The following is a 115,098-nucleotide window of genomic DNA, read 5'->3' on the forward strand; positions in this document are numbered from 1 at the left end:
GATCGACGACGACGGCGCGCCACGGCTCCTGTGCCTGCGCGAAGACGTGGGACGGCACAATGCGGTGGACAAAGTGGTGGGCTGGGCGCTGCGCGAAGGGCTCCTGCCGTTGAGCGGGACGGTCCTCCAAGTGTCCGGCCGGGCATCCTTCGAGCTGGTGCAGAAAGCTTCGCTCGCCGGAATTCCCGTCCTGGCTGCCGTCAGTGCCCCGTCCAGCCTCGCCGTGGAACTGGCAGAGGCGAACGGTTTGACCGTGGCGGGATTCAGCCGCGGCACCAGTTTCAACATCTATGCCGGGGACTCCCGGATCCTGAGGCCCGAACCCGCCGTCCCAAGGACGTAGCGGCGCCAACACCTGGGCCGGTCCCGCTGCATGGACCCGGGGGGTTGGTTGCGGTGCTGTCAGCGGGTAGATTTGTCCATCGAATGGACTCGATGATCCAGTCTCCAGCTTAAAGAGGACCTATATTGCATGACGACCGCAGGATCACGGAAGTCCGCCTGGCCAGGTTTGTGCGGGAGCGCATTGTCCCTGCCGTTTACAGCAGGACAGTCCCGCTTACTCTGAGCAGCTGGGAAGTGCCCGGTGAGCCGGTCCCCGCGCTCGAGGCGATGCGGCAGGAGTTCCAGCCGCAGGAGCACGGTGCCCCCTGGGGGCGGCCGTGGGGTACCACGTGGCTGCGGCTGCAGGGGGAAGTGCCTGAATCCTGGGGCGGCGGCCCGGACACCACGGTGGAGGTGGTGGTGGACCTGGGGTTCACCACCGAGGCCCCCGGGTTCCAGTGCGAGGGCATCGCCTGGCGCTCCGATGGCAGCATCATCAAGGCAATATCACCCCGCAATCAGTACATTCCGCTCAAGCTGCTGGGCAGCGGCATGGCTGTGGACTTCTACGTTGAGGCGGCCGCGAACCCGGACATGGCCCAGGGCTGGACGTTTGCCGCCACCCCATTGGGGGACAAGGTGACCGCAGGGGAAGCCCCGCAGTACCGGCTCGGAAGCATCGCCATCGCCGAACTGAACCAGACCGTGTGGGAACTGCAGCAGGACATCTGGACCCTTGCCGGCCTCATGGAGCAGCTTCCGCTGGAGCTTCCGCGCCGCCACGAGATCCTCCGGGCGCTGGAACACATGATGGACGTGATGGACCCGGACGATGTTGCCGGGACCGCGGGGGCAGGGCGGCGGGCGCTCGCCGATGTCCTGACCAGGCCTGCCTATGCCTCCGCGCACCAACTGGTTGCCACCGGGCATGCGCACATCGACTCCGCCTGGCTCTGGCCGGTCCGGGAAACCATCCGCAAATGTGCGCGGACGTTCTCCAACGTGGTGGCCCTGATGGACGAGGACCCCGGCTTTGTCTTCTCCTGCTCCTCCGCGCAGCAGCTGGCCTGGATCAAGGAGCTGTACCCGGACCTGTTCGGCCGGATCAGGGAAAAAGTCCGCGCCGGGCAGTTCGTCCCGGTCGGCGGCATGTGGGTCGAGTCGGACACCAACATGCCCGGAGGTGAAGCCATGGCCCGGCAGTTCGTGGAGGGCAAGGGCTTCTTCCTGGACGAATTTAGCATTGAATGCAGGGAGGCCTGGCTCCCGGACTCATTCGGCTACAGTGCGGCCCTGCCCCAGATCGTGAAGGCCGCGGGCAGCCGCTGGTTCCTCACGCAGAAGATCTCCTGGAACCAGACCAACAGGATGCCCCACCACACGTTCAACTGGGAGGGGATCGACGGCACCCGGCTCTTCACCCACTTCCCGCCGGTGGACACCTACAACTCCGACCTCAGCGGCAGGGACCTGGCCCACGCCGAACGGAACTACCGGGACCACGGCCGCGGCACCGTGTCGCTGGTGCCGTTCGGGTATGGCGACGGTGGCGGCGGCCCCACCCGCGAAATGCTTGCCGCCGCTGCACGCACGGCCGACCTGGAAGGATCGCCGAAGGTCAGGGTCGGCTCCGCGGAAAGCTTCTTCCGGCAGGCCGAGGAAGACTATCGAGCTTTGCCGGTCTGGGTGGGCGAGATGTATCTGGAGCTGCACCGCGGCACGTACACCAGCCAGGCGCGCACCAAGAAGGGCAACCGGCGCAGCGAGCACCTGCTGCGTGAAGCCGAATTGTGGTGCGCCACGGCTGCTGTCCGCGCCGCCGGTGCCTACGAGTATCCCGGCGCCGAGCTCAAGCGCCTTTGGCAGCTGGTGCTGCTGCAGCAGTTCCATGACATTCTTCCCGGCAGTTCGATTTCCTGGGTGCATCAGGATGCCGAGCGGAACTACCACGCCATCGAGACCGCCCTCGAGTCGCTGATCGGCCGCGCTGCCGCCGCCATGCTGGGCTCCGGTGACCGCCGGTTCCTGCTGAACGCTGCACCGCATGCCCGGGATGGAGTTCCCGCGCTGGCGGCGGCTGAAGCAGCGGTGGCCCCGGATCCGGTGCAGGCCACACCGCATGAAGGTGGCTACATCCTGGACAACGGAATCATCCGCGTCGTGGTGGATGCCGACGGACTGCTCTCCTCCCTGTGTGACCACGCCAGCGGCCGTGAAGCCATCGCTCCCGCCCAGCACGGCAACCTGCTGGAGCTGCACCGGGACACCCCCAATGAGTGGGATGCCTGGGACATCGACGAGTTCTACCGGCGCAACGTCACACAGCTGGTCCACGCGGAATCGGTCCGGCTTGCCACCGAAGGCGGCAGCGCCGTCGTGGTGGTGGAACGGCTGGCAGGCGCCTCCCCGCTGACCCAGCGCATCACGCTTGCCCCCGGCAGTCCGTCACTGGAGATCACCACGTCAGTGGACTGGCAGGAGCGCGAAAAGCTGCTGAAGCTTGGCTTTGCCCTCGACGTCCGGGCTGACAGGTCGGCTGCCGAAACGCAGTTCGGCCACGTTTTCCGGCCCACCCATACCAACACCTCGTGGGAGGCCGCGAAGTTCGAAATCTGTGCCCACCGGTGGATTCACGTGGGTGAACCCGGCTATGGCGTGGCCGTGTCCAACTCATCCACCTACGGCCATGACGTGGGCAGGAACATCAGGGAATCCGACGGCGGAACCACCACCACGGTGCGCCTGTCCCTGCTGCGGGCGCCCAAGTTCCCCGACCCGGACGCAGACCGGGGGCGGCACGAGTTGACCGTCACCATCCGCCCGGGTGCTGACATTGCCGATGCCGTCCAGGAAGGGTACCGGACCAACCTGGCGCCCCGGCTGGTCAGCGGAGGCGCCGGCGTGGAGCCGCTGTTCTCCGTCAGCAATCCTGCCCTGGTCATCGAAGCGGTGAAACTGGCGCAGGACGGTTCCGGGGACGTGGTGGTCCGGCTGTATGAGTCGCTGGGGAAGCGTTCGGCGGGGAACATTACGGCGAACTTCCCGGTGCAGGACGTGGTGCCAACGGACCTCCTGGAACGCACCACCGAAGCTGCTGGAGTCCAGCCCACCGGCACGGGTGCCGTGCTCAGGCTCCGGCCGTTCCAGCTGGTGACACTGAGGTTTGCCCGGGCGTAGGTGCCCGGGGGCAGGCCGGGGGCTGCTGAAAGGGCCTTAAACAGGCTGAGTGGGGGCGGTCCCCAACGGTCCGCCACCACTCATCCCCCCAATGTGTGCGAAGGCCCCCGGGGCGCCCGCGTTTTGGAATTTATCCCCGTTCGAAAACGCTGGGCAGTCCCGCCTTCACACATTCATGATTGTGTCACACACTAATGATTTTGTGAAAGCCCGTGAAGGTTACGTTTCGGTAGATGTCCTGCGGCTGCGAACGGTACGCGCGTTGACCACCTTGGCCGCCCAGATCAGGGCCAGTCCAACGACGTAGCAGAGTACTGCCGTGTAGTTGATGATGAACTCCAGGGCGTCCATGGACGGCGGCACCACCGGGAAGAGCAGGGTGAGGGCCACGGCGACTCCGCCCAGGGCAAGCAGGGCCGAGGCTGCCCGCACCAGGGGCGGCAGCCGGTCCTTCACCGCACGCACCATTGCCGGCACCAAGGCCAGCCCCACATATGCCGGGTAGGCCCTGCCCGCCGCACCGTAGAACTCAACAAGCGCGAAGTTCCGGCCGTCCTTGTCTGAGATGGCCTTGAGCCCCGCAGAGGAGCCGGCGGTGTCCATCATGAAGAAGACAGCAACCAGGACCACGGAGACAGCCAGCAGGACCAGCATCCCGGCCCGTCCCGTGATGAGGCGGTGTGCGCTCTCTGCGCCGAACCCTCTGGAGATGCGGATGCCCATGAAGTAGATGGCACCGAAGATCACGAACCGGAGCAGCAGGTTGGCCAGGTTGATTCCCCCCAGTGCCTGGTCGATCACCAGGTAGGGCCCCTGGATGCTCAACAGGATGGCCAGGGTCATCATGGCAAAGATGCCGAACAGGGACCGGTTTTCACCGCGGAGGGTGCTGGGAATGCGTGCCGCCGCAACGAATGCGCAGACGGCCAGTGTGGTCCATTGAAGGGTCTCGATCATCCCAGGTTCTCCCAAATCTTCTCTGTCTGCGCCTGGTCCTGCTCCTGCCGGCGCAATACTTTGCCCAGTGCCTGGAGCCTGTCCCCTGCAAGCGCGGTAAGTTCTCCGTCCGAGAGGCTGTCCAGAGCAGCCTGCCGGGCTCCCGGAGGCCAGCCGGCCTCTTCCTCCGTGATGACCCCGGTGGCCACCAGCCCGCCGGCCGGTCCCACCCCGGCCGCCAGGGCCGTGGCCATGGCAAGCTCGGGGGAGAGCCTGTTCGCGGTCAGCTGGGCCGAATAATTCTGCGGGGCCACGCCGGTGGAGGCCGAAACGCGGTGCCGCACCTCGCCGTCGTCAATGGCGTCAACCCAGTTCTTCACGGAGGTGCCGTGCGGGGCAGGGGTGAGGGCTGGGGCGGCCGCCCCCCGGGCGGCGTCCATGGCCGGACGGGCCAGGAGGGCCTGGAGGAGGTCTGCGCTGGAAATCTGGCTCACCAGCTCGTTCCTGGTGGGCGGGCGGGGCGGACCCGCGAGGGCGCTGTAGGCATCGAACCCGGCCAGAGCTGCCACCGGGTTGATTTTGTAGGCGCGGCTGATGCTGACCACCGTACTCACCGAGACCTTGCCCCGGACCAGTTGCTGGGCCAGCGTGGTCCGTTTGATCCCCGAGACCCGGCAGACGTCGGCAGTGCTGGCATCCGGCGCGATGCTTTGCAGCCAGCGCTGGAACGCCTTGGCGGAAAGGGTCATGGGGTGCTCTCTGCAGAACGGGTGGTGACGACGATTTTACCGTGCCCGCCTGCCGCTCCGGCCCGTGCGCGCCGTACCGCGGATTTTGCCCATGGCCCACTTTCCTCTATAGTTGTTGGTCGAGCCCGCTGGTCCGTACACCCCCCAAGTCCGGACCAGCGGGTTCTTCTATGTCCTGCAGCCCCAGCGGCGCCGCGGCCCGCAATTTCGCCGCCTCTGCTTACCGTCGACGGCTGTCCGGGCAGCGGCGAAAGGACGAATCAATGACTGCAACCCTTGTTGCCAAGGACGTCTCCGGTGGCCATGGGCACCGCACGCTCTTTTCCGGGCTCTCGCTGACAGTGGCGCCCGGCGACGTGGTGGGCGTCGTGGGTGCCAACGGGGCAGGGAAATCCACGCTGCTGCGCCTCCTTGCCGGCGTCGACCAGCCCCATGCGGGCTCCGTCAGCCTTGCCCCGGCCGATGCCTTCGTCGGCTGGCTGCCCCAGGAACACGAGCGTGTCCCAGGAGAAACGGTGGCAGGCTACATCGCCCGCCGGACCGGCTGCGCGGAAACCACCCTTGAAATGGAATCCACCGCGGAGGGCCTCGGTTCAGGTGCTCCCGGCGCAGATGATGCCTACGCGCGGGCCTTTGACCGCTGGATGGCCTCCGGCGCCGCCGACCTGGATGACCGCATCCCTGCCGTGCTGGCGGAGCTGGGCCTGGACGCCGGCCCGAACGCGCTGATGACCGGCCTTTCCGGCGGCCAGGCGGCCCGGGTGGCGCTGGCTGCCCTGCTGCTGAGCCGCTTCGATGTGGTGCTGCTGGACGAGCCCACCAACGACCTCGACCTCGCCGGCCTGGCCACCCTTGAAAGCTTCGTGACAGGGTTGCGCGGCGGGGTGGTGCTGGTCAGCCATGACCGTGAATTCCTTGCCCGCTGCGTGACCAGGGTGGTGGAGCTGGACCTGGCACAGAACAGCGTGGCCGTGTACGACGGCGGCTACGACGCCTTCCTTGAGGAACGCGCCGTGGCCCGCCGGCACGCCCGCGAAAAGTACGAGGAGTTCTCCGCCACCAAGGCAGATCTGGTGTCCCGGGCACGGACCCAGCGTGAGTGGAGCTCCCAGGGCGTCCGGAACGCCATGAAGAAGAACCCCGACAACGACAAGATCCGGCGCGCCGCCAGCACCGAGTCCTCCGAGAAGCAGGCCCAGAAGGTCCGGCAGATGGAATCCCGCATCGCCCGGCTGGACGTGGTGGAGGAGCCCCGGAAGGAATGGCAACTGCAGTTCAGCATCGGCCAGGCACCGCGCTCCAGCGCCGTCGTCGCCACGTTGCGCGACGCCGTGGCACGCCAGGGGGACTTCACGCTGGGACCGGTGAACCTCCAGCTCAACGGCGGGGAGCGGGTGGGCATCACCGGGCCAAACGGCGCAGGCAAGTCCACCCTCCTGCGCCTGCTGCTGGGAACCCAGGCACCGGACGACGGCGACGCCTCCATGGGTGCCACGGTCGCCGTCGGCGAAATAGACCAGGCCCGGGGACTGCTGGACGGTGCCCAGCCACTGGGCGACGCCGTCGAAGCCGTGCTGGCCGACTGGAACAGCGCGGACGTCCGCACCCTTTTGGCGAAGTTCGGCCTCAAGGCGGACCACACGTCGCGGACCGTGGATTCCCTGTCGCCGGGGGAGCGGACACGGGCAGCCCTGGCGCTGCTCCAGGCTCGCGGCGTTAACCTGCTGGTGCTGGACGAACCCACCAACCACCTCGACCTGCTTACCATTGAGCAGCTCGAAGAGGCCCTGGAAAGCTACGACGGAGCGCTGCTGCTGGTCACCCACGACCGCCGGCTGCTCGAAAATGTCCGACTCGACTACCGGTGGCACCTGGAAAACGGCACGGTCCAGGAGCTCCACCACACTGCAAGCCAGGAGAAATAACCATGAGCATGGACCGCGTGGCGTGGAGCTCGCTCTACAACATCAGCACCGCCAAGAGCGGCTCCAAGCCGTTCTCCAAGGAAACCCTGAAGCGGGTCCTGGCCTTCGCCGCTCCGCACAAGGGCAAGCTCATCGCTTTTGTGCTCTCTTCCATCGCAGCGGCCTTCCTGGCCGTCGCCACCCCGGTGCTTGCCGGCCAGGTGGTTGACGCCATCATCGCCAAGACGGATGCCGCTACCGTGATCTGGCTGGCGGTGCTGATCGCCATCGTGGCGGTGGGCGAAGCGGGGGTGGGGCTGTTGACCCGCTGGCTGTCCTCGACCATCGGCGAAGGCGTCATCGTGGACCTGCGCACCCGGGTGTTCGACCACGTGCAGCGCATGCCCATTGCCTTCTTCACCCGCACCCGGACGGGAGCCTTGGTCAGCCGACTCAACAACGACGTCATCGGAGCGCAGTCCGCCTTTGCCGGCACGCTCTCCGGCGTGGTGAGCAACTCCGTGGCGCTGGCCCTGACCCTGATCGTGATGCTCAACAAGTCCTGGCTGGTCACCGTGCTGGCCATGGTCCTTCTGCCGATCTTCCTGATCCCTGCCCGGCGCATGGGCTCCAAGCTGGCAGACCTGCGCCGCGAAGCTGCCGCGCACAACGCCGCCATGGGCACCCAGATGACCGAGCGGTTCTCCGCGCCCGGCGCGACGCTGGTCAAGCTGTTCGGCCGCCCGGATGAGGAATCCCGCGAATTCGCTGCCCGCGCGGGCCGCGTCCGCGACATCGGCGTCCGCATGGCGATGCTGCAGTTCACATTTGTCACGGCACTGACCCTGGTCTCCGCGCTCGCACTGGCGCTGGTCTACGGCCTCGGTGGCTGGCTCGCCCTGGGCGGCCAGCTCGCGCCCGGCGACGTGGTGGTCCTGGCGCTGCTCCTGACCCGGCTCTACGCCCCGCTCACGGCGCTGTCCAACGCCCGCGTGGAAGTCATGAGCGCACTGGTCAGTTTTGAGCGGGTGTTTGAAATCCTGGACCTGAAGCCGCTGATCCAGCAGAAGCCGGATGCTGTGCCCGTTCCTGCCGGGCCCGTGTCCGTGGAGTTCGATAACGTCCGCTTCGCCTATCCCTCCGCGGACAAGGTCTCTTTGGCCTCGTTGGAGGAGGTCTCCACCCTGGACACGCGGGGCGGCGAGGAAGTGCTGCACGGCGTCAGCTTCCGGGTTGAGCCAGGCCAGACGGTGGCGCTGGTGGGTTCCTCCGGGGCCGGCAAGTCCACCATTGCCCAGCTGCTGTCGAGGCTTTACGACGTCGACTCGGGCGCCGTGCGTCTTGGGGGCACCGCGCCGGGGACGGGGCTGGACGTCAGGGACACCACCTTCGATTCGCTGCGGGACACCCTGGGCATGGTCACCCAGGACGGCCACCTGTTCCACGAGACCATCGCCTCCAACCTCCGGCTGGCCCGGCCCGACGCCACGGACGAAGACATGTGGGACGTCCTGCGCCAGGCCCGGCTGGAGACGATGATCAGGTCCCTGCCGGACGGCCTGGAGACGGTGGTGGGGGAGCGCGGCTACCGGCTTTCCGGCGGCGAACGCCAACGGCTCACCATCGCCCGGCTCCTCATTGCCCAGCCGCGGGTTGTCATCCTCGATGAGGCCACTGCCGCGCTCGACTCCACGAACGAAGCCGCCGTGCAGGCAGCCCTGGGCGCCGCACTCGAGGGGCGTACCGCCGTCGTGATTGCGCACCGGCTCTCCACTATCCGCGCGGCGGACGCCATCCTGGTGGTGGAGGGCGGCCAAATCGTGGAACGTGGAACCCACACCGAACTGCTGGCGGCGGACGGCCGCTACGCCGAGCTGTACCGGACGCAGTTTGCCGAGGCCACAGCTGTGGCGCAGGAGTCCGTCCCCGAGTTCTAAGGGCTGGAAGCCGCTGCCTAGAGGGCCCGCGAGGCCAGCAGGGGCAGGATGTGGTCCGTCAGCAGCGGCGCGAGGTCCCGGGGGAGGGCTGCGTCCGCCGGCCTGCTGATGTCCAGCCACCGGATCTCGGCGATTTCAGCCGCGGGAGTGGCCTGCCACGTGCCCGGAGCCACGAACACGGTGGCTTCGATGTCGGTGGCGGCCTCGTTCGCGGCGTCCGCGATCCAGACACCCATCAGTTCAAGCTCCTGCGGCCGCACCACGATCCCCACCTCCTCGGCGAGTTCCCTTGCGGCTGCCTGCACAGCGGTTTCTCCCGGCTCCGGCTTGCCGCCGGGGTGCATGAACATGCCGGTCCCGCGCTTCCGTACGGTCAAGAGGCGCCCGGCGTCGTCAAACACGCAGACGGCGGAGACCACGATCCGGTCCTTCATGCGGTGATCCTTGCCAGGCGCGAGACCAGCAGGAGGTCCTTGCGGGGACCGGTGACGTCCCAGCTGTAACTGAACGCGTCCGGGCCCTGGCGGGTGTAGGACACGCGGTAAGTGTCGGGGTCGCACCAGTGGGTGTCCTGGCTGGTGTCAGGGGTGAAGCTCATGCGGTGGAACGGCCTGCCGTCGGGAAAGAACACGTCCAGCGCATCGGGTTGCGGCAGGGGTTTCAGGACGTACTCCCGAGAGGCGGGACCGGTAAAAGAAGGCCAGCGCATGGTGCCTTCCTCTCGAAGGCCCAGGCCGCCGTCGTCCGTTGGCGTGTAAACCACGACGCCGGAAAAGGTTCCGTGGGTGCCGTCCGACCTGTCCAGCAGGTCCCGCTCAAGCTGCCAGCGCCCAGCCTGGCTTGCTTCGCTGACGCCAAGGAGGTAGGCGCGGAGGCTTGGCTCCGGGGAAGGAGAATTCAAGTGCCCTCGATTGGAATCGAACCAACGACACCGGCTTTAGGAGAGCCGTGCTCTATCCACTGAGCTACGAGGGCGGGTGTCCGGTGGGGTTCGGCGGGGCCGGTCCGTCCGGACACGGTTACAAGCATACAAGGTGCCGGGCCGTACTACGCTCAAGGCATGAGTCCAGCCCCCACTGCCGCTCCCGCCGCCGCCTTCATCCCGAACGTTGCGTCCACCCGGCAGTACATCGGGGCCTGGGCGGTGCTGAGTGTGCTGCAGTATTTCGCCGCCGAGGCAGCCGTGGCCATGGCGTGGGCGGGACCGCGTCCGTACGACCTGCGGACCGGGTACATCAGTGACCTGGGGGCGCTCCACTGCGGAATCTACTCAGGACGCGACGTGTGCTCACCATTGAACTGGCTGATGAACGCCTCGTTCGTGGTCCAGGGCCTCGGGCTGCTGCTGGGGGCGATACTGCTGACCTCGGGACTGCTGCGCGTGGCCGCCCGGCCCGGCACCTGGGTTAGTTGGGCCCGCAGGGAGCCTTGGCTCGCGGCCTCCGCCGTCCGGCTGCTCACCGGAGCCGCCGGCGTTGGAACCGTGGTGGTGGGCCTGGTCCCCGAAGACGTTGGCTCCCCCTGGCACTATGCGGGCGCCGTTATGTACTTCATCACCGGCGGCGCGGCACTGCTGGTGCTCGGCCTGCTGTGGCTGCGGAAGACGGGGATGGCGTGGTTCATCCTGGCGTGCGGCACCGTGTCCTTGGCGGCGGTCGCCACCGGGGGATTGACTCGCATGGAGGTACCGGAGCCGGGGACGCTGGAGCGGCTGATGGGCTACCCGGTGACGCTGGGGATGGCGACGGCGGGCCTGGTCATTGCGCAGCGGGTGCACCGGCACCGGAAGCAACGCCGCGCTGCGGAAGCTGCCGCAAGGGCAACTGCCGTTTAGCGCTCTTTCCGCTTCCGGCTGTTGAGGAAGACCGCGGCCGCCCCGGCAAGGAGGCTCAGCACCAAAAGTACCCAGCCTGCAACGGTGAGGCCGGACGCCAAGGCCACCTGGCCGGCGTCGGGACCGGGCGTGCCCATCATGGAATCAATGGCCACGTTGCCCCACAGCCGGACCACCACGAACAGCATGGGCAACGCCCAGAGCGCCCAGCGCAAGACCTTCCGCGCCACGTTGGTCCCAATGAGCAGCAACCACGTGAATCCGAAGATCAGCGGGAAGAGCGTTCCGGCGGTTTTGTGGACGTAACTCAGCTGGCCCAGCGCATCGCCGTTCATGACGCCCTGGAGCCGTCCGACGTAGCCGGCATCGAAGCCGCCCACCAGGGAATCCGGCATGGCCATGCCCTGGGACAGCTGCGTGAGCTGGTCCAGGGTCAGCAGGTGCAGGTACCAGAACAGGAACAGGCTGGCCACCACACCGGCAATGACGATCAGATTGCTGTTTCCCTGTGCCTTCTCCGGCGTGCGCGACGTGGTGGGGTTGACCACCGGCGGCAGGTGGTGCTGCGGCACAGCCGCGTTGGCGCCGTGCTTCTTGATCCGCTGGGCAGGGGTTTTGGCCATGGCACCATTATCCCGCCCCATAAACTGAACCCATGACCACTGGCCGACACAGCGCAGCTGTTCTTGACCCCTCATTGGATGACTACGACCTGGCGGCCGCCCTGGTCCGGGAAGCCGGCCAGCTGGCGCTCCTCATGCGCATGGCCGGGCTTGAGTCGGAACAAAAGACTTCTGTGTCCGACGTCGTCACCGCGGCCGACCACGCCGCGGAAGCCTATGTCCTGGAACAACTGCGGCGCTGCTTACCGGACGATGGGATCGTGGGCGAGGAAGGTGCCTCCGTCCAGGGGACCAGCGGCCGGACCTGGGTGATCGACCCCGTGGACGGTACCTACAACTTCCTGCACGGTTCCACGTACTGGTGCTCAGCCATCGCGCTCAAGGACCGCCGCGCTGTGCTGCTGGGCGCCGTCTTCCAGCCGGAGGAGGACAAGCTGTGGCTGGGCGGGCATGACCGGCAGGCCACCTTGAACGGTGAAGCGCTGACCTCGTTTACCGGCGACGAAGGCAGGCGCAACACCACCAGCGTCGCCGAACTCGGCGCTGCCACCTACATCCATCCCACTTGGTTGATGGACCCGATGTGTGCCATGCCGTGGCACGCTGCGGCCACCTCCGCCGCATCCCTCCGCATGCTGGGATCCGGTTCCTGCGACCTCGGCCGGGTAGCCGACGGGCAGCTGGGGTGCTGGTTCCAGCACAGCTGCCCGGAATGGGACTGGCTGCCGGGCAAAGCGATTGTCCTTGCGGTAAGCGGGGCCGTGGATACCGTCCGGGTCAACGGGCTGGAGTGGTTCATCGCAGGAGGAACGAGGGCGGTCCGCGAGCTGCGTGCGGCCCTCGAGTCAGGCTCTGTGGCCTGAAGCAATCGCCCGCGCAGCGGGAGTAATCCACAGCCTGGAAGGCGTTGTCGGTCCCACCGCCTAGACTTGTAGGCACCATGGATATGTTGTTTGACCCGTACTCTGACGGACCGTTCAAGGCCGCTCCCGCCTCCACCGCCCGCACAAGGACGGAGCCTGAGGGCGTTGCCACCACGGCAGGGCCGGGCGGAATGCCGGACCTGAACGCCGGCGGGCACAACACCTCCGGGGGCTGGCAACAGTCCAGCCACGACGCCGAGCGGCACCATGACGTACCACCATGGCAGTCGCCGCCCCGACGCTTCCCAGCTGCTGGAGGGACTGAACCCGCAGCAGGAGGAAGCGGTCAAGCACGGCGGATCGGCGCTGCTGATCGTCGCCGGCGCCGGATCCGGCAAGACCCGCGTGCTCAGTAACCGGATCGCGTACCTGATCGCCACCGGCCGTGCCCACCACGGCGAAATCCTGGCCATTACGTTCACCAACAAGGCGGCCGCGGAAATGCGGGAGCGCATTGAGGCGCTGGTGGGTGGACGCGCCAAAATCATGTGGATTTCCACGTTCCACTCGTCCTGCGTCCGGATCCTGCGGCAGGAAGCGGCCAATGTCGGCCTGAAATCCAACTTCTCCATCTACGACTCCGCCGACTCCCTCCGCCTGGTCACGCAGGTTTCAAAAACCCTTGACCTTGACCCCAAGAAGTTTGCGCCGAAAGCCATCCAGCACAAGATTTCGGCGTTGAAGAACGAACTGATCGACGCCGAATCCTTTGCCTCGGAAGCCAACTACAACGACCCCTTCGAACATGCGGTGGCGGACGTCTACAAGGGCTACACGCAGCGGCTCCGCCAAGCCAACGCCATGGACTTCGATGACCTCATCGCCGAGACCGTCTACATGTTCCGCGCCTTCCCGGCGCTGGCGGAGTCCTACCGCCGCCGGTTCCGCCACGTCCTGGTGGACGAATACCAGGACACCAACCACGCCCAGTACGCCCTGGTCCGGGAGATCGTGGGGGAGGGCCCGGGTGCCTCGGAGCTGACCGTTGTTGGCGACTCTGACCAGTCCATCTACGCCTTCCGCGGCGCGGACATCCGGAACATTGTGGAGTTCGAAAAGGACTACCCGGAGGCCCGCACCATCAAGCTGGAGCAGAACTACCGTTCCACCCAGAACATCCTGAGTGCCGCCAACTCGGTCATCTCCCGCAACCCCAACCGGCCGGAAAAGCGGCTGTGGACCGCCGAGGGCGAAGGCCACAAGATCATTGGCTATGTCGGCGAAAACGAACACGACGAAGCGCAGTTCATCGCCAAGGAGATCGACCGACTCCAGGACGAGGAGAACCTCCGCCCGGGCGACGTCGCCATCTTCTACCGCACCAATGCCCAGTCCCGCTCCATCGAGGACGTGCTGGTGCGCGTGGGCCTGCCGTACAAGGTAGTGGGCGGCACCCGCTTCTACGAGCGCAAGGAAATTAAGGACGCCCTGGCCTACCTGCGCGTCCTGGTGAACCCGGACGACGACGTCAACCTCCGCCGGGTGCTCAACGAACCCAAGCGCGGCATCGGCGACCGTGCCGAAGGCGCCGTGGCGGCCCTCGCCAGCCGCGAACGCACCTCGTTCATGGCGGCCGCCCGCCGCGCGGACCAGGCACCTGGTATGGCCACCCGTTCGGTCAACGCCGTCCTCGGCTTCGTGAAAATGCTGGACGACCTCGCCGAGGTGGCTGCCGGGTCCGGGGCTGCCGCAGCACTCGAAGCAGTGCTGGAGCAAACCGGCTACCTTGCCGCGCTGCGGTCCAGCACCGATCCGCAGGACGAGTCCCGCGTGGAAAACCTGGCCGAGCTCGTGGCCGTGGTGCGCGAGTACGAGCAGGAGAATCCCGAGGGCAGCCTCGGCGCATTCCTCGAACAGGTATCCCTCGTGGCAGATGCCGACCAGATTCCGGATGCTCCCGGCGCGGACATTGACGCCGCCGTCGCCGAGGCCAAACGACTGGGCGTGGTGACGCTGATGACCCTGCACACGGCCAAGGGCCTGGAGTTCCCGGTGGTGTTCCTCACCGGCATGGAGCACGGACTCTTCCCGCACCAACGCTCCGCCACCGACCCCAAGGAACTTGCCGAGGAACGCCGGCTGGCCTACGTGGGACTCACCCGTGCCCGGAAGCGGCTGTACGTGACCCGGTCCGAGGTCCGCAGCATGTGGGGCCAAAGCCAGTACAACCCGGCCAGCCAATTCCTCGAGGAAATCCCCGCGGAGCTCCTGGAATGGAAACGGGAAGGCACCAGCCGCCAGTCATGGGCGGGCGGCGGTTCAATCGGCTCGGGCCGGTACAGCGGATCGTTCTGGGGCGCCGGTACCGCCCGCGGAGCCGCGGCAGATTCTTCCGCCGGCTTCAATGCCGACGTCCCGGCGTTCATCGCCAAGAACCGGGTGCAGCCGCAGAAGGAAATTATCGCCGTCAGCGTGGGGGACAAGGTCAACCACACCAGTTTTGGCAACGGAACGGTCCTGGCCCTCGAAGGTGCAGGAGACAAGACCGTGGCAAAGGTGAAGTTCGACGTCGGCGAAAAGCGCCTGCTGCTGCGCTACGCCCCGCTCACCAAACTCGACGCCTAGGCACGCCCGCGGACGTGCATAATGGAGCCCATGCGACGGACTGTATTGGGGATGCTCGCCGCCCTTTTCCTTATCACCTCCACCGGCTGCACGGTGACTACCAAGGACCCGGCCTACGTTCCGCCGGCTCCGTTGCACCCCATGGAGCAGCTGGAAAAGGCGCCACTGGCCGATGCGAAAACGTTCTCCAGCGGCGCAGATGTCCTCTCTTTCATCACCGCCGACCGGACCATCGCGTGCTCGCTCACGTCCGCCCGCGGGGAACACCTGAACCTGCCCTACGAGCAGAACCGCTACAGCGACGCCGCCAACAACAAGCTGCCCATCGTCCCGGTAGCCCACTGCGAGCTCGCCTCCTATCCGGCGCCCGAGCCAGGCGATATCAAGGACGACTGCGCCGGAACCCACCTTGGCTACCTGGGCGGTGTGGCCCTCCTGTCGCCGGACACCGCCCGATACGGTGAATGCCGCTCCGGCGTCACATCCATGGAAGGAACCTACGGGCCCAAGGGGAGCAAGGAGGGAACGCTGACCCAGTTGCCCGTGCTTGCGGACGGGCAGAACCTGGAACGCAACGGACTGCGCTGCTCCGCGTACAACGGCGGCGTGGCATGCGGAAACGTCTCCGCCGGCGTCGGATTCTTCGTTTCGCCCAAACGTTACGAGCTGATTCAGGGTGCGGCAAAAAGCGGCCAGCCGCCGCAGCAGGAGGGCCCAAAAACCCCGTAATTCCGCGGTTTTTCTACGCTCCATAGAATAGTGTGCTTACTCACATAAGGGGTAGTCTGGGACGGCCCGGTCCCTCCAAAGGACTAGAGTTCCCCATGGAGCATTACGCCGCGTGGCTCGTTTCCAGACAGGCCGCCGGTGCGTGCAATCCGCAGCCCGGTCATCGTCGTACAGATGGTGTCCGACTGTACAGAAACTACTTCGACGTAGAAGGACACTAAACCGTGGACCTGTTTGAATACCAGGCGCGCGATATGTTCGAGGCGCACGGTGTACCCGTGCTTGCCGACATCGTGGCGTACACCCCAGAAGAAGCAAAGGCAGCTGCTGAGAAGATCGGCGGCGTGACCGTTGTCAAGGCACAGGTCAAGGCAGGCGGCCGTGGCAAGGCCGGCGGCGTCAAGGTCGCAAAGTCCGCTGATGAGGCGTTTGAGCACGCCACCAACATCCTGGGCATGGACATCAAGGGCCACACCGTCAAAAAGGTGATGATTGCCCAGGGTGCGGACATCGCCGAGGAGTTCTACTTCTCCGTCCTGCTGGACCGCGCCAACCGCAACTACCTGGCCATGTGCTCGGTTGAAGGCGGCATGGAGATCGAGCAGCTCGCCGTCGAACGTCCCGAAGCGCTGGCCAAGATCGCCATCGATCCCGCCGTGGGCATCGACCAGGCCAAGGCCGACGAAATCGTCGCAGCCGCAGGCTTCGCCGAGGAACTGCGCGGCAAGGTCGCCGCCGTGATCCTCAAGCTCTGGGATGTCTTCAAGAAGGAAGACGCAACCCTGGTGGAGGTCAACCCGCTGGTCAAGACCGGCGCCGGCGAGATCGTGGCACTGGACGGCAAGGTCTCCCTGGACGAGAACGCCGACTTCCGCCACGCCAAGCACGCGCAGCTCGAGGACAAGGACGCTGCAGACCCGCTTGAGGCCAAGGCAAAGGCGCAGGACCTCAACTACGTCAAGCTTGACGGCGAAGTGGGCATCATCGGCAACGGTGCAGGCCTGGTCATGTCCACCCTGGACGTCGTTGCCTACGCCGGTGAAAACCACGGCAACGTCAAGCCCGCCAACTTCCTGGACATCGGCGGCGGAGCCTCGGCCGAGGTCATGGCCGCCGGCTTGGACGTCATCCTGGGCGACGAGCAGGTCAAGTCCGTATTCGTCAACGTCTTCGGCGGCATCACCGCTTGCGACGCTGTCGCCAAGGGCATCGTCGGCGCACTGGCCGAACTGGGCCACGCCGCCAACAAGCCGCTGGTAGTCCGCCTCGACGGCAACAACGTCGAGGAAGGCCGCCGCATCCTCAACGAGGCCAACCACCCGCTGGTTACCCTGGCCGCCACCATGGACGAGGGCGCCGACAAGGCCGCCGAGCTCGCCAACGCAGCGAAGTAAAGGGACGCACCATGTCTATCTATCTGAACAAAGACTCCAAGGTCATCGTCCAGGGCATCACCGGCGGCGAAGGCACCAAGCACACCGCCCTGATGCTCAAGGCCGGCACCAACATCGTGGGCGGCGTCAACGCCCGCAAGGCCGGCACCACGGTCCTGCACGGCGACAACGAAATCAGCGTCTACGGCACCGTCAAGGAAGCCATGGCTGAAACCGGCGCCGACGTCTCCATCGTCTTCGTGCCGCCGGCATTCACCAAGAACGCCGTTGTCGAAGCCATCGAGGCCGGCATCGGCCTGGTCGTGGTCATCACCGAGGGCGTTCCCGTCCAGGACTCCGCCGAATTCTGGGCCCTGGCCCAGTCCAAGGTGGACGCCGACGGCAACCAGGTCACCCGCATCATCGGCCCGAACTGCCCCGGCATCATCACCCCCGGCGAAGCACTGGTTGGCATCACCCCCGCCAACATCACCGGCAAGGGCCCCATCGGCCTGGTTTCCAAGTCCGGCACGCTGACCTACCAGATGATGTACGAACTGCGCGACCTGGGCTTCTCCACCGCCATCGGCATCGGCGGCGACCCCATCATCGGCACCACGCACATCGACGCCCTGGCCGCGTTCGAGGCTGACCCCGAGACCAAGGCCATCGTCATGATCGGCGAGATCGGCGGCGACGCCGAAGAGCGCGCAGCCGACTTCATCAAGGCCAACGTCACCAAGCCGGTCGTCGGCTACGTTGCCGGCTTCACCGCCCCCGAAGGCAAGACCATGGGCCACGCAGGCGCCATCGTCTCCGGTTCCGCCGGTACCGCGCAGGCCAAGAAGGAAGCCCTCGAGGCTGCCGGCGTAAAGGTCGGCAAGACGCCGTCCGAGACCGCCAAGCTGCTCCGCGAGGTCTACGCCGCCCTCTAGGCAGCACTTCACTACGCGGGGCCACCCCCGGTCCGTTTCCAGTGATGGGACGGACCCCGGGTGGCCCCGCGTTCGTTGTTTAACGAATGACGACGACGGCGGGCGGCGCCTGCCCAACCCGGTCGAGTAATGTTGGGACAGGAAAAACGGGCGCCCCGGGCGCGCAGGCAGGGGATTAACGATGGCAGAAAAGCGACCCACCCTGGTCGACGCCGTCGTGGACAAGGTCCTCGAGCACATCATCAGCGGGGAAATAAAGGCCGACGACGCCCTGCCGCCGGAGGCTGACATCGCCAAGGAATCGGGCGTCAGCAGGCTGACGGCCCGGGAAGCCATGAAGGTGCTCAAAGCGCAGGACGTTGTCTACGTAAAGCGCGGCCGGGGCACTTTCGTCAACCCGCCCGAGCGCTGGACCGGGCTGGACGCCATCATGCGTGCAGCCTCCAGGGGAGTGGCCTCGGACCAGGTGGCACTCCGCCTGCTGGAGGTACGCCGCATGGTGGAGACCGGGGCAGCCGAACTTGCTGCCTCCCGGCACCGCCCGGTTGACCTCACTGCGTTGCAGGACAGCGTGGAGCAGATGGAAGCGGCGCACCTGGCCGGAGATGTCGATGCACTGACCGTGGCCGATATCGCCTTCCATGACACCGTGCTGCGTGCATCCGGCAATCCGTTCGTACCCGCCCTGCTGGGACAGCTCTCCACGCTGCTGTACGCCATGCGCCGGGAAACTTCAGCCTTCCCGGACGTGCAGCGCCACGCCATCCACCACCACAAGATGGTCCTGGCGGCCATCGCTGCGGGCGATCCAGCCACGGCGCGGTCCACCATGGATGCCCACATCACCCAGACCTTTGAGGACTACGAGCAGTTCCTTGCCATGTCCAGCCGCAGCGGAACCACCGGCCGCTAGGGGCTGGCCCGCCTGGAACCCGCCCGGCGGGCCAGGGAGCGGTGGCCTGCCTCCCTGTCCGCGTCCGCAGCCATTATGTTGACGCCCACAAGTACCTGTGACTAGAATCTCAGTCAGACATCAGACATCTGATATCACCCCCCAAAATGCCGCCAGCCAAAGGAGTCGTCATGCGCGCGCATTCCCCTTTTGAGGGTCCCCACACCACCCCCGGAGGCCTGCGATGACCTCCCGCACCACTGCCCCCGCACTCAGCCAGCTCGGCGAGACCACCCTCCGCAAGGTACGCCGGCGGCTGATGCCCCTGATCGTCCTTCTCTACTTCATTGCCTACCTGGACCGGAACAATGTGGGCTTCGCCAAGCTCGGCATGCAGGGCGACATCGGCCTGACCGAGGCTGCCTACGGCCTGGGCGCCGGCATCTTCTTCCTTGGTTACGCCTTGCTTGAGATCCCCAGCAACGGCGGCATGTACCGGTATGGTGCCCGCAAATGGATCGCCAGAATCCTCATCACCTGGGGAATCTTCGCAACTGCCATGTTCCTGGTGAACGGTGAAACCACGTTCTATGTCATCCGTTTCCTCCTCGGCGCGGCAGAGGCCGGCTTCTTCCCGGCGATCCTCTTCTACCTGACGCTGTGGTTCCCGGCGGCCCAGCGAGTGACGGTGTTGGGCATTTTCATCCTCGCCCAGCCCATCTCCAACGCCCTGGGCGCACCAGTGTCCGGCATGCTCCTGAACCTGGAAGGCGTGGCCGTCCTGCACGGCTGGCAGTGGCTCTACATCCTCGAGGGCATTCCGGCCATCATCCTGGGCATCATCACGCCGTTCGTCATGACCGACCGCCCCGAGCACGCCAAGTGGCTCAAGCCGGAAGAGCGTGAATGGCTGTCGACCACCATGGCCGCTGAGCTGGCCCACAAGCAGAAGTCCGGAAACCACAACTTCCTGGCCGGCCTCAAGGACCCCCGCACCATCGCCTACTCCGCGCTGTACTTCGGCCTGGTCTGCGGCATCTACGGCCTGGGGCTCTGGCTGCCCACCATCGTCAAGGCACTGGGCAAGTTTGACTCAACGCAGGTGGGGTTCATCGTCTTCATCCCGTACGCCATCGCCGCGGTGTTCGTGTACTTCTGGAGCAAGCGGTCAGACCGTACGGGCAACCGCGTATGGCATGCCAGCGTCAGCATGGTGCTTGCCGCCGTCGGCCTCCTGGGAGCCGGCTTCCTGCTCCCGGTCAACGCGGTGCTTGCCATGGTCTTCCTGACCCTGGCAGCCATGGGCATCTACTCCGCGATCGCACCCTTCCTGGCCATGCCGTCCGCCGCCCTCACCGGCGCCGCGGCAGCCGCCGGACTGGCCATGGTCAACTCGCTCGGCAACCTGGGCGGCTTCGTGGCCCCCTACATCGTGGGCATCCTCAAGGACGCCACCGGAAACAGCCAGACGGGCCTGGTGTTCCTGGCCGCCTGCCTTGCCGTGACCGCCGTCGCCACTTACCTCTATGCACGCAACCGGCCTGAAGGTGTCTCCGCCCCCGCAGCCACCATTCCTGCCGCCGAAAAACATTAGGAAACAGCAATGACTACAGAGCACGCATTCCCCACAGAACGTACCGCAGTCCTGACCGGGGCGGCATCCGCCCGGGGCATTGGCCGCGCAACCGCAGACCGGCTGGCCAGCCAGGGCTGGTCCATCGCCATTTTGGACATCAACGCCGAAGACGCCAAGGCGGCCGCAGCGGAAATTGGTTCCAGCCGTGCCGTCAAGGCCATCGGCGTGGGCGCCGACGTCTCGGACGAGGCGTCGGTGGATCGTGCCATCACCGAAATCGAGCAGTCCCTTCCGCCCATCGTGGGACTGGTCAACCTGGCCGGAATCAGTTCCCCCACTCCCTTCATGGAAACCACCGTGGCGGAATGGGACAAGGTCTTCGCGATCAACATGCGTGGCACCTTCGTGGTGTCCCAGCGCGTCCTCAAGGGCATGATTGAGCGGGAGCTGGGACGGATCGTCAGCATCTCCTCCATCTCCGCCCAGCGCGGCGGTGGAACCTACTCCAAGGTTGCCTACAGTGCCTCCAAAGCCGGAATCCTCGGGTTCACCCGTGCCCTGGCGCGTGAAGTCGGTGAGCACAACATCACAGTGAACGCCATCGCACCGGGCCCGATCGACACGGACATCATGGGCGGAACGCTGAGCGATGAGCGCAAGGCGCAGATGTCCGAGGGGATCATGATGGGCCGGGTGGGAACCCGGGAGGAAGTGGCGGCCCTGATCGGGTTCCTCCTTAGCGAGGATGCCGGCTACATCACGGCCGCGACCTATGACATCAACGGCGGCCTGCAGGTTTCCTGACGCCCCTGCTTTCCTGGCACCCCTGGCGCACGGTGCCGTACGGCCCAGCGGCCGCACGGCACCGTGGCCGGGGCGCGTCATCCGCAACGTCCCGCCCCTGCAGCGGCTATAGGATTTCTACATGGCAACCAAGAACCAGGCCACCGGCGGGGTGAGCAGGCAGGTCCTCGCGGACCACGTCTATGAGGCGCTTTTGGTTGCCCTCATGGACGGCCGGCTGGAAGCGGGCACCCCCGTCAGTATCGACGGGATGGCCAGGGAACTGGACGTCTCACCAACGCCCGTGCGGGAGGCGCTTGCCCGGCTGGAAGCCACCGGCATGGTTCGAAGGATGGCCCTGCGCGGCTACCGGGTAGCCCCGCTGTTCTCTCCGGAAGAGCTGGCAGACCTGATGGACGCCCGGCTGGTGATCGAACCGGCCAACGCCTTCATGGCCTGCAAGCACGCAGACCAGGAACTGACCGGGCAGCTCCAGCAGGCCATCGAGGACCTGAAAGCCGCACCTCGCGGCCCGTCGTTCGCCGAGTTCCGCGCGTACTGGGAAGCGGATGAGCGGTTCCACCGGCTCATTGCCGAATCGGCGGACAATCAGTTCCTGTTGTCCGCCTACAACGCGCTGGGTGGCCAAGTGCAGCGTTTCCGCTTCTTTGGCGGCCTGGGCGTAACGGACGCCGACTACGCCATCGCGGAACATACCGAGATCCTCAAGGCCTTTGAAGCCGGCGACGCCGAACTCGCCCGGCAGAAAATGATCGACCACATCGAGGGCGTCAAGCAGCGCTCGCAGCACGACAGCGAAGTGCGCAGCTAGCAGCACGCCCAGGAGCCGGCGAGCCCCTCATCCCTCGACTCCATCCCTGGGAGTCCACAAACGAACCCTTGACAGGATCCATAACCAACGTAGATCCTATAGGAAATGCGATTCATGATTTGGAGTGACAATGCCGTACACCGCTGAAAACTGGCCCATCGCCGCCGCCCTGCTGCAGTTCCCCGGAACCAGGCCGGACGGAACCGCCGTCCAGGACGCCCCTGCCAGCGACTGGCAGCAGGTCTTCGAAGAAGTGGCCGACGCCGGTTTCACCAATGCCGACCTCACCGACAGCTGGGTCCGTCCCGGCGATCTTTCCAGTGCCCGGCTGGACGACCTGAAAGCCGCCGCCACGGCCGCCGGCCTTGGACTTCCCTCCATCTCCGCCATCCGCCGCAGCGTGATCGAGGAAGGCAACTGGGAAGACAACCTGGCCTACACCCACCGAACCCTCGAGGCCGCAGCACACCTTGGCTGCGAGGTTGTCTCGATCGGGCTCCACCAGGCCATTACCCCCGAGCAGCGGAAGCAGCTGTGGTTCTGGACCGTGGAGGGCCACAAGGACCCGGTGGGGGACAAGGAAAGCTGGAACAACGCCGTCACCCGCATCCGCGAAGTGGGCAAGCACGCCGCCGAACTTGGCCTCCTGGTGTCCCTGGAGATGTACGAGGACACCTACCTGGGCACCGGAGATTCCTCCGTGCAGCTGGTCCAGGACATCGACCTGCCCAACGTGGGGCTGAACCCGGACCTGGGCAACCTGATCCGGCTGCACCGCCCCATCGAGGACTGGCGCGAACTGGTGCACAAGACCCTGCCGTACTCCAACTACTGGCACGTCAAGAACTACATCCGCGATGAAAACCAGGCCCGGAACCAGTACGTCGCCATGCCGGCCCCCATGGAATCAGGCCTTATCAGCTACCGCGAGGCCTTCCAGTTCGCCATCTCCGTCGGCTTCCAGGGCGTCATCTGCACGGAGCACTACGGTGGCGACGGCCTGAGCGTCACCGCCGCCAACCAGGACTACCTGCGCCGCCAGGTCCTCCCCAAGCGCGACGGCTACGCCCTGGGCACCAGCCTGGTGGCCCAGGGCCGGCAAACTCCGGCGGCAGTCCCCGCACGTTAGCCGTCAGGCATCCCAACCGAGACAACCGGTTCAACGAGGAATCATGACAAAGATATTTGACGATCCAGCGCAGTTCGCAGACGACGCCCTCGACGGCTTCGTGGCCGCCAACCGCCAGTATGTTGCGCGCGTTGACGGCGGCGTTGTCCGCTCCACCGAGTCACCCGCCGGCCAGGTGGCACTGGTCATCGGCGGGGGCTCCGGCCACTACCCGGCCTTCGCCGGCCTGGTGGGTGCCGGGCTGGCGGCAGGAAGCGCCTGCGGCAACATGTTTGCTTCCCCCTCAGCGGGACAGGTGTACCGCGTGGCCAAGGCATCCCAGACCGGCGGGGGAGTCCTGCTCAGCTACGGAAACTACGCCGGCGACGTCCTCCACTTCGGCCAGGCCCAGGACAAACTGAACGCCGAAGGCATCGAAACCCGGACCGTCCTGGTCACCGACGACATCGCCAGCGCTCCGCTGGAGGAAATCGCCAAGCGCCGCGGCATCGCCGGGGACCTGACAGTCTTCAAGGTGGCCGTCGCGGCAGCGGAAGCCGGCTTGGACCTGGACGAGGTGGAGCGCCTCGCCATCAAAGCCAACCACCACACCCGCTCGCTCGGCGTTGCCTTTGCCGGCTGCACCCTTCCCGGAGCAGCCGAACCTCTGTTCACCGTGCCCGACGGCATGATGTCCGTGGGGCTCGGCATCCACGGTGAACCGGGCATCTCCGAGCAGCCCCTGCCCACCGCCGGCGAGCTCGCCCGGCTCCTGGTGGACGGCTTGCTCAAGGACAAGCCGGACGCCGCGGGCACCAGGGTGGTGCCGATCCTGAACGGCCTGGGAACGGTCAAGTACGACGAACTCTTCCTGCTGTTCGGCAAGATCGAAGCGCTGCTGACCGGGGCCGGACTGGAGATCGTGGAGCCGGAGTGCGGTGAACTGGTGACCAGCCTGGACATGTCCGGACTGTCCCTGACGCTGTTCTGGCTGGACGGGGAACTGGAAAAGTTGTGGGCAGCGCCGGCCGACACGCCCGCCTTCCGCAAAGGCAACCTGGCCCCGCGCCGTGCCCGGTCCGTGGAGTCCCTCGCCGAGGCGGGAACGGCGCCGGCGCTGGCCGCCACCCCGGCGTCGACTGCCCTGGCCGCCACGGCGGTGGGCGCGCTGAAGGAAGCCCGGTCCGTCGTCGTCGAACATGAGGACGCGCTTGGGAAACTGGACGCCATCGCCGGGGACGGCGACCACGGCATTGGCATGCGCCGCGGCGTTGATGCCGCTGTTGCCGCCGCCGAGAAGTCCCACGCGTCCGGCGCGGGGCTTGAGGAACTCCTCACGGCGGCGGGGGAGCAGTGGGCCGAACGTGCCGGCGGCACCTCCGGGGCCCTGTGGGGCGCTGCCGTCACTGCTGTCGGCAGGACCCTTGGCAGCAAGGACTCCTACACCGCGGCCGACGCAGCCGCCGCCGTCAACGCCCTCCGCGACGCCATCATTACCCTGGGCAAGGCGGAAGCGGGGGACAAGACCATGGTGGACGCTCTGCTTCCGTTCGCCGAGACCTTCAACCGCGCGATAGACGACGGCGGCAGCCTGGCCGGGAGCCTCCGTGCGGCAGCGGAGGCGGCAGCAAAAGCCGCTGACGAGACCGCCGGGCTCAGCCCGAAGAAGGGCCGCGCCCGTCCCCTGGCCGAAAAGAGCCTTGGCCACCCCGACCCCGGTGCTGTGTCCTTCGGCCTCATCGCCCGCAGGCTGGCCGACTACGCCGCCACCATCGAAAGCCACTAAAGGAGAACCCTTATGACTGAGCAATCCCAGCCGGGCTGGCGCATCGTCGTCGGCAATGACGAAGCCGGCGTCGAATACAAGAACGCCCTGCGCGAACTGCTGGAGGCGGACCCCCGCGTCGCCTCGGTGGAGGACGTGGGAGTCGGCGCCGACGACACCACCGCCTACCCCCACCTGGCCGTCGCCGCCGCCCGCAAAGTGGCCGCCGGTGAAGCGGACCGCGCCCTCCTGATCTGCGGAACCGGCCTGGGCGTCGCCATCTCCGCCAACAAGGTACCGGGCATCCGGGCCGTCACCGCGCACGACAGCTACTCCGTGGAACGCTCCGTGCTGTCCAACAACGCCCAGGTCCTGACCATGGGCCAGCGCGTCATCGGCCTGGAACTGGCCAAGAAGCTGGTGGGCGAGTGGCTCAACTACCGCTTCGATGAAAACTCCGCATCCGCGGCCAAAGTAGACGCCATCTGCTCCTATGAGGGCGCGTCGGAAGGACTTGAAACCACATGAGCACCCGTAACATCGCCGTCGTCGGCTCAGGCTACATGGGCGGCGGAATCGCCCAGGTCCTGGCACTTGCCGGAGCCCGCGTGGCCTTGGCGGACGTCTCCGCCGAAATCGCCCAAAGCAACTACGAACGGCTCCTGAAGGAATCCGACGAGTTTGTGGCAGCAGGCCTCTTCCCGGCCAACGCCACGGACCTGCTCAAGGAAAACCTGTGGGCAGCCAAGGACATCGAAGAAGCGGTAGCGGACGCCGAATACATCGAGGAGGCCGTGCCGGAAGTCCTCGAGATCAAGCACGCCACCCTCGGCCGGATCAGTGCCGCCGCCCGGCCCGATGCCATCATCGGCTCCAACACCTCCACCATCTCCATCGCCAAGCTCGCCGAAGTGGTGGACAACCCGGAGCGCTTCCTGGGCGTCCACTTCTCCAACCCGGCACCCTTCATTCCCGGCGTGGAAGTCATCCCGCACGAGGGGACCTCCGAGGCAACCGTCCAGGCCGCCCGCACCATCGTGGGGGAGACCGGCAAGGAAACCGCCACCGTCAAGGACGTCACCGGCTTCGTGCTGAACCGGCTCCAGTACGCCCTCTTCCACGAAGCCGCCCAGGTGGTGGAGGAAGGCATCGCCACCGCCGAGGACGTGGACACCCTGGTCCGCACCACCTTCGGCTTCCGCCTGCCGTTCTTCGGCCCCTTCGCCATCGCCGACATGGCAGGCCTGGACGTCTACGCCTTCTGCTACAAGTCGCTGCAGACCGGCTTCCCGGAGCGGTTCGCCACCCCGCAGATCCTGCAGGAAAAGGTCGACGCCGGCCAGCTGGGCACCAAGACCGGCTCCGGCTTCCTTGATGTCCCGGCAGAGCGCACGGCAGCCCTGGTTGCCTACCGGAACAAGGCCTACGTCGCCATGCAGAAGCTCATCGAGGACTTGGGCCCGGCCCCGCTGTCCTAGCCCTGCTTTCCCTCAACCGGAAGGAACATTCCATGACAGTTTTCCCCGCAGAGCGCACGGTGATCGTCACCGGTGCAGTCTCTGAGCGCGGCATCGGCCGCGCCACAGCGGAGTACCTTGCCGAGCGCGGCTGGAACATCGGCGTGATCGACCTTGACGATGCCGCCAGCAAGGACCTGGCCAAGGAACTGGCCGAAAAGCATGGCGTCAAAGCCCACGGCGCCGGTGCCAACATCGGCGACGAAGCCTCGGTGCGTGCCGCCATCGACGAGATCGAAGCCGAGCTTCCCCAACTGGTGGCACTGGCAAACATCGCGGGCGTCAGCTCCCCGGTTCCTTACCTGGAGCTCGACAGCGCCGAGTGGGACCGCGTGGTGAACATCAACATGAACGGCGTCCACTACGCCACCCGCCGGGCGGCCGAATCGATGGCCAGGAACCGGGTGGGTCGGATCGTCAACATCTCCTCCGTCTCCGCGCAGCGCGGCGGCGGAACCTTCAGCAAGACCCCGTACTCCGTGGCGAAGGCCGGCGTCATCGGCCTGACCCGCGCCACCGCCCGCGAACTGGGCGAGTACGACATCACGGTCAATGCCATCTCACCCGGTCCGATCGACACCGACATCATGGGCGGCACCCTCAGCGAGGAACGCAAGGATGAACTCGTGAAGGACCTGGTGGTGAACCGGGTGGGCACCACCCGCGACATCGCGGCGGCCATTTCCTTCCTCATCGGCGAGGACGCCGGCTACATTTCCGGCCAGACGCTGAACGTCGACGGCGGCCTGTACATGCACTGACGGCATCCGCACCGGATGCCACAAGCCCCGCAGGCCGCCGGCCTGCGGGGAACCACCAACGTCACCACTCGAAGGAGAGTGTTGTGTCAGAAACCACCGCAACATCCAAGGAACTCCTGGCCCGTCCGGTCCTGAAGTCCGCGATTTCCAAGGCGGCCCGCTACCATGCCGATGCTGGTCATCCTCTACGTCGTTTCGTTCCTGGACCGCACCAACGTCGGCTTTGCCGAGGCGGCCCTGGGGGCGGACAAGGGGGTGTCCGCGGCGGCCTTCGCCCTCGGCGCCGGCATCTTCTTCATTGGCTACGCCATCTTCGAGATCCCCAGCAACCTGCTGCTCAAGAAGGTGGGTGCCAAGATCTGGCTGGCCCGCATTGCCATCACCTGGGGCATCGTTTCCGCGTGCTTCGCGTTCGTGCAGGGCGAGACCTCGTTCGTGATCCTGCGTTTCCTCCTCGGCGTCACCGAGGCCGGCCTGTTCCCCGGCGTCATCATGTACCTTGCCGAATGGTTCCCCAACAAGGTGCGGGTCCAGATGTTCGCCATCTTCTACCTGGCCCAGCCGTTCTCCCAGATGATCGGCAACCCGCTGTCCGGCTGGCTGATCAACATTGGCGACCAGGTGCCGGGCCTGCGCGGCTGGCAGGTCATGTTCTTCGTCGAAGGCCTGCTCGCCGTCCTGGCAGGCATCGCGGCCTTCTTCTTCCTGATCAACGGCCCGGAGAAGGCCAAATTCCTCAGCGGGGAGGAGAAGTACGCGCTGAAGGAGGTCATGGCACTTGAAGACAACATCAAGGACGAGACGGGGCCCCGCGGTATCCTCGCCGCCATGCGCAACGGCCGCGTCTGGTACTTCACCGTCATCTACTTCTGCCTGCAGATCGCTGTCTACGGTGTGACGTTCTTCCTGCCGCAGCAGGTGTCCTCCCTGACCGGGCAGAAAGTGGGGCTCGCCGTCGGCCTGCTCATCGCGGTGCCGTGGTTCTTCGGTATCTTCTCCTGCTACTTCATCGGCAAGGCTGCAAACACCGTGGCCAAGCGCCGCAAGTTCGGCACCATCCTGTTCATCTCCACCGGCCTGTGCATCTTCGGCTCGGCATGGGCGGGAACCAACCACCAGCCGGTCCTGGGCATGATCTTCATAACCCTGGCAGTCTGCAGCTTCCTGGCAGTGGGCCCCGTGGTGTGGTCATATCCCACCGCGTTCCTCGCCGGTTCCGCTGCCGCGGCAGGCATTGGACTGATCAACTCGCTGGGCAACCTGGGCGGCTTCGTGGCGCCCATCCTGCGAACCGCAGTCAACGAAGCCACGCAGTCGCCCACGGGGTCCATGGGCGTCTATGCCCTGGGCGTCCTGCCGTTCGTGGCGGCAGCGATGATGTTCGCCACCAGGCGGTTCAAGAACAAGGCCGACGACCTGCTCGACTGAGCACACCACCACCATCCACGCAAGGAAACCATGAGCACCTCCGGCAGCAGCACAGGCAAGGGCCCCCTCTACATCGGTGTCAGCACCAAGATGTACCTGGGCTACCAGGCAAGCCTGCGCTGGCTGTCGGAGGTGCGTTCCATCGTCGATGACAGGCCCGGACTGGGCAAGGCTTCCGCCACGGAGTCCCCGGTCCGGGTCTTCGTCATCCCGTCCTTCCCTGTCCTGGAGCCCGCCGCGCGGATCCTGGCAGGTTCGCCCGTACTCCTCGGCGCACAGAACTGCGCCTGGGACGACGGGCCGCTGACCGGCGAAGTCAGCCCCGGCATGCTGGCCGAACTCGGCGTCTCACTCGTCGAGATCGGCCATGCCGAGCGCCGCCGGCTGTTTGGCGAGGACGACGCCGTGGTGGCTCGCAAGGTGCGTGCCGCCGTCGGCCATTTCCTCACCCCGCTGCTCTGCATCGGCGAGCCGGACAGGCTCGACGCCGGAGCTGCCGCCGCCTTTTGCGTGGAGCAGGTCCGCGCCGCCACGGACGGTGACCCGGCCCTGCTGAACCGCCTGGTCCTGGCCTACGAGCCTGTCTGGGCCATCGGTGCGCAGGAGCCCGCCCCACCGCACCACGTCAACGCCGTCCTGGCGCAGATCCGCGCAACGCTTGGCCCTGCCTGCCCGCTGATCTACGGCGGCAGCGCCGGGCCCGGACTGCTTCCCCGCCTGCCCGCCGCGGACGGACTCTTCCTGGGCCGCTTCGCCCACGATGCCGCCAACCTTGGCCGCGTGCTGGACGAAGCCCTCCTCCTGCGTCAGACCGACGCGCCCGCCAACAGCTCGTCCAGCCGCTCATAGCCTTCGGACATGCCGCCCTCCATGCCTGAGTGCAGCGTGCCGTCCCGGGCCTCCATGCTTTGGTACATGGCGTGGCCCCGCAGCCTGCACCGGCCGCCGTCCAGCGCCTCGAACGTCATGGACTCCAGGCTGACCGAGTCCGGATAACCGCCGAACTCGAACGTCTGCAGGGCGAACTCGTCCTCGCGCACCGTGTGGAAGATGCCACGGAACTCGTACGGCACCCCCTCCGGACCCGTATGGATGTACCGGTAGCTCCCGCCGGTACGGAAGTCGTAGTGGTCCATTTCCATCTTCATGCCCCGCGGACCGAGCCATTGGGCCACCAGTTCCGGGTCCTTGTGGGCCCGGAACACGTCCGCCACCGGAAAGTCGAACTCCCGCTCAAAGTCGATGTAGGGGAGTCCCTCGGGGGCGGTGATCTTCAGTTGGTTGGTCATTTCCTGTCCTTTGCCTTTGGCGCCGTTTGCCCGGCGCTGGATTCAAGCACCGCATCGAGGCTGCGGAACTGCCCTTCGCGGACCAGCCTGTACTGGTCGATCCAAGCCGTGAGCGCCTCCAGCCGTGCGGGGTTCAGGTGAACGGGCCTGCGCTGGGCGTCCCTGCTGCGGGTGACCAATTTCGCCTGCTCGAGTACCTGGATGTGCTTCGAGACTGCCTGCTTGGAAATCTCGAAGGGCTCGGCCAGCTCGTTAACGGTGGCCGGACCACGGCTTAACCGGGCAATGATGCGTCGACGAACGGGGTCGGCCAGGGCAAGGAAAGCCACGTCCAAAGCCGAGTCGTCATACGCCACCATTCCCCCTCCTCTTAATCAAGATAAACGTTTATCAACCTTTCGGTTGATCAATGCTAAGCCCGCTCTGGTTTCCACCGCAAGAGGGGCCTTGCTTGGCCAAAAATATGTTTGTTAGTATGTCAATACAAACTATTAGAGGGAGAAGCTTCATGCCATTGGTTCGCATTGACGTCAACGAAGGCCGCACTGCCGATGAGCTGCAGCAGCTGAGCCGCGGCATCCACGATGCCATCCTTGCGGAATACGGCATTCCGGAGCGGGACTACTTCCACATCCTCACCGAACACGCGCAGGGCCAGATCTTCGCCCAGGACGCCGGGCTGGGCTTCGAGCGCACCGGGGGAGTGGTGATGATCCAGATCTTCACCCAGGGCGGCCGATCCCAGGAGGCGAAGCAGCGGCTCTTTGCTGCGGTGGCTGAAAAGCTTGCGGCAGTGGGGGTTGCTTACGAGGACGTCTTCATTGGCTATGTCGAAAACACTGCCGGCGACTGGTCCTTCGGGTTTGGCCGCGCCCAGTACGTGACCGGCGAGTTGGCCGTTCCCCGGAAGTAGTGCGGATGTGCCGATTTGTAGCGGGATGGGCACGTTTCAACGCTTGTTGTAAGTATGTCAGTACAAACTTTTGACAGGACATTCAATCTAGGGCAAAGTAGTCCCTGTGGCCCACGCCACGGCCTGCCAGTCCCGGAACTCCTGCTCCTCAAAGGATCCGAGTTCCACACCAGAAAGGTCCACGATTCCCGTGACCCACGAGCTTCTTACGATCGGGCGCATCAGCGTTGATATCTACCCGAACGACATCGGGGTTGGCCTGGAGGACGTCAACTCCTTCGGCAAATACCTTGGCGGTTCACCGTCCAACGTCGCCGTTGCCGCTGCCCGGCACGGCCGCCGGACCGGCGTCATCACCCGCACCGGGGACGATGCGTTCGGCACCTACCTCCACCGGGAACTGCACAAGTTCAACGTCGACGACACCTTTGTCACGCCGGTTGCCGGCCTGCAGACACCGGTGACATTCTGCGCAATCAAGCCCGCCACGGACGAGTTCCCGCTGTACTTCTACGGCCGTTTCCCCACCGCTCCGGACCTGCAGATCATGGCTGAAGAGCTGGACCTGCGTGCCATCCGCGAGGCCGGTATTTTCTGGTCCACGGTGACCGGCCTGTGCCAGGAGCCTTCCCGGTCCGCGCACATCGCCGCGCACCAGGCCCGTCCCCGGACCGGCCTGGCCGGGGGACAGTTCACCGTCCTGGACCTGGACTACCGTCCCATGTTCTGGGCGTCCGAAGAGGAAGCCCGCGCAGAGGTGGCCAGGATCCTCCCGCACGTTACTGTCGCCATCGGCAATGACAAGGAATGCGCCGTGGCCGTGGGGGAGGGAACCCCTGATGAGCAGGCGGACCGGCTGCTGGCCGCCGGCGTGGAAATCGCCGTCGTAAAGCTCGGTGCTGAAGGCGTGATGGCCAAGACGCGCACCGAGCGCGTGGTCTCGGCCCCCGTCCCGGTGGAAACCCTCAACGGCCTGGGTGCGGGCGATTCCTTCGGCGGCGCCTTCTGCCACGGGCTGCTGTCCGGTTGGCCGCTGGAACAGGTCCTGGACTACGCCAACGCCGCCGGTGCCATTGTGGCCTCCCGCCTGTCCTGCGCCGATGCGATGCCGACGCCGGACGAGGTCACCTTGCTGCTGGCTGAACGCGGACGTACCGTGCCGGGTGCGGTTTCCGGCGCTTCCATTCCCGAAGGAGCAGCACTGTGACCCTCACCTCCCTTGCCTCGAACCACGCCGTGGATGATGATCCCCGCCGTTACGAGCACCTGAGCACCATCCGCCTGGAAGATCCGGACGCCGTGGCCCGTGCCGCGAAGGCACGCCGCCGCCACCCCGGCGTGAAGGCCGGCCGGCAGAACTTCATCGTCGCCGCCGACCACCCCGCCCGCGGCGCCCTGGCTGTCGGCAGCGATCCGGTGGCCATGGCGGACCGCCGGCAGCTGCTGGACCGGCTCCAGATTGCCCTGGCCAACCCGGCCGTTGACGGTGTCCTGGCCTCCCCGGACATCATGGACGACCTTCTGCTGTTGGGCGCCCTGGACGGCAAGCTGGTGTTCGGATCGATGAACCGCGGGGGGCTGTCCGGCCTGGTGAACGAGTTCGATGACCGCTTCACCGGCCACACCGCCGCCGCTTTGGCGGCCCTTGGTGCGGACGGCGGCAAGATGCTGACCCGTATCTGCCTGGGCGACCCGGACACCGTGGTGACCCTGGAAGCGACAGCGAAGGCCATCGACTCGCTGGCAGAGCGGAAACTCATCGCCATGGTGGAGCCCTTCCTGTCGGTCCGCGAGAACGGCCGGGTCCATAACGACCTGTCTCCCAACGCGGTCATCAAGTCCATCGCCATCGCCGAGGGCCTGGGCTCCACCAGCGCGTACACCTGGATGAAGGTGCCCGTGGTGGCCGAAATGGAACGCGTCATGGCCGCCACCACCATGCCCACCGTCCTGTTGGGCGGTGACCCGGACGGGTCCCAGGACGAGGTCTTCGCCACCTGGGGTGCCGCGCTGGCTCTGCCCGGGGTCCAGGGCCTCACCGTCGGCCGGACCCTGCTCTATCCCGCGGACGGGGACGTCGCCGGCGCTGTTGCCGCGGCAGCCTCGCTCCTGCACCACACCACTGAACTCGCGGAGAACTAGCCATGGGCACAACAACAGGAACGCGCAGAATGACGGTGGCGCAGGCCGTCGTCGAATACCTTTCCCGGCAGTACACCGTGGACACGGTGGGCGGCGTTGACTACCGTGAGCGGCTCATTCCGGGCACGTTCGGGATCTTTGGGCACGGCAACGTGGCCGGCGTGGGACAGGCGCTGAAGCAGTACCAGCAGCTGGACCCGGCCCTGATGCCGTACTACCAGGGCCGGAACGAACAGGCCCAGGTCCACCAGGCAGTTGGCTACGCCCGGCACACCCGCCGCCGCCAGACCTACGCCATCAGCACCTCCATCGGCCCGGGTTCCTCCAACCTGCTCACCGGTGCCGCGCTCGCCACCACCAACCGGCTCCCTGTCCTGCTGCTGCCGTCCGACACGTTCGCGACCCGCGCCGCTGACCCGGTGTTGCAGCAGCTGGAGCAGCCGTACGCATACGACATCACCGTTAATGACGCGTTCCGGCCGCTGTCCAAGTTCTTCGACCGGGTGAACCGTCCGGAGCAGCTGTTCTCGGCGTTCCACCACGGCCTGCGCGTCCTCACGGACCCGGCCGAGACTGGCGCTGTCACGATTTCGCTGCCGCAGGACGTCCAGGCCGAGGCCTTCGACGTCCCCGCCGAGTTCCTGGCCGAGCGGGAATGGCGGATCCGCCGCCCCGACGCCGACGACGAGGACATCGCCCGGGCCGCCGCAGCCATCCGCGCCGCCAAGCGTCCGCTGATCATCGCCGGCGGCGGCGTTCTCTACGCCTACGCCAACGAGGAACTGGCCAAGTTTGCCGAGCTGACGGGGATCCCGGTGGGCAACACCCAGGCAGGCGTCGGCGTCCTGCCCTGGGACCACCAGTTCTCCCTCGGTGCCATTGGCTCCACCGGCACGACGGCGGCCAACGCCATCGCTGCCGAGGCGGACCTGATCATCGGCATCGGCACCCGCTATGAGGACTTCACCACCGCGTCACGGACCGCGTTCCAGAACCCGGATGTGCGCTTCGTGAACATCAACGTCGCCCCGATCGACGCCTACAAGCACGGCACCACGCTGCCGATCGTCGCCGACGCCCGCAAGGCCCTGGTGAAGCTCAACGCCGCCCTGGGCGGCTACCGGGTCGGGGCGGACCTGGAACAGAAGATCGCCGCGGAGAAGAAGCGCTGGAACGCCACGGTGGACGAAGCCTTCGACACCCGCTCCACGCCGCTGCCGGCGCAGAACGAGATCATCGGCGCCACCAATCGGGCCATGGATCCCCGCGACGTTGTCGTCTGCGCGGCCGGGTCCCTGCCCGGGGACCTGCACAAGATGTGGCGCGTACGGGACCCGTTCGGCTACCACGTCGAATACGCCTACTCCTGCATGGGCTACGAGATCCCCGGCGGCCTGGGCGTCAAGCGTGCAGCGATCGCCGAAGCGGCCGGCACGACGGCGGCAGGCGCCCTTGGCGGGGAAGCCGCCCAGGTGCGGGACGTCGTCGTAATGGTGGGGGACGGCTCCTACCTGATGATGCACACCGAACTGGTCACCGCCGTCGCCGAACGCATCAAACTGATCGTGGTCCTGATCCAGAACCACGGCTACGCCTCCATCGGCTCCCTGTCCGAATCCCTCGGGTCCCAGCGGTTCGGCACCCAGTACCGGGCCCTGAACGAGGAACAGCACAGCTTCGACGAAGGTGAGACCCTGCCCGTGGACCTGGCCCTGAACGCCGAGTCCCTGGGCGTGAAGGTCATCCGGATCGAACCGGGGGAGAAGGTCATCGCTGAACTCGAACAGGCCATCCGCGACGCGAAGGCCGCCCCGGAGAACAGTGGCCCGATCCTGATCCACGTCGAATCCGACCCCCTCCTGGACGCGCCGTCCTCCGAGTCCTGGTGGGACGTCCCCGTCTCCCAGGTCGCCGAACTGGAATCCACTAAACAGGCCTTCCAGACCTACGTCGACCACAAGAACCGCCAGCGCAAACTGCTCGGCTGACCCCTCATCTTCATCCCCTTCGAATGCTCAAGGAAGAGTCCCATGACTGCCACCACCACCGAAACCGTCATTAACCACTTCATCAACGGTGCCGAAACCGCCGGCGAGGGTGCCCGCACCACCAACGTGTACAACCCGGCCACCGGTGACGTCTCCGCCACCCTGCGCCTGGCTAACCGCGCCGACCTGGACACCGCCGTCGCTGCCGCCCGCAAGGCCGCCGACACCTGGGGCGACATCTCCCTGGCCAAGCGCACCGCGGTGCTGTTCAAGTTCCGGGAACTGGTCGCCGCCCACGTCGAAGAGTTGGCCCAATTGGTCACGGCTGAGCACGGAAAGGTGATCTCCGACGCCAAGGGTGAAATCGGCCGTGGCCTGGAAGTTATCGAGTACGCCTGCGGCATCCCCACCCTCCTCAAGGGTGACTACTCGGACCAGGTCTCCACGGGCATCGACGTCTTCAACTTCCGCGAGCCCCTCGGTGTCGTGGCGGGTATCACCCCGTTCAACTTCCCGGTCATGGTGCCGCTCTGGATGGCCCCGATGGCGATCGCCACCGGCAACGCCTTCATCCTCAAGCCCTCGGAGCGCGATCCCTCCGCCTCGCTGCTGCTGGCCAAGCTCTGGAAGGAAGCCGGCCTGCCGGACGGCGTGTTCCAGGTCCTGCACGGCGACAAGGAAACCGTTGACGGGCTGCTGACCCACCCGGACGTGGACGGCATCTCCTTCGTCGGTTCCACTCCGATCGCCCAGTACGTCCACGAGACCGCCACCAAGCACGGCAAGCGCGTCCAGGCCCTGGGCGGGGCGAAGAACCACGCCATCATCCTGCCCGACGCCGACGTGGACAACGCCGCCGACCACCTCGCCGCCGCCGCGTTCGGCTCCGCCGGGGAACGCTGCATGGCCATCTCCGTGGCCGTCGCCGTCGGTGAGGCCGCGGACCTGCTGGTCAAGAAGGTCGAAGAGCGGGCCCTGGCCGTCAAGGTCAACAACGGCACCGCGCCGGACGCCGAAATGGGCCCCGTCATCACGCCCGCCTCCAAGGACCGCATCGTCAGGATCGTCACCGAAGCCGAGGCCGCAGGTGCCGCCATGGTGGTGGATGGCCGCGACCTGGTGGTCCCCGGGCACGAGAACGGCTTCTGGGTCGGCCCCACTGTGCTCGACCACGTCAAGACCGAAATGACTGCCTACCAAGAGGAAATCTTCGGACCCGTCCTGGTGGTGGTCCGTGTCGACACCCTCGAAGACGGCATCAAGCTGATCAACGCCAACCCCTACGGCAACGGCACCGCCATCTTCACTTCCTCCGGCGCCGCCGCCCGCAAGTTCCAGCGCAGCGTCACCGTGGGCATGATCGGCATTAACGTGCCCCTGCCCGTCCCGGTGGCCTACCACTCCTTCGGCGGCTGGAAGGCTTCCCTCTTCGGCGACAAGCACATCTACGGCCCCGAAGGCGTCAGCTTCTACACCCGCGGCAAGGTTGTCACCTCCCGCTGGCCCGAAACCCACCACGCCTCCGGCGCCTCCTACAACTTCCCCTCCAACTAGGACACCCCCGTCGATTGCTCCGTAACCGCCGTTATGAGCGTCCAAAAGGGCGGTTACGGAGCAATCGATGCAAAGAAAAGGACAACGCTGTCATGACTGAAAACAAGTTGATCATCGGCACGGCGCCGGACTCCTGGGGTGTCTGGTTCGCGGACGATCCGAAGCAGACCCCATGGGAACGCTTCCTCGACGAGGTGGCCGAATCCGGCTACAAGTGGATCGAACTCGGACCGTACGGCTACCTGCCCACCGACCCCACCCGCCTGGCGGAGGAGCTGAAGCAGCGCGACCTGCAGATCTCCGCCGGCACGGTGTTTACCGCCTTCCACCGCGGCCTGGACCAGTGGGAAACCGCCTGGGAACCGGCCCGCAAGGTCGCCGAGCTCACCGCGGCCATGGGCGGCGAGCATATCGTGGTCATCCCCGCCATGTGGCGCGATGACGTCACCGGTGAAGCCGTGGAAAGCGGCACGCTGAGTGAAAAGGCCTGGAACGACCTGTTCGCCGGCCACAACCGCCTGGGCAAGACCCTGATCGAGGACTTCGGCCTGAAGCAGCAGTTCCACTCCCACGCCGACTCCCACGTTGGCGCGCAGGCGGACATCGAAACGCTGCTCGGAGCCACCGATCCCCAGTACCTGAACCTCTGCCTGGACACCGGACACGCCGAGTACTGTGGCGCCTCCAGCTTGGAACTGATCAAGAACTACCCGGACCGAATCGGCTACCTGCACCTGAAGCAGATCAACCCGGACGTCCTCAGGAAGGTGAACGAGGAAGACATGACGTGGGCCGCCGCCAACCTGGCCGGCGTCATGACCGAACCGCCCAACGGCCTGCCCGACCTGCGCGCGGTCATCGAAGCGGTGGAGGCGCTCAACCGGCCCATCTTCGGCATCGTGGAACAGGACATGTATCCGGTGGCCTTCGATGTACCGATGCCCATTGCCAAGCGCACCCGCAACTACCTGCTGTCCTGCGGCTCCCGCACCGCCGTCAGCTAGCCCCGTCCCAGACACCAAAAGGAACAAAACAATGACTGAAACCCTCCGCGTCGCCGTCATCGGCGCAGGCCGCATGGGCGCCGACCACATCCAGCGCCTCAACAAGCGCATTCATGGAGCTGAAGTTGCCGCCGTCGTCGACGTCGACCTTGCCCGCGCCCAGGCCGCCATCGAAGGCATCCCCGGCGCAGTGGCCCTCGCCGATGCCGAAGAGGCCCTCAACAACGGCGACGTCAACGCCGTCCTGATCGCCACCCCCGGCTTCCTGCACGAGGACATCCTGCTCAAGGCCCTCGCCAGGGACATTCCGATCCTCTGCGAAAAGCCCCTCACCCCCGACGCCGCATCCTCCTGGAAAATCGTCGAAGCCGAGGTGGCACTGGGCCATCAGCGGATCCAGGTGGGCTTCATGCGCCGCTTCGACGCCGAATACGCCACGCTGGGTTCGATCATCCGCAACCACGAACTCGGCGAACTGCTAATGCTGCACCACCAGCACCGCAACCCGGGCACCCCCGAGGGCTTCACCAACGAGATGCTGATCAACGACTCCGTGGTCCACGAATTCGACGCCATCCGGTTCTTCACCGGCGAGGAAATCACCAGCGTCCAGGTCCGCCTGGGCAAGGCCACCAAGAACGCCCCGAACGGCCAGCACGATCCGCAGCACGTCCTGCTGGAGACCGAGTCCGGCGTCCTGGCCGACGTCGAAATCTATGTCAACGCCAAGTTCGGCTACGAGGTGGCTACGCAGGCCTCCTTCGAAGAGGGCATCGTCAGCATTGGCGGCGACAAGGGACCCTACACCCGCAGCGCCGGCCATTGGGGCGGCAACGTCACCCCCGGGTTCGAGGAGCGGTTCGGGGCAGCGTACGACGTCGAAATCCAGTCCTGGGTTGACGCGGCACTTAAGGGCGACATCGGCGGCCCCTCCGCCTGGGACGGGTACGCCACCGCAGCGTGCTGCGAAGCAGGCGTCGAAGCGCAGAAGAACGGCGAAAAGGTCGCCGTGAAGCTGGCCGCAAAGCCCGACCTCTACAAGTAGGACAGGAGAAGGGGGACGGAGCCATTTCCGTCCCCTTTTCCGTTCCCCTGACTTATCCACAATGGAGTGTTTTTCGTGAAAATCGCACTTGACCCCACCCCGTTCCACCACTCGCACAGCCTGCTGGGATTCCCCAGGGTGGTGGCGGACCTTGGCTACAAGTACATGCAGATGACCCCGCACGCGGACTTCATCCCCTTCTTCAACCACCCCAAGGCGGACGACGACCTGGTGGGCCAGCTGAAAAAAGCCTGCCGCGACGCCGGAATCGAGATTGCCTCGGTCCTGCCGGTGCTCCGCTGGTCCGGCCCGGACGAGGATGCCCGCGAAGCAGCCGTCCGCTACTGGAAACGTGCCATCCAGATCACCGTTGACCTGGGCGTCAGCACCATGAACAGCGAGTTCAGCGGTAAGCCCGAGAAGGCCGAGGAGTCCGAGCGGGCGTTTTACCGCTCCATGGAGGAACTGCTGCCCATCATCGAGCGTGAGGGCATCGACCTGCTGATCGACCCCCACCCTGACGACTTCGTGGAGGAAGGCCTTGCCGCCATCCGCGTGATCCGCGGCGTGAACTCAAAGAACGTGGGCATGGTCTACGTGGCGTCCCACAGCTTCCACATGAAGAACTCGCCGCTGGATATCATGCGGGCCGCCGGGGACAAGCTTCGCCTGGTCCACGTGGCCGACACCATGGACCACCACGCCTCACACGGCCTGCGCTACATCACCAACCCGCCAGGCAACCCGGTCCGGGTGCACCAGCACCTGAAGATCGGCGACGGCGACGTGAACTGGGACGAGTTCTTCGGCGGCCTGAAGGAAATCGGCTTCCTGGACCGCGAGAATACTGTGATGGTCTCCAGCGTCTTTGCCGAGAATGAAAATGCCGAGGAGGTCTCCCGCTACCAGCTGGAGACCATGAAGCAGTACGTCCAAAAGGTCAGCGTATGAGTTCGACTGTTTCCGGTAAGGCAACTGTAAAGCAGCCGGGCAGCCACCAGCGGGCGCTGCGGACGGCCACCATCATCTCCACGTTCGGCGGGCTGCTGTTCGGCTACGACACCGGCGTCATCAACGGCGCCCTGCCGTACATGCAGGAGGATCTGGGCCTCACCCCGCTGACCGAGGGCCTGGTGACCTCGTCGCTGCTGTTCGGTGCCGCCTTCGGTGCCCTGTTCGGCGGCCGACTGGCAGACCGCAACGGCCGGCGCAGGATGATCATGGTCCTTGCGGTCATCTTCCTCCTGGGCACGCTGGGCTGCACGTTCTCGCCAAACACCGAAGTGATGATCGCCGCCCGGTTCATCCTAGGGCTGGCGGTGGGCGGCGCATCCGTCACTGTTCCCGTCTACCTGGCCGAGGTATCGCCCAGCAACCGGCGCGGCCGGATTGTCACCCAGAACGAACTCATGATCGTCACCGGGCAGCTGCTCGCCTTCATCTTCAACGCATACCTGGGCAACACCTTTGGTGAAGCCGGCGGCATCTGGCGCTGGATGTTGGTCATCGCCACCCTGCCGGCCATCGCCCTCTGGATCGGGATGAACTTCATGCCGGAGAGCCCCCGCTGGCTGGCCTCCATTGGCAGCTTCGGGGAGACCCTCAGCGTGCTGCAGCGGATCCGTTCGCAGGAGGAGGCACGCAGGGAGTTCGAAGAAGTCAAAGCCATGGCGGTGGAGGACTACAAGTCCAAGATGGGCTCCTGGAAGGACCTGGGCATCCCGTGGCTGCGCCGGATCTTCTTCGTGGGCCTCGGCCTTGCGGTGATCCAGCAGATCACCGGCGTGAACTCGATCATGTATTACGGAACGCAGATCCTGTCGCAGTCCGGTTTTGGCCGGGAGGCGGCGCTGACGGCCAACATCGCCAACGGCGCCATCTCGGTCCTGGCCACGTTCGTCGGGATCTGGCTGCTGGGCAGGGTGGGCCGGCGCAGGATGCTGATCACCGGCCAGGTGGGAACCACGGCGGCGCTGCTGCTCATCGGCCTCTTCTCCCTGATATTGCCTGAAGGCTCAGCCCGCGGGTTCGTCATCCTGTCCCTCACCGTGACGTTCCTGGCCTTCCAGCAAGGCGCCATCTCCCCGGTGACGTGGCTGATGCTTTCGGAAATCTTCCCGCTGAAGATCCGTGGCCTGGGCATGGGCGCCTCCGCGTTCCTGCTGTGGATCGTGAACTTCCTGATTGGATTCGGCTTCCCACAGCTGCTGGCCGCCATTGGGATCTCCAACACGTTCTTCGTCTTCGCCGTGCTGGGGGTGGGCGCCATCGCCTTTGCCGCCAGGTACGTGCCCGAAACCAAGGACAAGAGCCTGGAGGACCTGGAGCACTACTTCAAAAATGTGGCAGGAAGGGAACCTGACACCGCCGGGAGCCGGCGCGCCTTCTAGCGAACCATCGTCTCGAGCACTTTTTGGATGCCCTGTTGAGCTTGTCTCAACGGGGCATCCTGCGTTTTGGCTGGCCGCAGTACCTGCAGCAGCGACTTGGACGCCCCAAAGTAACCCTTCATTACGTCAGAACATGCTAATGACAGGACAAAGTATTGACTTTTGTGAGTCGCATCACCATGATCGTGGGGAAGGCAATTCAACCCACGTAAGGAAGCGTGGGTTCAGCCAGAAAATCAAAGGAGATTAATCGTGAAGAAGTTTTCGTGGCGCAAGGCGGTCCTGGTGGCGGCCGTTGTTCCGATGATGGCTCTCAGTGCTTGTTCCACCCAGGGCGGTAAGCCTGCCGACAGCGGCAAGGCCGCCGGCGCCGGACAGGCGGCCACCACTGACAGGATTAAGGTTGCGCTGATTACCCACGCGGCTCCCGGCGATACCTTCTGGGACATCGTGCGCAAGGGGGCCGAAGAAGCTGCAGCCAAGGACAACGTGGAGCTCCTCTATACCTCGGACCCCGAAGGTGGCCGCCAGGCACAGCTGATCGAGCAGGCCGTGGATCAGAAAGTCGACGGCATCGCAGTCACGCTCGCCAAGCCCGACGCGCTGAAGAGTGCCTTGAAGAAGGCAACGGATGCCGGCATCCCGGTGGTCAGCCTCAACGCCGGTGAGTCGGTCTCCGCGCAACTGGGCGCCTTTACGCACTTCGGTTCAAACGAGAAACTCGCCGGTGCCGCTGTTGGCCAGAAACTCGCGAGCGAAGCCGTGTCCCATCCCATCTGCGTGATCCAGGAACAGGGCCACGTTGGCCTGGAGGCCAGGTGCGCTGGAGTCAAGGAAAAGATTCCGGGAACAGAAGTCCTCTACGTTACGGGCACGGACATGACCCAGGTATCCTCCACCGTCACTGCAAAGCTGCAGGCAACGGCGGACGCTGACGCCATCATTGGATTGGGTGCCCCATACACGTTGACCATCCTGAAGGCTGTCAGCTCCGCCGGCAGCAAGGTCAAGGTGGCCTCATTCGACATGAACGCCGAGCTTGCCCAGAAGATCGCCACCGGCGAGATCCTCTTCACCGTGGACCAGCAGCCGTGGCTGCAGGGTTATGGCGCCATCGATTCAATCTGGCAAAACAAGCGTGGCGGCTTCACCATCGGTGGCGGCCAGCCGGTACTCACCGGTCCGGCCATCGTGGACAAAGCCGCAGCAGCCAAAGTGCTCCAGTTTGCCCAGCAAGGCGTCCGCTAACCACCCCGTGTCTCTGGACGAGGAACGGCCAGGCACAAAGGAGAACATCATGACCGCGACACATACACTCAAGAGGCCAGCGGCAGCAACCACGGATGAGCGGGTGGGTAAACGCAATCCACTGCAGAAGCTATTGGGCAGGCCTGAAGTCGGCGCCCTGGTAGGCGCGATTGTCCTCTTTATATTCTTTGCTTCAGTTTCACAGACGTTCATTCAACCCAATGCTTTTGCCACCGTGCTTTACGGCAGTTCGACAATCGGGATCATGGCCGTGGGCGTTTCCTTGCTGATGATCGGAGGGGAGTTCGACCTTTCCACTGGTGTAGCAGTCATCAGTTCCGCCCTTACAGCGTCGATGTTCAGCTGGTACTTCAGCGTGAACGTATGGGTTGGCGTGGTCCTTGCTTTGGTTGTTTCACTCGGCATCGGCTACATCAACGGCTGGATCCTGATGAAGACCAAGCTCCCGAGCTTTATTGTCACCCTCGCGACTTTCCTGATGCTGACGGGTTTGAACCTGGGCCTGACACGCCTGATCGGAGGCGGCGTCTCGTCGCCGTCCATTTCCAACATGGATGGATTTGCCTCCGCGAAAGCAGTCTTTTCCTCATCCGTGAACATCGCCGGGGTAGAGGTAAAAAACACTGTATTCATCTGGATCGCACTGGTCCTGGTCGCCTCCTGGGTGCTTCTAAGGACCAAGGTGGGCAACTGGATTTTCGCCGTCGGCGGCGACGAGAACGCAGCCCGCGCAGTGGGCGTGCCGGTCAAGGCCACCAAGATCGGGCTTTTCATGGCCGTCGGCTTCTGCGGCTGGGTTTTGGGCATGCACAACCTCTTCGCGTTCGACGCGGTGCAGTCGGGTGAAGGAGTCGGCAACGAATTCCTTTACATCATCGCCGCGGTGATCGGCGGCTGCCTCCTCACGGGCGGCTACGGTTCCGCCGTGGGCGGCGCGATCGGTGCGTTCATCTTCGGAATGGCCAATAAGGGCATCGTCTACGCACAGTGGAACCCGGACTGGTTCAAGTTCTTCCTGGGCCTGATGCTGCTGTTGGCCACCATCGTGAACCTCATCGTCAAACGCCGTGCTGAACTGAAGTAAGGGGCCGAACATGAATGCCAAACAAATCGATCAGCAGACGTTGCTCCGGAACGAGGCGGACCCGCTGACGCACACTCCGGTGCACCTGCTCTCCTTGGACGGGGTCGGCAAGCACTACGGAAACATCGTGGCGCTGCGGGACGTGACCATGGCCGTGGACAACGGCAGGGTCACATGTGTCCTTGGTGACAACGGAGCCGGAAAATCCACCCTGATCAAGATCATTGCCGGCCTGCACCAGCATGACGAAGGCGTGCTGCAGATCATGGGCGAGGAGCGGAAGTTCAGCTCTCCCAGGGAGGCCCTGGATGCCGGCATTGCCACCGTGTACCAGGACCTTGCGGTAGTGCCGCTGATGCCGATCTGGCGCAACTTCTTCCTGGGGTCCGAGCTGACCACCGGAAAAGGGCCCTTCCAGCGGATGGATGTCCAGGCAATGAAGGACATCACCAAGAAAGAGCTCGCGGACATGGGCATCGACCTGCGCGACGTGGAACAGCCCATCGGCCAGCTGTCAGGCGGCGAGCGGCAGTGCGTGGCCATTGCACGCGCCGTGTACTTCGGTGCCAAGGTCCTCATCCTGGACGAGCCGACGGCGGCCCTCGGCGTCAAACAGTCGGGTGTGGTCTTGCGCTACATCCTGCAGGCCCGTGACCGCGGGCTGGGGGTCATCTTCATCACCCACAACCCGCACCACGCCTTCCCCGTCGGGGACAGGTTCCTGCTGCTCAAGCGCGGCAAGTCAATCGGCTACTACGACAAGAAGGACATCACCCTGGACGAGCTCACGGCCCAGATGGCCGTCGGCGCAGAACTTGCAGAGCTTGCTCACGAGCTCGAACAGCTCGGCGGACATGGGGACGTGGTCAAGGAAGTCCAGGCCGAGGTTGCCGACGTGAGCCACACGTCCGAGCCGTCAAGGGACAGCAGCCCGCGGCACGTGTAGCAGGACCGGACGGGCCCGCCGGGTATGGACTGGACGGGCCCGCCGCTACCTGCCAATCGTGCAAGGAAAGAACATCAGACGGGAAGACAGCATGCCGATCCGGGTTGGCGTTATTGGCGCCGGTGTCATGGGCGCAGACCACATCAAGAACCTGAGCACCGCCATCAGCGGGGCCGACGTCACCTTCGTAGCAGACCTCGACGCCGGGCGGCCCGCGGAAGCGGCGCCTCCATCGGCACGCATCACCAACGATCCTTCCGAACTGATCAACTCCAGCGAGGTGGACGCCGTCGTTGTTGCCTCGCACGACTCAACGCTGCTGTCGCTGGGCTTCATGCGGCGCTTTGATCCCGGGTACGTGGCCCTGCGCAGGTCCGTGCAGGAACGGGCCCAGGGTGAGCCGCTGCTGGTCCGCTGCACCAGCCGCAACGCCGCTGCGGGCCCCGGCACCACGGCGGAATCCGCCATTACCAACTCGGCCATCCACGAGCTGGACATCATCCCCTGGCTGCTGGGTTCGCCCATCACTGAAGTCTCATGGCAGGCGGGGCGGAGCAGCGTGGAAGAAGCCGGAACCCGCCGGGCTGCCGTGCCTGCGGACTGGCGGCCCCGCTTTCCCGAAGTCCTTGGCCGGTCAGAAAGGCTGCATGTCACATCGGCCAGCCGCAGCCGTCCGGGGTCAACACCCAGCTCCCTGCAGTGATGCAGTTCGCCGACGGCCGTGAGGTCCAAAGCGCGCAGCGCCCCCTCGCTGCTTCCATTCGGACCCTGGAAGTAGCCGACGAAATCTGCCGCCAGCTTCCATCGAGTTTCCAGGCCAAGGCAACAGCTGCCTGGGTTTCTATTGATCCATTACTGAAAGGACGAGCCAATGGCTTACATACCGCACAAGCAAACACCAGGTCCCGCACCCGTCCGGATCGGGCTCATCGGTTCCGGCTGGATGGGGGCTTTCCATGCCGAGAGCATCGCCCGCCGAGTCCCCGGTGCTGAGCTGGCCGCCATCGCGGACCCCAACGTCGAATCCGCCCAGGCCCTTGCCACGGAACTGGGCACCGCCAAGGTCACAGCCAGCGCCGAAGATATCTTCGCGGACCCGGAGATCGACGCCGTCATCATCGCCAGCCCGGCACGGTTTCACTCGGCACTTATCGCGCAGGCCGCAGCCGAAGGGAAACACGTTTTCTGCGAGAAACCCGCCGGCCAGTCCCTGGAGGAACTCGATGCCGCGCTGGAAGCTGTGGAGGAAGCCGGTGTGCACTTCCAGATCGGCTTCAACCGCCGGTACGCCGACGACTTCCAAGCTGCCAAGAAGGACCTGGCAGCCGGCATCGCCGGAATGCCGCAGCTCCTGCGCTCGCTGACCCGCGATCCCGGAAACGGAAGCATCCCCAACGCGGCACGGGTCCCGGCCTGGACCATTTTCCTGGAGACCCTCATCCACGACTTCGATACCCTCAACTGGTTCAACGAGGGCGCAGAGCCGGTGGAGGTGTACGCGGTGGCGGATGCACTGGTGGAGCCTTCCCTGCGCAGCCAGGGTTTCCTGGACACCGCGGTGGTGACCATCAGGTACAGCAACGGCGCGGTGGCGGTGGCGGAAGCGAACTTCAGCGCGCTCTACGGGTACGACATCCGCGGGGAAGTCTTTGGGTCCAAGGGCATGGTCCAGGCCGGGCGCGCCACGGAAACTGCAGCCCGCCGGTACACGGCCGAGGGGCTCTCGGCCGACACCCCGCGCCTCAACGTCGAGCTCTTCCACCAGGCCTACACCGACGAACTTGCTGATTTTGCGGGGGCCGTACGTGCCCGGCTGGACGGCAAGCCGTCGCCGTCGTCCGACGTCACCCTGACTCCCGGCGCTGCCGACGCCCGCCGCGCCCTTGCCATGGCACTGGCCTGCATTGAGTCCGTCAAGAGCGGGGCCCCCGTTGCCGTTGCCGAGAAAGCCGCACTCTGATGCGCCTGGCAGTCTGCGCGGAGATGGTCTACACCGACCTTCCGTTTGTGGAGCGGGTGCGCCGCATCCACGAGGCCGGCTTCGACGTTGAACTGTGGGATTCGCGCAGCAAGGACATTCAGGCGCTGAAGGCCACCGGTGCCGTTTTCTCGTCCATGACGGGCTACACCTCAGGCAGCCTGGTGGACCCGGACACCTGCGATGACGTGGTCCGGACAGCCGAATCCTTGATCCCCACCGCGCTGGAACTCGGCGTGAGCCGCATGGTGGTGCACCCGGCCGAACTGGTGGACGGTCACGCCGCCCGCCCGGCCTACCGTTCCACCGGGCGCATGTGGGCAACAGGCGCGCGGACCCTCGAGAGGCTCGGGAACCTGGGCGAACCGCACGGCGTGACATTCTGCCTGGAAAACCTCAACACCATCCTTGACCATCCCGGCATCCCACTCGCACGGGCCAAGGACACACTGGCCTTGGTGGAAGCTGCGGCGCATCCCTACGCAAAGCTGATGCTGGACCTTTACCACGCCCAGATGGGGGAGGGGAACCTGATCGAGCTGGTGCGTTCCGCGCTGCCGTACATCGGCGAAATTCAGGTGGCGGACGTGCCCGGCCGTTGCGAGCCGGGCACCGGGGAAATCAATTATGCAGCCGTGGCGCGGGCCCTTGCCGGGCTTGGATACCAAGGCACCGTGGGAATGGAGGCGTGGGCGAAGGACGACAGCGACGCCGCCCTCGAAGCCTTCAGAACGGCGTTCACCGTCTATGCGGAGGAAAAACTGTGAAAACTGTGACTCTTGGCCTGGTGGGTGTGGGCCGGATCGGCAGCATGCACGCGGATAACATCGCCAGGCTCAACGATGCCATGAAACCGGAAGGCATTGAGGTCAGGCTGCGGCTTACTGACGTCGCCGAAGATCATGCCAGGACCGTCGCCCACAGCTTGGGCGCGGAGTTCCTTCCGTCCGTGGAAGCGCTGCTCGCCTCCGGCCTGGACGGACTGGTGGTTGCCACCGGCACGGGCACGCATCCTGGCCTCATCAAGGCCGGGATGGATGCCGGCATTCCGGTCTTCTGCGAAAAGCCGGTGGCCCTGAATGTTGCCGATGCCCTGCCTGTGCTGGACTACATCCGGGACAAGAACGGCGTGGTCCAGATCGGCCACCAGCGCCGTTTCGATGCCGGCTACCTGGAAGCACGGAGGGCTTATCAGGCAGGCGAGTTGGGGTGGATCCACTCCCTGCGCGCGGTCACCTGCGACATGGCCCCGCCGCCCGTGGAATTCCTGGCCACCTCCGGCGGGCTCTTCCGCGACTGCTCGGTGCACGACTTTGACATCCTTCGCTGGCTGACCGGCCGTGAAATCGTAGAGGTCTATGCCAAGGGATCCAACAACGGGGACCCGGAGATCGGCGCTGTAGGGGATGTGGACACAGCGCTGGCGCTGGTGACCTTCGACGACGGCACAGTGGGCACGGTCTCGGCGACCCGGTACAACGGGGCGGGCCACGACGTGCGGCTGGAAATCCAGGGGTCCAGCCGGTCGCTCATGGTGGGCCTCGACGACAGGACCGCTTTGGCATCAGCCGAGCCCGGCGTGTTATTTCCCTCGGGCGAGCCGCACACGACGTTTGCCGGGCGCTTCGACCAGGCCTACCGTTCCGAGATGGCCGCGTTCGTTGAGCTTGTCCTGGGCCGTCGGGACAACCCGTGCACGCCCGAGGACGCCGTGGCCGCCTCCCGGGTGGCCGATGCCGCGCAGGCGTCCCTGGCCACCGGCCTTCCGGTTCGGGTGGCAGGAGCGGTACCCAGCCGGGTGGCCTGAGCCGCACCCCGGTCAGGACAGCGCGTGCAGCTTGGGGAGCGCGTCAACCAAGGGGGCCAGTTCCGGAATGTCCCGCGCTGCGCCCAGGGCACGTTCGAGGGTGGCATCGTGCACCGGCCTCGCTTCCTCCAGGAGGCTGAGTCCGGTGGGTGTCAGTTCCGTGTAGATACCGCGGCGGTCGTCGTCGCACAGGATCCTGGTCAGGAGGCCGCGGTCCTCCAGCCGGTTCACCAGCCTTGTGGTGGCGCTGGGGCTCAGGGCAGTGGCGCGCGCCAGCTGCTGCATGCGCATGTGCCACCCGTCCTGACGGCTGAGGGCGTCCAGCACCGTGTACTCCACTACGGAGAGCTTCGACTTCGCCTGGAGGGCCCGTTCCAGTTCGTTTTCGATCAGCCCGTGCAGGGCCGCCAGGGTGCGCCAGCCCTGGGCGCGGACTTCGACGGCGTCGTCCTTGATGCCCATGGTTTGCTCCTTACAGGAGGGCCCGGCAGGAGGGCCAGTGGTAGCTGCGGTCAGAGATAGTTGCTTGCGCGGAATAATTGCATATGCAACAATAAATACCGCGTCTGCAACTATCTTAGGCGCCTTCCCCGTGAGGGAACAACCGCACGTACAGCTCAAAGGAGCATTCGCATGCCTGTTGGCCTGATCGCACTCGCCCTTGGCGGGTTTGGCATAGGACTCACTGAATTCGTCATCGCGGGCCTCCTGCCGCAGGTGGCAGCCGATTTTGGCGTCACCGAAGCGGAGGCCGGCTGGTTCATCTCCGGCTACGCACTCTCCGTGGTGGTCGGGGCACTGGGCCTGACGGCCGCCGTGACACGGTTCCCGCGCAAACCCGTGCTGGCCGCCCTGCTGGTCCTGTTCATCGCCGGGAACCTGCTCTCCGCCACGGCGGACGGCTATTGGGCCATGATGCTGGGCCGCGTTGTTGCCGCCCTTTCGCACGGCGCCTTCTTCGGGATCGGGGCCGTAGTGGCGGCCGGGATGGTCCCGCCGAGCAAGAAGGCAGGAGCCATCGCGCTCATGTTCACGGGACTAACCGCAGCAAACGTCCTGGGTGTGCCGTTCGGGACGCTGCTGGGCCAGGCCGCCGGCTGGCGTGCCACCTTTTGGGCCATCACGGTCATCGGTGTGGCCGCGCTCGCAGGCATCCTTGCGCTCGTTCCCAAGTCGGCCGGGGATGCCGAAGAAGCTGGCAGCCTCCGCTCGGAGCTCCGCGCCTTCCGCTCGGGGCAGGTGTGGCTTTCCATTGTGGTGACCATCCTGGGCTTCGGCGGCATGTTCGGCGCGTTCACCTACATCGCCTACACCCTCACCGAAGTCTCAGGGTTCGGAGCCTCCACCGTGCCGTGGCTGCTCATTGTCTTCGGCGTGGGCCTCTTCGCCGGCAACACCCTGGGCGGTAAGGCCGCCGACCGCAACGTGGACAGGACGCTCCTCGTGGTGCTCGCCGCGCTGACCGTGGTCCTGGTGGCGTACGCCCTGACAGCCGCCAATCCTGCCCTGACGGTCATCTCGCTGGTCCTGATGGGAGGCTTCGGCTTTGCCACCGTGCCGGGCCTGCAGATGCGCGTGATGAAGTACGCCTCGGGGGCGCCCACACTCGCCTCCGGCGCCAACATCGGAGCCTTCAACGTGGGCAACGCCCTGGGCGCATGGCTGGGCGGCGTCACCATCACAGCAGGGCTCGGCTACACCTCGCCCATTTGGGCCGGCGCGGCCATCACGCTTGCGGGCCTGGGGGTCATGGCACTCGCCGCGGCTGGCGCCAAGCGGAGCGAAAAGCACGCGGAGGGCCAGGTCCAGGCGGCGGAGGAGCTGGTCAGCCGCTAAGCGGCGGGACCCGAGGAGCTGCGCACCCTCAGTGCGCGTCAGGCGCCGAATGGCAGCCGCGGGTCGATGTCCTGGCTCTCCCAGGTCTGCCGCACCCAGCCGTGGTGCGGGTCGTCGCTGATCAGCCACTCCCGCACGGGACCGGGGCCCGCCATGACATTCAGGTAGTACATGTCGTAACCGGGCGCGGCCATGGCAGGACCGTGCCACCCGTAAGGAACCAGGACAACGTCGCCCGTGCGGACTTCGGCCGAGACATCAATGGGGCGTTCGTCGGAGGCGTAGACGCGCTGGTAGCCGATGGCGTCGGCGTCGGAGGGAGCGCCTGACCCTGCCGCCACCTGTGTCTCGAAGTAGTAGATCTCCTCCAGGGAGGTCTCGCCGTCCTTCTCCTCATCATGCTTGTGCGGAGGATACGAGGACCAGTTCCCGGCCGGGGTGAGGACCTCGCAGACGATGAAGCGGTCGGCCTCGAGTGCTGCCGGCGTGCCGAAGTTGTGGACCTGGCGTGAGCAGTTGCCGGCGCCGCGCAGTTCCACCGGCGTTTCGGCCGCGGATACCAGCCGGGTGGGGTACGACGCGTTCGCCGGTGCGGTGGCCACGGCAACGCGGCCCCCTTCGGCAGAGCTGATGCTCACGGCGCAGCCGGTGCCGGAGTAGAGCACGTCCGTCGGCCCGGAGAAGACAGAGGGCCGGCCGTTCAAGGGATGGTCGGTGCCGTCAACGGTGACGATGAAGGACCCGTTGAGGGGCACAACGATCCGTTCCTCGTCCCCGGCGGGAAGTTCGACGGCGGCGCCGGCAGGCACGGTGGCCACCTTCAGTCCGGTGTGTGCCCAGCCGTCTACGGTGAGAGAGGAGTCGGATGTTCCGATCGAGACATCCCATTTGCCGTCGGCGGCAGTGCCCAGGGGGTAGACCCAGTTGGTCATGGAGTTGGCTCCTTGGATTATCGCTGTACGAGTGTCATTTCAAAGCTGTAGGAATCGGCGCGGTACACATGCTGTCCTGTTTCCACCCGGCGTCCGGTATCGTCCACGGCGGTGCGTTCCATGGTGACCAGCGCGGATCCTTCGCTGGTTTCCAGCATGGAGGCCTGGTACTCATTAGCGGTCATGGCGCCGATCCGCTGGGTGGCCAGCCGGAAGTTCACCCCGCCGCGGCGGAGGATCGAGTACAGGCCCTCGGCACCGAGCATTGCCTCGTCCATCTCGGCGATGTCGTCGCGCACCCAGTTCTCCATGAGGGCCAGGGGTTTGCCGCCGACTTTCCGCAGCCTGGTGAAGTGGTACACCTTCGAGCCTGCGGGGAGCTGGAGCGTGGCCAGGAGGGCGTCGTCGGCCTCGATGTGGGAGAAGCTCAGGACTTCCGTGGTGGGTTTCTTGCCGTTGTTGGTGAGGTCGTCATAGAGGCTGGACAGCTCCAAAGGGCGTCGCACCTGGCTGGAGACCACCTGCGTTCCCACGCCGCGCTTGCGCACCAGCAGGCCGGACCGGACCAATTCGTCCATGGCCTTGCGCATGGTTGGCCGGGACAGGTTGAGCTGGGCTGCCAGGTCGATCTCGTTGTCCAACCGGCTGCCGGGCTCCAGCACGCCACTGTAAATGGCTGCCTCGATGCCCTGGACCACCTGGTGGTACAAGGGCACGGGGGAGGAGCGGTCGATGCTGAGTCCCAGGTTGTTCGCCACAGTGCATTTCCTCATACGTCGGTGTCAGCACCTTGATCTGGTCTCGACGCCGGCGCTGGCGGGCCTCTTCGGCATATGTCCGCTTGATAGGACATAGTTTCTTCCTTGAATCGTAGCAGGCGCCTGCCGCCGGTCAAGGGATTGCGTCCGCACCCCGCCCGACGCGGCGTCTCCGCGCCGTGCTGTACATGAACGACTCCCTCAACATGACCGCCTCGAGGAAGCCAGTGTGGTGAGCGCACTGCTGTTCCCGGGTGCCGCCGTCGGCGCCCTCACCGGAGGCGGCATGGCCGACCACTGCGGGGCCTGTCCGGCGCCTTTCCGTGATTGACGAAAAGGGAAAGGTCCGGTCCCGCGTTTGCGTCCGGTGGCCTAGGCTGGCTCCATGATGTGGACTGTGGGGCAGCAGCCGTGAATTACGCCGGAAGCCTTGGCCCCCGTCCCCGCACCCTCGAGGTACAGGACCTGGCGAGCTTCGACCGTCTGGTGGCTGGCGGTGCGGTCAATCTGCACGGCTGGCATGCACAGTCCCTGGACCTGCGGGGCCGGTCGGCCGCACTGAAAAGCGTCAGCGTCGAAGGCGCCATGTTCCTCGGCTGCCTCTTTGACGACGGCATGGAAGCCAACCTGCGCGGCCGCGGTGCCCTGATCTTTCCGCGGCTTGATGGCGTCCCCTTCGACCCCTACCGGGCTTCGCTGTATTCACCGGCCGAGCTGTATGCCGGTCTTGCCAGGTCCCCGTACGAGGAACTGCCGGATGCCCGCATCTACCACTGGAGCATTCAGCCGGGGCAGCGGCACCGCGTGGACGCAACCCTGGCCTCTGCCCTGCACGACCATGCGATCGGGGATGCGCTGGAGGAACTGACGCGATCGGAGGCGTGGACCCGCCGGTCCATTGTCGGCGTCATGGGCGGCCATGCGGCGCCCCGGGGGAGCCGGGAGTTTGCGGATGCGGCGCGGCTTGGGAAGCTGCTGGCCGGTGAGGGCTATTCGGTGGCCACCGGCGGCGGCCCCGGTGCCATGGAGGCGGCTAACCTGGGCGCCTACCTGTGCCAGGCGTCCGACGGCGACTTGGAGGCGGCGCTTGCCACGCTCGCGGTGGTCCCGGGGTTCCGGCCGTCCGTGTCGGCGTGGGCGCGGGCGGCGGCTGCCGTCGTCGAACGCCATCCGGACGGGACTCCGTCGCTCGGGATCCCCACCTGGTTTTACGGGCATGAGCCGCCCAACTACTTTGCCACGCACATCGCCAAATACTTCGCCAATGCCATCCGCGAGGCCATCCTGCTGGAACTCTGCCACGGCGGCATCGTCTTCCTGCCGGGTGCAGCGGGTACCGTCCAGGAGATCTTCCAGGACGCGTGCGAGAACTACTATGGCGCCCGCGAAAAGGTGGCCCCCATGGTCCTGGTGGGTCGGCGCCACTGGGAGCAGGAGTATCCGGCCTGGCCCATGCTGCGCAGCCTGGCCGCCGGCAGGGCCATGGCGGACTACATCCACCTGGTGGACACGGTGGATGAAGCAGTGGAGGTCCTCCGGCAGCGCTGAACGCTGCCGGAGGACCTCCACGAAGTGTCCTTTGCCTGGTGCTAGCCGACGGCCGTGCCGAAGAGCAGGCCCAGCAGGTACGTGATGGCTGCCGCGCCCAGGCCGATGGCAAGCTGCCGCAGGCCGCGGGTCAGCGGAGAGGTGCCGGACAGCAGGCCGACGGCGGCACCGGTCGCCAGGAGCGCGATGCCCACCAGGGCGCCTGCGACCACGAGGGCAGCGACGCCGGTGAGGCCGAACAGGAACGGCAGGATGGGGACGATGGCGCCGGAGGCGAAGAAGCAGAAGCTGGACAGCGCCGCACCCCAGGCCGTGCCCACGGCCTCATGCTGGTCCTCTTCCTCCGGCAGGTCCGGCTGCAGGGACAGGCTGGGATCGCAGTCGCAGGGCAGCAACCCCATGCGCTCGGCCACCCGGTGTTCGGCCGCTTCCCGGGACATGCCGCGGGCCAGGTACACCAGGAGGAGTTCGTTGTGTTCCAGGTCCAGTTGGGGTGCGGCCGCCAGCGTGACCTGCGTGGGCCGGGTGGCCGCCAGCAGTTCGCGCTGGGAGCGGACCGAAATGAATTCGCCCGCGCCCATGGACATGGCACCGGCCAGGAGCCCGGCGATGCCGCTGAGGAGCACCACGCTGCTGGCCACGCCGGACGCGGCCATGCCCATCACCAGGGAGAGGTTGCTGACCAGGCCGTCGTTCGCGCCAAAGACCGCGGCGCGGAAGGTACCGGCCAGGCGGTTGCGCCCACGGGTGGCCAGGCCCCGCACCACTTCCTCATGGATCTGCTCATCAGCGGCCATGGCGGCTGTGGCGTTGGGGTCCTTGGCGTAGGGGGAGCGGCCCTCGGCGCGCTGGGCCAGGGCAAGGACAAACACGGAGCCAAAGTGGCGGGCCAGGAATCCGAGGAAACGGCTCCGGGCAGAGGCCCTTTTCGGCTTGCCTGCGTGGTCGCCCAGCAGCGCCAGCCAATGGGCCTCATGGCGGCCTTCGGCCTCGGCCAGGGCAAGGAGGATGGACCGTTCCTCGCCCTCGCGGTTCTGGGCCAGGTCCCGGTAGACGGCGGCTTCCGCGCGCTCGTCGGCCAGGTATTGGCGCCACCGCTTGATGTTCGACGGCGAGGGCTGGGTTGGGTTGGCGGCCCCGGCGGGCGTGGCGTGGGATTCGGACTGGGCGTGCTGCGACACTGTAACTCCTGGGCTGGAAAGGGCATGTACTCGCGCCTTTGCCCTGCCAGCCTACTGCGGATTTCCGTGGTTTTTTGGCTGGCAAACCTCGCTGGGAAGTTTCGGTAGACCTTAAAACGGAGGGTGTCCGGGCCAGGGTTCTGCGCTCATTTCCGGGACCGCGGCGGCTATTGACCCGTCCGCCCGGCCGGTGCTCTGATGAAGGTGTGGCGCAGCCTGCGCCCTACCTGAAAGAGCACGTCAGGCGAACATACGGAGGTTGAATCATGAGCACCACCGGACAGCACCCGGACATGCCGCACCTGGACGCCGTCGAAGCGGACCCCGCCTACGATTACGCCGAGGATGCACCGGTAGACGACGCGGACTGGGACGCGGAAGACGAGTTCATCGACGAGGAAGAGCCGGTGGTCCAGCCGGCCCCGGTAGTCATCGACGCCGAGGACCGTGAGGTCCCGCTGGATGACGACGAGCGCGACACGGGGGAGTAGGACTTACGACGGCGGCACCTCCTTTCGCTGCAGGGCGAAAGGAGGTGCCGCCGTCGTGCGTTTAATCCCTGCGGGTCAGCGGCCGGCGAGGACTTCCTCCGGAGTGCCTTCCTGCTCCTGCCCGGCAACCCGGAGTTGCCAGGCGCGCATGACCGCGGGATCGGTGGGGCGCGTGAGCAGCGAGGCGGCAACGTACACAATGGCCGAGCTGAGCAGGCCGTAGTAGATGGGTTCGTTGGCGTAGATTCCGTCCAACGGGACCTCGGCGTTGATCTCGAGGATGATCATGGTGCCGAGGGTGATGACCGAGCCGACGGCCATCGAAGCAGCGGCGGCGATGCCGGTGCCGCGCTTCCACACCAGGCCGCCAAGGATGGCCACCAGGAGGCCGCCCACCAGGATGTCGTACGCAATGGTCAGGGCCGCGACAACGTCCTTGGTGACGATGGCGATGACAATGGCCACGATGCCCAGCGCCAGGACCCAGATCCGGTTGGCCTTGACGTCGTGCTCAGGGTTTTCGGTGTCTCCGGTGTTGACCGTCCTGCCGAACCAGCCGGCCACGAAGGGCAGGACGTCGGCACGGGCAACGGTGGCGGCAGCGATCAGAGCGCCGGAGGCGGTGGACATCCTGGCCGCCACGGCAGCGGCCAGGACCAGGCCGCCGATGCCGATGGGCAGGATGTTCTGGGCCACCTCGGCGTAGACGTCGTCCTTCGCGGCGATCTTGACGTTGGACAGTGCAACGTTGGCGGCCATACCGATCAGGGAGCCGGCAACACCGTAGAGGATGCAGTAGATGCCTGCCGTGGCGCCGCCCCAGCGGGCCACCATGGGGGTCTTGGCGGTGAACACGCGCTGCCAGATGTCCTGCCCGATCAGCAGGCCCAGGGTGTAGACCACGAAGTAGGTGATGATCGTCTGGATGCCGATGCCGTCGATCTGGAAGAAGCTGGCATCCACCCGGCTGCGGATCCCGTCCAGGCCGCCGGCTGCGTTCAGCGTGAAGGGCAGCATCAGGAAGAAAATGCCCACGGTCTTGATGACGAACTGGACCTGGTCCGCCAGCGTGATGGACCACATGCCGCCGATGGTGGAGTACACCAGCACGATGGCGCCGCCGATGGCGATGGCCAGTGCCCGGTCAAGGCCGAAAAGAACGACGAAGATGGTGGCATAGGCGCCGGTGGAGGTGGCGCAGAGCATCAGGGTGTAGGCGAGCATGACGATGCCGGACGCCTCGGTGGCCCTGCTTCCGTAGCGGAGCGTGAGCATCTGGGACACCGTATAGATCTTCAGCTTCTGGATGGTCCCGGCAAAGAGCAGGCTCAGGAGCAGGACGCCGGCACCGATGGCCACCACGAGCCACATCCCGGAGATGCCGAACTTGTAGCCAAGCCCAACTCCGCCCACCGTGGACGCTCCGCCCAGGACGACCGCGGCCATGGTTCCGGTGTAGAGGAACGGGCCAAGGCGGCGTCCGGCCACCAGGAAGTCACTGTTGTTCCTGGTGCGGGACTTGCCCCACCAGCCGAAGGCCAGCATTGCGAGAAGATACACCACCACAATGGCGATGTTGATGGCACGTGCATCCATAAATGGCTCCTTGGAGCTGTTGGGGCCGGGTGTGGGACCTGGGGCAGGGACGCCCGGAACCGCCGCGGACGAATACGGAGAGGACCTGCAATTGCCTCATAGGCAACAGGAGTTTCCAAAGACTAGGGTGTGACGCGGGCGACAGTCAAGGAGGTCGCGCCCGAAGCCGCGTGGGTGTGGCATGCGCGCGTCACAAAAGCGGCGCCGATTAGTATGGCTCGAGAGTGGAGCCGGGCTGCTTACCGTGAAAGGTTCGTAGATGAAGGCACTGCCAGTTGAGCCGAGCAATGTCCCTGTTGCCATCGGCTCCAGGATCCGGGCCGCCAGGCAGTCCCAGCGGCTCACCATCGAGCAGGTCGCGGATGCCACCGGGCTGACCAAAGGCTTCCTCAGCCGGGTGGAGCGGGACCTGACATCACCGTCCGTCGCCTCCCTGGTGACGCTGTGCCAGGTGCTCTCCATCTCCATCGGCGACCTTTTCGTGGCACCCGAAACCCACCTGACCAAACGCAACGACGGTCCCCGGATCTCGCTCGGCGGCCAGGGCATCGTGGAGCGGCTCCTGACGGCCCGCTCGGAGCGCCGGGTCCAGATCATCCAGGCAGTGATCGAGCCGCACGGCCGCGGTGAGTCCGAGCTTTACGCCGTGGACTGCGATGTGGACGTGCTGCACGTCATCAAGGGGTCCATCAAGCTGATCCTCACCAACGAGGAATACGACCTCGAGACAGGCGACACCGTGACGTTTCCGGGCCGGGAACCCCACACCTGGGTCAATCCCACGGACAAGCCAGTAGAAGTGCTCTGGGTCCTGGTGCCCGCCGCGAGCCGCTGACCCGTCCCGGCCGTGCATTCCTGCCCAGTTACCTTCGGTAGTCCCCACCTCAGCCGCCGCATTCTGCGGAAAACGCTGAAGAGGAGCGCCCTTCGCCGGGGGTAACTGGGCTGGATTTCACACCTACCGGCGCAGGCTCCGCCGGTAGCCTGCCAGTATGGTCCGGATGTCCCGGATAACCGAGGCGGGGTCAAACCAGATGTGCTCCGGCATGAAGCGAAGGACGGCGTAACCGCTGACGGCTGCGGCGTTGTTGCGCCTCCGGTCCCGGAGCATATCGGTGCGTTTGGAGTGGAAGGCGAAGCCATCGATCTCCACAATCAGGAAGCCATTCAGCAGGAAATCCACGCGGCCAATTCCCGGTAGGAAGACTTGGGTGTCGTAGGCGATTCCATGGGCACGGAACAGGTGTTGCGCATCAATCTCCACGATTGATTCTGCACGCACGTCAAGTTGGCGCAGGACGCGGAGTGCGGAGCCGGAGCGGCCGGCCTGCAGCTGTGACGCCAGCAGTCCGCGTGGCACGCCATGCAGTCTGATCGTCGAGGTTGCCAAAGCGGCGGATGCCGGAGACGGCAGGCAACCCAGGGCATGGAGTGCCACATCCTCCACGGCAGCCAGCGGCAGGGATGCGTGTCCCGGGAATCGTACGGTGCGGTGCCGGATAAAGCGGCTGCCGTGGCCATGGGCGCAGGCCAGATGGGGCTGTGGGGGCGCGGCGCGAAGCCAGAGGCCGTAGTGGCGGGCGGCGCTGGCGCAGGTCAGCCGACTGTTGTTCAGGACTGCAGTGAGGAGCGCCTTGTCGCATTCCGGCGGGACGAAGATGCCGCGCCGGGGCTGGGCAGCGCCCAGTCCGGTGAGCCGTAAGAGGTCCCGGCGCCGGAATCCTGCATCCAGGAGTTGGCCGGACCGGGCTACGCCGCCGCACTTTTGCAGGTATTCGAGGATGTCCATGTGGCCATTGGAAGGTTTTGGTTGAGTGTGTGGAACCTGGGTCCAGGCGCATGTGGGTAAGCGGTGCCTCGGGGCGGGCGTTCCTGCCCGGTTGCCCATGGTCCACGTGGGGCGCGATGCCGGATTGCAAGGATCCAGGGTGTACATCCTGTCCACGGTGTGGGAGTAAGTGGGCTGGAGTCCACCGGAGGAGGTGAGAGGTAAACAGCTGGTGCTCATTAGAAAACAGCGGTGTATGATGGCAGTCACACAGTCCCCTCAACTCCTCGAAGGAGAGGCCTCCATTGGAAGAGCTGCGCATTGAAGCCAACGGCAACCTTGGCCCCATCGATTCATCCCGGATCCCCCGCTATGCGGGAGCTGCCACGTATGCCCGCCTCCCGCGGCTGGACCAGGTGGCCAAGGCCGATGTGACAGTGGTGGGCGTGCCTTTCGATTCGGGCGTTTCCTACCGCCCGGGCGCCCGCTTCGGCGCGAACCACGTCCGCGAGGCCAGCCGCCTGCTCCGCCCATACAACCCGGCGTGGGACGTCAGCCCCTTCGAGAACATCCAGGTGGCCGATGCCGGGGACATGGCGGTCAACCCGTTCAACATCAACGAAGCCATCGAGACCATCCAGCAGAACGCGCTGGACCTTACGGCTGCCGGCAGCAGGCTGCTGACCCTGGGTGGCGACCACACCATCGCCCTCCCGTTGCTGCGCGCCGCCGCCGAACGTGCCGGCGGACCCATCGCCATGCTCCACTTCGACGCCCACCTGGACACCTGGGACACCTACTTCGGCGCCGAATACACCCACGGCACGCCCTTCCGCCGCGCAGTGGAAGAGGGCATCCTGGACACCGAAGCCATCAGCCACATCGGCACCCGCGGTCCCCTGTACGGCAAGAAGGATCTCGACGACGACCACCGCTTTGGGTTCGGCATCGTCACCTCCGCGGACGTCTACTACCAGGGCGTCCTGGAGACCGTGGCCAAGGTCCGGGACCGGATCGGCAACCGTCCGCTCTACATCTCGGTGGACATCGACGTCCTGGACCCGGCTCACGCGCCCGGCACCGGAACCCCTGAGGCCGGCGGCATCACCAGCCGCGAACTCCTGGAAATCATCCGGGGCTTCCGTGGCATGAACCTGGTCGGCGCAGACGTCGTCGAGGTATCACCGGCCTATGACCACGCCGAGATCACCGGCGTAGCCGCCAGCCACGTCGCCTACGAACTGGTGACCCTCATGGCAGACAACGCAGTGCCCGGCAGCCGGTTCGGAGCAGGGACCGGGTACCAGGCACAGGCGCTCGGCCAGGATGCCCGCCGCCCCGCCGGCTTCGCTGCCGCCGGCAAGGAGTAGGGCCGTGACGGAATCCGGCGCCCCATCTGTCCCGGCGCAGGGGAGTGGTTCCCGCAACGGCGGGGACCTCGTCGTCGAAACCCTGGAAGCGCTGGGAGCCAAGACTGTGTTCGGCATCCCAGGCCAGCACGCCTTGGGACTCTTCGATGCCATGGGCCGCGGGAACCTGCACTTTGTCTCGTCCCGGGTGGAGAACAACAGCGCCTTCGCCGCGGACGGGTACTCCCGTGCCACCGGCGAAGTGGGCGTGCTGTTCCTGTCCACCGGTCCCGGCGCGCTGACCTCGCTGGCCGGACTGCAGGAGGCCTACGCCACGGGTGTGCCCATGGTGGTGGTGGCCAGCCAGATTCCGCTGGAGGGACTCGGGGCCCGGCGCAAGGGCATGCTGCACCAGCTCGATGACCAGAAGGCCTCTGCCGCCAACGTCACCAAAAGCCAGCGGCTGATCCAGCACGCTTCCGGAATTCCGTCTGCCATCCAGGACGCCTGGACCGAGGCCATCTCCTCGCCGCAGGGCCCGGTATGGCTCGAGATCCCGCAGAATGTGCTGCTGGACCCGATCATGGTCCCGCCGGTCGAGGACGCGCTCGCCGAGGCGGCTGACAACCCGCCCCGGATTGAGCTGGTGCGTGAGGCCGTGAAGTGGCTGGAAACAGCACAGCGCCCGGCAATCATCGCCGGCGGCGGCACGCGCCGAGGGAAGGCGGAGAAGTCGCTGCTGTCCCTCGCCGAGAAACTGCGGGCGCCGGTGATCTGCACCCCGGGCGGCAACGGCGCGTTCCCCTGGAACCACGAGCTGTCCCTGCAGTCCTGGATCGAGGACCGGTACATGACCGACCTCCTCGAGGACGCGGACGTCCTGGTGGTCATCGGGTCATCACTGGGCGAGGTCACCTCCAACTACTTCACCTTTGAACCGCGCGGCAGGATCATCCAGATCGACGCCGAGCCCCGGGTCCTGGAGTCCAACCGGCCAGGCCTGGGCATCCGCGCCGACGCCGGCCAGGCGCTCGCGGCGCTGGACGAGGCCCTTAACGCGGCCCTCGAGCCGGGCAGGACGACCACGCCCGACTGGCACGGCAGCACCCCGGAAGAGCTGGTCAAAGAGTCACTTGCCAAGGTCCGCGCCCGGCTGGAATCGCAGGACCTCGCCAAGGAACTCAAATTCATGGCGGATATCCGCGAGGCCGTGCCGGCGGACATGCAGACGTTCTGGGACATGACCATCGCCGCCTACTGGGGCTGGTCCTGCTGGGACGCCCGTGAAGGACAGTTCCACTCCGCCCAGGGCGCCGGCGGCCTGGGCTACGCGTTTCCCGGGGCCATCGGGGCTGCCGTGGGGCTGGAGACGCTGGGCAAGCCGGCTGGTTCTGCCCGCGTCCTCGCTGTCTCCGGCGATGGCTCGTCCATGTACTCCATTGCCGAACTGGCCACCGCGAAGCAGCACAACGTGCCGGTCACCTGGCTGATTGTGGACGACGGCGGCTACGGCATCCTGCGCGAATACATGGTGGGTGCGTTCGGCAAGGCCACCGCCACCGAACTGGCCCGGCCCGACTTCGTGAAGCTCGCCGAATCCTTTGGTGTGCCTGCAACGCGGGTCGCCCCGGAGGATGTGGGGGACGCGCTCAGGGCCGGATTCGCTGCGGACGGCCCCAACGTCGTCGTGGTCGAAACGCTCCTGAAGATGTTCGGCCCCACCCATCTGGCACCCTGACTCAACGCCCCCTGCAAGCTCCCCCGCTTACCGGATCACCTCCGGCTGAAGTGGGGGAGCTTGGCGTTTAAGCCGGCAAGGCCACTAACTTCGTTTCCCTAAGCAACCTTTTCCTGATACAGTTGCTTGCAGCAACTAATTCTTTAGGGAGCATTATGTCTGTCGCACCGGCCACCGCAGCCGACCTCGTCAGCCACATCTATGACCTCCAGCGTGCACTGCGCTGCGTGACCATGATCAACGTCAAAGGCCAGGACACCGGCATCGCCCTCCAGGGCGTACTCAAGTTCATCGGCGAAGGGGAGACCCGCGCAGCGCACCTGGCCGAGCGCCTGGGGGTCAGCGCGCCGGTGCTCAGCCGGCACGTGGCCGAGCTGGCTGACGCAGGCCTGGTGCTTCGCACGCCGGATCCGGACGATGGCCGGGCCCAGCTGCTGGCACTTTCCCCGCGGGGCAAGGAGAAGCTGGCGGAGCTGGTGCGGCACCGGGCGGAAACGCTCCAGGCGTACCTGTCCGACTGGAATGAGGACGACGCCGTTGCAACAGCCGCGATGCTGAACAAGCTCACGGCATCCCTGAAGAATTCCATCCGGGCAAGGGCGGCCGGAACCACCACCGAACAGAAAAACGCAGGAGTCCATTAATGGCTAACGTCACCGCCGCCGCCGCGGACCAGGAGCAGGAGCGCCAGCGCGAACGCACCGCCAGACAGGAATCGCGGCAATCCAAGCGTCACGAACCGGGCGCGCCCATGAACCACCGGCAGATCATGGAGGCCCTGACCGGCCTCCTCGCTGCCTTCTTCACCGCCATCCTCAGCAGCACCATCGTTGCCAATGCGCTGCCCACCATCATGTCCGAGCTCAAGGGCACGCAAACGGACTTCGCGTGGGTCATCACGGCGGCACTGCTGGCCAACGCGGCAACCACCCCCATCTGGGGCAAGCTGGCAGACCTCTTCGACAAGAAGGTCCTGGTCCAGCTCAGCATCGTGATCTTCGTGGTAAGCTCGGTCATGGCAGGCTTCTCGGAAAACATCCCGTTCCTGCTCACTGCCCGCGTGATCCAGGGCATCGCCATGGGCGGCCTCACCGCTCTGGCCCAGGCGATCATCGGCTCCATCATCCCGCCGCGCGAACGCGGCAAATACTCCGGCTACATGGGCGCCGTCATGGCCGTCGGCACCGCCGGCGGTCCGCTGCTGGGCGGTTTCATCGTGGACAGCTCACTCGGCTGGCGCTGGACCTTCTTCGTCTGCGTGCCGCTCGCCGTCGTCGCCCTGATCCTGCTCCAGGTCACCCTGAAGATCCCGCACGTCCGCCGACCTGCCAAGATCGACTGGTTCGGCGCCATCCTGCTGACCTCCGGCGTCAGCCTGCTCCTGATCTGGGTTTCCTTCGCCGGGAAGGCCGACTACTACGACTGGTGGTCCTGGCAGTCGGCCGTCATGGTGGGCGGCGGCGTCCTGCTGCTCGCACTGCTGGTCCTGGTTGAGTCCAAGGTGTCCGCACCGATCATCCCGCTGAAGATCATCTCCGAGCGCACCACGGCGCTGGCCATCGTGGCTTCCGTGGCCGTCGGCGTTGCCATGTTCGGTTCCTCCACCTTCCTGGGCCAGTACTACCAGGTGGCCCGCGGTGCAACGCCCACCGAGGCCGGCCTGCTCACCCTGCCCATGATCGCCGGCAACCTCGTCGGCTCGGTGGTCTCCGGCCAGCTCATCAGCCGCTACGGCAAGTGGAAGCGCTTCCTGATCGGCGGCACCATCCTGCTGATCGGCGGCCTGGCCCTCGCCGGCACCATGGACCACACCACCGAACTCTGGCTGACCGGCCTTTACACCGGCATCTTCGGCATCGGCCTGGGCATGCTCATGCAGAACCTGGTCCTCGCGGTCCAGAACACCGTCCAGGCCAAGGACATCGGCTCCGCCAGCGCCTCCGTGGCCTTCTTCCGTTCCGTGGGCGGTGCCATCGGCGTGTCCGTCCTGGGCGCCGTCATGGCCAACCACGTCAAGGACCTGGCCACCGACGGGCTCGCCAAGCTGGGCATCCAGCCCGGCGGCAACAGCGGTGCCACGCTGGACCTCAAGGACCTGCCTGCACCGATCGCGGAGGTCATGCGCGCCGCCTACGGTGATGCCACGGCCGGCATCTTCATGATTTCCGCCGTGGTGAGCGCCGTTGCCCTCATCGCCGTGATTTTCATCAACGAAGTGCCGCTGCGCAAGACGGTCGACATCACCTCCGAGGCCACGCTGCAGGCCAACGCGGCCGGTGAAGCGGGCATGACGGCCATGACCGGCCAGCTGCCCATGGTCTCCGCTGCCGCGCCGGACAGGGGCGCCCCCGCCGGGGAGATCGCCCCCCGGAGCGCCGTGCGGACTGCCGCGGCTCCCGCAAAAATGTACGACGCCGGTGCTGCCGCTGCGGCAGCAGCGTCCGGCAGGGTTGCCACGGAAGACTTCGAGGACGTCTTTGCACGCAGCTTCCGCTCGGAAGAGCTGGACCTGCGGTCCGCGGACAACGTGGACAAGGCCGCCAACGCGATTGCCAGCGCCGCTGACACCCTGCAGAAGCTGCAGGACACCCAGCACCTGCTGGCCCGCCAGCAGGCCGAACTGGGAACCATGGTGCTGGACATCCAGGAACAGCTGCGCTCCCAGCAGGAGGTGGCTGCCAGGCAGGCCGCCACGGCGGCAGAGCTCAGCCGGCTGCAGCGCAAGCTGCTGAAGGAACGCAAGATCCAGGCAGCAGCCGCGCTGTACCTGGCCGGTCACGGCCGGCACAGTGCCGCAGCCCCGACTGCCACTCCGTCCGCCGATGGTTCTTCGGAGCCGGACCAGGGACTGTAGCCGGCCCGCAGGCCGGCAATAAGCCGTCCCTGCCGGGGCTTACCAAGCCCCCGGCGGAAAGCAACAAAGCCGCAGCCCGCACCTGGAAACCCTCCGGGTGCGGGCTGCGGCTTTCATGCATCATGCCGGCCTGTGGCGGTTGTGCCGGGCCCCCGCCGTCACCAGCGGGCGGGCGCGGGAAAAGATGCTCCGCCGGAGCCCAATTGTCGGTGGGCGTTACTAGAGTTGAGTCCATGCTCCTCACCCTCATACGGCGCTACTCCAAACCGTATTTGCCGTATATCGCCGCCGTGGTCATTTTCCAGCTTGCCGCCACCATCGCCGCGCTCTACCTGCCCAGCCTGAACGCCCAGATCATCGACCAGGGCGTGGCGCGCGGAGACACCGATTTCATCTGGCGAACCGGTGCGCTGATGCTCCTTGTGGCTTTCGCCCAGGTGGCTGCGGCCATCGCCGGCGTCTATTTCGGCTCCAGGACAGCCATGGCCGTTGGCCGGGACCTGCGCCGCGCCGTGTTCGGCAAGGTCACCAGCTTCTCCGCCAAGGACGTCAACGCGTTTGGCGCGCCCACGCTGATCACCCGGGGCACCAATGATGTCCAGCAGGTGCAGATGCTCCTCCTGATGGGACTGAACTTCATGGTGGCCACGCCCATCATGTGCATTGGCGGCGTCATCATGGCGCTGCGCGAGGACCTGAACCTGTCCTGGCTGGTCTGGGTGTCCGTCCCGCTGCTGGCCGTGGTGGTGGGATACCTCGTGGTCCGGCTCATGCCGCTTTTCCGCTCCATGCAACGGAAAATCGACCGGATCAACGCCGTGCTGCGCGAACAGATCATCGGCATCCGGGTGGTCCGGGCCTTCGTGCGGGAACCTTATGAGACGGACCGCTTTGGCGGCGCCAACAAGGAACTCACGGACGTCTCGCTCCGCATCGGTGCCCTGTTCGTCCTCATGTTCCCGGCCATCAGCATGATCCTGCACCTGTCCACCGCCGCCGTGCTCTGGTTTGGCGGCCAGCGCGTGGACGCCGGTGCCATGCAAGTGGGGTCCCTGACCGCGTTCCTGCAATACCTGCTGCAGATCCTGATGGCCGTCATGATGGGAACCTTCATGGCCATGATGATCCCGCGCGCCTCCGTCTGCGCCGACCGCATCGGCGAGGTGCTCGACGTCGAGCCCTCCATTCACGACCCCCTAAACCCCGAGGCCCCGGCCGCCCTTGCCGGGGTGGTGGAGTACCGCAACGTGACCTTCGCCTACCCCGGAGCCGAGTCGCCCGTACTGAGCAACATCAGCTTCACCGCCCGGCCCGGCCAGACCATCGCCATCATCGGCTCCACAGGCGCCGGCAAGACCTCGCTCCTGTCCCTCCTGCCGCGGCTGTATGACCCCGCGGAAGGCCAGGTGCTGCTGGACGGGGTCCCCGTGGACAGGCTGGACCGTGCAGAGATCACTCGGCGCGTGGCCCTGGTACCGCAGCGCCCCTACCTGTTCTCCGGCACCATCGGGCACAATCTCCGGTTCGGCAAGACCGAGGCCACAGACCAGGAACTGTGGGACGCCCTCCTGGTCGCACAGGGCGAGTCGTTCGTCCGCGAGAAGAAGAACGGCCTGGACTCCCGGATCTCCCAGGGCGGCACCAACGTCTCCGGCGGACAGCGCCAGCGCCTCTGCATCGCACGCGCCCTGGTGACCAAGCCGCGGGTCTACCTGTTCGACGACTCCTTCTCCGCCCTTGACGTCGCCACTGACGCCCGGCTCCGCGCAGCCCTCAAGCGCACCACGTCGGACGCCACCGTGATCATCGTGGCCCAACGGATCTCCACCATCACCGAGGCCGACCAGATCCTGGTGCTGGACAACGGGCGGATCGTGGACCGCGGCACGCACGAGGAACTCCTGGAAACCTCGCCCACCTACCAGGAAATTGTTGAATCCCAGCTGAGCGTGGAGGAAGTGGCATGAGTCCCCGCAGGAAGGATGCCGATTCCGTGGAACAGGCCACACAGCCCGCCCCGCCGCAGGACGACGACTACTTCGAGGAGGAATTCACGCCCTCCGAGGCGGACGGGGACATGTTCGGTGGCATGCCCGCCAAAAAGGCCCAGCACTTCTGGCCTTCCGCGAAACGCCTCATGGGCCTCCTGAAGCCCGAGGCCATGGGCATCTACGCGGTGGTGGGCCTGGTGGTCATCTCCGTGGTCCTGAACGTCATAGCTCCCAAGATCCTGGGCCAGGCCATGGACGTCATCTTCGCCGGGGTAGTCGGCAGGCAGCTGCCGGCCGGCGCCAGCAAGGAGCAGTTTGTGGCAGGCCTGCGCCAGCAGGGCCAGGACAACTTCGCGGACATGGTTTCCAGGATGGAACTGGTACCGGGCACCGGCATCAATTTCAGCAGGCTCAGCATGCTCATCGCCATCGTCCTGCTCATGTACTTCGTGGCCAACATCTTCATGTGGCTGCAGGGGTACGTGCTGAACCGCATCGTCATGAAAGTGATCCGGCGGCTCCGCGACGATACCGAAAGCAAGCTGAACCGCCTGCCGCTGAACTACTTCGACACCCGGCAGCGCGGCGACGTGCTGTCCCGCGTGACCAATGACGTCGACAACATCCAACAGGCGCTCCAGCAGGCGTTCGCGCAGCTGGTGAACTCCGTGCTGACCGTGGTGGGCATTGTGATCATGATGTTCATCGTCTCCTGGCAACTGGCGCTGATCGCCCTGGTGGCGCTCCCGCTGTCCGGGGTGGCGGCCGGGTTGATCGGGGCGCGGAGCCAGAAGCTGTTCGCAGCCCAGTGGAAAAACACCGGGTCGCTGAATGGCCAGATCGAGGAATCCTTTTCCGGCCACGACCTGGTCCGCGTTTTCGGCCGGGACGCTGACATGCTGGCCCGGTTCGAGGAACGCAACGAGGCCCTGTACAAGGCAAGCTTCGGGGCGCAGTTCGTCTCCGGGATCATCTTCCCCGTCATGCAGTTCGTGTCCTACCTGAGCTACGTGGGCATCGCCGTGGTGGGCGGACTCCGGGTGGCCTCCGGCGCCATGTCCCTGGGCGATGCCACCGCGTTTATCCAGTACTCCCGCGAGTTCACCCAGCCGTTGGGCCAGATGGCCGGAATGGCCAACATGCTCCAGTCCGGCGTAGCGTCCTCGGAACGCGTTTTCGAATTCCTGGACGCCGACGAACAGGATGCCGAAACCGCCACCGAACACCTGCCGGCCAAAACCGACGGGCACGTGGACTTCAGGGGCGTCACCTTCAGCTACACCCCGGACAAGCCGCTCATCGAGAACCTGTCCTTCACGGCGGAGCCTGGCAACACCGTGGCCATCGTCGGGCCCACGGGAGCCGGCAAGACCACCCTGGTGAATCTGGTGATGCGCTTTTATGAGCTCAACTCGGGCTCCATCATGCTGGATGGTGTGGACGTCACCCACCTCAGCCGCTCCGAACTGCGCTCCAAGGTGGGCATGGTGCTGCAGGACGCCTGGCTGTTCGGCGGATCCATCTACGACAACATCCGCTACGGCAACCTCGACGCCTCAGAGGAGCAGGTCATGGCGGCCGCCAAGGCCACCTTTGTGGACCGGTTCGTCCGGGCGCTCCCCGAGGGCTACAACACCGTGATCGACGAAGAGGGCAACAACGTCAGTGCCGGCGAGAAACAGCTGATCACCATTGCCCGCGCATTTGTGGCCAACCCGTCGCTGCTGATCCTGGACGAGGCCACCAGTTCCGTGGACACCCGCACCGAGCTCCTGGTGCAGAAGGCCATGGCGGCGCTGCGCTCAGACCGGACCAGCTTCGTCATCGCGCACCGTCTCTCCACCATCCGTGATGCGGATACGATCCTGGTTATGGAGAACGGACGAATCGTGGAACAGGGCAACCATCAGGTGCTGCTCGCTGCCGGCGGGGCCTACCACCGCCTCTACATGTCGCAGTTTGCCGGGGCGGACGCCGGGGACTTCCCGGTTGACGATTCGACGGCGGTGCGCAGCTGAGCGCGCACGGCGGCCAGCGGATCGAGGTGCTGGTGCCGATGCGCTGGGGCGACATGGACGCCTATGGCCACATCAACAACGTCCAGATCGTGCGGATGCTGGAGGAGGCCCGGATCGCAGCCTTCGGACCGCCCCGGGGTGCGGGCCTTCCGGGCCTTGAGCCCCCGGTGTCGCTGTTCAACGACGTCCCGGCCGGGACTCTTGCCCTGGTGGTGGACCACAAGATCCGTTACGTCCGGACACTGGAGTACCGCAACGTTCCTGCGGTGGTCCAGGTATGGATCGGTGCCGTCAAGGGCGCCAGCTTCGACATCCACTACCTGCTCCAGGACCCCGTTACCCGGGAGGACTGCGTGAAGGCGAGCAGCCATCTGGCGTTCGTGGATGAAGCCACGGGCCGGGTACAAAGGCTCAGCCAGGAACAGAAAGACCGGATGGCCCCCTACAGGCACTAAGACTCTGGACAGCCTGCACCGGACCTACTGGACTGGAACCACGTTGTACACCGAAAGGAAGCGCTCATGGTAAGCAACAAGAACCGCACCGCCCGGAAAAAGAAGACCTGGAAGGAAATGTCACCGGGTGCCAAGATGGGCACCATTGTGACGGGCCTGGTCCAGGTGTCCCTGCTGGTTGCCGCCCAGCGTGACATCTCCCGGCGGTAAGCAGAACTCATCAATGGGCCCAAGGCCGCGTGGCGGGCGGCGTCCTTCGTCAATTTCATTGGCCCGATGGGCTACTTCATCTTCGGCCGGAAGCACTCCGCCACCGGCAAGTAGTCCCCGCTGGCAGGAGGGCGGCCGGGCACCCGTGGAGCGGCCGCCCAGCTTGACCCTGTAAATTTGAGGGCATGACCCCCACTGCCACTGTTGCCATGACCCGCGCCCTCGGCATCTCCAGGGAGATTGAGGACGCGGCCTGGTTCGTGTTGGGTCCCGGCCTTCAAGGCAAGGCCTCGCCCCTGGACGGCCGCACGAGGACATGGTCCGTTCCGGCGGCCGCGGAGCTGCTCGACCGGCTGGACCGGGGCATCGCCGACCCCAAAGCCCCGATGATGACGAACCTCCGCGAAAACCTGGAGGGTGCCACGCGCGGAGCAAAACAGCTGGCCGTGGAGCTGCTCTTCCTCCAGTCCCTTCCGCTGGCCCACGAAGTGAAGTCCCTCAAGGTCAAGCGCGCCCGCGTGGCCGAAGCCGCCGGCTGGCTGGAACCGCCGCTGGATCTGCCAGAAGAGCTGTACGCCGGGATGACCGACCACGGCGTGATCCGGGACCGGACCGCCGAATTCAACTGGACCATCTGGGACCACCTGAAGTGGCTGTGCCGCTTCGTGCGGAACGTTGCCCAGCGGCCGGCTGCCGTGGTGCAGGCGGCCATCAAGGACCCCCTGCAGTTCCACCGCCTCGCCGCATCCACCCCCGACGACCTGCCCGCGATCCGCCGGAGCATCGAATTCCTGGCGTGGCCCAGCTACTTCGAGCCCGTCGTGGCGGACGTGGAGCGGCAGGAGATCCGCGACGCCTTCGCCTCCCTGGTGGGCGGCGCGAAAGGCGACGGGGAAGAGGACATCACCGCGGACATCCACCGCATCCGGCTGCACCTGGACGAGCAGGCCGGCCAGCGGATCGACTGGTACTCCCGCCAGCTGGTCAGCCAATGGCGCAAAGTGGGCGACCCCGGCCGTCGCGCCTGGCTGCTCCGGACACACAGCGACCAGGCCGAGCTGCTTACCGCCTGGCACTGCGAAGAGAAGGTGACCCTCGACGTCGAGCATCTCCGCACGCTGGACCCTGGCGTCACCGCCGGCCTGGTGCAGCACGCCGTGGACGAGGACTACAAGCACCTCGGCTACGTGGAACGCGAGGACACCAAAACCGCGGTCTTTGCCTTCCTGACCGTCATGAAGCCCGGGGACCTGGTGCTGTACCAGTACGCCGGAACCGTACGGCTGGGCGGCGTGCTGGGGGAGCCCGAGTACAACGACGACAACCGGCGCCTGCGCCGCAAGGTGCGCTGGTTCGACGACGGCCATACCGCCACCAGCCTTCCCCGGCACGTCCAGCGCCAGCTCGCCACCCCCGGCATCGTGGTGGACGTGACCCGCGTGGTCCAGGCGCTGCAGGCGCTGCTGCCGGCGGAGGCGGAAACCGAGCCCGACGGCGATACTGACGGCGCCGCCGTCGTCCCCCCTGTCCAGGAGGGCTTCCGCCCTCTGACGCAGGAATTCGCAGCCTCGCTGCACATGGAACTGGAGCCCCTCCAGGAGATCGCCGACCTGCTGGACGAAAACCGCCAGCTGGTCCTCTACGGCCCTCCCGGCACGGGCAAGACCTACCTGGCCAAGCACCTCGCCGCGGAACTGGCGGACAACACCACGGACGAACGCGTCAAGCTGGTCCAGTTCCACCCGTCCTACGCCTACGAGGACTTCTTCGAGGGCTACCGGCCGGACAAGACGGATGAAGGCCAGGTGTCCTTCAAGCTGGTGGCCGGTCCGCTGCGCCGCCTCGCCGAGGAAGCCGCCAAGCCCGGCAACGAGAAAAAGCCGTACTTCCTGATCATCGATGAGATGAACCGCGCCAACCTGGCCAAGGTGTTCGGCGAGCTGTACTTCCTGCTGGAGTACCGCGATGACCGGATCTACCTGCAGTACAGCCCCAACGAGCCGTTCACGCTGCCGGACAACCTCTACATCATCGGCACCATGAACACCGCCGACCGGTCGATCGCCATGATGGACGCGGCCATCCGCCGGCGCTTCTCCTTCATCGAGCTGCACCCGCAGACGGAGCCGGTCAAGGGTTCCCTGCTCCGGTTCCTGGAGGCCCGCCAACTGGACACCACCCCGGCGCTCCTGCTGGACGCGCTCAACGGGGCCATTGACGAGTGGGACCGGGACCTGATGATCGGCCCGTCCTACTTCATGAAGCCGGCAGCCCAAACCCCTGCCGGTCTGCGCCGGATCTGGAAATACGAGCTCATGCCGCTGCTGGAGGAGCACTACCACGGCCAGCTGACGCGGGCGCAGCTGGAGGAGCGGTTCGGACTGGACCAGCTGCTGGGACGCGTTGCAGCGCGCTGACCCCCGGGCGTCCGTGCGGCACCTTGTCCTGGACGAGCTGTCCCGCGGGCTGGTGGAACGGCTGGACGCGCCAAGCGCTTCCTTCCTGAATTCCAGCGGGCTGGCCAAGGCCTCGCCCATGGGCATGGGGCTGTACCGGATCGAGCCGGTAGGCAAGGTGGGCTCGGTGCGCACCCCCACGCTCCAGCTGGACGTCCGGCCCAAGGACCGGCTGGGGCTCAGCCGGCTCCTGTTTTTGCTCAGCTACGCGGGGGAGCAGGGGTTCCGCCCGGAGCTGGTGGCGGCGGACGAGGACCGGGAGCTGTGGAGCGCGCTCGCGGAGTCCCTGGCGCAGCTGGCCGAACGCGCCCTGGGCCGCGGGGTCCTGCAGGGCTACCTCACCGTGGACGAATCCCTGCGCACGGTCAAGGGCCGGATCCGGATTTCGGACCAGATCTCCCGCCGCCCCGGCATGCTGGTCCCGCTGGAGGTCTCCTACGACGAATTTACCGAGGACATCGCCGAGAACCGGATCCTGCGCGCCGCCCTGGAACGGATGGGGCAGGTGCCCGGAGTCCGGCCCGAGGTGCTGGGGCGGCTCCGCCAGCTGAAGGGAAAGCTCGACGCCGTCACCCGCCTTCCAGCGGGCGCCCCAGTGCCGCCGTGGACGCCCACCAGGATGAACCTGCGCTACCACGCAGTGCTGCGGCTGGCGGAGCTGATCCTGCGCAACGCGTCCGCCGAAGCGGGGGAGGGCAGGCAGCAAACAGCGTCGTTCGTGGTGGACATGGCGCAGGTTTTCGAAGACTTCGTGGGAACGGCACTGCGCAGTGCGATGGCGTCATATCCGGGGGAACTGCGGCTGCGGTACAACGCCCTCCTCAGCGAGGCGGTGCGCGATTCCGACCGCCTGTCCGTGCGCCCGGATGCCGTCCACATGCTCGGCGGACGCCCGGTGGTGGCCTACAACGTCAAGTACCGGGCGGCGTCGGACGCCGGCGCGTCGCTGACGGCCGACCACTACCAGATGCTGGCCCACTGCACGGCACTGGCTGTGCCCACCGCGTGGCTGGTCTACGCGGGCAAAGGCGAGATGAAGCTCCGCCGCATCCTGAACACCGACATCGACATCGTGGAGTTCCCGCTGGACCTCAGCCAGCCGCCGTCGGCCATCCTGGCATTCATCCGGGACCTCGCCTCCCAATCCTGGGGCGAGGTGCTCAGGACCGCTGCACCGGAACCCGGAACGTAAACGTCGTTCCCTCGCCCAGCGTGCTCTCGACGTCGATGGTCCCGCCGTGGGCTTCCACGATCGCCTTGCTGATGGGCAGGCCCAGGCCAACGCCCGGGATGGCGGTGCGCCGGACGTTGCTGGTCCGGAAGAACTTGGCGAACACCTCGGAGGCGTCCTCCGGGCTCATGCCCATCCCCGTGTCCTTGACCCGGCAGGCCAAATGGCCGTTTTCCCGCGCCAGCGACACCACTACCTCGCCGCCGTCAGGGGAGTATTTGATGGCGTTGGACACCAGGTTGTCCAGGACCTGGGAGATCCTGGCGCTGTCCACGTGGGCCTCCAGCCGTTCCGGGGTTTCCGCCCGGAGTTCCACCCCGGCGGCGGCTGCACGTGGCAACGCCGAGGACACGCTGCCGCGCACCAGGTCGGCAACATCCACGGCGTCCGGTGAGACGATCAGCTGGCCGTTCCGGCTGGCCAGCAGGTCTGACACCAGGGTCAGGAGGCGCTCGGAATTCCGGCGGATGATCTCCAGCATCTCCCGCTCGGGCTCGTCCGGATCATCGGCCAGCAGGATCTCAACGTAGCCCAGGATCGACGTCAGCGGGGTCCGGAATTCGTGGGAGACGCTGGAGACGAAGTCGTCCTTGGCGGTGAGTGCGTTCACCAGGTCGGTGACGTCGCTGAAGACGATCACCGAGCCGGTGAAGTTGCCGTCGGAGTCCTTCATGGCCCGTGCCGTGGTCACGAGTGCCCGCTGGTCCTTCCCGTCGCCCAGCCAGACCAGGTAATCAGTGAAGGTTTCCCCCAGGACGGCGCGGCGCACCGGACGCTCCTGGACGGGGATCAGGGTTTTCCGGTCCGGGCCGTAGACCAGCAGCTGCGATTCGTTGGGGTCCGCAATGTTCTTTGGCCGGGCCAGTTCATGGTTGGCCCGCTGCTTCCGGTTCATCAGGATGTCATGGCCGTCGGCATCAACCGCCAGGACGCCCAGATGCACGGTATCCAGCACAGTGTTCAGCAGCGATTCCTGGCGCTTGCTGGTCCGCAGGTTGGCGCGCAGCTGCTCGTCCTTTTCTTCCAGCTGTTCCTGCTGGCGCATCATGCTCAAGGTCAGGACGCTCACGGACACGCCGATGCCCAGCATCATGACGGGCAGCAGCAGCGAACGGGCGAAGTCCTGCGGCGTGGAAGTTTCCTTCAGGAGCAGCGGCACCCAAATGATGGCCAGCGGGCCAAGGAAAGAGAACCACAGCGCGGCCCTCGGGTAGTACCCGGACGCGCAGAGCCAAATGACGGGGAACACGGCCAGCAGGCTGATTCCCGTCAGGCTTTCCTGGCCGCCTTCCCTGCCCGCCGCGATGGAGATGAAGTCCAGCAGCGGGATCGCCAGGAAACTGGTGTAGGGCAGCCGCCCCCAGGGAATGACGTAGCAGAGTGCCATGATGGCCAGCTGCGAAACGAGGAACGCGACGAACAATGGGTTGTTCATTGTGGCCGGGAAGAATGCCCACACCAGCACGGCCGTCAAAATGGTGGTCACGAACAGCGGCATCTGGCTCATCGCCACCCGGTCCGTCAGCCGGTATTCATGGAAGGGTCGCTTGAAAAACCGCAGCCCGCCCGAGGACCAGGCAGTGTGGTCGCTCATGGCGCGGGGGACGCGGATGTGGGGGTGTGCGGGACCATACCAGCAGGATATCCGCAGCCAGCTATACTTCAGACGTTGGCACTGAGGGGGCTCTATGAGTGAGGCACGTGTGGGTCTGGTCATCGAAGATGACCACGACATTCGGGAACTGGTTCGCACTGTGCTGACCCAGGCTGGATTTGAGGTAACCGTCGCCAGCGGCGGCGCCGAGGGCGTCCTGATGGCCAAGAGCCTTAATCCCGATGTCATTACCCTGGACCTGGGGTTGCCGGACATCGACGGCTTTGAAGTCTCCCGGCAGATCCGCGAGTTCTCGGATGCGTACATCGTGATGCTGACGGCGCGCACCGAGGAACTGGACACCCTGATCGGGCTCGAATCGGGGGCCGATGACTACCTCACCAAGCCGTTCCGCCCGCGGGAGCTCCGCGCGCGGGTTGCGGCCATGATGCGCTTACCACGGTCCGTTCCTGACCCGCACGAAGTTTCGGTGGATGCCTCCGCGGACAGCGCGGCCCATCCGGAACGCGGAAACTTCACCCACAACGGCCTGGAGCTCAGCTACGCGTCCCGCACCGTCATCGTTGACGGCAAGGAGATGAACCTGACCCGTACGGAGTTCGAACTCCTTTACGCGCTCCTGGAAGCAGGACGGACGGTCAGGACCAAGTCCGACCTGGTGCGGCGGCTCCGCGACGAGGATTACGACGTCGGCAGCTACATCAGCGAAGCAGACGAACGTTCCGTGGAGGTCCACATGGGGAACCTGCGCAAAAAGCTGGGCGACTCACCGCAGCAGCCACGGTGGCTGCAAACCGTTCGCGGGGTGGGTTACCGTTTGGCCCCGGGGCAGCACTGAGCCTGCAGCCGGTGCATGGTCTGCCTGCTGCACTGGGTGATGGGCCGCAGGTAGGTGGCGGCCAGCCTGGGCAGCGCCACCGCCATGTCAGCGTGGCGCGCCTCGGCCCGGATCTCGTTCTCCAGCTCCAAAGCCAGTCCGGCCAGGCGCTCTGCTCCCACCATCTGGCTTGACGTCTTCAGGCTCAGGACCGCGTCCATGGAGCCCTCCAGGTCCCCCGTGGTCAGGGCCAGCCGCAACCGGCCCAGCCGCTGGGGCAGGTACTCGATAAAGTTCCCCACGAAGACGCGGCTGTAGCCTTCCTCCTCCTCGAGTTCGTCCCGCAGCCGGTCCAGGACGGACTGGTCTACCAGCGGCCTGGGGGCATCATCTGATGTGCTCATGACACTCCTTTCTGCTGGTTTTGTAGACTCGGGAATCTGGGCGGTGAGGCCGGAACGCTTGCTCTTTTTCAGGTTAGGACTGTTCCCAGGACCTCGCAGAAGACTCGGCAAGAATTGTGGTTTTCTTGATGGGAGTGCGGATTTTTGCCCATAAAATCAAGGCCAGTGCTTTCTGCATTGACGCCACCGGCGGCCGCTGCCGCCTCTCAATCTGGGGATAGATTGCCGTGTTCCGAATGCTTAGGTCCTTATTTGTCGCGCTCATAATCGGGGTTGGATTGGCGGTTTCCGTCATCCAGCCGGTCAGCGCAGCAGCCACGTCACCACAAGTTTCGCTCAATCCCACCTCCGGACCGGCCGGTTCCGCCGTGACGGTCGCCGGAACCGGGTTCAGGGCCTCCACCACAGGCACCGTGATCGTCGGGTCCACCACGTTCGCGTTCCAAACAACCTCGACGGGTGCGTTCAGCACAGGCATCACCATTCCGGCGGCGGCTACCGGGAACCTCACCATCACCGCCAAGACGTCGTCCATCAAGGCATCCGCCACATTCGTGGTCCAGGCGGCTCCGGCTCCGGCGCCCGCACCGGCGCCGGCCATCAGTTCCGCCGCCCTGCGCTTTGGAGCGGCAACGCCGGGGGGACCCCTGGCCAGTTCGGAACTGGACGAGGTTGCCACCGTGTCCGGGGAAATCCCTTCCATCGTGATGAGTTACAAGGATTTCCTGCAGTCCCCGCCCATCACTGAGCTGGACGCTGTCCGCTCCCGCGGAGCCACGCCCCTGGTTACCTGGGAGCCGTGGGCATGGGGAGGCGGCGTCAACCAGCCGGCGTATTCGCTGGCCCGGATTACTGCCGGGGACTTCGACGGGTACATCAGCCAGTGGGGCCAGTCCCTCGCGGCCTGGGGCAAACCGGTCATGCTGCGCTTTGCCCACGAGATGAACGGCAACTGGTATCCCTGGGCCGAAGGCGTCAACGGCAACCAGGCCGGAGATTACGTCGCTGCCTGGCGGCACGTGCACGACGTCGTTGCCGTCACGGGCGCCGCGAACGTCCAGTGGGTCTGGTCGCCCAACGTGCCGTACTGGGGCTCCACTGACCTGGCAGGCCTGTACCCGGGCCCGGGCTACGCGGACATCGTGGCCCTGGACGGCTACAACTGGGGCACCTCGCAAACCTGGAGCAGCTGGGTTTCCCCCGTGGACCTCCTCGGCCCCGGCATCTCCCAGCTCCGCACCCTGGCCCCCGGGAAACCCGTGCTGGTCGCGGAAACGGCGTCCAGCGAACTGGGAGGTTCCAAAGCGACCTGGAATACGGACCTGGTGTCCTACCTTGCCGCCCAGCCGGACGTGATGGGCTTTGTCTGGTTCCATATGCAAAAGGAAACAGACTGGCGCATCAACAGCAGTGACTCGTCGGCGTCGGCGTTCAAGTCCGCCCTGTTGGCTCGAAGAAGCTAGGGGATAGGGGATAGCTGCTCCGAAACTGTCAGTGGCGGCTGCCTGATCGCCGTCAACCCGTTTATCCTGCCGCGCCAGGATCAAGGACAGTGGCCGGAGCAGCGAAAGATTTCCTCAAGATTGGCTGTTTACAGGCCTTCAGGCGCCGGCTTCGAGGAAGTGCACCAACTGGGCTTCGAGTGCTGATCGATCCTTCAGTTCGCACTCCCAGACCGTCAGCACTTCCCAGCCGGCGTCTTCCAGCTTCCGGCGCTGGCCGGCGTCGCGTTCGCGGGTCCGGCTCCGTTTCGCCGCCCAGAACTCGGCGTTGGCCTTCGGGGCGTGCAGGCCCACCCTGCAGTCGTGGAAATGCCAGAAGCAGCCGTTGACGAAGATCACCTTGTGCCGGGCGGCGAAGACAAGGTCAGGATTGCCTGGCAGCCTGGTGCTGCCGGACCTGCCGTGCAGCCGGTACCGGTAGCCCCTGGCGTGCAGGAGCTGCCGCACCAGCAGCTCGGGTTTGGTGTTCTTCCCACGGATCCGGGACATGTTCCAGCTGCGCTGCGCAGGAGTGAGTTTGTCTGCAGTGGGCTTGGCAGCGCTGGAGTCGTCCGGCATCCTTCCAGTCTAGGAGGGCCTAGATCTCCCGTTCCGGCTGTTCGCCGAACACGAAGTGCTTACCGCTGACGGAGGTTGGGTCGATCTCCACGTAGAAGTCCTTGAGCGTGGGGACCCAGGTCTTCAGGCCCAGTTCTTCGATGGCAGCGAGCTCGTCCGAGTTGCTGAGGACCCTTGCCGTCCCCCGGAGGACAACGGACCAGGCCTCCTTCGACAGGATGCCGTCGGTTTCGAACAGCACCTTGGCGTTGATTGTGAGTTGCGCCAGTTTGTTTCCAGGTGCTGTGCGCAGGTAGAGCTTCCGGTTGGAGGTCACGTAATTCACCGGGAAGATGTCCGGTTCCCCTGCGACGGAGACCACCAGCCGTCCGTGCTGCGTCGCCGCCAGAAGCCGCCACGACTGCTCATCTTCGAGTTCCAGGACAGGATTGCCGTCCGCGTGTTCAAACATCATGCGGCCATTCTTCTACGTGGAGTAGAAATGCGCCAGAGGCTTTGTGCCCCATTTCCTCCGCTTTATGACAGCACAGTCAAGGCTTAACAGTTCGGAAACAGGTCTGTGACCGGGCTGTATTTCCCGCTGGATAGCGTCGCACGCAGGGCCATGACGGCTGAAGGCAAACGAAAGCGACGCACCCAATGGGCAACGACACAGACACAACGCAACTGCTGGAACCGGCGGCACCCGCTGGTGCCGCCGCCGTCGGACGTTCTCCGGCAATCCCTACGGCGGGCAACACTGCCGCCCTCAACGCCACCAAGGAAAGCCTGGAGGACTACACGCTGCGGTTTGCGCCGCGGTCCTACCGCAAGTGGAGTGCGGGCGTGGTGGCCACGAGTGCGCTGGGCGGCATCGCCTACCTGGCGGACTTCTCGATCGGGGCGAACATCGGCATCTCCTACGGGACGGTCAACGCCATCCTGGGAATCCTGGTGGCGGCCGTGGTCATCTTCGCCACCGGCTTTCCCTTGGCGTACTACGCCGCGCGCTACAACATCGACCTGGACCTGATCACCCGAGGCTCGGGCTTTGGCTACTACGGGTCGGTGGTCACCAACGTCATCTTTGCCACGTTCACTTTCATCTTTTTTGCGCTGGAGGGCTCCATCATGGCGCAGGGGCTGGAGCTTGGGCTCGGCATTCCGCAGTGGATGGGATACGCCGCGTCCACGGTGATCATCATCCCGCTGGTCATCTACGGCATGAACACGCTGGCCAAGCTCCAGGTGTGGACCACCCCGCTCTGGCTGCTCCTCATGGTGGTGCCTGTGGGATACCTGCTGGTCTCGCACCCGGAGAGCATCGACAGCTTCTTCGCCTACACCGGAGCAACGGGCGACGGCGGTCCCAACCTTGCGTCCGTGATGCTCGCCGCCGGCGTGTGCCTGTCCTTGATGGCGCAGATTGCCGAGCAGATCGACTACCTCCGGTTCATGCCGCCGCGCACCGAGGCCAACCGGAGCGCCTGGTGGCGCGCAGTGATCCTGGTAAGCCCGGGCTGGGTGATCTTCGGGGCCATCAAGCAGATCGTGGGCCTGTTCATCGCCATCTACCTGATCGCCACGCTGGATCCTGCCGCCTCCGCCACGGCCAATGAGCCCGTGCACCAGTTCCTGGGCGTGTACCAGGAGATGATGCCCGCGTGGCTGGCCATGACGCTGGCCGTGGTGCTGGTGGTCATCTCGCAGATCAAGATCAACGTCACCAACGCCTACTCCGGCTCGCTGGCCTGGACCAACTCTTTCACGCGCATCACCAAGACCTACCCGGGCCGGATGGTGTTCGTGGTGGTGAACCTGCTGATCGCGCTGGTCCTGATGGAAGCGAACATGTTCGATTTCCTCAACACCATCCTCGGGTTCTACGCCAACTGCGCCATGGCGTGGGTTGTCACCGTGGCGTCCGACATTGCCATCAACAAGTACCTGCTCAAGATTTCACCCAAGGTGCCTGAGTTCCGCCGCGGCATGCTGTACGCCGTGAACCCTGTTGGCTTCGTGTCCATGCTGGTCTCCGCAGGGGTTTCGATTGCCGTGTTCTTCGGGGCATTTGGGACTGCGATCCAGCCGTACTCGCCCATCTTCGCGGTGGGGCTGGCGCTGGTCCTGCCACCGGCGCTCGCGGTCCTGACCCGCGGCCGCTACTACCTCCGCCGGACCGACGACGGGATCGACCTGCCCATGTTCGACGCCGACGGGAACCCCAGCGACGCCAAGCTCCTGTGCCACGTGACGGGGTTGGAGTTCGAACGGCCGGACATGGTGCGGTCCGCACAGGACGCGTCCGACGGCGGGCCGCAGTATGTTTCGTCGCTCGCCTTGTCCACGGACAAGACGGGGGAGTTGGTCCTGCCCGCACAGAAGTAGGGTTTTGTTTTCTTGATTCTTTATTGACAGGGAGCCGGTGCACTTTATGCACCGGCTCCCTTTACGACTTTTTGCTTACCGGACCGGGTGGTAGAACGGTGGGCGGTACCTGTGGATAAGTTTGATCGCCGCATTGTGACGTAGGCTACCCTTAAGGCACTGTTCGGAGCAAGCCGTCTTGAAACTACTGGGGGAATAGCGGCCCATGTCATCACAGAACTCCATTACGTCCCGCGCTATGCCGTCGGGAGCAGCAGCCCTTGTTGTTGGTTTGGCGCTCGCTTTGTCCGGCTGCAACTCCGGAGGGTCGCCGGGGCCGGGCGGCACTTCGTCCCAGGTGGCGGCGGAGACACCAACTGCCAGCGCCGCCGCCACTCCCACCCCAACACCGAGTGCCGCCTACAAGCCCGCCGACGCCTCCGGACCCGCCCAGAACGTCCCCGTGCCTGTGCTGCCCGAGGTAGCCAAGACGGAGACGAAGGAAGGTGCAGAAGCGTTCGTTCGCTTCTGGTATGAAAATTTGAGCTTCGGTTACGAAACAGGCCATACAGAAACACTCGAAAAGATAAGCGGTCCTGGGTGCGTCTTCTGCACAGGACTGAGGGACGGAATCGCCGAAGCTTGGAGTGAGGGGCGTTGGATAACTGGAGGCCAGATTGAAACACCCGTTATAACAGCTACGGTTGAACCGGGAGCAGAGCCCTACGTTGTAGTTCAGGTCATCCAGTCAACTATTGAAATTAGGAACCCGGACGGAACTCTCCTTCAAAAACCGACGCCCGCTACTAACACTGGTAGCCGAGCTGGCGTTACATTCGGCTCATCAGGTTGGACGCTGACAGACCTGGGCCTAATCCGGTAGTCGAGATGAAGGCCTTCGGACTTAAAATTCTGTCTGCTGCTTTTCTCTGTCTGATGATTACGCCTTCGGTTGCCTACGCCGACGTCGCGGTCGGCTATGAGGACAGAGGGCTGACGGTCGGCGCTGATCAGTGGATGAAGGACTCGGTAACTGGGAACCTTGTACGCGCCGAGCCCGGTACCGTGAGTACCGACCCCAACGAGTACAAGTACGAACTTCAGTGCCATCTCGGCGGAGGCGACTTCGATACGCCCTGCCTCGCCCGCCAGCTCGACTGCAAAGACCGGGAAGACGGCGCCAAGGGCATCCCGGTCATGTGGCTGTCGCGGCCCCGGGGTGTGCCGGGGGCTGTTTGGGCGCATCACTCTGGCCCCACTTGCCTTTACGACCCGAAGCCCGAGGACCTCCTGCCCAGGATCGCCGCGGATATCCAGCGACAGTTCCAGAACCTCCCGGTCAGCGCCGGAGCAGTCGTGGCCCAGCCAAGCCCCAACACCCTCCGCGGCGCCGAGACAAATTTCTACGCGGAAGCGGCTGAACAACAGTTCGACATCACCATGTTCGGCCAGAAGGTCCACGTGGTAGCAACGCCCGTGCAGTACACGTGGAACTACGGAGACGGAACAGTCTTCGGCCCGCAGCCTTCCATGGGTGGCCCGTTGCCGCAGGACCGGTGGGGCGAGAAGACCCGCACCAGCCACGCGTATGCCTCCACGGGCGATTTCCAGGTTGTCCTGACCACCTCGTTCCAGGGCACGTACTCGGTGAACTCCGGGCCGCCGCTGCCGATCCCCGGCCAAGGCCAGTTCAACGCGCCACCGCAAACCATCAGTGTGTGGCGTTCGCTAACGCGCAACTACGCCGACGACTGCAATGCCAATCCGCAGGGACAGGGCTGCCCGGGCGTTGGGGGATAGCGCGGGGACCGAAAAAACCTGTGATCCCCGTCGCACCGGCGCAAGTCCGGAATAGTTGCACGCGCCCCACAGTTGGCAAAGACAGTACGTCTTAAGCCTTCGAAAGGAACTGCGCATGCTGTTTTCCCCACTCACCCTCGGCGAACTTGAACTTCCCAACCGCCTGGTGATGGCACCCCTGACCCGCCTCCGTGCGGGTGAGAAAGGCATCCCCGGGCCGCTCCTGGCCGAGCACTACCGCCAGCGCGCCTCCCTGGGCCTGATCGTCAGTGAGGGCACGTACCCCACCCCGGCCGTCCAGGCCTACCCGGGCCAGCCCGGTATCGTCACCGAAGAACAGGTTGCAGGTTGGAAGACGGTTACCGACGCCGTCCACGCCGAAGGCGGGCGCATGTTCGCCCAGATCATGCATGGCGGCCGCGTTTCCCACTCCGACATCACCGGTGGGCTGCCCATCGTGGCTCCCAGCGCCGTAGCCATTGACGGCGACGTCCGGACTCCTGCCGGCAAGAAGCCGTACCCGGTGCCGCACGCCCTCACCACCGACGAACTCCCCATGGTCATCCAGGAATTCGTCAACGCCTCGCTGAACGCCATCGAGGCAGGGTTCGACGGCGTGGAACTGCACGCGGCCAACGGCTACCTCCTGCACGAGTTCCTGGCGCCAAACTCCAACGTCCGGACGGACAGCTACGGCGGATCACCGGAAGACCGCGCCCGATTCGTCATCGAAACCATCAACGCCGTCGTGGCAGCCCTTGGCGCGAACCGCGTGGGTGTGCGCATTTCCCCTGAGCACAACGTGCAGGGCATCGCCGAGACGGACGCAGCGGACGTTCGTGCCACCTACGAGGTCCTCGTGGACAGCATCGCGCCGCTCAACCTGGCATACCTGAGCATCCTGCACCACGAGCCCACCGGCGAACTTGTCCAGGACCTTCGTGCACGCTTCGGCGGCACCTTCCTGGTCAACACCGGCTTCGGCGTGATCACCACGCGCGAAGAAGCCGTGAACCTGGTGGCGGAAGGCCACGCAGACGCCGTTGTGGTCGGTCGTCCGGCCATCGCCAACCCGGACCTTGCACGGCGCTGGAAGGAAAGCCTTCCGCTCAACGAGCCCGACGCCTCCACGTTCTACGCGGAGGGCGCCACCGGTTACACGGATTACCCGCTGTACCAGGGGTAAGCGGCGGCCCACCCGCCAACCCGGATTAAACAACGACGGCGGCACCCATCATGGGTGCCGCCGTCGTTGGCTGTCAGGGGTGCTGGTCCCGGACAGCGGCGCCGGAGGCCATCCGACGACCCCCGGCTGAAGACTTGTGTGGCCCGCCGGACTCCACTGGAAGCCGGCGGTGATCAGATGCTACTCCAACGAATGGACTCTTACCAGAGCCAGTTTTCCCACCTGGGACGTTAGCTACAGAACGGCCTCGCGGCCTGTGCCTTCCTTCATCAGCAGGCGCCCATCCTCGATCGAAACCAGCACGCTCTTGGGTTTCCCACTGACCTTGGTAATGGCTTTCAACCCCCGATTCGTGACCTCAACTCCCACCTGTGCGCCCTTTGCCGGCAACTCCACGGACACCTCGGATGCGATGCCGAGCAGCGGATTGGTCGAGATTCCCAGGTCCCGGCGCACCTCCTTGCCGTTGACGGTCACGGTGACGTTAGCCTCGTCGAACCCCTCCTGAAACACCACAAGCAGTTCCCGCATAATGGCCTCTTCCTCGAGCATGGGCGCCAGTAACGGCATGTCCACTACAGCACTTTGCCGGGCCCAGCGGAATACCCTCCCGGGCCCTGCTGAATCCCCATCCGCACGGCGCCTGGTGGAGCCCGGCAGCGCGGTAAGGCAAGATGTTCTGGTGACTCAACTGCCTGCACCTTCCGCCGTCTCCGCCCCCTCCCGCGCATCGGAGGAAGAGGCGATCTTCGCCCAGATCGCTGACGAACTGGGGGTCAAGGCCTGGCAGGTAAAGGCCGCGGTTGGATTGCTCGACGGCGGGGCAACGGTTCCGTTCGTCGCCCGGTACCGCAAGGAAGCCACCGGCACGCTGGACGACACCCAGCTCCGTGACCTCGACGAACGCCTGCGCTACCTCCGCGAACTGGCAGACCGCCGCGGTGCAGTCCTCGAAGCAATTGAGGCGCAGGGCCAGCTGACGCCCGAACTGCGCAAGGCGATCCTGGCCGCGGACACCAAGTCGCGGCTCGAAGACATCTACCTCCCGTTCAAGTCCAAGCGCCGGACCAAGGCCCAGATCGCCCGGGAGGCCGGGCTGGAGCCGCTCGCCGATGCGCTGCTGAAGCGGCCGGACCTGGACCCCGAACACGAAGCCCGGAAGTACCTCAACAGTGACCACGCCATCGGTGACCCCGCCGCCGCGCTCGCCGGGGCCCGGGCCATCCTTGTGGAGCGCGTGGCGCAGGACCCTGACCTCGCCGCAAACCTGCGGGACAGGATGTGGACGCAGGGCCGGATGGTCTCCCGCGTCAAAAAGGGCAAGGAAGCCGAAGGCCAGAAGTTCGCCGATTACTTCGAGTTCGCGCAGGCGCCGGACCGGATGCCGTCCCACCGTGTGCTCGCGTTGTTCCGCGGGGAGAAGGACGGCGTCCTTGAGCTGGACCTCGCCGAAGCCGACCCATCGGACGACGCCGCCCTCACCGCCGCCCGCGCCCGCTACGAGTCCGCAGTTGCCAGGTTCCTCGGGGTCGCCGACCGTGGCCGTTCCGCCGACGCATGGCTGATGCAGACAGCCCAGGTGGCCTGGCGTTCACGCGTGCTGGCCCGCCTCACGTCCGACCTCCGGGCCCGGTTGTTCGCCGCAGCGGAGGACGAAGCGGTCCGGGTGTTCGCCGCCAACCTCAGGGACGTCCTGCTGGCCGCCCCTGCCGGAAACCGTGCCACGCTGGGCCTCGACCCGGGACTGCGGACCGGGGTGAAAGTTGCCGTTGTTGACGGCACCGGGAAGGTGGTGGCCACCGATACGGTCTACCCGCACGCCCCGGCCCGGAAATGGGACGAAGCCCTGGCCACCTTGGTGCGTTTGGCGCGGCAGCACGCCGTCGAACTTGTGGCCATCGGCAACGGGACCGCCTCACGCGAAACGGACAAACTGGCTGCCGAACTGATCAAGCTGCTTCCGGAGGTGGACCGGAAACCCCAGAAAATCGTGGTGTCCGAGGCCGGCGCGTCCGTCTACTCCGCCTCCGCGCTCGCCGCCGCTGAACTGCCGGGAATGGATGTTTCGCTTCGCGGGGCCGTGTCCATTGCCCGCCGCCTGCAGGATCCGCTCGCCGAACTCGTGAAGATCGATCCCAAGTCCATTGGTGTAGGCCAGTACCAGCATGATGTGACCGCGTCGAAACTGGACCGGAGCCTGGACGCCGTGGTGGAGGACTGCGTGAACGCCGTGGGTGTTGACGTCAACACTGCCTCGCCTGCGCTGCTGAGCCGGGTTGCCGGCGTCGGGCCCCTGTTGAGCGAAAACATCGTGGCCTACCGGAACGAGCACGGACCCTTCAGCAAGCGGACCGACCTCAAGAAAGTGCCGCGGTTGGGCGCCAAGGCGTTCGAACAGTGCGCGGGATTCCTGAGGATCACCGGCGGAGCCGAGCCGCTGGACGCCTCAAGCGTGCACCCGGAGTCCTACGCCGTGGCGAGGAAGATCCTCGTTGCCGCCGGTTCCGCCCCAGCCTCGTCCCTGGACCCGCAGAAGTTCGTCGACGGCACGTTCGGCCTGCCCACCGTCAAGGACATCCTCGCTGAACTGGACAAGCCTGGCCGCGACCCCCGGCCCGCCTTTGCCGCCGCCACGTTCTCCGAAGGCGTTGAGAAGATCTCGGACCTGGTGCCGGGCATGATTCTCGAAGGAACGGTAACCAACGTTGCGGCATTTGGGGCGTTCGTGGACGTTGGAGTCCACCAGGACGGACTGGTCCACGTTTCCGCCCTGTCCAACCGCTTTGTGTCCGATCCGCGCGAGGTGGTGAAGTCCGGCCAGGTGGTCCGGGTGAAGGTACTTGAGGCGGATCCGGAGCGGAAGCGGATTTCGCTCACGTTGAGGCTCGACGACGAACCCGCCGGCGGCGGCGCAAGTTCAGGCCGGCGCGATTCAGGTTCCGGTCGGCGCGATTCTGGGAGCCGAACGACCGAGCGTGCCGGGCGTCCGGACCGCCAACAGCAGGGGAAGCAGGGATCCGGCACGTCCGGTGGGAGTGTCAGGTCGAGCCCCGCATCCCAACCCGTCAACACGGCCATGGCCGAGGCACTTCGAAAGGCCGGCCTGGGCAAGTAGTCCACCAGGTCTTTTGGCGGTGACGGCTTTTCTGCAAGGGTGGGGTATGACCTATTTCCTGGAGTACACCGTTCCCGTTGCCCCCGGCGATGCCGAGTTCGAGTTCCCCAACGATGAGATCAACCCCGGCACCACGGTTCCGCTGACCCAGACGGACGCCGACGTGGTGCACACACCGGTTCTCCCGGCCCGCACCGGAATCGTCGGCGCAACCGTGCCCGAGGCGAAGCTCGAGGCCGAACAGCTGATTACCCACAGCCGCGCCTCGGAAGCATCCCTCTACTTCGATCCCTCTGACTCCCTCCAGGCAGGCGTGGGTACCTTGGTGAGCACGTTCAGCGAAGGCCAGGGCTGGCAGGACGTCCAGGACGCGGGTCTTTAGCCGGCGCTCTCCAGCGTGCGCGGCCTGCCGAACCTTGTCCGGACCCCCGGGGAGTAAAGGGCGGACTCTGGCGGACCGCTGACACTGATCCCGGCGGCTCCTACCAACCCATCGCTGAGCTGGTGGACCTCAGCGCCGAAGAGCGGCCACTCGTGGTGCGTGTTCGGAACATAGATGGTTCTGCCGTGGAAGCGGCCATGCATGCCGTATCTGGCGGTGAGGAAGATGGATAAAGGGTCGGCTGCCGCGGTGTGCAGCTTGGGGATGACCCCAAAGTTGCTGCGGGCGGCAGTGGCGCCCAGCCGGCGCACCGAGTAACCAACGGCGGATCCATTCCGGCCGCCGGGTGTTCCAGCCGCGCCGGTGGCGTGCTGCCGTTCCCCGCCGTTCCCCGGAAAGGGCGGCCATTGCCGGATGCGCGACCACACGTAAGGAATCCCGGCAGCCCGGGTCGCCAGGACAACGGGCAGCCGGTCTGCATCCAGGCTCAGGAACACCACTCCGCGGGTGCCGTCCGGCTCGCGGGAGTAAAGCCGGACGTTCACCTCGTTGAAGCTTCCCAGATACGGGATGCCGGGGCCTCGCCCAAGCGCTGCCTGCTCCATGCGAAAGCCGATCAGGCCAACCCAGGAACTACCGTCGAACACATCGGGTTGGACTCCCTCCGGCATGAACGCGGCGGCGGCAGCCTCCGGAATGCGCCAGTGAAGGAAGACGGCATCAAGCCACCGCTGGTCGGAAAATACCGGCCTGGGAAGTGCCGGCGGCCGCGGCCACACTCCCGCGGTATTCAGGTTTCCGGTCAAGCTCCCACTCCTTCGCTCGGTCCAGGTGGCGAAGCTCCTGGTTTCCGCTATGCAGTTCTCAGTTCAGCGGGCGTGTGTCTTCGGGAAGCTGGCCACCGGCGAGAAGTTTGGCAGCTGTGTCAGCCAGGGCTGTCAGCGCCACCCGCTGGGTCCAGGGACCGTATGAAATGCGGGCCACGCCCAGTTCCTGCAGCTTCGCCGGGGGCAGGGACCCGGGCACGTTAATGACCGAGACCTTGTTCCAGCCGATGCCTTCCACCAGGGCCGTGACCGTGGGCTCGTCCAAAAGGCCCGGGACGAAGACCGTGGTGGCACCGACGTCCAGGAAGGCCTTGCCGCGTGCGATGGCATCCGCAAGAACGTCTTCAGGGTCCCGGTCCTTGCCCTTGAGGAAGGCGTCGGTCCGCGCGTTCAGGACGAAGTCAATTCCCTCTGCAGCGCCGGCATGCACAACGGCTGCCATCTGGTTCACCGCGTCCTCGAGCGGGCGCATCTGGTCCTCGATATTGGCGCCAACAATTCCGACTCCGATGGCCTTGCGGGTTGTCTCCCCAGGGTTCCCGTAGCCGGACTCAAGGTCAGCGCTGACCGGCAGGTGGGTGGCGGCCGCGATGCGGCCCACAAAGCTGATCATCTCGTCGACGGGAATGTTCTCGCCGTCCTCGTAGCCCAGCGTGGCGGCGATCGAGTGGCTTGCCGTTGCCAGGGCCGTGGTTCCCGGGATGTCCGTGATGACTTTGGCTGTGATGGCATCCCACACGTTGACCACTTGGAGGATCTCAGGGGCCTGGTGGAGGCGGAGAAGTTCGGAGGCTTTTGCGCTGCTGTTTTCGGTCATGGGTGAAGCCTAACGGACAGTCTTTGGACACTCTGCGGTGTGGTGGTTGGGGTGGCGGGGGTGGTTTGAAGTAGTGGTTTTGTTGGGGTGTTTGGGTGGGGTCGATGTGGGGTGGGGGGATGAAGGCGGGTGTGCCGGGGGTGGTGGTGATGGTCCATTGTTCTTTGTGGATGACGTGGTGGTGGTGGCTGCAGAGCAGGACGCCGTTGTTGGTGGTGGTGGGTCCGCCGTGGGACCAGTAGGTGATGTGGTGAGCTTCGCACCAGGGTGCGGGGATGGTGCAGTTGGGGAAGGCGCAGCCTTGGTCGCGGGTGGTAAGGGCGGTGCGTTGGGCGGGGGTGAAGAGGCGGGTTTTGTGGCCGAGGTCGAGGATTTCGCCCGTGGTGCCCAGGAGGGCGGGGATGATGTCGGCGTCGCAGGCGATTTTGCGCAGGGTGGAGGCGGGGACGGGTCCGGTGAAGGCGAAGGTCCCGGTCCCTGTTTCCACGCTGTGGTCTTTTCCTGCCGAGGTGGCGGGCGTGACGGGGTTGGTGGGGAAGAGGTCTTGGTAGTTGATGGTGGCAATGATTTGGGGTCGATTGCCGCCGGTTATGGGCAGGGTGTTGGTGGCGAGGGCGGTTTTGGCGGCGGTGATGAGGCCGTCGAGTTGTTTCTGGGCGCGGGTGCGCCGGTCCAGGTCGGGAAGCGGGGTGTGCTCGGATGCGCCCTGTTCTGGGGTGTGGTTCGCCGCCGGGGTCTCGGAACTGCCTGGACGGCCTGGATTGCCTGAACTGCCTCGGCTGTCTGGACTCGTTGCTGTGCCGGTGGTGGTGCGTGGGTTGGTGGCGGTGTTCATGACGGTGAGGAGGTGTTCGTATTGGTCGGTGGTGGCGAAGATTTCGAGGTGGTGAAGGCCGTGGCGGGGTTTGCGGATGAAGGCGCCTTGGGTGTGACGGAGGGCTTCTTCGGTGGGTTCGGTGCCGTCGGCGTCGATGGTGTCGGTCCAGCGTTGGGCCAGGCGGGTGAGGAAGTCAGGGTCGGTGGTGGTGGCGGCTGTGGTGAGGTGGTGTTCGATCGTGTCCAGGGTCTCTGCTGTGGTGTGGTGCTGGAGCCGGTCCAGGGTGGCGGCGATGATGGTCGCGGCGTGCGAGGACAGGGCCGGGCCCTGAGCCGACCCGGGCCAGGTGCCGGCCTCGGTGATGGATTCGGAGTTGGCGGGGGTATCAGTGCCGGCGGGTGTGAGGGCGGCGGCGAGGTGGGGCCGGGTTGGTGGGAGTGGTTCGCCGGTGAGGCTGGTGGCTGGGAGGACCTGGTGGGCGAGGGTGAGGCGGCGGCGGGCTTCGCGGATGGGGATCCGCAGGCGCAGGCGGAGGAACTCTGCGGTGTTCCGGCACCCGTCATCGGCCGGTGACACCACCGGGCGGCCCGGACGCGTGGGCGGGTTGGGCCAGGTCGCGTCGGTCTCAACCATGGCGGCGGACCGGTCAGCACCATTCGTGGGGGAGGTGTTCAGGGTTTCGACACCGTTGGTGTCCCACCGGCTGGTCCACTCCCCGGACCGGTTGGCGCGGGCCGTGGCTGCGGCGTCGGTGATGGCCTGGGCGCGGGTCCGGTCCACCGCCGCGGCGCCCAGGAGTTGCAGGTACTCCACGCTCCGGGCGAGGTCCTCGGCGCGGGCGGCGAACTCGGCGGCTTCGAGGTAGGAGGCAGACGCCAGCACGTCCGGGGCGGCCAGGGCAGCGACTGCCAACTGTGAGGCCAGCTCATTCAATGCATCCGGCTGACCGGGTCCGGCGGCTGATGGCTGTGGAGGCTCCTCCGCCCCGGGGACCGCGTGAAGGTGGGCCGGGTGCGGCAGCCCACTGCCGGCGTCGTACGCTTTCCCGCCGTACACCGCACCAAGATGCTCCCCAATGGCCTCCATAACCTCACTCTGCCAGCCACCACTGACATTGAAGACCCCCAAAACCCCTATGTGGAAAACGCGGGCGGCGGACCTCAGCCGGCGGCGGCGGTGGACCCGGCACGGGCCGCTGAGGGTTCCTTCTGCCACGGCCAGCGCCCGGTGATTTCCAGCTCCAGGGAAAAGCTGAGGAACGTCCTGATCAGCACGATGATGGCCAGCACCCCGACGCTGGCAAACGTGGGCGTGACGGCAACGGTGCGGATGATGTCGGCAGCTACGAGCAGTTCCAGGCCCAGCAGAATGGATCTGCCCAGCAGCTGCCGGTAGGAGCGGTAAAAACTCAGCTTTTCAGCACTTGGCGGAAGCTGCCGGGGCTGATGACCACGGATCGCCAGCGGGAGGGAGACCACCGCGCCGACCACCATCACGGCAACTCCGGCGAAGTCGACCAGCTGCCCAACCGTCTCAATGATCTGCCGAAATTCCATGCCCTGCCTCAACTAAGGCCAAGGCCCGCCCAGCGGGCCCTGGCAGTGGTCAGGGGACGGCGGACTCACTCACGGATGGCGGACGCCGTTCCCCGCTATAACGTCCCTGTACCCTTCCCGGAATGTCGGAAACGTGAAGGAAAATCCCGAGCTGCGGAGGAGATCGTTACGGCAGCGCTTGTTGCCCCCGCGGGCAGGTCCTGCGTCACCCACCTTGGGTTCAGGGAAGCCAAGTTCAGCTGCCAGGAATCGCAACACCGCGCCGAGGTCGGCCGGCTCGTTGTCCACGCCGATGTATACGGGGCCCGGTACAGCTCCCATCCCGGCAAGATGCACGATGGCAGCCGCGGCGTCGTCGCGGTGGATCCGGTTGGTGTAGCGCACGTCTTCAGGGATCACGGCAGAGCCCGTCTTCACCTGGTCAATCAGGCGCGTCCGTCCCGGCCCGTAGATGCCTCCCAGCCTGAGCGAGACGCCGGCTGTCCGGGTCCCCGAGAGCCTGGCCTGCAGGAGCCCCTCGGCTTCCAACAACACCCGGCCGGAAAACCCGCCCGGCTCCGCTGCGGTGGACTCATCCACCCAGCCGCCACCCGCGTCCCCGTAAACGGCAGTGGAGGACACAAAGATGATCCGCTCGGGCGACACCTGGTCACGCTCCAGGGCATCAAGGACGTTTTCCACGCCGCGTACATACGCAGCGCGGTATGCCTCCTCGGCAGGGGAGTCAGCAGCAACAGCGATGACGACGGCGGTGGTGTCCGCGGGGACGGGCGGCAGGTCTTTCAATCCCAGGTCAGCCGCGGCACCTTCGATCGCCGCCGGCAGTTTCGCGGGGGAGCGGCGCCAGCCCACAACCCGGTGGCCCAGGGCAGCAAACCGCAGCCCAGCCTCGGTGCCCAGGTCCCCGCACCCCGCCAACAGAACCGTCATGGCCTACGGTGCCTCCACCGGGAAGAACACGCGGGGATCCTGCAGCAGGGCAGGGTACGCGAATGCCGAACGGTCAATGATCTCCATGACTTCGAAGTTCCTGCCGAAACGGCCGTCATCGAGGGTAAGGGGGCGCCCAACCACCTGTCCTACGGCGAACTTGGCCCCATTCTCGAACGGAACAGCAACCGGCGTTTTTCCCGGAAGGGTCCGGAAGGCCTCCTCCTGCGCCAGGCGCTTACGGGTGGGCTTCTTCATCTGCGGCCTGGGCGGCGCCTTCTTGGGGGCCCTGGAAGGCCGGCGGGACCCGTCCTCCACGTACACGGGAGAGTAGCCGTCGCCCCCGGCCGCCGCGGCGGCTGCAGCATTCCGGTTCACGGGTGGAAGCGCCACGGTGGTCAGGGACTGGGGGTCGACGTCGTCGTGCGGCTCCCGCAGGATCCACAGAATGTCCCCTTCCGGCTCCTGCGGCAGGAACTCGTGCCGCGGCTCCGGCCAGACGTAGTCCATATCCGGGATCGCATCCGGGAAAACGCGGGAGTAAAACTTGGGTTCCTTGTGCACCAGCTTGGAACGGTGGCTCAAATGGAAGTCAGGGTCCCCGAGCCACGGCGGCATCACAATTTTGGCGGCGTAGTCAGGGTGGGCTGCCTGCGGCGCGAACTCCGCGATGTTCGCGCGGGTGTTGTCCGGGTGGCCGCGCTCGATCCATTCGTCCGCCATGGCCAGGCCATACATGGTGAGGGCGGGTACGTGGCCCATCCACATCCGGATTGCCGGATGGGTCTGCCAGCCGTACTCCGGAATCACCAGGGCACGAAGGGTTTGCAGCGCTTCAACCCGCTGCTTGCCCAGCCGTGCGGTGTCCAGGGCTTTGGCGCTTTCGCGGAAGTCAGGGTACGGGAGGAAGGTTTGCATCTATTCAGTCTGACGGCATGCGCCGGATGTTCCAATTACAGTGCGCAGGACCACGTGAGGCAATGCAACGTGTCCAAATAATGGACACCTACATACGGCTTTCAGCTGAAACCACTAAGATCACCGCAACCACCCCCGCGTTTTGGAAGCTCTCTCATGACATCTACACCTGACAAAGCCGTCGACCACGCCCGCACCGCGCTGCCCCGCTACGGGCAGATGCTGGGCCCGGAAGCCCAGGGAATCCTGGTTCTGGACGAGTTCACAATCGATCCCGCCGCCGCGCGCAAGGATCAGCACCGGTTCCGCGATGGCATGGCTGCCGTCGCCCGGACGGTCCGTCGCATCGCCGCCCTCCGGGTGGTCATCGCGCTCGTGGCCATTGGAAACCTGCCACTGTTCCTGCTCTCCAGCGGCTGGTGGATCTATGGCGTCTCGCTGACCCTCGTGGTTGCAGTGCACGCCGCCGTGACACTGCTCAACCGGCACGAGCCGCGGCTCAAGCAACGCTCCGCGCTGGAACTGCACATGCACCGGGAACGCAGCGCCAACTACCGGCAGCTGCGCGACGCCGTGAAGTACATGATCGACACCCCCAGCCGGATGAACGAGCACCTCTACCTGGAGCTGCTGGCCGTCAAACGGGTTGCCCTGAATCTTGCACATGGCACCGTCGCCCTGCTGGACACCAGCGACGAGTCCGCGTGGAAGGTGCGGATCGTCCGCGAGCTCCCCGCCAGCTGACAGTCCGGTCCCTGCCGCCCAGGGCGGCAGGGACTGACTGATTAAAGTACGACGCCGGCACATCCCTTATGGGGGTGTGCCGGCGTCGTTCATTGGTCAACGGAATTTGTCTATCGCCGACCTGTCTGTGGCGCCTGTGAAAGGCGCGGCGGCCGCAGCCGCTGGTGGAACGTCCCCAGGTGTTAGGCGGGGAGCTGGATGACCTGTCCCTCGAACACGAGATTCGGATCCGAAATGGTGTCCAGGTTTGCGTCAGCAAGGTGCTGCCAGCCGCCCTGGATGCCGAGCTTCTGGGCCACGATGCTCAAGGTGTCCCCGGCCTGCAGGGTGTAGGTCTCGCCGCTAAGGGGAACCGAGGTTGCATGCCGCGGCGCAGGTGCCTGCTTGACCGGAACGCTCTGGACCGGCGCGCTCTGAAGCTGGGTGCTCTGCACGGGGGCACTCTGTACGGGGGCACTCTGGACCGGCGCTCCGCCGCCGCCGCTCAGTCCGAGCTGCGAAGAGCAGGACGGCCAGGCGCCCCAGCCCTGGGATGCCTGGACCCGCTCGGCTACAGCGATCTGCTGTTCACGGCTGGCGTTCTCCGGGGAGCCGGTTCCGCCATAGGCGGACCAGGTGCTGGAGGTGAACTGCAGGCCGCCGGAGAAGCCGTTGCCCGTGTTGGTGGACCAGTTCCCGCCGCTCTCGCACTGCGCGAGTGCATCCCAGGTGGACGTGGGGGTCGCTGCGTTGGCCGCCGTGGCTGAGAGGGCCAAACCTGCCGCGGAGACGGCGGCCAGGGTGACTCCGCGGCGTGCGGCAGTACGGAATTTGGTGTTTTTCATGATGGTGATGCTCCTGAAGGCCACCAGCGCTGGTTCCGTCCCCGGAGATCGTCGCGCCACTGCCCGCCCCTGACGAATAGAGGTCACTATCGGTGGCTGCCGCTGGGCAGTTCTGGTGTAGGCAGCACCGGGCAATCAAGAAGCCCGCCGAACGGGCATGCATTTCACGCTAAGACATCGTTTGGGTGTTATCAAATCGAGATTCCAGCGGGCGTGTTGAGTGTGGGCCACGGCACGCGCCACGTGTGGGACCCATCCGCTTCCAGAGGCCCGGGCAGGCGCGAAACGGGGCGGGGCACTATCCTGACCGGATGGACAACTTTCCCGGCGGCAGCACCATGCCCGAAACCGAAACGGACTTCGCGGAACCTGCGGTCCCTGCCAAGCCCCTCCCGGTGGCCGAACTGCACCTGCACATTGAGGGCACGCTGCAGCCCGAGCTCATCTTCGCCCTGGCCGAACGCAACGGCATTGCGCTGCCGTATTCGGGCCTGGACGAACTGCGCGAAAAGTACGAGTTCACGGACCTGCAGTCCTTCCTGGACCTGTACTACGCCAACATGGCCGTGCTGCGCACCGAGCAGGACTTCGCGGACATGACCCGGGCATACCTGGAGCGGGCTGCTGCCGCCGGCGTCCGGCAAGCGGAAATCATGATGGACCCGCAGGCGCACGTATCCCGCGGGATTCCCCTGGATGCGTGCGTCCAAGGTGTGGCCTCGGTGCTTGCCACGTCGGAGGAGGACTACGGCATCTCCACCATGCTGATCGCTGCGTTCCTGCGTGACCTCCCGGAGGACTCCGCCCTCGAAGTCCTGGACCAGCTGCTGGCCATGAACGCTCCGATCGGCGCCATCGGCCTGGACTCCGCCGAGGTGGGCAACCCGCCTTCCAAGTTCGAGCGGCTGTACGGGAAGGCGCGTGAAGCGGGCCTGCGGCTGACCGCCCACGCAGGGGAGGAGGGCCCGGCGTCGTACATTATCGAAGCCCTGGACGTCCTGGGCGTGGAACGGATTGACCACGGCATCCGCTGCATGGACGATCCCGACCTGGTGGAGCGCCTCGTGGACGCACGCATTCCCCTGACGGTCTGCCCCCTGTCCAACGTCCGGCTCCGCGCCGTGGACACCCTCGCCGACCATCCCTTGCCCGCCATGCTGGCGGCCGGCCTGAACGTCTCGGTCAATTCCGACGACCCTGCGTACTTCGGCGGGTACGTGGATGACAACTTTGCGCAGCTCACCGCGGTGTTCGACCTCTCTGATTTCGACAAGGCGCGCCTGGCGGCGAACTCCATCCACTCGTCCTTCGCGTCGGAGGAGCGGAAGGCGGAACTGCTGGCGGAATTGAACGGCAGGGAAGTGTCTGACTGACCCCTGCTGTGTCGGGCGCAACAGCGGTGCTTTTTGCCCGGTAAACTAGGTGCCGCAGGCGTGTCCGGGGAGTGCAGGGCGGCACCCATGCCAGCGCTTCCAGGGTTATGCAGACAGCCCTTACCCGAGACCTCCGCCTCACTTGCGGCACCATCCGCTTCACAGTCGGTCACGACACGCAGAGTTAACCAATTAAAGTCGCGCGATTTAATGGGCAGTTGGCAAGATGCCTAAGACCGATCGCTTTTATATAAGGGGAATCATGGCCAAGTCCACCGCAGAAAACACCTACCTTCGACTCAAGACCGTCCTGGATGTCCTGACCGAAGGCGTGTGGTCCGGCGATGCACTGAATGCGGGCCAGGTCCTGGCGGAGGCAACCGCCCGGGTGCCGTTCAACGACCATGAGGCCGAACTCCTCAGCGGCGGCATCCCGCGCGGCCACAAGACCCTCACCTCGGCCACCGCCAAGCTGGTGAAGGCCGGCTGGCTGATCAAGGGCCGCACCGGCTGGACCATCACCGAGGACGGCATGCGCGCCACGGTCGCCTTCCCGGACGCTGACTCCTTCGCGGCCGCGCTCGACGCCGGTACTCCCGTCCCTGCCGACACCCCGGTCCCCACGGCTCCCGAAGGCTTTGTCCGTCCCGTCTCCGCCGCCGCCGCCACACTTGAGGTTCCGGCCAAGACGGAAGCTCCGAAGAAGACCGCCAAAAAGGCCCCGGCCAAGAAGGCAGCCTCCGTTGTGGGCAAGGCAGCCAAGGCGATCGAAGACGCCGTCGAGCCCGTGGTGGCAGCCGTCCGCAAGGGCAAGACTCCCGCGAAGGACAAGGCCGCTGCTGCACCTGCTGCCGATGTTGCTTCCGAACCGTTGGAGGGTCCGGACGTCGAAACCCTGCCGCAGCCTGAAGCCGTGGCCCTGGCCGGTGACTTCAACACCATCCTGGGTGCACCCGAGAACTGGGCGCCGCAGTATGACGAAGCACAGATGGAGTTCGACTTCCTGGACCAGCTGTGGAAGAAGAGCGCCGAGCTTCCCGCCGGCTTCTACACGTTCAAGATCGCCCTTAACCGCTCGTGGACTGAGAACTACGGCGCTTTCGGCACCTTCGACGGACCCAACCACGAGCTGCACCACGCCGGCGGCACGGTGACCATCCGTTACAACCACGCCACCCGCGACATCACCATCAACTAGCCCTTACGCAGCCTCCCATCGGGTCGCAGTACGGTCTCCCGGGTTGAGGGACGCGGGTACTGCGACCCGATCGGGGCGGGCAGCTAGGTTTGGAGAAGGAGCACCATGGGCAGGCACGCAGGCTCAGCGCACGATTCAGCGCGGGGCGGTTCGGCCCAGGACGCTGTCCGGCTGGACGCCCGGGTGTTCGGGATGGTCCAGGGTGTGGGCTTCCGATACTGGACCATGGGCACCGCGGAGGATCTTGGATTGTCCGGCGAGGTGAGCAACCTCGACGACGGGTCGGTGTCGGTGATTGCCGAAGGCGCCGAACCGCAGGTCCGGAAACTGCTGGACTGGCTCAAGTCGGACCGGACCCCTGGGCGGGTGGAGCGGGTTGAGTCCGGCTTTTCAGCTGCCCAGGGGACCTTTGGGGGATTCCGGGCGCGCTGACGGCACCCGTTTCTGTGCGGTTACTCCCGGGGGCTTAGGCCGATGAAGGCGCCAAGTTCCTCCAGCGCCGCGGGCTTGTGGGGCATGTAGCTGGTGAGCTCGGGGGAGCGGATGATCACGGCACGCCATTGTCCGCGGGACACGGCCACGTTGATCCGGTTCCGGTTGAGCAGGAATTCCGCGCCGCGCGGGGCCTCGGACACCGCCGAGCACGCCATGGAGACCAGCACCACCGGAGCTTCCTGGCCCTGGAATTTGTCTACGGTTCCTACCCGCACCTCGGGCAGACTGGCCTCTGCCAAATGCTTACGGATTAGATGGACCTGGGCGTTATAGGCAGCAACCACCAGCAGGTCCTGCTGCCCGAGGGGGCGGGATTCGTTCTCCGGGCCGCAGGTCCACTTCAGGCCGAGATGGCGGCGGGCCTGGCGAACCACTTCCACTGCCTCCTCCCTTGACGCTGTGGTGTTGCCCGCGTGGTTGACCAGGACCGTCTCCACGCCCGGGGCCAGCTGCTCCAGTTCGCGGAGGGACGCGGCAGGAGCGGAACGCAGCTTTCCTTCATAGCTGAGGTTGGACACCGCCCGGCACAGCTCCGGATGCATCCGCCATGTGTCTGCCAGGAAGTACCCAAGGCTGTCGGGCAGGGTAGCGTGGTAAGCAGCAAGCCAGCCGAGAGCGGATTCATCCACAGGTTCGGGGTGCGTGCCCTGTGTAACCTGCGGGAGCTGCTGCGGGTCGCCCAGCAGGAGCAGCCGGTTGGCTGCCACAGAGACCGCCAGGGTGTTGGCCAGCGAGAACTGGCCTGCCTCGTCAATGACCAGAAGATCCAGTGACCCTGCCGGGACTTCCTTTCCCGTCACGGTCCATGCCGTGCCTCCGATCAGGCATCCGCCCGGCGACGCGAGCAGCCGGGCCACATCGCCTTCTGACGTTTGGCTCCAGGGAACCTGGTGGGGAGCGGTCAATTTCTTGGCCACCAGCTGCGGATCCACTCCACCGGTTTCTATGGCCCGGCACAGCAGGTTTTCCACCACGTTGTGGGACTGGCCCACCACCCCGATCTTCCACCCTTGGGCTACCAGCCTGCCGATCACATGGGCACCAACGAAAGTCTTGCCTGTCCCCGGCGGCCCCTGGACGGCCAGGTAGGAATGGTCCAGGTCCTGCAGCGACCCGGTGATCGCCCGTGCATAGTCAGCGGCGCCGTCTTTACCAGGCAGCACTTGGACTGGTCCTTGCCGGGAGCGGAACCGCGGCGGCAGCTTCCGCAGGATGTCCAGGCCCGGCTGCGCGGGGAGGGACGGCACGGAGGAGCCAACAGCCTGGGCTATCGCCGCGATGGCGGCTTCAATACTGGCGGTGGCGAGGGGCTGGTCCTCGGTGAGGGCCACCGGCAGGTCTGGGTAGGCGCGGACCTTTCCGGTCTCCCGCTCCGCAACGGTGATCAGGTGCTCCGGGCTGTCCGGCGCCGCTTCCAGCTCACTGATCCTGGTCCCGAACGTGAACGCCCGGGCACCGGTTGCGGCCGGAGGATCGGTCATGCCATCGGGTCCAGGCGCGTCATACAGCCGGCACCAGCTGGAGTCGGGACGGAAATCTGAGCCCTCGGTCATGGTTCCGCGCAGCTTCAGGACCCGCGTGCGCATCCGTTCCCGGGGCTTTGCCAGGGCCCAGTCAGACACAACTTCCGCCGAGGACACCACGAACACGTTCCGTTGGTCGGACCAGTTGTCCAGCGGTGCCTCGACCCGGTCGAAGTGCTGCCACCAGAACTGCTTGCGCTCGCGGCGGTGGTATCCGGTGGCGGCAGCAACCATAGCGATGGCGCGCTCGTCGTCGGTCCAGGGGCGGTTGTCCGGCAGGCCTGCAAGGTACTCCCGCAGCCTGGTTTCCTCAGGCGACTCCTCGGCGCGGGCTGCACCGTCGCCGGCAGTTCCTTCGTCGGGCGGTGACAGGACGTGCCCGGGCAGAGGGGCCTGTCCGCCTGCAGCATCGACCCCTTCCACTGCGTCATGGCCCGGCTGTCCGGGGGCACCGGTTTGATGGCCCAGCTGAAGCAACCAGTCCCGGAGCCGGAGGGTGGAGAGGCAGTCGTACTGGTTGTAGTCCGAGATCGAGGCCAGGATGGCGTCGGCATCCTCCTGCCGCCCGTCATCGCGGGCGGCGCAGTAGGCGGCGTAGGCAACCACGGAGGCCCCGGCGTCCTTGACTTCCCCGGACCTGAGGTTGTCCCCCATGTAGAGCGGTTCCAGCTTCTTGATGGAATAGGACGCTTCCGAGACCCGGATGGAGTGCCGGACCGTGGCGTACAAGTCCACCAGCAGCCCCTGCCGGAGCCAGTCGTCCACCGTGTCCTCACCGGCCTGATGCGCCAGGGACAGGTTCCGCAGCGCCGTTTTTTCGTACGCCGCGTAGTGGTAGACGTGCATGTCCGGGTACGCGGCGCGGCGTTTCTCGACGTAATCCAGGAAGTCGAGGAAGGCGCGGCGCTCACCGGAGCGGGAATGGGCCCAGAACGGCCGGAACACCGGGTCCCCGGGGGCGCCCGGCACCGGGGCCTCTATGACACCAAACAGGTATTCGATGCCCCAGGCGCCGGTGGCGGGATCCTGCCAGAGCGGATCGCCTTCGAAGTCAAAGAAGATGTCGCCGGCGCTGGGGGCAGGTAGCGAGCCGATCGCATGGTCCGGAAGGACGCTGAACGACACTGTATGCGGCTGTCCATCCTTGATGAACGTCCGGGACCCTGCAGGCCGGTCCAGGCCAAGTTGCATGCGTGCCTGGGCGCGGAGCCGGACCACCGAGTTCCTGGCCTCGCCGGCAGGCATGGCTGCCAGTTCGTCGATGGTGGTGATGCGGCCGCGTGCAGCTTCCGCCGCTGGACCACGGACATGCCCGCCACCATCAGGAGGTCCCTGTGAAGCTGCACCTGCTCGGCGCAGTAGTCGCAGCGGCCGCAGTGGGCGACGCCGGGCTGTTGCCACTGCACTGCGCCGGCACCGGCGCGGTGGCTGGCTGTGAGGTGGCGGAAGCGCCGGCGTCGGTCGCGGAAGACGGGCAGGAGGTCCGGCAGGGAATGGCTGCTCCTGAGCCAGTCATCGCCTACCCGCGTTCCAAGTACCAGCGTGACAACCGGTGAGGGCTCCAGGCCCATTCCCAGGAGCTGGTCGCCGTAGGCGGCAAGCTGCAGCAGGGCCCCGACTTTGGCATGGCGGGCAAGTTTGGTGTCCCACACCTCGTAGCGGCCGGGTTTGCCGGTCCCGGCGGCCTCGTTGACCAGGAAGTCGGCGTAGCCCAGGAACTCGCCGTCGAAGAACGTCGCCTGAAAGACCACATCTGCCCCGGAGCGGAGGGCGAGTTCGGTTTCCGCGTGCTTTGCCTGCAGCTCGCCGCGCAGGTTCCGGCCACGGTCAAGGGAATAGACCCCTGCGCCGCGGCTGGCGTCCCATTCGCCGTACTTGGCCACCAGGCTGGCAAGCACGGTCCGCTCATGCTGGTCGCCCAACTCGCCGGCGCGTTTTTGCATCTCGTCAGCGGGAAACTCTGCCTTGGCGGTGCGGCCCAGCTTTTCGTCCAGGATGCGGAGCGTGCGGTACTCACATTCGCTGGCTGCCACCAGGTCGCTGGCCGAGAAGACCAGGTCCGGCGGCGTGCCGGGTCCGGCGTCATTGCCGGCAGCGTCGAGCAGAAACACGGGGCCTCCCCAACTGTTCGCGGGCCGGAGGACGGTTCCCCTGGCCTTGAATCAAACGTAGCAAGAGGGGCTGACAAACACTCCGGCAGGCCCTCATGATGGCCCCGGGCAGGACTTTTTTCAGGCCCCGTACCCAGCTGCCGGCGTCAGCCCTCGTTGGCGGCAGCCCGCACCTGGGCTTTGTCGTGCTGGTCATGGGCGGTCCGGATCAGGTCCAGGAACTCGGTCTCATTGCGGATCAGCCGCTTGTACTTCTCGGGGAGCTTGCGGATCTGGTCCTCCTCACGGACCATCCTGGCAAAGATCTTGTCCCGCTCCGCCATGTCCGTCTCGTAGTTGAGGTCCACGTACTCGGTGGCATGCCGCCTTGCCCCCGAGACCGCGTTCTTGGCCTTGCCCTTGGGGCTGAAGACAGACGCCAGGATGGTCACCACGAGCACCCCGAGGATCACGCTGAGTGACAGGCCGGTGCTGACCTCCACCACGTTGACGTGCTCGCCGTCGTTGATGAACGGCAGGGTGTTCTCGTGCAGGGCATGCAGGATGAGCTTCACGCCGATGAAGCCAAGGATGACCGCCAGGCCGTAGGAGAGGAAGATCAGCCGGTCCAGGAGGCCGTCGATCAGGAAGAACAGCTGCCGCAGGCCCATCAGCGAGAACGCGGTGGCTGTGAAAACGACGAAGACGTTCTGGGTCAGGCCGAAGATGGCCGGGATCGAGTCCAGGGCGAACAGGATGTCCGTGCCGCCAATGGCCACCATGACCAGCAGCATTGGGGTCAGGACCCGCTTGCCGTTCTCCACTGTGAAGAGTTTGTCGCCGTCGTAATGTTGGGAGGCAGGCAGCAGTTTCTTGGCAAGCCGGACCACCAGGCCGTCGGAGTCGTCATCGTGGTCGTCCGGCTTGAGCAGGTTTCCGGCCGTGACCAGCAGGATGAGCCCAAAAATGTAGAACACCCAGGCAAAGCTGTTGATCAGTGCCGCGCCCAGGAAGATGAACGCCGTACGCGCGATCAGGGAGAACACGATGCCGAACAACAGCACCTTCTGCTGGTCCGCTCGGGGCACCTTGAAGCTGGCCATGATGATCAGGAAGACGAAGAGGTTGTCCACCGACAACGCCTTTTCCGTGACGTAGTAAGCAAAGTATTCGGTGCCCATGTCGGCGCCCCCGAACAGCAGCACAACCAGGCCGAACACCACCGCGATGGTCACATAGATGGCGGACCACGTGGCCGATTCCTTGAGGGAGGGGGTGTGGGCCTTGCGGACGTGGAAGAAGAAATCGAAGGCCAGCAGCCCGATGATTCCGGCAATGGTCAGGGTCCAGACATACGCAGGTACTTCCACGCGCGGGGCCTTTCGTCGGAGGGTCCTCCCAGCCTACCTAAGCGGGCTTCAGGAGTTGATGCTCCACCACGGCCGCCCGCGACAGCGTCTTGTACCCCTCCTGCTCAAAGAGCACCGTGATGACATCGTCCTCGTGCCGCATCACCAGGCCGGGGCCCCATTCCTTGTGGACCACCGTGGACTGCAGCGGGAATGGCTCGTCGGCCGCGGGAGCCTGGACCCCGCCGTCGGACGCCTTCTTGCCGTGGTCCTTCTTCCCCGACTGCTTCCGGCCCTCCCGCGCGCCGTCCTGCCGCGCCCCGTCTTCCTGCGCTCCCGGAGCGGCCGCGCACCCGTCGCAGTTTCCGCAGGGCTCCGGAAGGTCCTCGCCAAAGTAGCCCAGCAGGAATTGCCGGCGGCAGCCGTCAGTTTCCGCGTAGGCGCGCATCATGGTGAGCCGGGATTGGTCCACGCGCTGGCGGGCGCCGGCCAGTTCGACGGCGTCGGCCACCAGCGCGGGCAGCTTTGCCTTGGATGTCAGCCGGACTCCCCGTTTGCCGGCACTGACCGCGCCGGTCTCCTCCAGCTGGTTCAGAAGCCCCGTAATGCGCCGGGCCTTGAAACCCGTCAATTCAGCGAGGGAGGACTTTGGGGTGGGGGCATGGGCCGCCTTGAGGACCTTTAGTACCTCACGGAGCGAATCGGGATCAGGGGAGTGGGTGCCGAAGAATTTCCGCAGGCCCAGGTCCTCCGAGCGGTAGTGCAGGATGGCGGATGCCGGTTCGCCGTCCCTGCCTGCCCGTCCGATTTCCTGGTAGTAGGAGTCCAGCGATTCGGGGATGTCGGCGTGGACCACAAAACGGACGTTGGGCTTGTCGATGCCCATGCCGAACGCGGTGGTGGCCACCACCACGTCCAGTTTGTCGTCCATGAACAGCTCCTGGATGTATTCCCTGTCCCTGGCGGAACGGCCTGCGTGGTATGCCTCCGCTCGCAGCCCCTCCTTGGCCAGCTTGGCCGCGTATTTTTCCGTGTCCTTGCGGGTGGCAGCGTAAAGGAGTCCCTGCCCGCTTCGTGCCAGTTCCGCTACCTGCTCAAGCACGGCCTTGCGCTTGCCCGTATCTTCGTGGTGCCGGACCACGTCAAGGGTGATGTTGGGCCGGTCGAAACCATGCACCAGCACCAGGGGCTTCTCCATGCCGAGCCGCTCCACGATTTCGTCCCGGACCGGCGGGGAGGCCGTGGCCGTCAGGGCAGCCACGGGTGGGTTGCCCAATTGAGCGCGGACATTTCCCAGCGCGAGGTAGTCCGGTCGGAAGTCGTGCCCCCACGAGGAGACGCAGTGTGCCTCGTCCACCACGAACAGCGTGATGTTTAGGGCTTTGATCCGGTCCACGGTTGACTGCTTGGCCAGCTGTTCCGGGGCGAGGAACAGGAACACTGCCGTGCCCTCCTCGGCGGCCTGCCAGGAGGCCTCCACGTCGGCGTCGCTGTGCGAGGAGTTGATGGCCACCGCGGCGCCCGGTCCGAGGACCTGGGACAGGCCGTCCAGCTGGTCCTCCTGCAGGGCAATCAGCGGAGAAACTACGACGGCGGGACGTCCTGTTGCCTTGTGCAGGTGCAGGGCTGCCACCTGGTAGATGGCGGATTTGCCGTAACCAGTGGGCATGACGGCCAGGACGTCGCGGCCCCCGGCAAGGGCGGCCATGCCGGCCAGTTGGCCGTCCCGCAGGTCCGGAAGGTTGAAGGGTGATGCAGCAAGCGCCCGAAGGGCAGATTCGTCGGACATGAAAAGGGGCTCCGCACAGAAGAAACCTGCGGCCGCTTGCTTCAGCCGTGAAAACCACCCTACGCCAGCCCCGCCCCGTCGTCGTAAACTCCGGGGCCTATGTGGAAAAGCGCCGGGCTGGAGCGCCGCGTGCCAGACGCCGGTGCTCCAGCCCGTGCGGGTGCCGCGTTACGTGTCGATGGTGGACATGTTGGGGTACCGGGCGCCGGCAGTGGACCCCGCCGGTGCCAGCTGGTCCAGCAACTGAAGCTCGTCCCGGGACAGCTCCACGTCCACGGCGCCCAGGTTCTCCCGCAGCCGTTCCCGCTTCTTGGTCCCCGGGATCGGGACAATATGCTCACCCTGCGCCAGCAGCCAGGCCAGGGCCAACTGGCCGGGAGTGCATTGTTTCCGGTCCGCCAACTCCTTGACCCGGTCTACGAGTTCAAGGTTCCGCGCGAAGTTCTCCCCCTGGAAGCGGGGGGAGTGCTTGCGGAAGTCGTCCTCCGCGAAGTCATCCGCGCTGCGGATCTGCCCGGTGAGGAAGCCGCGGCCCAGGGGGCTGTACGGCACAAAACCGATGCCCAGCTCCGCGAGCACGGGAAACACCTTGGTCTCGGGCTCCCGCTCCCACAGCGAGTACTCCGTCTGCAGCGCAGTGATGGGATGGACGGCGTGGGCCCGCCGGATGGTCTCCGCGGATGCTTCGGACAGGCCTAGGTGCCGGACCTTCCCGGCCTGGACCAGTTCCGCCATGGCCCCCACGGTGTCCTCGATGGGCACAGTCTTATCCACCCGGTGCTGGTAGTAGAGGTCGATGTGGTCCACTCCCAGCCGCTGGAGGCTGGCGTCGCATGCGGACCGGACGTATTCGGGCTTACCGTTGATGCCCACCCAGGAACCGTCCTCGCGGCGTTCGTTGCCGAACTTGGTGGCGAGCACAACGTCCCCGCGGCGGCCGGAGATGGCCCGTCCCACGAGTTTTTCGTTCGTAAAGGGCCCATACATGTCTGCCGTGTCCAGCAGCGATCCGCCGGAGTCCAGGAATTCGTGGATGGTGGCAACCGACTCCTGCTCGTCGCCGCCGCCGTAGAACTCGCTCATGCCCATGCAGCCAAGGCCAAGGGCGGAAACTGTCAGTTGTCCAATGGTGCGGGTTTTCATGCCGTTCTCCTCAACGGTAGAACTTGCCTGGGAACCGGCCATCCTGCGTCCGTGTCCGGACTGCGGGGCCGGTCGGTACAGCGTACGCCGTGGTTGGCACTTCCCCACGGGAAGCCTCCGGTAAACAAGGGGCTTCCACCCCTAGACCCTTCTCATGGCCGTGCCTAGACTGATCGAATCCCCACCCGGGAACCGGTACCTGACCATGCCAAACATCAGGATGCACACAAACCGGCCAGGGCTGTTACCCGCACGGGATGTCCCACCTAACCAGATCATGGCCGTCCCACCGGACGCCTGACTATAGGAGCGCTAGATGACAGGGAACAAAGCCGTTGCCTACAAAGAAGCGGGCAAGGTCGAAGTAATTGACATTGATTACCCAACGTTTGAGCTCAAGGACGGGCCAGGGGTCAACCCCGCGAACGTCGGGCGGCCGGTCAACCACGGGGTCATTCTGAAGACGGTGGCCACCAACATTTGCGGATCCGACCAGCACATGGTCCGCGGCCGCACCACAGCTCCGCCCAACCTGGTGCTGGGGCACGAAATCACCGGCGAAGTGGTGGAAGTGGGCCGGGACGTGGAGTTCATCAAGGTGGGCGACCTCTGTTCGGTGCCGTTCAACATTGCCTGCGGCCGCTGCCGGAACTGCAAGGAGCGCAAGACCGGTATCTGCCTCAACGTCAATCCCGCCCGGCCAGGCGCTGCCTACGGATACGTGGATATGGGCGGCTGGGTGGGCGGCCAGGCCAACTATGTCCTGGTGCCCTACGCCGACTGGAACCTGCTGAAGTTCCCGGACAAGGACCGGGCCATGGAGAAGATTATGGACCTGGCCATGCTCTCGGACATCTTCCCCACCGGGTTTCATGGCGCCACCACAGCCGGCGTCGGCGTCGGCTCGACCGTGTACATTGCAGGGGCCGGTCCGGTGGGCCTCGCAGCGGCGACCAGCGCACATCTGCTGGGTGCCGCCGTCGTCATTGTTGGCGACATGAACGAAGACCGGCTGGAGCGGGCGCGCAGCTTCGGCTGTGAAACCGTGAACCTGACCCAGGGTGAGCCGAAGGACCAGATCGAGCAGATCCTGGGCATTCCGGAGGTTGACTGCGCCGTTGACGCGGTCGGCTTCGAAGCCCGCGGCCACGGCAAGGGAGCACAGGAAGCGCCCGCAACCGTGCTGAACACCTTGATGGACATCACCGCCGCGGGCGGTGCCCTGGGTATCCCCGGTCTGTACGTGACGGGCGATCCGGGCGGCATTGACGAGGCAGCCAAGAAGGGGTCCCTGAGCCTTAGCCTTGGCACCGGTTGGGCAAAGTCGTTGAGCTTCACCACCGGCCAGTGCCCCGTTATGAAGTACAACCGTCAGCTGATGATGGCCATCCTGAATGACAAGGTCAACATCGCCAAGAACGTCAACGCCAAGGCAATCCCGTTGGAGGAGGCACCCAAGGGCTACGCGGAGTTCGACGCCGGCGCAGCCACCAAGTACGTCCTGAACCCGAACGGCTACCTGAGCTGACACGGCGGCGGGCGGGGATGTTGCCAAGGAACCCTCACTTGCGGAAATAAGAGCGGACCGGGCCGGGCTAGGCTTTGCACGGTCAGCACACACCCGCAACTGAAGGAGTTCCCTTGAGCGACATCACCGTCCGCCACACCCCTGGGCGCGAACGCTTCGAGATTCTTGATGCCGGCAATGTCATCGGCAAGGCGGCGTACAAGGAGTACGACGGCGGGGAGTCGCCGCAGCGGATCTTCTACCACACGGTCATCAACGAGGAATACGGCGGGCAGGGCCTGGCCGGCCGTCTGGCCACGGCCGCCCTGGACAGCACGGTGGGGGACGGCATCGGCATCGTCCCGGTGTGCCCGTTCATCAAGAAGTTCCTGGCCAAGCACCCCGAATACCTGGGCAGCGTGGTGGCCGTTGCCCCGCCGCACCTGGAATTCCTGGAGACCGCGATCGCGGCCCGTACCCGCGGCTGACTTTTCGACAGGCAAACTGATTCCCCAGCGCGGTCTGATTTCCCGTTCGAACCTCGGTTTCGACGCGCAAAACCGTCTTCGAACCGGATATTCCCTGGCGTGGCCGGTATTCGGGCCGCGCGGGGTAATTCGCGCGCCGGCAGCAGTTTTGCGCGTCGTGGGGACCGCTCGGCGGAACACCCGGCAAGCCTTCAGGAAGCTCCCAACCTCCGGTGATTTAATCAGCACTTGTCAGCGCGGCTCAACGCCGCGCTGACGTTGTTTTGTGATTGCCGAGGCGGGACAGGAGCCCTTGTATGTCCATGCACCCCGTGGTGCCCAAACCAGGCCGCGACGCTCCGCCGCCGGCACCGGGCAAGCCGTCTTCAGGCAAGGCACGGGGCAACAGAAGGCTGGTGATCCTGGCCCTTGCCGTGGTGCTGGTCATCGTCGGCACCATCACCCTGGCCGTGGTCCGGTCCGAGCCGCCGACGGGGGCAGCGGTTCCCACCGAGCCCGCGGTGCCGGCGGCACCGGTGGCGGCAGCCCCGCCGTCGTTGCAGGACAGCGTGGACAGCATCCTCAGCGAAGCCGACGAATACCGGATTGGGCTGGCGCTCGCCGACGTGTCCGGGGGCGCCGAGCGGACGTTCGGCGATGAAAGCACCTTTACCGCGGCCAGCACGGCGAAGATCCTGACCGCCGCCGCCTACTACCACCTCGTGGAGAACGGGCAGGCAAGCCTTGACGAACCCATGGGCGACTACGACGCAGCGTTCCAGCTCAAAGCCATGGTCAACAACAGCAACAACGATTCCTGGCTGTTGCTCATGGACGCGGTAGGCCACCCGCAGCTGACCGCCTACGCGGCCTCCATCGGCGTCGCGTACGACCCCGATCAGAACCTGCTGACCGCCGCGGACATGGCCCTGATCCTGAAGAAGCTGTACGCGGGGGAGCTCCTGGACAAGGACAACACGGAGCAGCTGCTGAGCTACATGCAGGACACCAACAACGAGGACCTCATTCCTGCCGGGTCGCGATCCGGCGTGGACGTGCACCACAAGTACGGGGAAGTGTCCGGGGAACTGCACGACGCTGCGCTCCTGAGTTACCGCGGGTCGACGTTCGCGCTGGTGATCTTTACGGAGAACCCGGAGGGCGTGCCGGATGACGGACAGGCAGAGGTGATCCGGGACCTTACCCGGGCAGTCGAGGACGCGCTGTTCCCGGTGGGACTGACGGGCAAGTAGCGAACTTCACACCACGCCGGGATCCCCCAAGTCGTCCCCGGCGGCACGTTTGGGCCAGACTGTTACCGTGAGCAACAACCCCCGGACTGCCCTGGCCGTCGCCGGCCTCAGCCTGGGCACGGCACTGAACCCGCTGAACTCCTCCATGATCGCCGTGGCACTGGTGGTGCTCCGCGCAGACTTCGGGCTCGACGTCGCTGCCGTCACCTGGGTGGTCACGTCCTTCTACCTGGCCTCTGCCGCCGGCCAGCCCGTCATGGGCCGGCTCGCCGACCGGTTCGGCCCGCGGCGGATGTTCCTGCTGGGCATGGGGCTGGTGGCCCTCACCTGCGCCCTGGCTCCGCTGGCCCCCAACTTCGCCCTGCTCTGCGTCGCACGGGCCGTCATGGCCCTCGGCACGGCCACCGCCTATCCCAGTGCGGTGGTGATGGTCGGTGTGCTCGCGCACCAGACGAAGGTGGATACGGCACGTCCGCTGGGCCTGCTGCAAATGGCCAACACGTCCGCCGCCGCGGTGGGTCCCGTGGTGGGTGGCCTGCTGGTGGGCTTCGTGGGCTGGGAGTCCCTGTTCCTGGTCAATGTCCCGCTCGCCCTGGCGGCGCTGCTGATTGTGCGGAAGGCCGCCCCGCCGGACAAGGCCCGGGAGCGCGGCAGCGTGGCGGAGCTGGTGCGGGACTCGGACCTGCCGGGCATCGCCGGATTCATCGGCGCGCTGCTGCTGGTCATGATGGCCGCGCTGAACGTGGCACCGGACTACCGCTGGCTGATGCTTGCAGGTGGAACCGTCATCGCAGCGCTGTTCGCCTGGCGCGAGCTGCGCTTCGCCAAGCCGTTCCTGGACCTGCGGCTGCTGGGCCGGAACAGGCCGCTGATGCTGGTGTACCTGGCCTTCGCCGTTTTCAGCAGCGTCTACTACTTCGTCTTCTTTGGCCTCCCACAACTCCTGCAGGAAGCCGGCGGCTACGATCCCGGCGTGGTGGGCCTGCTGATGCTGCCGCTGGCCGGCATGTCCGTGGTAGCCACCCCATGGGCAGTCTCTGCAATGGGAAGGTTCGGGGTCCGGCGGGTGCTGCTTGCCGGCGTCGTCCTCTTGACGGTGGCGGCGGCCCTCATGTGGTTGCTGACCGGCACGCTTGCCATCCCCGTCGTGGTGGTCCTCACTGCCCTCATGGGCATCCCGTACGGGACTGTGGGTATCGCCTCCAATCAGGGCATGTTTGTGTCCACCCGGCCGCAGGACCGGGGCGTCGCTGCCGGGATCTACCAAACCTGCCGCTACGTCGGGGCGATCACCGCCACCGTGATGATCGGCGTTTTCGCGTCCGGCGGCGTGCACCAGGACAGCTGGATGCGGATGGTCCTGGCCATGCTGGTTCTCTGTGCCGTGACATTGGGGATCTCCGTATTCTGGCGGCAGCAAAAGGCGTAGCCCTACCTCTGGAAGGGCCCGGGGGAGCGTGCCATGCTGGCCCCATGGGAAACATGATGACTCTGGGCAACGCCCAAACCGCCGTTCAGGCGTACATCAGTGAACCGGCCGGGGTTCCCAAAGGCGGCCTGGTGGTGGTCCACGAAGTGTGGGGGCTGGTGGGCCATACCAAGGATGTGGCTGACCGCTTCGCGGCGGAAGGCTACGTCGCAGTGGCCCCTGACCTGCTGTCCGGAGCCGGGGGAACGGCCGACCTGACAGGGGAGCTGCAGGAGGCGGCGTTCGATCCGGAACAACGCAGCAACGCCCAGCCGCGGTTGCGCAAGCACATGGCGCCGATGCGCTCCCCGGAGTATGCCAAACACGCAGTCGCCGCCCTCCGCGTGTGCTTTGACCACCTGGAAGGCGTGCCGGGATTGGCAGGGCGGGTGGCCGCGACGGGCTTCTGCCTGGGCGGGACCTACACCTTCTCCCTCGCCGTTGCCGAGCCGCGGCTGCGCGCCGCCGTGCCGTTCTACGGGCACGCCGAGTTCAAGGACGCAGAGCTGCGCGCCATCAACTGCCCCGTCCTGGCTTTTTACGGCGAGCAGGACGGCGCCCTCATGGAGGAGCTTCCCGGCCTGAAGTCACGGATGCGCTCAGCCGGCGTGGACTTCGAAGCCATTGTCTACCCGGGCACCGGCCATGCGTTCTTCAATGACACCAACAGGTATACCTACAACGCCCCGGCGGCCGCCGATGCCTGGGCGCGAACGCTCACCTTTTTAGAACAGAGCCTTGGTGCCCCGGAATGACCGGCTGCCGCTGACTACGGGCAGTAGTGCGCCTCACGGTCGTACTGGACGGAGTTCCCCACCTGATGGGAATCCTCCCTTTCCCAGCACTGCCGGGTGCCGTCCGGGCCTGTCAGCGTGGTTTGCTCGCGGTAATGCTGGCCCATCTCGAACACCTGCCCGTCGCGGACCAGAAAATGGGAGTGCGTCTGGGTGCTGATGATCGTGGACGTGCTCCCATCATTGGAGCTCAGGGCGTCCGTGTAGTTGCTCGAGGACGAGGAAGACTCGATCCCGCTGGGCGTTGAGACGTGGTTGCTGACCACGATGCCCGTGCGGCAGGTCTGGACCTCGCCGGTGGCCTTGCATTCGTTGAACTTGGTGACCTCTGCGCCGTTGCTGCTTGCGGCCTGTGCTGGTGCCGCGAGGGCCGCGGCAGCAAACGCCAGGGTAGCGCCAATGAGGGTGGTGCGTTTCGTGAACATTGTGGTGTGTCCTGTCTGCCGGGGTTTGGGAGCACCGTGCCCATGTGCCCCGTGGATAGGAAGCGGACGCGGGCTCCAGCCCCTTCTGGCCGTTTAGGCCAGCCGCTCCTTAACTGTGACCGGTACCGGGCCCTGCCCGTAGGGCCTTTAGTCCCCGGGCGGGGCGCGTGCCGCCGTCGTGCCTTCCGGCCCTGGCCGGTCAGTCAGCGTGGCCTGTCGCCGGCGTGACCCGGATACGGGCGATCCGGAGCCTGTCCATGCTGAGGACTGTCAGCACGTATCCCGGGATCTGCACCCGGTCGCCTGCGCGGGGCAGGCGGCCCAGCCGGTCCATCATGAACCCGGCGACGGTCTCGTAGTGGCCCTCCGGGAGGACGATCCCCGCGGCAGCCTTGAACTCCTGCAGGATCAGGCCGCCGTCAACATCGATGAAGCCGTCGGCCACGTTGACCCGGTCCTCGTGCTCGGCGCCGGTGTCGTACTCGTCATAGATTTCGCCCACCAGTTCCTCCACCAGGTCTTCGAGCGTCACTACCCCGTCAGTACCGCCGTACTCGTCCACCACCAGGGCGATGTGCTGGTTGGTCTTGCGCATCCGGGACAGCGACGGCAGTACCCGGTTGGTCCCGGGCAGCGGAAGGATCTCCCGGGCAAGGGTCCGCACCGGGGACTGTTCCTGGACCTCGTCGCCGGGCATCAGGTCCCGGATGTGCACAAAGCCCAGGACATCGTCCGGGCTCCTCCCGATCACCGGGAACCGCGAATACGGGCCGTCCCTGACCATCCTGCGGGCATCCGCAACGCTCATGGCGCCGTCGATGAAGGTCACCTCCGTACGGGGGCGCATCACCTCCTGCAGCGTCCGGTCCCCGGCGCCGAACACATCGGCCACGATGTTCCGGCTGCTCTCTTCGAGCAGTTCGCTGTCCGCCACCATGTCCCATAGCTCCTCGGAACTGATGCCCTCCCGCTTGGCCCGCGGGTCGCCGCCAAGGAGCCTGACCACGGCATCGGTGGACACGGACAGGAGCCAGATGACCGGCCGCATGACGCGGGCGAGTCCGACCAGCGGCGGGGCGAGTACTTTAGTGAACGCGACGGGACGTTGCAGCGCCAGCCGCTTCGGGGCAAGCTCACCCAGGACCAGGGACAGGTAGGCCACCAGCAGGGTCATGCCGATGAAGGACACCGGCCCCGCCGCCCCGCCCAGCCCCAGCGCTTCGAGGAGGGGGACGACGGCGGGGGCGATCGCGGAGGCGCCATAGGCCGCCGAGAAGAACCCGGACAGGGTCACCCCGATCTGCACGGTGGAGAGGAACCGGTTGGGATTGCGTGCCAGGGCCGCGGTCCGGGCGCCGGTGTCACCGGACTTCTCGATCCCGCGCACCTGGCTTTCGCGCAGGGACACCAGGGCCATCTCCGCCGCCGCGAACACCCCGCCCAGCAGTACGAAACCGAGAACCAACCCAATATTGACCAGGGCGCCGCTGTCCATGACATGACCTTACCGATCCGTGGACCGCTTGGCGCGGCCCCTACGTGTACATCAGGGAGCCCGGCGTGGTGAGCTTTTCGCCGGTTTCCAGCCACGTCTTCAGGCCCGAGAGGATCATCGGCCAGCCGCCGTAGAGCTGCTCGTTGGCGCCCTCGCGCAGGTCGCTGTGGGTGACGGTGAGGTGGCAGGAATCGCCGACGGGCTCGATCTCCCAGGTGACCTTGGACGTGCCCTCGGCCTTGACGTCCTCGCCCCACAGGGCGCGCATGGTCTGGACCAGGCGGCGCGGCGGGTCTACTTCCAGGTTTTCGCCTTCGCCCAGGATCTGGCCTGCCTTGGGGTTGCCCATTTCGAAGCGGCCGCCAGGCGTCCAGTCGGACTGCAGCGTATTGCCGAACTGGTACTTGCTGCGGATATCGCTGTCCGTGATGGCTTCCCAGAGCTTCTCCGGTGTGGTCTTGATGTAGATCTCAAAGATTTTTTCCATGGGACTTTCCAATCTGGATTTGAGGTCGCTGAGGGCAGCGGCCCATGGTTCTGCGTATTTGCTGACCCAGCGGTCGTGGACCAGGCGGATGGGGACCGGGTTCAGGAAGTGCAGCTTTTCCCGCCCGCGACGGCGCGTCACCACCAGGCCTGCGTCCTCCAGGATGCGGAGGTGCTTGGCGATCCCGAACCGGCTCATGCTGAACCGTGCCTCAAGCGCACTCAGGGTCTGGCCGTCCTCGCGGAACAGCTCGTCGAGCAGGTCCCTGCGGGTGGGGTCGGAGAGTGCTTTGAACACGTCGTCCATGCCCTCAATGATAGGTGACCATATGGTCACCTATCAAGGGTTTTCCGGCGCGGGATCAGTTCCGGGAGGCCAGGTTCCGGTCCCGTTCCTCGAACACCTCGTCGCCGGGACCGGTGAAGGCCCGCGACCGTTCGACGGCCTCGATGGATCCGGTGAACAGCTGCGATTCGTGCGGGTCCGCCGGGGCATGCGCACCCGCCGCCCCCGACGCACCCAGCCCGCGCAGGGGTGCCTTGCGCCGGGTGGCCGTGCCGCCGTCGTCCGCTGCCTGCTCCCAGCGCTGGTGCGGCAGCGCCTGCGGATGGTTCTGCTGGAGGAACGTGACCATGGTTTCGCGGACCAGGCAGCGCAGGTCGAAGAGCGCGGCACTGTCTGCGGCGCTGACCAGGATGCGGACACGGACAAAACCTCCGGTGGCATCGGTGATCTGCAGGACGCCCACGCGTTCATCCCACAGTTCGGTGCCGGCCAGGACCCGGCGCAGTTCGGTGCGCATGTCCTCCACGGGGGCGCGCCAGTCGAGGTCGAACTCCACGGTGCCCATGACCTCGGACTGGCGGCGGGTCCAGTTCTCGAACGGGGTGGTGGTGAAGTAGGTGGAGGGCAGGATCAGCCTGCGGTCGTCCCAGAGATGGACCACCACGTAGGTGAGGGTGATCTCCTCGATCCGGCCCCACTCCTTCTGGACCACCACCACATCGTCCACGCGGATGGCGTCGGTGAACGCGAGCTGCATACCGGCGAAGACATTCACCAGGGACGTCTGCGCGGCGAGGCCAGCCACGATCGAGATCACGCCCGCGGACGCCAGCAGCCCGGCCCCCAGCGCCTGGATCGCGGGGAACGTGAGCATGGCAGTGCCGACGGCGAGCACCACCACCAGCGCCACGGCGATCCGCCGGGCCAGGATCATCTGGGTGCGCAGCCGCCGGGCACGCCGGTTGTCCGCCACGTCCACGCTGTGCCGGTTCAACACCACGGCCTCCACGATCAGCAGGACCGCGATGGCAAGCCACGCGAACGCGCCGATCATCGCGATCAGCAGGAGATGGTCGACGCCGGCGTGCCAGCTTTCGCCTGCAGCCGTCAGCCCCAGCGCAGCGCGGACGCCCACCAGGCACAGTGCAAGCCGCAACGGCTGGCGGGCCACCCGGGAAGTGGCGTGCAGTTCAGGACGCTTCCGGTTGAGCTTGAGGACGATCTTGCGGAGCAGCCAGGACAGGGTGAGTCCGGCCACCACCGCCAGGGCCATGGCGATGAAGGGCAGGGCGGGATTCAGGAAGTCTGGCATCCTTTAACCTCTATCAAGCCTTTGCCGGGCCCCGAAATCGGGTACCCCCGGCGCGTGTCCGTTGTAAGGCTGCGGCGGCCGCTGTGGACCGTGCCCCGGGAGAAGCTACGGCCCGAACGGCAGCAGGAGCAGGGCCACCAGGGCAGGGACCGTCGCCGCGAGGGTCCCCGGCACGCTGTCCCACTTCCGGGGATAGTGCCCCTGGAGGTCTGCGAGCAGCATGGTGGGTGCAGTGAGGACCATGTTGGCGCAGCAGTAGACCACCAGCGTGTAGCCCACCACCAGGTGGCCGGAGTTGGCCGCGACCACGCCGGCGATCACCCCCAGCGCCACCAGCAGGTTCCGGTACCCGGTGGGGATGGCCCACATCATCACGGCGGGCACGTTCTCCGGGGGCGTGCTCAGGAATTTCTGCGCCCACCTGTTGCGGCGGAGGAGGAAGCTCTCCACCGGAAAGACGAAGATATAGATGGCCGCGGCCATGACCGCGAAGATCTGCGACACGGTGTTCATGCTCGAAGGGTAGGCCCGGCCTCACCGGCACTCCATCCCCTTTCAAGGGGATTTCCAGCCTGCTCCGGCTGGAAAAACCGGCCCCCAGGGGCCGTGGACGCGGGTAGCCTTGGGCGCATGCAGAAGATATCGATCGACGCGCTGGCCCGGCAGCAGCTCGAGGCGGCGGTCACCTCCACCAACGGCCGCGCTGCGGACACGGTGTACGGCGGCCACGAAAAAGTCCTCCGGCAGACCGTCATGGCCATGAAGGCCGGAACCCAGTTGAGTGAACACCAGAACCCCGGCGACGCCACGGTCTTCGTGATCCAGGGCTGCGTCAGCCTCAAGGCCGGTGGCGAGTCATGGCAGGGCAAAGCCGGCGATCTGCTGATCGTCCCGCCCGGCCTGCACAGCCTGCACGCCGAGGAGGACTCCGCGTTCCTGTTCACCGTGGCCAAATACCGGGACTGAACACCGCCGGCTACGAAGCACTCGACGGG

The 115,098-nt window shown here is 65.9% G+C and carries 99 protein-coding genes, 1 tRNA gene and 4 pseudogenes (1 of these 104 running past the window's edge); 69 read left to right on the forward strand and 35 right to left on the reverse strand.

From position 1 onward, the window contains the following. Together fdhD and NMQ03_RS04265 are read left to right on the forward strand one after the other, a co-directional pair. Window positions 1-343, forward strand: the 3' end of a protein-coding gene (gene fdhD, locus NMQ03_RS04260) for a formate dehydrogenase accessory sulfurtransferase FdhD (protein WP_255174522.1). 536 nt of this gene lie to the left of the window's left edge; only the last 343 of its 879 coding nucleotides appear in the window; its start codon lies beyond the left edge, outside the window; it ends in the stop codon at window positions 341-343. Window positions 344-468: 125 nt separating this feature from the next. Continuing rightward, a complete protein-coding gene (locus NMQ03_RS04265) occupies window positions 469-3,501 on the forward strand; it encodes a glycoside hydrolase family 38 C-terminal domain-containing protein (RefSeq protein WP_255174523.1) in 3,033 nt (1,010 codons plus the stop codon). A gap of 219 nt (window positions 3,502-3,720) precedes the next feature. Here NMQ03_RS04265 and NMQ03_RS04270 read toward each other — a convergent pair whose 3' ends face one another. Continuing rightward, window positions 3,721-4,458 (reverse strand): hypothetical protein, encoded by a 738-nt coding sequence (locus tag NMQ03_RS04270; RefSeq protein WP_255174524.1) that lies wholly within the window; start codon window positions 4,456-4,458, stop codon window positions 3,721-3,723. Continuing rightward, complete coding sequence (locus tag NMQ03_RS04275) at window positions 4,455-5,186, reverse strand: hypothetical protein (protein ID WP_255174525.1); 732 nt, start codon at window positions 5,184-5,186, stop codon at window positions 4,455-4,457. The genes NMQ03_RS04270 and NMQ03_RS04275 overlap by 4 nt, the downstream gene beginning before the upstream one ends. 263 nt (window positions 5,187-5,449) lie before the next feature. Between NMQ03_RS04275 and NMQ03_RS04280 the strand changes: the two genes are divergently transcribed. Next, entirely contained in the window at window positions 5,450-7,111 is a 1,662-nt protein-coding gene (locus tag NMQ03_RS04280; protein ID WP_255174526.1) for an ABC-F family ATP-binding cassette domain-containing protein, read from the forward strand. Window positions 7,112-7,113: 2 nt separating this feature from the next. Continuing rightward, window positions 7,114-9,027, forward strand: coding sequence for an ABC transporter ATP-binding protein (locus NMQ03_RS04285; RefSeq protein WP_255174527.1), 1,914 nt, complete (start codon window positions 7,114-7,116; stop codon window positions 9,025-9,027). A gap of 17 nt (window positions 9,028-9,044) precedes the next feature. Here the strand turns inward: NMQ03_RS04285 and NMQ03_RS04290 are convergent, their stop codons facing one another. The 3 genes from NMQ03_RS04290 to NMQ03_RS04300 form a co-directional block, all read right to left on the reverse strand. Then, window positions 9,045-9,461, reverse strand: coding sequence for an NUDIX domain-containing protein (locus NMQ03_RS04290; RefSeq protein WP_255174528.1), 417 nt, complete (start codon window positions 9,459-9,461; stop codon window positions 9,045-9,047). Continuing rightward, on the reverse strand, window positions 9,458-9,928 hold the full coding sequence (locus tag NMQ03_RS04295) for a DUF6314 family protein (RefSeq protein ID WP_255174529.1): 471 nt from the start codon (window positions 9,926-9,928) through the stop codon (window positions 9,458-9,460). The genes NMQ03_RS04290 and NMQ03_RS04295 overlap by 4 nt, the downstream gene beginning before the upstream one ends. Before the next feature lies 1 nt (window position 9,929). Beyond that, window positions 9,930-10,002, reverse strand: a tRNA-Arg gene (locus NMQ03_RS04300). Window positions 10,003-10,087: 85 nt separating this feature from the next. Here NMQ03_RS04300 and NMQ03_RS04305 point away from each other — a divergent pair. Then, entirely contained in the window at window positions 10,088-10,861 is a 774-nt protein-coding gene (locus NMQ03_RS04305; protein WP_255174530.1) for a DUF998 domain-containing protein, read from the forward strand. Here NMQ03_RS04305 and NMQ03_RS04310 read toward each other — a convergent pair. Continuing rightward, window positions 10,858-11,484 (reverse strand): hypothetical protein, encoded by a 627-nt coding sequence (locus NMQ03_RS04310; RefSeq protein WP_255174531.1) that lies wholly within the window; start codon window positions 11,482-11,484, stop codon window positions 10,858-10,860. The two genes, NMQ03_RS04305 and NMQ03_RS04310, sit on opposite strands and share 4 nt — an antisense overlap. Window positions 11,485-11,516: 32 nt before the next feature. On the opposite strand from NMQ03_RS04310, the gene NMQ03_RS04315 reads away from it, so the two are divergent. The 16 genes and pseudogenes from NMQ03_RS04315 (at window position 11,517) to NMQ03_RS04390 (ending at window position 29,520) form a co-directional block, all read left to right on the forward strand. Continuing rightward, window positions 11,517-12,347, forward strand: coding sequence for an inositol monophosphatase family protein (locus NMQ03_RS04315; protein ID WP_255174532.1), 831 nt, complete (start codon window positions 11,517-11,519; stop codon window positions 12,345-12,347). Window positions 12,348-12,614: 267 nt separating this feature from the next. Continuing rightward, window positions 12,615-14,972, forward strand: a complete 2,358-nt coding sequence (pcrA, locus tag NMQ03_RS04320; RefSeq protein WP_255174533.1) for a DNA helicase PcrA — start codon at window positions 12,615-12,617, stop codon at window positions 14,970-14,972. 21 nt (window positions 14,973-14,993) lie between these two features. Continuing rightward, entirely contained in the window at window positions 14,994-15,701 is a 708-nt protein-coding gene (locus NMQ03_RS04325) for a hypothetical protein (protein WP_255174534.1), read from the forward strand. A 224-nt stretch (window positions 15,702-15,925) separates the two neighbouring features. Beyond that, window positions 15,926-17,095 (forward strand): ADP-forming succinate--CoA ligase subunit beta, encoded by a 1,170-nt coding sequence (gene sucC / locus NMQ03_RS04330; RefSeq protein ID WP_255174535.1) that lies wholly within the window; start codon window positions 15,926-15,928, stop codon window positions 17,093-17,095. Window positions 17,096-17,106: 11 nt separating this feature from the next. Continuing rightward, on the forward strand, window positions 17,107-18,009 hold the full coding sequence (sucD, locus tag NMQ03_RS04335; protein ID WP_255174536.1) for a succinate--CoA ligase subunit alpha: 903 nt from the start codon (window positions 17,107-17,109) through the stop codon (window positions 18,007-18,009). A 181-nt stretch (window positions 18,010-18,190) separates the two neighbouring features. Then, window positions 18,191-18,922, forward strand: coding sequence for a FadR/GntR family transcriptional regulator (locus tag NMQ03_RS04340; RefSeq protein ID WP_255174537.1), 732 nt, complete (start codon window positions 18,191-18,193; stop codon window positions 18,920-18,922). Window positions 18,923-19,145: 223 nt separating this feature from the next. Continuing rightward, window positions 19,146-20,495 carry an MFS transporter gene (locus tag NMQ03_RS04345; RefSeq protein ID WP_255174538.1) on the forward strand — a complete coding sequence of 450 codons (1,350 nt, stop codon included), beginning with the start codon at window positions 19,146-19,148 and terminating at the stop codon, window positions 20,493-20,495. Window positions 20,496-20,504: 9 nt separating this feature from the next. Beyond that, the gene (locus NMQ03_RS04350) at window positions 20,505-21,281 is read left to right on the forward strand and encodes an SDR family NAD(P)-dependent oxidoreductase (protein WP_255174539.1); all 777 of its coding nucleotides are present in this window, start codon (window positions 20,505-20,507) and stop codon (window positions 21,279-21,281) included. A 121-nt stretch (window positions 21,282-21,402) separates the two neighbouring features. Continuing rightward, window positions 21,403-22,092 carry a GntR family transcriptional regulator gene (locus NMQ03_RS04355; protein WP_255174540.1) on the forward strand — a complete coding sequence of 230 codons (690 nt, stop codon included), beginning with the start codon at window positions 21,403-21,405 and terminating at the stop codon, window positions 22,090-22,092. Window positions 22,093-22,222: 130 nt separating this feature from the next. Next, window positions 22,223-23,221 carry a sugar phosphate isomerase/epimerase gene (locus tag NMQ03_RS04360; protein ID WP_255174541.1) on the forward strand — a complete coding sequence of 333 codons (999 nt, stop codon included), beginning with the start codon at window positions 22,223-22,225 and terminating at the stop codon, window positions 23,219-23,221. Window positions 23,222-23,264: 43 nt separating this feature from the next. Further along, complete coding sequence (locus tag NMQ03_RS04365) at window positions 23,265-24,986, forward strand: dihydroxyacetone kinase family protein (protein WP_255174542.1); 1,722 nt, start codon at window positions 23,265-23,267, stop codon at window positions 24,984-24,986. A 12-nt stretch (window positions 24,987-24,998) separates the two neighbouring features. Then, window positions 24,999-25,493, forward strand: a complete 495-nt coding sequence (locus tag NMQ03_RS04370; RefSeq protein WP_224025091.1) for a ribose-5-phosphate isomerase — start codon at window positions 24,999-25,001, stop codon at window positions 25,491-25,493. Continuing rightward, window positions 25,490-26,443 (forward strand): 3-hydroxyacyl-CoA dehydrogenase family protein, encoded by a 954-nt coding sequence (locus tag NMQ03_RS04375; RefSeq protein WP_159632829.1) that lies wholly within the window; start codon window positions 25,490-25,492, stop codon window positions 26,441-26,443. The genes NMQ03_RS04370 and NMQ03_RS04375 overlap by 4 nt, the downstream gene beginning before the upstream one ends. Window positions 26,444-26,475: 32 nt before the next feature. Next, window positions 26,476-27,243: an SDR family NAD(P)-dependent oxidoreductase gene (locus NMQ03_RS04380; RefSeq protein WP_255174543.1), complete on the forward strand. Its 768-nt coding sequence runs from the start codon at window positions 26,476-26,478 to the stop codon at window positions 27,241-27,243. A gap of 83 nt (window positions 27,244-27,326) precedes the next feature. Further along, a pseudogene (locus tag NMQ03_RS04385) lies at window positions 27,327-28,671 on the forward strand (MFS transporter). Between the two features lie 30 nt (window positions 28,672-28,701). After that, window positions 28,702-29,520, forward strand: a complete 819-nt coding sequence (locus NMQ03_RS04390; RefSeq protein ID WP_255174544.1) for a triose-phosphate isomerase family protein — start codon at window positions 28,702-28,704, stop codon at window positions 29,518-29,520. On the opposite strand, the gene NMQ03_RS04395 is transcribed toward NMQ03_RS04390, so the two are convergent. Beyond that, window positions 29,478-29,960: an SRPBCC family protein gene (locus NMQ03_RS04395; protein WP_255174545.1), complete on the reverse strand. Its 483-nt coding sequence runs from the start codon at window positions 29,958-29,960 to the stop codon at window positions 29,478-29,480. The genes NMQ03_RS04390 and NMQ03_RS04395 overlap by 43 nt on opposite strands. Beyond that, a complete protein-coding gene (locus NMQ03_RS04400; RefSeq protein WP_255174546.1) occupies window positions 29,957-30,319 on the reverse strand; it encodes a helix-turn-helix transcriptional regulator in 363 nt (120 codons plus the stop codon). Before NMQ03_RS04400 ends, NMQ03_RS04395 begins: the two co-directional genes overlap by 4 nt. Before the next feature lie 149 nt (window positions 30,320-30,468). Here NMQ03_RS04400 and NMQ03_RS04405 point away from each other — a divergent pair, with 149 nt between their 5' ends. The 16 genes and pseudogenes from NMQ03_RS04405 to NMQ03_RS04480 all read left to right on the forward strand — a co-directional run bounded on the left by NMQ03_RS04405 (window position 30,469) and on the right by NMQ03_RS04480 (window position 48,080). Beyond that, entirely contained in the window at window positions 30,469-30,873 is a 405-nt protein-coding gene (locus NMQ03_RS04405; RefSeq protein WP_255174547.1) for a tautomerase family protein, read from the forward strand. Between the two features lie 190 nt (window positions 30,874-31,063). Beyond that, a complete protein-coding gene (gene iolC, locus NMQ03_RS04410) occupies window positions 31,064-32,080 on the forward strand; it encodes a 5-dehydro-2-deoxygluconokinase (RefSeq protein ID WP_255174548.1) in 1,017 nt (338 codons plus the stop codon). After that, entirely contained in the window at window positions 32,077-33,015 is a 939-nt protein-coding gene (locus NMQ03_RS04415) for a deoxyribose-phosphate aldolase (protein ID WP_255174549.1), read from the forward strand. Before iolC ends, NMQ03_RS04415 begins: the two co-directional genes overlap by 4 nt. A 2-nt stretch (window positions 33,016-33,017) precedes the next feature. Continuing rightward, on the forward strand, window positions 33,018-35,003 hold the full coding sequence (gene iolD / locus NMQ03_RS04420) for a 3D-(3,5/4)-trihydroxycyclohexane-1,2-dione acylhydrolase (decyclizing) (RefSeq protein ID WP_255174550.1): 1,986 nt from the start codon (window positions 33,018-33,020) through the stop codon (window positions 35,001-35,003). A gap of 42 nt (window positions 35,004-35,045) precedes the next feature. Then, a complete protein-coding gene (locus NMQ03_RS04425; protein WP_255174551.1) occupies window positions 35,046-36,557 on the forward strand; it encodes a CoA-acylating methylmalonate-semialdehyde dehydrogenase in 1,512 nt (503 codons plus the stop codon). Window positions 36,558-36,649: 92 nt separating this feature from the next. After that, window positions 36,650-37,561, forward strand: coding sequence for a sugar phosphate isomerase/epimerase (locus NMQ03_RS04430; RefSeq protein WP_255174552.1), 912 nt, complete (start codon window positions 36,650-36,652; stop codon window positions 37,559-37,561). Between the two features lie 31 nt (window positions 37,562-37,592). Further along, on the forward strand, window positions 37,593-38,606 hold the full coding sequence (locus NMQ03_RS04435; protein ID WP_255174553.1) for a Gfo/Idh/MocA family protein: 1,014 nt from the start codon (window positions 37,593-37,595) through the stop codon (window positions 38,604-38,606). 75 nt (window positions 38,607-38,681) lie between these two features. After that, window positions 38,682-39,557, forward strand: a complete 876-nt coding sequence (locus NMQ03_RS04440; RefSeq protein ID WP_255174554.1) for a sugar phosphate isomerase/epimerase family protein — start codon at window positions 38,682-38,684, stop codon at window positions 39,555-39,557. Beyond that, entirely contained in the window at window positions 39,554-40,996 is a 1,443-nt protein-coding gene (locus NMQ03_RS04445; RefSeq protein WP_255174555.1) for a sugar porter family MFS transporter, read from the forward strand. Before NMQ03_RS04440 ends, NMQ03_RS04445 begins: the two co-directional genes overlap by 4 nt. Window positions 40,997-41,248: 252 nt before the next feature. Further along, window positions 41,249-42,244 (forward strand): substrate-binding domain-containing protein, encoded by a 996-nt coding sequence (locus tag NMQ03_RS04450; protein WP_255174556.1) that lies wholly within the window; start codon window positions 41,249-41,251, stop codon window positions 42,242-42,244. A gap of 49 nt (window positions 42,245-42,293) precedes the next feature. Then, window positions 42,294-43,349, forward strand: a complete 1,056-nt coding sequence (locus tag NMQ03_RS04455; protein ID WP_255175535.1) for an ABC transporter permease — start codon at window positions 42,294-42,296, stop codon at window positions 43,347-43,349. A gap of 10 nt (window positions 43,350-43,359) precedes the next feature. Further along, window positions 43,360-44,295: an ATP-binding cassette domain-containing protein gene (locus tag NMQ03_RS04460; protein WP_255174557.1), complete on the forward strand. Its 936-nt coding sequence runs from the start codon at window positions 43,360-43,362 to the stop codon at window positions 44,293-44,295. Window positions 44,296-44,386: 91 nt separating this feature from the next. Then, window positions 44,387-44,917 (forward strand): annotated as a pseudogene (locus NMQ03_RS04465) (Gfo/Idh/MocA family protein); the annotation flags it as partial. A 249-nt stretch (window positions 44,918-45,166) separates the two neighbouring features. Continuing rightward, window positions 45,167-46,255: a Gfo/Idh/MocA family oxidoreductase gene (locus tag NMQ03_RS04470; protein WP_255174558.1), complete on the forward strand. Its 1,089-nt coding sequence runs from the start codon at window positions 45,167-45,169 to the stop codon at window positions 46,253-46,255. Beyond that, a complete protein-coding gene (locus tag NMQ03_RS04475) occupies window positions 46,255-47,040 on the forward strand; it encodes a TIM barrel protein (protein WP_255174559.1) in 786 nt (261 codons plus the stop codon). The genes NMQ03_RS04470 and NMQ03_RS04475 overlap by 1 nt, the downstream gene beginning before the upstream one ends. After that, complete coding sequence (locus NMQ03_RS04480; RefSeq protein WP_255174560.1) at window positions 47,037-48,080, forward strand: Gfo/Idh/MocA family oxidoreductase; 1,044 nt, start codon at window positions 47,037-47,039, stop codon at window positions 48,078-48,080. Before NMQ03_RS04475 ends, NMQ03_RS04480 begins: the two co-directional genes overlap by 4 nt. Before the next feature lie 12 nt (window positions 48,081-48,092). On the opposite strand, the gene NMQ03_RS04485 is transcribed toward NMQ03_RS04480, so the two are convergent. Then, complete coding sequence (locus NMQ03_RS04485) at window positions 48,093-48,542, reverse strand: MarR family winged helix-turn-helix transcriptional regulator (RefSeq protein ID WP_255174561.1); 450 nt, start codon at window positions 48,540-48,542, stop codon at window positions 48,093-48,095. 171 nt (window positions 48,543-48,713) lie between these two features. Between NMQ03_RS04485 and NMQ03_RS04490 the strand changes: the two genes are divergently transcribed. Then, a complete protein-coding gene (locus NMQ03_RS04490; RefSeq protein WP_255174562.1) occupies window positions 48,714-49,916 on the forward strand; it encodes an MFS transporter in 1,203 nt (400 codons plus the stop codon). 38 nt (window positions 49,917-49,954) lie between these two features. On the opposite strand, the gene iolB is transcribed toward NMQ03_RS04490, so the two are convergent. Beyond that, complete coding sequence (gene iolB, locus NMQ03_RS04495; RefSeq protein WP_255174563.1) at window positions 49,955-50,848, reverse strand: 5-deoxy-glucuronate isomerase; 894 nt, start codon at window positions 50,846-50,848, stop codon at window positions 49,955-49,957. A gap of 17 nt (window positions 50,849-50,865) precedes the next feature. After that, window positions 50,866-51,606, reverse strand: coding sequence for a GntR family transcriptional regulator (locus NMQ03_RS04500; protein ID WP_303694784.1), 741 nt, complete (start codon window positions 51,604-51,606; stop codon window positions 50,866-50,868). A gap of 411 nt (window positions 51,607-52,017) precedes the next feature. On the opposite strand from NMQ03_RS04500, the gene NMQ03_RS04505 reads away from it, so the two are divergent. Continuing rightward, window positions 52,018-53,154 (forward strand): LOG family protein, encoded by a 1,137-nt coding sequence (locus NMQ03_RS04505; RefSeq protein WP_255174565.1) that lies wholly within the window; start codon window positions 52,018-52,020, stop codon window positions 53,152-53,154. A gap of 41 nt (window positions 53,155-53,195) precedes the next feature. Here NMQ03_RS04505 and NMQ03_RS04510 read toward each other — a convergent pair whose 3' ends face one another. Continuing rightward, on the reverse strand, window positions 53,196-54,335 hold the full coding sequence (locus tag NMQ03_RS04510; protein WP_255174566.1) for a VIT1/CCC1 transporter family protein: 1,140 nt from the start codon (window positions 54,333-54,335) through the stop codon (window positions 53,196-53,198). 266 nt (window positions 54,336-54,601) lie between these two features. Here NMQ03_RS04510 and NMQ03_RS04515 point away from each other — a divergent pair, with 266 nt between their 5' ends. Continuing rightward, a complete protein-coding gene (locus tag NMQ03_RS04515; protein ID WP_159632808.1) occupies window positions 54,602-54,826 on the forward strand; it encodes a hypothetical protein in 225 nt (74 codons plus the stop codon). A 75-nt stretch (window positions 54,827-54,901) separates the two neighbouring features. Here the strand turns inward: NMQ03_RS04515 and NMQ03_RS04520 are convergent, their stop codons facing one another. Further along, the gene (locus NMQ03_RS04520; RefSeq protein WP_255174567.1) at window positions 54,902-56,422 is read right to left on the reverse strand and encodes a sodium:solute symporter; all 1,521 of its coding nucleotides are present in this window, start codon (window positions 56,420-56,422) and stop codon (window positions 54,902-54,904) included. Window positions 56,423-56,681: 259 nt separating this feature from the next. Between NMQ03_RS04520 and NMQ03_RS04525 the strand changes: the two genes are divergently transcribed. Then, the gene (locus NMQ03_RS04525) at window positions 56,682-57,257 is read left to right on the forward strand and encodes a helix-turn-helix domain-containing protein (RefSeq protein WP_224025126.1); all 576 of its coding nucleotides are present in this window, start codon (window positions 56,682-56,684) and stop codon (window positions 57,255-57,257) included. A gap of 123 nt (window positions 57,258-57,380) precedes the next feature. Here NMQ03_RS04525 and NMQ03_RS04530 read toward each other — a convergent pair whose 3' ends face one another. Next, window positions 57,381-58,211, reverse strand: coding sequence for an endonuclease domain-containing protein (locus NMQ03_RS04530; protein WP_255174568.1), 831 nt, complete (start codon window positions 58,209-58,211; stop codon window positions 57,381-57,383). A gap of 284 nt (window positions 58,212-58,495) precedes the next feature. On the opposite strand from NMQ03_RS04530, the gene speB reads away from it, so the two are divergent. From speB to NMQ03_RS04580, 10 genes and pseudogenes are all read left to right on the forward strand, one after another. Continuing rightward, window positions 58,496-59,560, forward strand: a complete 1,065-nt coding sequence (gene speB, locus NMQ03_RS04535; RefSeq protein ID WP_255174569.1) for an agmatinase — start codon at window positions 58,496-58,498, stop codon at window positions 59,558-59,560. 4 nt (window positions 59,561-59,564) lie between these two features. Then, window positions 59,565-61,277 carry a thiamine pyrophosphate-binding protein gene (locus NMQ03_RS04540; protein WP_255174570.1) on the forward strand — a complete coding sequence of 571 codons (1,713 nt, stop codon included), beginning with the start codon at window positions 59,565-59,567 and terminating at the stop codon, window positions 61,275-61,277. Window positions 61,278-61,432: 155 nt separating this feature from the next. Further along, window positions 61,433-61,921, forward strand: coding sequence for a MarR family winged helix-turn-helix transcriptional regulator (locus tag NMQ03_RS04545; RefSeq protein ID WP_255174571.1), 489 nt, complete (start codon window positions 61,433-61,435; stop codon window positions 61,919-61,921). Then, window positions 61,921-64,131: an MDR family MFS transporter gene (locus NMQ03_RS04550; protein WP_255174572.1), complete on the forward strand. Its 2,211-nt coding sequence runs from the start codon at window positions 61,921-61,923 to the stop codon at window positions 64,129-64,131. The genes NMQ03_RS04545 and NMQ03_RS04550 overlap by 1 nt, the downstream gene beginning before the upstream one ends. A gap of 233 nt (window positions 64,132-64,364) precedes the next feature. Next, on the forward strand, window positions 64,365-66,098 hold the full coding sequence (locus NMQ03_RS04555; RefSeq protein WP_255174573.1) for an ABC transporter ATP-binding protein: 1,734 nt from the start codon (window positions 64,365-64,367) through the stop codon (window positions 66,096-66,098). After that, window positions 66,095-68,140, forward strand: coding sequence for an ABC transporter ATP-binding protein (locus NMQ03_RS04560; RefSeq protein WP_303694790.1), 2,046 nt, complete (start codon window positions 66,095-66,097; stop codon window positions 68,138-68,140). Before NMQ03_RS04555 ends, NMQ03_RS04560 begins: the two co-directional genes overlap by 4 nt. 38 nt (window positions 68,141-68,178) lie before the next feature. Further along, window positions 68,179-68,595: a thioesterase family protein gene (locus NMQ03_RS04565; protein WP_255174574.1), complete on the forward strand. Its 417-nt coding sequence runs from the start codon at window positions 68,179-68,181 to the stop codon at window positions 68,593-68,595. 66 nt (window positions 68,596-68,661) lie between these two features. Further along, a pseudogene (locus tag NMQ03_RS04570) lies at window positions 68,662-68,919 on the forward strand (PLD nuclease N-terminal domain-containing protein). A gap of 71 nt (window positions 68,920-68,990) precedes the next feature. Continuing rightward, window positions 68,991-71,222 (forward strand): McrB family protein, encoded by a 2,232-nt coding sequence (locus NMQ03_RS04575; RefSeq protein WP_255174575.1) that lies wholly within the window; start codon window positions 68,991-68,993, stop codon window positions 71,220-71,222. Continuing rightward, window positions 71,209-72,453 (forward strand): McrC family protein, encoded by a 1,245-nt coding sequence (locus NMQ03_RS04580; RefSeq protein WP_255174576.1) that lies wholly within the window; start codon window positions 71,209-71,211, stop codon window positions 72,451-72,453. Before NMQ03_RS04575 ends, NMQ03_RS04580 begins: the two co-directional genes overlap by 14 nt. Here the strand turns inward: NMQ03_RS04580 and NMQ03_RS04585 are convergent. Continuing rightward, a complete protein-coding gene (locus tag NMQ03_RS04585) occupies window positions 72,422-74,086 on the reverse strand; it encodes a cell wall metabolism sensor histidine kinase WalK (protein ID WP_255174577.1) in 1,665 nt (554 codons plus the stop codon). The genes NMQ03_RS04580 and NMQ03_RS04585 overlap by 32 nt on opposite strands. Window positions 74,087-74,180: 94 nt before the next feature. On the opposite strand from NMQ03_RS04585, the gene NMQ03_RS04590 reads away from it, so the two are divergent. After that, window positions 74,181-74,945: a response regulator transcription factor gene (locus NMQ03_RS04590; protein WP_255174578.1), complete on the forward strand. Its 765-nt coding sequence runs from the start codon at window positions 74,181-74,183 to the stop codon at window positions 74,943-74,945. Here the strand turns inward: NMQ03_RS04590 and NMQ03_RS04595 are convergent. Next, window positions 74,918-75,328: an Hpt domain-containing protein gene (locus tag NMQ03_RS04595; RefSeq protein ID WP_159632795.1), complete on the reverse strand. Its 411-nt coding sequence runs from the start codon at window positions 75,326-75,328 to the stop codon at window positions 74,918-74,920. The genes NMQ03_RS04590 and NMQ03_RS04595 overlap by 28 nt on opposite strands. A 236-nt stretch (window positions 75,329-75,564) precedes the next feature. Here NMQ03_RS04595 and NMQ03_RS04600 point away from each other — a divergent pair, with 236 nt between their 5' ends. Further along, window positions 75,565-76,791 carry a glycosyl hydrolase gene (locus NMQ03_RS04600; protein ID WP_255174579.1) on the forward strand — a complete coding sequence of 409 codons (1,227 nt, stop codon included), beginning with the start codon at window positions 75,565-75,567 and terminating at the stop codon, window positions 76,789-76,791. A 138-nt stretch (window positions 76,792-76,929) separates the two neighbouring features. On the opposite strand, the gene NMQ03_RS04605 is transcribed toward NMQ03_RS04600, so the two are convergent. Both NMQ03_RS04605 and NMQ03_RS04610 read right to left on the reverse strand, forming a co-directional pair. Continuing rightward, window positions 76,930-77,388 carry a very short patch repair endonuclease gene (locus tag NMQ03_RS04605; RefSeq protein WP_255174580.1) on the reverse strand — a complete coding sequence of 153 codons (459 nt, stop codon included), beginning with the start codon at window positions 77,386-77,388 and terminating at the stop codon, window positions 76,930-76,932. A gap of 19 nt (window positions 77,389-77,407) precedes the next feature. Then, a complete protein-coding gene (locus tag NMQ03_RS04610; RefSeq protein ID WP_255174581.1) occupies window positions 77,408-77,842 on the reverse strand; it encodes a pyridoxamine 5'-phosphate oxidase family protein in 435 nt (144 codons plus the stop codon). 185 nt (window positions 77,843-78,027) lie between these two features. Between NMQ03_RS04610 and NMQ03_RS04615 the strand changes: the two genes are divergently transcribed. The 4 genes from NMQ03_RS04615 (at window position 78,028) to NMQ03_RS04630 (ending at window position 82,720) form a co-directional block, all read left to right on the forward strand. Then, window positions 78,028-79,755 (forward strand): cytosine permease, encoded by a 1,728-nt coding sequence (locus tag NMQ03_RS04615; protein WP_255174582.1) that lies wholly within the window; start codon window positions 78,028-78,030, stop codon window positions 79,753-79,755. Between the two features lie 238 nt (window positions 79,756-79,993). Further along, a complete protein-coding gene (locus NMQ03_RS04620; RefSeq protein WP_255175537.1) occupies window positions 79,994-80,617 on the forward strand; it encodes a DUF6318 family protein in 624 nt (207 codons plus the stop codon). 53 nt (window positions 80,618-80,670) lie between these two features. After that, on the forward strand, window positions 80,671-81,534 hold the full coding sequence (locus NMQ03_RS04625; protein WP_255174583.1) for a hypothetical protein: 864 nt from the start codon (window positions 80,671-80,673) through the stop codon (window positions 81,532-81,534). A gap of 115 nt (window positions 81,535-81,649) precedes the next feature. Then, window positions 81,650-82,720, forward strand: coding sequence for an alkene reductase (locus tag NMQ03_RS04630; protein WP_255174584.1), 1,071 nt, complete (start codon window positions 81,650-81,652; stop codon window positions 82,718-82,720). Between the two features lie 234 nt (window positions 82,721-82,954). Here the strand turns inward: NMQ03_RS04630 and NMQ03_RS04635 are convergent, their stop codons facing one another. Continuing rightward, on the reverse strand, window positions 82,955-83,272 hold the full coding sequence (locus NMQ03_RS04635; protein WP_141157959.1) for a hypothetical protein: 318 nt from the start codon (window positions 83,270-83,272) through the stop codon (window positions 82,955-82,957). A gap of 130 nt (window positions 83,273-83,402) precedes the next feature. Between NMQ03_RS04635 and NMQ03_RS04640 the strand changes: the two genes are divergently transcribed. Together NMQ03_RS04640 and NMQ03_RS04645 are read left to right on the forward strand one after the other, a co-directional pair. Continuing rightward, window positions 83,403-85,835, forward strand: a complete 2,433-nt coding sequence (locus NMQ03_RS04640) for a Tex family protein (protein WP_303694796.1) — start codon at window positions 83,403-83,405, stop codon at window positions 85,833-85,835. Window positions 85,836-85,881: 46 nt separating this feature from the next. Next, entirely contained in the window at window positions 85,882-86,217 is a 336-nt protein-coding gene (locus NMQ03_RS04645; protein ID WP_255174585.1) for a hypothetical protein, read from the forward strand. Here the strand turns inward: NMQ03_RS04645 and NMQ03_RS04650 are convergent. The 6 genes from NMQ03_RS04650 to NMQ03_RS04675 form a co-directional block, all read right to left on the reverse strand. Beyond that, window positions 86,214-87,023: a YqjF family protein gene (locus NMQ03_RS04650; protein WP_255174586.1), complete on the reverse strand. Its 810-nt coding sequence runs from the start codon at window positions 87,021-87,023 to the stop codon at window positions 86,214-86,216. The genes NMQ03_RS04645 and NMQ03_RS04650 overlap by 4 nt on opposite strands. 58 nt (window positions 87,024-87,081) lie before the next feature. After that, on the reverse strand, window positions 87,082-87,861 hold the full coding sequence (locus tag NMQ03_RS04655; RefSeq protein ID WP_255174587.1) for an isocitrate lyase/phosphoenolpyruvate mutase family protein: 780 nt from the start codon (window positions 87,859-87,861) through the stop codon (window positions 87,082-87,084). Further along, the gene (locus tag NMQ03_RS04660) at window positions 87,803-89,764 is read right to left on the reverse strand and encodes an HNH endonuclease signature motif containing protein (RefSeq protein WP_255174588.1); all 1,962 of its coding nucleotides are present in this window, start codon (window positions 89,762-89,764) and stop codon (window positions 87,803-87,805) included. The genes NMQ03_RS04655 and NMQ03_RS04660 overlap by 59 nt, the downstream gene beginning before the upstream one ends. A 74-nt stretch (window positions 89,765-89,838) precedes the next feature. Beyond that, window positions 89,839-90,234 (reverse strand): DUF1622 domain-containing protein, encoded by a 396-nt coding sequence (locus NMQ03_RS04665; protein ID WP_255174589.1) that lies wholly within the window; start codon window positions 90,232-90,234, stop codon window positions 89,839-89,841. Window positions 90,235-90,303: 69 nt separating this feature from the next. Next, entirely contained in the window at window positions 90,304-91,164 is an 861-nt protein-coding gene (locus tag NMQ03_RS04670) for an SDR family oxidoreductase (protein ID WP_255174590.1), read from the reverse strand. Between the two features lie 3 nt (window positions 91,165-91,167). Then, on the reverse strand, window positions 91,168-92,082 hold the full coding sequence (locus tag NMQ03_RS04675; RefSeq protein WP_255174591.1) for an MSMEG_6728 family protein: 915 nt from the start codon (window positions 92,080-92,082) through the stop codon (window positions 91,168-91,170). Between the two features lie 156 nt (window positions 92,083-92,238). Between NMQ03_RS04675 and NMQ03_RS04680 the strand changes: the two genes are divergently transcribed. Then, entirely contained in the window at window positions 92,239-92,826 is a 588-nt protein-coding gene (locus NMQ03_RS04680) for a hypothetical protein (protein WP_255174592.1), read from the forward strand. A 182-nt stretch (window positions 92,827-93,008) separates the two neighbouring features. Here NMQ03_RS04680 and NMQ03_RS04685 read toward each other — a convergent pair whose 3' ends face one another. Continuing rightward, a complete protein-coding gene (locus NMQ03_RS04685; RefSeq protein ID WP_255174593.1) occupies window positions 93,009-93,650 on the reverse strand; it encodes a transglycosylase family protein in 642 nt (213 codons plus the stop codon). Between the two features lie 338 nt (window positions 93,651-93,988). Between NMQ03_RS04685 and NMQ03_RS04690 the strand changes: the two genes are divergently transcribed. The 3 genes from NMQ03_RS04690 (at window position 93,989) to NMQ03_RS04700 (ending at window position 96,653) form a co-directional block, all read left to right on the forward strand. After that, entirely contained in the window at window positions 93,989-95,023 is a 1,035-nt protein-coding gene (locus NMQ03_RS04690) for an adenosine deaminase (RefSeq protein ID WP_255175539.1), read from the forward strand. A 262-nt stretch (window positions 95,024-95,285) separates the two neighbouring features. Next, window positions 95,286-96,221 (forward strand): glycosidase, encoded by a 936-nt coding sequence (locus tag NMQ03_RS04695; RefSeq protein WP_255174594.1) that lies wholly within the window; start codon window positions 95,286-95,288, stop codon window positions 96,219-96,221. A gap of 105 nt (window positions 96,222-96,326) precedes the next feature. Next, on the forward strand, window positions 96,327-96,653 hold the full coding sequence (locus NMQ03_RS04700) for an acylphosphatase (protein WP_255174595.1): 327 nt from the start codon (window positions 96,327-96,329) through the stop codon (window positions 96,651-96,653). A 20-nt stretch (window positions 96,654-96,673) separates the two neighbouring features. Here NMQ03_RS04700 and NMQ03_RS04705 read toward each other — a convergent pair. The 4 genes and pseudogenes from NMQ03_RS04705 to NMQ03_RS04720 all read right to left on the reverse strand — a co-directional run bounded on the left by NMQ03_RS04705 (window position 96,674) and on the right by NMQ03_RS04720 (window position 104,610). Further along, window positions 96,674-100,350: pseudogene (locus NMQ03_RS04705) on the reverse strand (TM0106 family RecB-like putative nuclease). 146 nt (window positions 100,351-100,496) lie between these two features. Continuing rightward, window positions 100,497-101,699, reverse strand: a complete 1,203-nt coding sequence (locus NMQ03_RS04710; RefSeq protein WP_255174596.1) for a TerC family protein — start codon at window positions 101,697-101,699, stop codon at window positions 100,497-100,499. Between the two features lie 37 nt (window positions 101,700-101,736). Further along, entirely contained in the window at window positions 101,737-103,467 is a 1,731-nt protein-coding gene (locus tag NMQ03_RS04715; RefSeq protein WP_255174597.1) for an ATP-dependent DNA helicase RecQ, read from the reverse strand. Window positions 103,468-103,635: 168 nt separating this feature from the next. Then, the gene (locus tag NMQ03_RS04720) at window positions 103,636-104,610 is read right to left on the reverse strand and encodes an aldo/keto reductase (RefSeq protein WP_255174598.1); all 975 of its coding nucleotides are present in this window, start codon (window positions 104,608-104,610) and stop codon (window positions 103,636-103,638) included. 316 nt (window positions 104,611-104,926) lie between these two features. Here NMQ03_RS04720 and fdhA point away from each other — a divergent pair, with 316 nt between their 5' ends. The 5 genes from fdhA to NMQ03_RS04745 all read left to right on the forward strand — a co-directional run bounded on the left by fdhA (window position 104,927) and on the right by NMQ03_RS04745 (window position 110,060). After that, the gene (fdhA, locus tag NMQ03_RS04725) at window positions 104,927-106,138 is read left to right on the forward strand and encodes a formaldehyde dehydrogenase, glutathione-independent (protein ID WP_255174599.1); all 1,212 of its coding nucleotides are present in this window, start codon (window positions 104,927-104,929) and stop codon (window positions 106,136-106,138) included. Window positions 106,139-106,251: 113 nt separating this feature from the next. Continuing rightward, window positions 106,252-106,605 carry a GNAT family N-acetyltransferase gene (locus NMQ03_RS04730; RefSeq protein WP_255174600.1) on the forward strand — a complete coding sequence of 118 codons (354 nt, stop codon included), beginning with the start codon at window positions 106,252-106,254 and terminating at the stop codon, window positions 106,603-106,605. Window positions 106,606-106,901: 296 nt separating this feature from the next. Beyond that, window positions 106,902-107,837, forward strand: a complete 936-nt coding sequence (locus NMQ03_RS04735) for a serine hydrolase (RefSeq protein ID WP_255174601.1) — start codon at window positions 106,902-106,904, stop codon at window positions 107,835-107,837. A 67-nt stretch (window positions 107,838-107,904) separates the two neighbouring features. After that, entirely contained in the window at window positions 107,905-109,266 is a 1,362-nt protein-coding gene (locus NMQ03_RS04740) for an MFS transporter (RefSeq protein ID WP_255174602.1), read from the forward strand. Window positions 109,267-109,310: 44 nt separating this feature from the next. Continuing rightward, window positions 109,311-110,060: a dienelactone hydrolase family protein gene (locus NMQ03_RS04745; RefSeq protein WP_255174603.1), complete on the forward strand. Its 750-nt coding sequence runs from the start codon at window positions 109,311-109,313 to the stop codon at window positions 110,058-110,060. A gap of 14 nt (window positions 110,061-110,074) precedes the next feature. On the opposite strand, the gene NMQ03_RS04750 is transcribed toward NMQ03_RS04745, so the two are convergent. The 5 genes from NMQ03_RS04750 to NMQ03_RS04770 form a co-directional block, all read right to left on the reverse strand. After that, window positions 110,075-110,524: a hypothetical protein gene (locus tag NMQ03_RS04750; protein WP_255174604.1), complete on the reverse strand. Its 450-nt coding sequence runs from the start codon at window positions 110,522-110,524 to the stop codon at window positions 110,075-110,077. Window positions 110,525-110,723: 199 nt separating this feature from the next. Then, window positions 110,724-112,019, reverse strand: a complete 1,296-nt coding sequence (locus tag NMQ03_RS04755; protein WP_255174605.1) for a hemolysin family protein — start codon at window positions 112,017-112,019, stop codon at window positions 110,724-110,726. Window positions 112,020-112,059: 40 nt separating this feature from the next. After that, complete coding sequence (locus NMQ03_RS04760) at window positions 112,060-112,812, reverse strand: metalloregulator ArsR/SmtB family transcription factor (RefSeq protein ID WP_255174606.1); 753 nt, start codon at window positions 112,810-112,812, stop codon at window positions 112,060-112,062. Between the two features lie 55 nt (window positions 112,813-112,867). Further along, the gene (locus NMQ03_RS04765) at window positions 112,868-114,103 is read right to left on the reverse strand and encodes a mechanosensitive ion channel family protein (RefSeq protein WP_255174607.1); all 1,236 of its coding nucleotides are present in this window, start codon (window positions 114,101-114,103) and stop codon (window positions 112,868-112,870) included. Between the two features lie 105 nt (window positions 114,104-114,208). Continuing rightward, window positions 114,209-114,616, reverse strand: coding sequence for a DUF1304 family protein (locus tag NMQ03_RS04770; RefSeq protein ID WP_255174608.1), 408 nt, complete (start codon window positions 114,614-114,616; stop codon window positions 114,209-114,211). 117 nt (window positions 114,617-114,733) lie between these two features. Between NMQ03_RS04770 and NMQ03_RS04775 the strand changes: the two genes are divergently transcribed. Further along, the gene (locus NMQ03_RS04775; RefSeq protein WP_255174609.1) at window positions 114,734-115,069 is read left to right on the forward strand and encodes a cupin domain-containing protein; all 336 of its coding nucleotides are present in this window, start codon (window positions 114,734-114,736) and stop codon (window positions 115,067-115,069) included. Window positions 115,070-115,098 lie beyond the last annotated feature (29 nt).

Source organism: Arthrobacter sp. DNA4, assembly GCF_024362385.1.
Classification (GTDB): Bacteria; Actinomycetota; Actinomycetes; order Actinomycetales; family Micrococcaceae; genus Arthrobacter.

Coding starts and splice junctions, on each gene's coding strand:
- NMQ03_RS04270 (WP_255174524.1), bottom strand. CDS start 4,458: ATGATCGAGACCCTTCAATGGACCACACTGGCCGTCTGCGCATTCGTT.
- NMQ03_RS04275 (WP_255174525.1), bottom strand. CDS start 5,186: ATGACCCTTTCCGCCAAGGCGTTCCAGCGCTGGCTGCAAAGCATCGCG.
- NMQ03_RS04280 (WP_255174526.1), top strand. CDS start 5,450: ATGACTGCAACCCTTGTTGCCAAGGACGTCTCCGGTGGCCATGGGCAC.
- NMQ03_RS04285 (WP_255174527.1), top strand. CDS start 7,114: ATGAGCATGGACCGCGTGGCGTGGAGCTCGCTCTACAACATCAGCACC.
- NMQ03_RS04290 (WP_255174528.1), bottom strand. CDS start 9,461: ATGAAGGACCGGATCGTGGTCTCCGCCGTCTGCGTGTTTGACGACGCC.
- NMQ03_RS04305 (WP_255174530.1), top strand. CDS start 10,088: ATGAGTCCAGCCCCCACTGCCGCTCCCGCCGCCGCCTTCATCCCGAAC.
- NMQ03_RS04310 (WP_255174531.1), bottom strand. CDS start 11,484: ATGGCCAAAACCCCTGCCCAGCGGATCAAGAAGCACGGCGCCAACGCG.
- NMQ03_RS04315 (WP_255174532.1), top strand. CDS start 11,517: ATGACCACTGGCCGACACAGCGCAGCTGTTCTTGACCCCTCATTGGAT.
- pcrA (WP_255174533.1), top strand. CDS start 12,615: ATGACGTACCACCATGGCAGTCGCCGCCCCGACGCTTCCCAGCTGCTG.
- NMQ03_RS04325 (WP_255174534.1), top strand. CDS start 14,994: ATGGAGCCCATGCGACGGACTGTATTGGGGATGCTCGCCGCCCTTTTC.
- sucD (WP_255174536.1), top strand. CDS start 17,107: ATGTCTATCTATCTGAACAAAGACTCCAAGGTCATCGTCCAGGGCATC.
- NMQ03_RS04340 (WP_255174537.1), top strand. CDS start 18,191: ATGGCAGAAAAGCGACCCACCCTGGTCGACGCCGTCGTGGACAAGGTC.
- NMQ03_RS04345 (WP_255174538.1), top strand. CDS start 19,146: ATGACCTCCCGCACCACTGCCCCCGCACTCAGCCAGCTCGGCGAGACC.
- NMQ03_RS04350 (WP_255174539.1), top strand. CDS start 20,505: ATGACTACAGAGCACGCATTCCCCACAGAACGTACCGCAGTCCTGACC.
- NMQ03_RS04355 (WP_255174540.1), top strand. CDS start 21,403: ATGGCAACCAAGAACCAGGCCACCGGCGGGGTGAGCAGGCAGGTCCTC.
- NMQ03_RS04360 (WP_255174541.1), top strand. CDS start 22,223: ATGCCGTACACCGCTGAAAACTGGCCCATCGCCGCCGCCCTGCTGCAG.
- NMQ03_RS04365 (WP_255174542.1), top strand. CDS start 23,265: ATGACAAAGATATTTGACGATCCAGCGCAGTTCGCAGACGACGCCCTC.
- NMQ03_RS04370 (WP_224025091.1), top strand. CDS start 24,999: ATGACTGAGCAATCCCAGCCGGGCTGGCGCATCGTCGTCGGCAATGAC.
- NMQ03_RS04375 (WP_159632829.1), top strand. CDS start 25,490: ATGAGCACCCGTAACATCGCCGTCGTCGGCTCAGGCTACATGGGCGGC.
- NMQ03_RS04380 (WP_255174543.1), top strand. CDS start 26,476: ATGACAGTTTTCCCCGCAGAGCGCACGGTGATCGTCACCGGTGCAGTC.
- NMQ03_RS04390 (WP_255174544.1), top strand. CDS start 28,702: ATGAGCACCTCCGGCAGCAGCACAGGCAAGGGCCCCCTCTACATCGGT.
- NMQ03_RS04395 (WP_255174545.1), bottom strand. CDS start 29,960: ATGACCAACCAACTGAAGATCACCGCCCCCGAGGGACTCCCCTACATC.
- NMQ03_RS04400 (WP_255174546.1), bottom strand. CDS start 30,319: ATGGTGGCGTATGACGACTCGGCTTTGGACGTGGCTTTCCTTGCCCTG.
- NMQ03_RS04405 (WP_255174547.1), top strand. CDS start 30,469: ATGCCATTGGTTCGCATTGACGTCAACGAAGGCCGCACTGCCGATGAG.
- iolD (WP_255174550.1), top strand. CDS start 33,018: ATGGGCACAACAACAGGAACGCGCAGAATGACGGTGGCGCAGGCCGTC.
- NMQ03_RS04425 (WP_255174551.1), top strand. CDS start 35,046: ATGACTGCCACCACCACCGAAACCGTCATTAACCACTTCATCAACGGT.
- NMQ03_RS04430 (WP_255174552.1), top strand. CDS start 36,650: ATGACTGAAAACAAGTTGATCATCGGCACGGCGCCGGACTCCTGGGGT.
- NMQ03_RS04435 (WP_255174553.1), top strand. CDS start 37,593: ATGACTGAAACCCTCCGCGTCGCCGTCATCGGCGCAGGCCGCATGGGC.
- NMQ03_RS04445 (WP_255174555.1), top strand. CDS start 39,554: ATGAGTTCGACTGTTTCCGGTAAGGCAACTGTAAAGCAGCCGGGCAGC.
- NMQ03_RS04455 (WP_255175535.1), top strand. CDS start 42,294: ATGACCGCGACACATACACTCAAGAGGCCAGCGGCAGCAACCACGGAT.
- NMQ03_RS04460 (WP_255174557.1), top strand. CDS start 43,360: ATGAATGCCAAACAAATCGATCAGCAGACGTTGCTCCGGAACGAGGCG.
- NMQ03_RS04470 (WP_255174558.1), top strand. CDS start 45,167: ATGGCTTACATACCGCACAAGCAAACACCAGGTCCCGCACCCGTCCGG.
- NMQ03_RS04475 (WP_255174559.1), top strand. CDS start 46,255: ATGCGCCTGGCAGTCTGCGCGGAGATGGTCTACACCGACCTTCCGTTT.
- NMQ03_RS04485 (WP_255174561.1), bottom strand. CDS start 48,542: ATGGGCATCAAGGACGACGCCGTCGAAGTCCGCGCCCAGGGCTGGCGC.
- NMQ03_RS04490 (WP_255174562.1), top strand. CDS start 48,714: ATGCCTGTTGGCCTGATCGCACTCGCCCTTGGCGGGTTTGGCATAGGA.
- iolB (WP_255174563.1), bottom strand. CDS start 50,848: ATGACCAACTGGGTCTACCCCCTGGGCACTGCCGCCGACGGCAAATGG.
- NMQ03_RS04515 (WP_159632808.1), top strand. CDS start 54,602: ATGAGCACCACCGGACAGCACCCGGACATGCCGCACCTGGACGCCGTC.
- NMQ03_RS04520 (WP_255174567.1), bottom strand. CDS start 56,422: ATGGATGCACGTGCCATCAACATCGCCATTGTGGTGGTGTATCTTCTC.
- NMQ03_RS04525 (WP_224025126.1), top strand. CDS start 56,682: ATGAAGGCACTGCCAGTTGAGCCGAGCAATGTCCCTGTTGCCATCGGC.
- NMQ03_RS04530 (WP_255174568.1), bottom strand. CDS start 58,211: ATGGACATCCTCGAATACCTGCAAAAGTGCGGCGGCGTAGCCCGGTCC.
- NMQ03_RS04545 (WP_255174571.1), top strand. CDS start 61,433: ATGTCTGTCGCACCGGCCACCGCAGCCGACCTCGTCAGCCACATCTAT.
- NMQ03_RS04550 (WP_255174572.1), top strand. CDS start 61,921: ATGGCTAACGTCACCGCCGCCGCCGCGGACCAGGAGCAGGAGCGCCAG.
- NMQ03_RS04555 (WP_255174573.1), top strand. CDS start 64,365: ATGCTCCTCACCCTCATACGGCGCTACTCCAAACCGTATTTGCCGTAT.
- NMQ03_RS04560 (WP_303694790.1), top strand. CDS start 66,095: ATGAGTCCCCGCAGGAAGGATGCCGATTCCGTGGAACAGGCCACACAG.
- NMQ03_RS04565 (WP_255174574.1), top strand. CDS start 68,179: ATGCGCTGGGGCGACATGGACGCCTATGGCCACATCAACAACGTCCAG.
- NMQ03_RS04575 (WP_255174575.1), top strand. CDS start 68,991: ATGACCCCCACTGCCACTGTTGCCATGACCCGCGCCCTCGGCATCTCC.
- NMQ03_RS04585 (WP_255174577.1), bottom strand. CDS start 74,086: ATGAGCGACCACACTGCCTGGTCCTCGGGCGGGCTGCGGTTTTTCAAG.
- NMQ03_RS04590 (WP_255174578.1), top strand. CDS start 74,181: ATGAGTGAGGCACGTGTGGGTCTGGTCATCGAAGATGACCACGACATT.
- NMQ03_RS04595 (WP_159632795.1), bottom strand. CDS start 75,328: ATGAGCACATCAGATGATGCCCCCAGGCCGCTGGTAGACCAGTCCGTC.
- NMQ03_RS04600 (WP_255174579.1), top strand. CDS start 75,565: ATGCTTAGGTCCTTATTTGTCGCGCTCATAATCGGGGTTGGATTGGCG.
- NMQ03_RS04605 (WP_255174580.1), bottom strand. CDS start 77,388: ATGCCGGACGACTCCAGCGCTGCCAAGCCCACTGCAGACAAACTCACT.
- NMQ03_RS04610 (WP_255174581.1), bottom strand. CDS start 77,842: ATGATGTTTGAACACGCGGACGGCAATCCTGTCCTGGAACTCGAAGAT.
- NMQ03_RS04615 (WP_255174582.1), top strand. CDS start 78,028: ATGGGCAACGACACAGACACAACGCAACTGCTGGAACCGGCGGCACCC.
- NMQ03_RS04620 (WP_255175537.1), top strand. CDS start 79,994: ATGCCGTCGGGAGCAGCAGCCCTTGTTGTTGGTTTGGCGCTCGCTTTG.
- NMQ03_RS04625 (WP_255174583.1), top strand. CDS start 80,671: ATGATTACGCCTTCGGTTGCCTACGCCGACGTCGCGGTCGGCTATGAG.
- NMQ03_RS04630 (WP_255174584.1), top strand. CDS start 81,650: ATGCTGTTTTCCCCACTCACCCTCGGCGAACTTGAACTTCCCAACCGC.
- NMQ03_RS04635 (WP_141157959.1), bottom strand. CDS start 83,272: ATGCTCGAGGAAGAGGCCATTATGCGGGAACTGCTTGTGGTGTTTCAG.
- NMQ03_RS04645 (WP_255174585.1), top strand. CDS start 85,882: ATGACCTATTTCCTGGAGTACACCGTTCCCGTTGCCCCCGGCGATGCC.
- NMQ03_RS04655 (WP_255174587.1), bottom strand. CDS start 87,861: ATGACCGAAAACAGCAGCGCAAAAGCCTCCGAACTTCTCCGCCTCCAC.
- NMQ03_RS04660 (WP_255174588.1), bottom strand. CDS start 89,764: ATGGAGGCCATTGGGGAGCATCTTGGTGCGGTGTACGGCGGGAAAGCG.
- NMQ03_RS04665 (WP_255174589.1), bottom strand. CDS start 90,234: ATGGAATTTCGGCAGATCATTGAGACGGTTGGGCAGCTGGTCGACTTC.
- NMQ03_RS04670 (WP_255174590.1), bottom strand. CDS start 91,164: ATGACGGTTCTGTTGGCGGGGTGCGGGGACCTGGGCACCGAGGCTGGG.
- NMQ03_RS04675 (WP_255174591.1), bottom strand. CDS start 92,082: ATGCAAACCTTCCTCCCGTACCCTGACTTCCGCGAAAGCGCCAAAGCC.
- NMQ03_RS04680 (WP_255174592.1), top strand. CDS start 92,239: ATGACATCTACACCTGACAAAGCCGTCGACCACGCCCGCACCGCGCTG.
- NMQ03_RS04685 (WP_255174593.1), bottom strand. CDS start 93,650: ATGAAAAACACCAAATTCCGTACTGCCGCACGCCGCGGAGTCACCCTG.
- NMQ03_RS04690 (WP_255175539.1), top strand. CDS start 93,989: ATGCCCGAAACCGAAACGGACTTCGCGGAACCTGCGGTCCCTGCCAAG.
- NMQ03_RS04695 (WP_255174594.1), top strand. CDS start 95,286: ATGGCCAAGTCCACCGCAGAAAACACCTACCTTCGACTCAAGACCGTC.
- NMQ03_RS04700 (WP_255174595.1), top strand. CDS start 96,327: ATGGGCAGGCACGCAGGCTCAGCGCACGATTCAGCGCGGGGCGGTTCG.
- NMQ03_RS04715 (WP_255174597.1), bottom strand. CDS start 103,467: ATGTCCGACGAATCTGCCCTTCGGGCGCTTGCTGCATCACCCTTCAAC.
- NMQ03_RS04720 (WP_255174598.1), bottom strand. CDS start 104,610: ATGAAAACCCGCACCATTGGACAACTGACAGTTTCCGCCCTTGGCCTT.
- fdhA (WP_255174599.1), top strand. CDS start 104,927: ATGACAGGGAACAAAGCCGTTGCCTACAAAGAAGCGGGCAAGGTCGAA.
- NMQ03_RS04735 (WP_255174601.1), top strand. CDS start 106,902: ATGTCCATGCACCCCGTGGTGCCCAAACCAGGCCGCGACGCTCCGCCG.
- NMQ03_RS04745 (WP_255174603.1), top strand. CDS start 109,311: ATGGGAAACATGATGACTCTGGGCAACGCCCAAACCGCCGTTCAGGCG.
- NMQ03_RS04750 (WP_255174604.1), bottom strand. CDS start 110,524: ATGTTCACGAAACGCACCACCCTCATTGGCGCTACCCTGGCGTTTGCT.
- NMQ03_RS04755 (WP_255174605.1), bottom strand. CDS start 112,019: ATGGACAGCGGCGCCCTGGTCAATATTGGGTTGGTTCTCGGTTTCGTA.
- NMQ03_RS04760 (WP_255174606.1), bottom strand. CDS start 112,812: ATGGACGACGTGTTCAAAGCACTCTCCGACCCCACCCGCAGGGACCTG.
- NMQ03_RS04765 (WP_255174607.1), bottom strand. CDS start 114,103: ATGCCAGACTTCCTGAATCCCGCCCTGCCCTTCATCGCCATGGCCCTG.
- NMQ03_RS04770 (WP_255174608.1), bottom strand. CDS start 114,616: ATGAACACCGTGTCGCAGATCTTCGCGGTCATGGCCGCGGCCATCTAT.
- NMQ03_RS04775 (WP_255174609.1), top strand. CDS start 114,734: ATGCAGAAGATATCGATCGACGCGCTGGCCCGGCAGCAGCTCGAGGCG.